This is a genomic window from Marinobacter salicampi, from assembly GCF_011074795.1.
GTDB classification, from domain to species: Bacteria; Pseudomonadota; Gammaproteobacteria; order Pseudomonadales; family Oleiphilaceae; genus Marinobacter; species Marinobacter salicampi.
In genome coordinates, this window is the sequence record NZ_JAAMPF010000006.1 from 1 (window position 1) to 82,839 (window position 82,839).

General features: G+C 57.1%; 74 protein-coding genes and 1 tRNA gene. 42 read left to right on the forward strand and 33 right to left on the reverse strand.

Annotated elements, in window-relative coordinates; translation table 11 throughout:
• Positions 1-141: 141 nt before the first annotated feature.
• From G7W63_RS02070 to G7W63_RS02110, 9 genes are all read right to left on the reverse strand, one after another.
• On the reverse strand, positions 142-888 hold the full coding sequence (locus tag G7W63_RS02070) for a response regulator (protein ID WP_166252432.1): 747 nt from the start codon (positions 886-888) through the stop codon (positions 142-144).
• Positions 889-1,058: 170 nt separating this feature from the next.
• The gene (locus tag G7W63_RS02075; RefSeq protein WP_166252435.1) at positions 1,059-1,772 is read right to left on the reverse strand and encodes a sensor histidine kinase; all 714 of its coding nucleotides are present in this window, start codon (positions 1,770-1,772) and stop codon (positions 1,059-1,061) included.
• Positions 1,765-3,408, reverse strand: a complete 1,644-nt coding sequence (locus tag G7W63_RS02080) for a tetratricopeptide repeat-containing response regulator (RefSeq protein WP_166252438.1) — start codon at positions 3,406-3,408, stop codon at positions 1,765-1,767. Before G7W63_RS02080 ends, G7W63_RS02075 begins: the two co-directional genes overlap by 8 nt.
• A complete protein-coding gene (locus tag G7W63_RS02085) occupies positions 3,405-6,923 on the reverse strand; it encodes a hybrid sensor histidine kinase/response regulator (protein ID WP_166252440.1) in 3,519 nt (1,172 codons plus the stop codon). The genes G7W63_RS02080 and G7W63_RS02085 overlap by 4 nt, the downstream gene beginning before the upstream one ends.
• Before the next feature lie 139 nt (positions 6,924-7,062).
• Positions 7,063-7,569, reverse strand: coding sequence for a hypothetical protein (locus G7W63_RS02090; RefSeq protein ID WP_166252443.1), 507 nt, complete (start codon positions 7,567-7,569; stop codon positions 7,063-7,065).
• 93 nt (positions 7,570-7,662) lie between these two features.
• Entirely contained in the window at positions 7,663-9,429 is a 1,767-nt protein-coding gene (locus G7W63_RS02095; protein ID WP_166252446.1) for a sodium:solute symporter family protein, read from the reverse strand.
• A 5-nt stretch (positions 9,430-9,434) separates the two neighbouring features.
• Positions 9,435-9,698, reverse strand: a complete 264-nt coding sequence (locus G7W63_RS02100; protein ID WP_166252449.1) for a DUF4212 domain-containing protein — start codon at positions 9,696-9,698, stop codon at positions 9,435-9,437.
• A 235-nt stretch (positions 9,699-9,933) separates the two neighbouring features.
• Positions 9,934-10,641, reverse strand: coding sequence for a 3'-5' exonuclease (locus G7W63_RS02105; RefSeq protein ID WP_166252452.1), 708 nt, complete (start codon positions 10,639-10,641; stop codon positions 9,934-9,936).
• An 11-nt stretch (positions 10,642-10,652) separates the two neighbouring features.
• A complete protein-coding gene (locus G7W63_RS02110) occupies positions 10,653-12,566 on the reverse strand; it encodes a putative nucleotidyltransferase substrate binding domain-containing protein (RefSeq protein WP_166252456.1) in 1,914 nt (637 codons plus the stop codon).
• A 148-nt stretch (positions 12,567-12,714) separates the two neighbouring features.
• On the opposite strand from G7W63_RS02110, the gene smrA reads away from it, so the two are divergent.
• The 6 genes from smrA (at position 12,715) to G7W63_RS02140 (ending at position 16,588) form a co-directional block, all read left to right on the forward strand.
• A complete protein-coding gene (gene smrA / locus G7W63_RS02115; protein ID WP_166252459.1) occupies positions 12,715-13,296 on the forward strand; it encodes a DNA endonuclease SmrA in 582 nt (193 codons plus the stop codon).
• Positions 13,297-13,388: 92 nt separating this feature from the next.
• Positions 13,389-13,583, forward strand: coding sequence for a hypothetical protein (locus tag G7W63_RS02120; protein ID WP_166252462.1), 195 nt, complete (start codon positions 13,389-13,391; stop codon positions 13,581-13,583).
• 28 nt (positions 13,584-13,611) lie between these two features.
• Positions 13,612-14,247 (forward strand): methylthioribulose 1-phosphate dehydratase, encoded by a 636-nt coding sequence (locus G7W63_RS02125; protein WP_166252465.1) that lies wholly within the window; start codon positions 13,612-13,614, stop codon positions 14,245-14,247.
• The gene (locus G7W63_RS02130; protein WP_166252468.1) at positions 14,244-14,804 is read left to right on the forward strand and encodes a 1,2-dihydroxy-3-keto-5-methylthiopentene dioxygenase; all 561 of its coding nucleotides are present in this window, start codon (positions 14,244-14,246) and stop codon (positions 14,802-14,804) included. The genes G7W63_RS02125 and G7W63_RS02130 overlap by 4 nt, the downstream gene beginning before the upstream one ends.
• Complete coding sequence (gene mtnC / locus G7W63_RS02135) at positions 14,801-15,493, forward strand: acireductone synthase (protein ID WP_166252471.1); 693 nt, start codon at positions 14,801-14,803, stop codon at positions 15,491-15,493. The genes G7W63_RS02130 and mtnC overlap by 4 nt, the downstream gene beginning before the upstream one ends.
• Before the next feature lie 48 nt (positions 15,494-15,541).
• Positions 15,542-16,588 carry a DUF3080 domain-containing protein gene (locus G7W63_RS02140; protein WP_166252474.1) on the forward strand — a complete coding sequence of 349 codons (1,047 nt, stop codon included), beginning with the start codon at positions 15,542-15,544 and terminating at the stop codon, positions 16,586-16,588.
• On the opposite strand, the gene tfpB is transcribed toward G7W63_RS02140, so the two are convergent.
• Genes tfpB through arsC form a run of 4 tightly spaced genes read right to left on the reverse strand, consistent with a single transcriptional unit; the run spans position 16,585 to position 19,752 of the window.
• Positions 16,585-18,366, reverse strand: coding sequence for a type IV pilus assembly ATPase TfpB (gene tfpB, locus G7W63_RS02145; protein WP_166252477.1), 1,782 nt, complete (start codon positions 18,364-18,366; stop codon positions 16,585-16,587). The genes G7W63_RS02140 and tfpB overlap by 4 nt on opposite strands.
• 16 nt (positions 18,367-18,382) lie before the next feature.
• Positions 18,383-18,745 carry a DUF2069 domain-containing protein gene (locus tag G7W63_RS02150; protein ID WP_166252480.1) on the reverse strand — a complete coding sequence of 121 codons (363 nt, stop codon included), beginning with the start codon at positions 18,743-18,745 and terminating at the stop codon, positions 18,383-18,385.
• 11 nt (positions 18,746-18,756) lie between these two features.
• The gene (gene wrbA / locus G7W63_RS02155) at positions 18,757-19,362 is read right to left on the reverse strand and encodes an NAD(P)H:quinone oxidoreductase (RefSeq protein WP_166252483.1); all 606 of its coding nucleotides are present in this window, start codon (positions 19,360-19,362) and stop codon (positions 18,757-18,759) included.
• 36 nt (positions 19,363-19,398) lie between these two features.
• Positions 19,399-19,752 carry an arsenate reductase (glutaredoxin) gene (gene arsC, locus G7W63_RS02160; RefSeq protein ID WP_166252486.1) on the reverse strand — a complete coding sequence of 118 codons (354 nt, stop codon included), beginning with the start codon at positions 19,750-19,752 and terminating at the stop codon, positions 19,399-19,401.
• Between the two features lie 85 nt (positions 19,753-19,837).
• On the opposite strand from arsC, the gene G7W63_RS02165 reads away from it, so the two are divergent.
• The 17 genes from G7W63_RS02165 (at position 19,838) to G7W63_RS02245 (ending at position 38,496) form a co-directional block, all read left to right on the forward strand.
• The gene (locus G7W63_RS02165) at positions 19,838-20,278 is read left to right on the forward strand and encodes a TlpA disulfide reductase family protein (protein WP_423202270.1); all 441 of its coding nucleotides are present in this window, start codon (positions 19,838-19,840) and stop codon (positions 20,276-20,278) included.
• A gap of 64 nt (positions 20,279-20,342) precedes the next feature.
• Positions 20,343-23,825 carry a DNA polymerase III subunit alpha gene (gene dnaE, locus G7W63_RS02170; protein WP_166252641.1) on the forward strand — a complete coding sequence of 1,161 codons (3,483 nt, stop codon included), beginning with the start codon at positions 20,343-20,345 and terminating at the stop codon, positions 23,823-23,825.
• Positions 23,826-23,962: 137 nt separating this feature from the next.
• Positions 23,963-24,916 (forward strand): acetyl-CoA carboxylase carboxyl transferase subunit alpha, encoded by a 954-nt coding sequence (gene accA / locus G7W63_RS02175; protein WP_166252489.1) that lies wholly within the window; start codon positions 23,963-23,965, stop codon positions 24,914-24,916.
• Complete coding sequence (gene tilS / locus G7W63_RS02180) at positions 24,900-26,243, forward strand: tRNA lysidine(34) synthetase TilS (protein ID WP_166252492.1); 1,344 nt, start codon at positions 24,900-24,902, stop codon at positions 26,241-26,243. The genes accA and tilS overlap by 17 nt, the downstream gene beginning before the upstream one ends.
• Before the next feature lie 91 nt (positions 26,244-26,334).
• Entirely contained in the window at positions 26,335-27,963 is a 1,629-nt protein-coding gene (locus G7W63_RS02185; protein ID WP_166252495.1) for a CTP synthase, read from the forward strand.
• Positions 27,964-28,042: 79 nt separating this feature from the next.
• Positions 28,043-28,888, forward strand: a complete 846-nt coding sequence (kdsA, locus tag G7W63_RS02190) for a 3-deoxy-8-phosphooctulonate synthase (protein WP_166252498.1) — start codon at positions 28,043-28,045, stop codon at positions 28,886-28,888.
• A gap of 73 nt (positions 28,889-28,961) precedes the next feature.
• Complete coding sequence (eno, locus tag G7W63_RS02195; RefSeq protein ID WP_166252501.1) at positions 28,962-30,257, forward strand: phosphopyruvate hydratase; 1,296 nt, start codon at positions 28,962-28,964, stop codon at positions 30,255-30,257.
• Positions 30,258-30,414: 157 nt separating this feature from the next.
• Complete coding sequence (locus G7W63_RS02200; RefSeq protein ID WP_166252504.1) at positions 30,415-30,687, forward strand: septum formation initiator family protein; 273 nt, start codon at positions 30,415-30,417, stop codon at positions 30,685-30,687.
• Between the two features lie 25 nt (positions 30,688-30,712).
• Positions 30,713-31,438, forward strand: coding sequence for a 2-C-methyl-D-erythritol 4-phosphate cytidylyltransferase (gene ispD, locus G7W63_RS02205; RefSeq protein ID WP_166252507.1), 726 nt, complete (start codon positions 30,713-30,715; stop codon positions 31,436-31,438).
• 7 nt (positions 31,439-31,445) lie between these two features.
• Positions 31,446-31,922 carry a 2-C-methyl-D-erythritol 2,4-cyclodiphosphate synthase gene (ispF, locus tag G7W63_RS02210; RefSeq protein ID WP_166252644.1) on the forward strand — a complete coding sequence of 159 codons (477 nt, stop codon included), beginning with the start codon at positions 31,446-31,448 and terminating at the stop codon, positions 31,920-31,922.
• Positions 31,919-32,965 carry a tRNA pseudouridine(13) synthase TruD gene (truD, locus tag G7W63_RS02215; protein ID WP_166252510.1) on the forward strand — a complete coding sequence of 349 codons (1,047 nt, stop codon included), beginning with the start codon at positions 31,919-31,921 and terminating at the stop codon, positions 32,963-32,965. The genes ispF and truD overlap by 4 nt, the downstream gene beginning before the upstream one ends.
• An 83-nt stretch (positions 32,966-33,048) precedes the next feature.
• Positions 33,049-33,801 carry a 5'/3'-nucleotidase SurE gene (gene surE / locus G7W63_RS02220; protein WP_166252513.1) on the forward strand — a complete coding sequence of 251 codons (753 nt, stop codon included), beginning with the start codon at positions 33,049-33,051 and terminating at the stop codon, positions 33,799-33,801.
• Positions 33,798-34,454 carry a protein-L-isoaspartate(D-aspartate) O-methyltransferase gene (locus G7W63_RS02225; RefSeq protein WP_166252516.1) on the forward strand — a complete coding sequence of 219 codons (657 nt, stop codon included), beginning with the start codon at positions 33,798-33,800 and terminating at the stop codon, positions 34,452-34,454. The genes surE and G7W63_RS02225 overlap by 4 nt, the downstream gene beginning before the upstream one ends.
• A gap of 89 nt (positions 34,455-34,543) precedes the next feature.
• Positions 34,544-35,452 carry a DUF368 domain-containing protein gene (locus tag G7W63_RS02230; RefSeq protein WP_341273675.1) on the forward strand — a complete coding sequence of 303 codons (909 nt, stop codon included), beginning with the start codon at positions 34,544-34,546 and terminating at the stop codon, positions 35,450-35,452.
• Positions 35,453-35,740: 288 nt separating this feature from the next.
• A complete protein-coding gene (locus G7W63_RS02235) occupies positions 35,741-36,523 on the forward strand; it encodes a peptidoglycan DD-metalloendopeptidase family protein (protein WP_166252650.1) in 783 nt (260 codons plus the stop codon).
• A 174-nt stretch (positions 36,524-36,697) separates the two neighbouring features.
• The gene (rpoS, locus tag G7W63_RS02240; RefSeq protein WP_166252519.1) at positions 36,698-37,702 is read left to right on the forward strand and encodes an RNA polymerase sigma factor RpoS; all 1,005 of its coding nucleotides are present in this window, start codon (positions 36,698-36,700) and stop codon (positions 37,700-37,702) included.
• Between the two features lie 221 nt (positions 37,703-37,923).
• Positions 37,924-38,496 (forward strand): chalcone isomerase family protein, encoded by a 573-nt coding sequence (locus tag G7W63_RS02245; RefSeq protein ID WP_166252522.1) that lies wholly within the window; start codon positions 37,924-37,926, stop codon positions 38,494-38,496.
• Positions 38,497-38,574: 78 nt separating this feature from the next.
• On the opposite strand, the gene nth is transcribed toward G7W63_RS02245, so the two are convergent.
• From nth to metG, 8 genes are all read right to left on the reverse strand, one after another.
• Positions 38,575-39,216 (reverse strand): endonuclease III, encoded by a 642-nt coding sequence (gene nth, locus G7W63_RS02250; RefSeq protein ID WP_166252525.1) that lies wholly within the window; start codon positions 39,214-39,216, stop codon positions 38,575-38,577.
• Positions 39,213-39,941, reverse strand: a complete 729-nt coding sequence (locus G7W63_RS02255; protein ID WP_166252528.1) for an electron transport complex subunit E — start codon at positions 39,939-39,941, stop codon at positions 39,213-39,215. The genes nth and G7W63_RS02255 overlap by 4 nt, the downstream gene beginning before the upstream one ends.
• Positions 39,938-40,591, reverse strand: a complete 654-nt coding sequence (gene rsxG, locus G7W63_RS02260; protein ID WP_166252531.1) for an electron transport complex subunit RsxG — start codon at positions 40,589-40,591, stop codon at positions 39,938-39,940. The genes G7W63_RS02255 and rsxG overlap by 4 nt, the downstream gene beginning before the upstream one ends.
• The gene (rsxD, locus tag G7W63_RS02265; protein ID WP_166252534.1) at positions 40,592-41,644 is read right to left on the reverse strand and encodes an electron transport complex subunit RsxD; all 1,053 of its coding nucleotides are present in this window, start codon (positions 41,642-41,644) and stop codon (positions 40,592-40,594) included.
• A 21-nt stretch (positions 41,645-41,665) separates the two neighbouring features.
• Complete coding sequence (gene rsxC, locus G7W63_RS02270; RefSeq protein WP_166252537.1) at positions 41,666-43,480, reverse strand: electron transport complex subunit RsxC; 1,815 nt, start codon at positions 43,478-43,480, stop codon at positions 41,666-41,668.
• Entirely contained in the window at positions 43,477-44,055 is a 579-nt protein-coding gene (gene rsxB, locus G7W63_RS02275; protein ID WP_166252540.1) for an electron transport complex subunit RsxB, read from the reverse strand. Before rsxB ends, rsxC begins: the two co-directional genes overlap by 4 nt.
• 70 nt (positions 44,056-44,125) lie before the next feature.
• On the reverse strand, positions 44,126-44,707 hold the full coding sequence (gene rsxA, locus G7W63_RS02280) for an electron transport complex subunit RsxA (RefSeq protein ID WP_166252543.1): 582 nt from the start codon (positions 44,705-44,707) through the stop codon (positions 44,126-44,128).
• Positions 44,708-44,726: 19 nt separating this feature from the next.
• Positions 44,727-46,775 carry a methionine--tRNA ligase gene (metG, locus tag G7W63_RS02285; protein WP_166252546.1) on the reverse strand — a complete coding sequence of 683 codons (2,049 nt, stop codon included), beginning with the start codon at positions 46,773-46,775 and terminating at the stop codon, positions 44,727-44,729.
• 138 nt (positions 46,776-46,913) lie between these two features.
• Here metG and apbC point away from each other — a divergent pair, with 138 nt between their 5' ends.
• Positions 46,914-48,011, forward strand: coding sequence for an iron-sulfur cluster carrier protein ApbC (apbC, locus tag G7W63_RS02290; RefSeq protein WP_166252549.1), 1,098 nt, complete (start codon positions 46,914-46,916; stop codon positions 48,009-48,011).
• 74 nt (positions 48,012-48,085) lie between these two features.
• On the opposite strand, the gene G7W63_RS02295 is transcribed toward apbC, so the two are convergent.
• The gene (locus G7W63_RS02295) at positions 48,086-48,658 is read right to left on the reverse strand and encodes a porin family protein (protein WP_166252552.1); all 573 of its coding nucleotides are present in this window, start codon (positions 48,656-48,658) and stop codon (positions 48,086-48,088) included.
• A 277-nt stretch (positions 48,659-48,935) separates the two neighbouring features.
• Between G7W63_RS02295 and dcd the strand changes: the two genes are divergently transcribed.
• From dcd to G7W63_RS02310, 3 genes are read left to right on the forward strand one after another with little or no spacing between them, the layout of a single operon-like run.
• Positions 48,936-49,502 (forward strand): dCTP deaminase, encoded by a 567-nt coding sequence (gene dcd, locus G7W63_RS02300; protein ID WP_166252555.1) that lies wholly within the window; start codon positions 48,936-48,938, stop codon positions 49,500-49,502.
• A 39-nt stretch (positions 49,503-49,541) separates the two neighbouring features.
• Positions 49,542-50,141 (forward strand): YjaG family protein, encoded by a 600-nt coding sequence (locus tag G7W63_RS02305; protein WP_166252558.1) that lies wholly within the window; start codon positions 49,542-49,544, stop codon positions 50,139-50,141.
• Between the two features lie 6 nt (positions 50,142-50,147).
• Positions 50,148-51,422, forward strand: a complete 1,275-nt coding sequence (locus tag G7W63_RS02310; RefSeq protein WP_166252561.1) for a valine--pyruvate transaminase — start codon at positions 50,148-50,150, stop codon at positions 51,420-51,422.
• A 102-nt stretch (positions 51,423-51,524) separates the two neighbouring features.
• Here G7W63_RS02310 and G7W63_RS02315 read toward each other — a convergent pair whose 3' ends face one another.
• The 3 genes from G7W63_RS02315 to purM form a co-directional block, all read right to left on the reverse strand.
• Positions 51,525-52,316, reverse strand: a complete 792-nt coding sequence (locus G7W63_RS02315) for a DUF3108 domain-containing protein (RefSeq protein WP_166252565.1) — start codon at positions 52,314-52,316, stop codon at positions 51,525-51,527.
• A gap of 133 nt (positions 52,317-52,449) precedes the next feature.
• A complete protein-coding gene (purN, locus tag G7W63_RS02320; protein ID WP_423202271.1) occupies positions 52,450-53,106 on the reverse strand; it encodes a phosphoribosylglycinamide formyltransferase in 657 nt (218 codons plus the stop codon).
• Positions 53,106-54,170 (reverse strand): phosphoribosylformylglycinamidine cyclo-ligase, encoded by a 1,065-nt coding sequence (gene purM / locus G7W63_RS02325; RefSeq protein ID WP_166252572.1) that lies wholly within the window; start codon positions 54,168-54,170, stop codon positions 53,106-53,108. The genes purN and purM overlap by 1 nt, the downstream gene beginning before the upstream one ends.
• Positions 54,171-54,377: 207 nt before the next feature.
• Between purM and G7W63_RS02330 the strand changes: the two genes are divergently transcribed.
• The 5 genes from G7W63_RS02330 to G7W63_RS02350 all read left to right on the forward strand — a co-directional run bounded on the left by G7W63_RS02330 (position 54,378) and on the right by G7W63_RS02350 (position 58,222).
• Entirely contained in the window at positions 54,378-55,712 is a 1,335-nt protein-coding gene (locus G7W63_RS02330; RefSeq protein ID WP_166252575.1) for a DUF2066 domain-containing protein, read from the forward strand.
• 24 nt (positions 55,713-55,736) lie between these two features.
• Complete coding sequence (locus G7W63_RS02335; protein ID WP_166252579.1) at positions 55,737-56,297, forward strand: CDP-alcohol phosphatidyltransferase family protein; 561 nt, start codon at positions 55,737-55,739, stop codon at positions 56,295-56,297.
• Positions 56,276-56,989: a DnaA regulatory inactivator Hda gene (gene hda / locus G7W63_RS02340; protein WP_166252582.1), complete on the forward strand. Its 714-nt coding sequence runs from the start codon at positions 56,276-56,278 to the stop codon at positions 56,987-56,989. The genes G7W63_RS02335 and hda overlap by 22 nt, the downstream gene beginning before the upstream one ends.
• A 61-nt stretch (positions 56,990-57,050) precedes the next feature.
• Complete coding sequence (locus G7W63_RS02345; RefSeq protein ID WP_166252585.1) at positions 57,051-57,845, forward strand: ParA family protein; 795 nt, start codon at positions 57,051-57,053, stop codon at positions 57,843-57,845.
• Between the two features lie 11 nt (positions 57,846-57,856).
• The gene (locus G7W63_RS02350; RefSeq protein WP_166252588.1) at positions 57,857-58,222 is read left to right on the forward strand and encodes a YqcC family protein; all 366 of its coding nucleotides are present in this window, start codon (positions 57,857-57,859) and stop codon (positions 58,220-58,222) included.
• A gap of 38 nt (positions 58,223-58,260) precedes the next feature.
• Here G7W63_RS02350 and G7W63_RS02355 read toward each other — a convergent pair whose 3' ends face one another.
• Positions 58,261-61,008, reverse strand: a complete 2,748-nt coding sequence (locus G7W63_RS02355) for a bifunctional diguanylate cyclase/phosphodiesterase (RefSeq protein ID WP_166252591.1) — start codon at positions 61,006-61,008, stop codon at positions 58,261-58,263.
• A gap of 93 nt (positions 61,009-61,101) precedes the next feature.
• Positions 61,102-61,956, reverse strand: a complete 855-nt coding sequence (gene nadC / locus G7W63_RS02360) for a carboxylating nicotinate-nucleotide diphosphorylase (protein WP_166252594.1) — start codon at positions 61,954-61,956, stop codon at positions 61,102-61,104.
• Positions 61,957-62,285: 329 nt separating this feature from the next.
• Here nadC and G7W63_RS02365 point away from each other — a divergent pair, with 329 nt between their 5' ends.
• The 4 genes from G7W63_RS02365 (at position 62,286) to G7W63_RS02380 (ending at position 68,419) form a co-directional block, all read left to right on the forward strand.
• A complete protein-coding gene (locus tag G7W63_RS02365) occupies positions 62,286-64,583 on the forward strand; it encodes a DUF1631 domain-containing protein (RefSeq protein WP_166252597.1) in 2,298 nt (765 codons plus the stop codon).
• Between the two features lie 132 nt (positions 64,584-64,715).
• Positions 64,716-65,333 (forward strand): 1,6-anhydro-N-acetylmuramyl-L-alanine amidase AmpD, encoded by a 618-nt coding sequence (ampD, locus tag G7W63_RS02370; protein WP_166252600.1) that lies wholly within the window; start codon positions 64,716-64,718, stop codon positions 65,331-65,333.
• On the forward strand, positions 65,330-66,220 hold the full coding sequence (gene ampE, locus G7W63_RS02375; protein ID WP_166252603.1) for a regulatory signaling modulator protein AmpE: 891 nt from the start codon (positions 65,330-65,332) through the stop codon (positions 66,218-66,220). Before ampD ends, ampE begins: the two co-directional genes overlap by 4 nt.
• A 168-nt stretch (positions 66,221-66,388) precedes the next feature.
• Complete coding sequence (locus G7W63_RS02380; protein WP_166252606.1) at positions 66,389-68,419, forward strand: methyl-accepting chemotaxis protein; 2,031 nt, start codon at positions 66,389-66,391, stop codon at positions 68,417-68,419.
• Between the two features lie 57 nt (positions 68,420-68,476).
• On the opposite strand, the gene G7W63_RS02385 is transcribed toward G7W63_RS02380, so the two are convergent.
• The 5 genes from G7W63_RS02385 to G7W63_RS02405 form a co-directional block, all read right to left on the reverse strand.
• Positions 68,477-69,025 carry a cob(I)yrinic acid a,c-diamide adenosyltransferase gene (locus G7W63_RS02385; protein ID WP_166252609.1) on the reverse strand — a complete coding sequence of 183 codons (549 nt, stop codon included), beginning with the start codon at positions 69,023-69,025 and terminating at the stop codon, positions 68,477-68,479.
• Between the two features lie 13 nt (positions 69,026-69,038).
• Positions 69,039-69,983: a ketopantoate reductase family protein gene (locus G7W63_RS02390; RefSeq protein WP_242634280.1), complete on the reverse strand. Its 945-nt coding sequence runs from the start codon at positions 69,981-69,983 to the stop codon at positions 69,039-69,041.
• A 2-nt stretch (positions 69,984-69,985) separates the two neighbouring features.
• Positions 69,986-72,838 carry a valine--tRNA ligase gene (locus tag G7W63_RS02395; protein WP_166252612.1) on the reverse strand — a complete coding sequence of 951 codons (2,853 nt, stop codon included), beginning with the start codon at positions 72,836-72,838 and terminating at the stop codon, positions 69,986-69,988.
• Positions 72,839-72,959: 121 nt separating this feature from the next.
• A complete protein-coding gene (locus tag G7W63_RS02400; RefSeq protein ID WP_166252615.1) occupies positions 72,960-73,418 on the reverse strand; it encodes a DNA polymerase III subunit chi in 459 nt (152 codons plus the stop codon).
• Positions 73,405-74,892 carry a leucyl aminopeptidase gene (locus G7W63_RS02405; RefSeq protein ID WP_166252618.1) on the reverse strand — a complete coding sequence of 496 codons (1,488 nt, stop codon included), beginning with the start codon at positions 74,890-74,892 and terminating at the stop codon, positions 73,405-73,407. The genes G7W63_RS02400 and G7W63_RS02405 overlap by 14 nt, the downstream gene beginning before the upstream one ends.
• A 260-nt stretch (positions 74,893-75,152) precedes the next feature.
• Here G7W63_RS02405 and lptF point away from each other — a divergent pair, with 260 nt between their 5' ends.
• Both lptF and lptG read left to right on the forward strand, forming a co-directional pair.
• Entirely contained in the window at positions 75,153-76,256 is a 1,104-nt protein-coding gene (lptF, locus tag G7W63_RS02410; RefSeq protein ID WP_166252621.1) for an LPS export ABC transporter permease LptF, read from the forward strand.
• Positions 76,249-77,310 (forward strand): LPS export ABC transporter permease LptG, encoded by a 1,062-nt coding sequence (gene lptG, locus G7W63_RS02415; RefSeq protein WP_166252624.1) that lies wholly within the window; start codon positions 76,249-76,251, stop codon positions 77,308-77,310. Before lptF ends, lptG begins: the two co-directional genes overlap by 8 nt.
• A 27-nt stretch (positions 77,311-77,337) precedes the next feature.
• On the opposite strand, the gene G7W63_RS02420 is transcribed toward lptG, so the two are convergent.
• Entirely contained in the window at positions 77,338-77,820 is a 483-nt protein-coding gene (locus G7W63_RS02420) for an RDD family protein (protein WP_166252627.1), read from the reverse strand.
• 324 nt (positions 77,821-78,144) lie between these two features.
• On the opposite strand from G7W63_RS02420, the gene alaS reads away from it, so the two are divergent.
• From alaS to G7W63_RS02440, 4 genes are all read left to right on the forward strand, one after another.
• Complete coding sequence (gene alaS, locus G7W63_RS02425) at positions 78,145-80,772, forward strand: alanine--tRNA ligase (protein ID WP_166252630.1); 2,628 nt, start codon at positions 78,145-78,147, stop codon at positions 80,770-80,772.
• A 123-nt stretch (positions 80,773-80,895) separates the two neighbouring features.
• Positions 80,896-82,128 carry an aspartate kinase gene (locus G7W63_RS02430; protein WP_166252633.1) on the forward strand — a complete coding sequence of 411 codons (1,233 nt, stop codon included), beginning with the start codon at positions 80,896-80,898 and terminating at the stop codon, positions 82,126-82,128.
• A 184-nt stretch (positions 82,129-82,312) separates the two neighbouring features.
• Complete coding sequence (gene csrA, locus G7W63_RS02435) at positions 82,313-82,513, forward strand: carbon storage regulator CsrA (protein ID WP_166252636.1); 201 nt, start codon at positions 82,313-82,315, stop codon at positions 82,511-82,513.
• Between the two features lie 128 nt (positions 82,514-82,641).
• Positions 82,642-82,731: transfer RNA gene (locus tag G7W63_RS02440), tRNA-Ser, on the forward strand.
• Positions 82,732-82,839: the final 108 nt, after the last annotated feature.

Below are 82,839 nucleotides of genomic sequence, written 5' to 3' on the forward strand. Positions count from 1 at the left end.
GGTCATCGTCAGGCTCTTAATACCCAAACCCCAGTACCCAACGGTACTGGGGTTTTTTATTGGCGGCCATAATAAAGCAAGCACCGGCATCGTTCGTTGATGCCGGTGCTTGCTTGTTTTTAATCGAGATATGCCGGTATCTTACTGGGAAGGCGCGCCAACCAACTCCACAAGGTCCTCAACTATCTCCTGAATTATCATCAGTTCGTTGTTTACGTTACCCAATACGTTCGACAAGTCACTGATTTCGAGCCCAAGACCAAGGGTAACGATCGCCAAACCGGCCAATGTGAAAAACATCATCTGCTTCATTCTGCGCTGTATGGTATTGAGGCTTTCCTGATGTAAAGCCTCCATCTGGACCATGCTTTTTCGCAGGTGCCTCAATTCATCATAGGTTTCTTCGTAAGCGATCTCGAGCGTAGCCAGTCTACCGGTTAGGCGCCGACTCTGTATGTGTTCGGCTGGATCAAGACCTGTTTCTGGCACCGGGAAATCAGTATCAGGGGCACTGGTGCCGTCCGTGAGTATGGTTTCGATGATCTTGAGCAATTGATCCCTGTCCACCTGCTTGCCTATAACTCCCGCGGCGCCTCGGGCTTTGGCATCGCGAAGGTAGCGCTCGGCATTCTGGGACGTGTACATGAACACCGGGATATCCCGCAGGGCCGGGTCCCGTTTTATGGCTTCCAGTGCCTGGAAGCCATCCATGCCGGGGAGGAGGTGGTCTAGGAAAACAATGTCGAAGGGCTCCTTCTGAAGTAGCTCCAGGCCTTCTTCTGCGGATGCAGCCCCTCGTGTGGTCAGTTTGGCTCTCTCCAGGAGGCGAGAAAGAATGATACGAGCAGTGGATGAGTCATCAACAACGAGTGCGTGGCCGCGGGCCATCGGTATTCTCCCTGTAAATCCGGGAACTGCCCGGAAGAGCTCCGGCATCAAAAACCGGTGTCCGCTGGGTCCGTCTTGCCCAACTGGGCTGGTACCTCACGGTCTGCATAACCTTAGTCAGGCTTGGGAGCCAGATCAAGTTTTCCCGTTCTGTGTCAGCCTGTTGCCGGTCATGGCAGCCAGATCTCAAACACACCGCCTCCAAGCTTCCCCTCGTTGTGCAGCTTGATAAACCCACGCCGGCTGCCATCCTGGTGGAGATGTGCAACGGATGACGCGAAGAAAAGTCCCAGGCTTGTACTCCCGGTATCAAAATTGAGTGATTTGAAACTTAATGTATCTGCGCGCCGCATCTGCTCAGGATAGCCATCGCCGTCATCCTCCACGCCAATTACCAGGTATTGTTCCCGCTGACTTGCAGTAATCAGAATCTGGGATTTGGTATATCGGATGGCATTATTGATCGTGTTATTGAGAACGCCCGTCAGCAAATCCTCATCGAAGAAGCCCTGGATGTCGTCAGCCTCAATCCGATAGTTTACTTCATGCCCCTCAAGCAGCGGACGGTAACGGGAAAGGTGCTGCGACAGGAAATCAGGAACAAAGTGCTCTTCAGAATGAGCGGACAGGGTCTTTTCATCCAGCCGATAAATGCCTAGCAGTTGAACAAGATCGCTATGAAGTCGTTCTGCTTCGTATTGAAGTGTATTAAAACGTGCCGATCCTGAAAGGGTATCCTGATGCTCGTCCCGAAGACCGTCAAGAGAATGAAGCAGCATACCCAGTGAGTTTTTCATGTCATGGACAGCTGACGCTAGGACCATGGAAAAATTGATCGGGTTATCGTCTGCAAATACAGGGTGGGAAGTTTTGTCTTCAGTCATTTTTCATGGCATCCAGTTTCTTGCGCAGGGTTTCATAGCGGCGGTATTGACGATGTTGTTCCGGCAGGTTCGCCAGTGCATCCAGGCGGCGTCGACTGCGTGCCACGAGTTGGGGATCCCTGGCGCCTTCCGCAAGCTGTTTCATGTGTACCTGGACAAGGTTTAGGTTCAGTGCGGCATGGGCTGGTACTATCGCCAGAGCCTTCTCAAATACTTTTACAGCTGCTTCCAGATCGCCAGACTCGAAGGCTTTGATGCCTTCGCGGTTAAGGGCCCGTGCCTGGAGCTTCTGCTTGAATCCCACTGGCTCATCAAGCAGGGCTTCAATATTCTGAAGGACCTCAGTGTCATCACTGAAGCGCTCAGCGAGCTTGTTGAGCAATTTTTCTGCCTCTGGGCCCCGTTTCATGCGAAACAGGGTTTTAGCCAGCTCAAGTCCGAGTTGGGCACTGACGGAATCGGCATCCACGCTTGCGTGGGCCTCTGCCAGAGCTTTATTAGCCGCGGGCATCTGGCCTTGCCCTGCATGAACCCGTGCCTGAATAAGCAAGCTTTTTGCCGTAACGTCGGGAGCTTCCGGAAACCGCTTTTCCATCTTGGCAAGAAGATTCAGGGCTTCGCTCGCCTGGTCTTTCCAGCCCTCATCAATGTTGACTTCGCTAATATCTGATAGAGATCGCCCCAGAGCCAGGTAATGCTCAACATTGTCGTGAATGGAGTGGGTACCCAGTTGAACTGTACGTCGCCACGCTTCCGTCGCCCGCTCAATGTCTTGAGTAGTGGTCGCTATGGTGGCCAGGCTGCGCTGTCTGAGGAGGGCGTTGGGCGATAATTCTGCCGCCGTTTCCAGGGTTTGTTGGGCCTGCCCAAGCTTGCCCTGGCGGGTCAGGGCATCCGCGAGCAGGTCATAGGCCTCTAAAAAATCCGGATGGCTTTCAATCAGAGTGCGCAGCTCTGCTACCGATTCCTCAAGCTGCTGCTCCGCCAGCAAAACTCTCGACCTGCCGAGCCGCGCCCAGGACAGGTCCCTCTGTGCCAGAACGTCATCATATATCTTGCGGGCATGGCTGAAGTCGCCCATCTGAAAATACAGGTCTGCCAGGGTTTTCAGCAGCCATGATTTGTATCGGGGTTGACGTGGGATTGCCTGCAGACAAAGCGAGGCCGCTTCCGGAAGGTTCTCACGATCAATTTCACGGTTAATGGGAAGCAGTGCGTTGCGCTGGGCAATCAGAGCGCCCAGGCGCTTCTCCAGCATGGCCCGGTTAATGGGCTTGGTGAGGTAGGCATCGGGCTGGTATTCCCGGGCGCCCATAACCATTTCTTTGGATGTCTCGGCGGTGACCAGCAGAAACAGCGAGGTGCGCTTCAGCAGTTTTTTATGACGGAGCTCTTCAAGAACGTGCTGTCCATTCTTGCCTTCCCCCAGGTTGTAGTCGCATAGCACGACATCAAACTGATCATAGGTGCACATCTGGACAGCTGCCGTGCCATTGGACACGACTTCAGCTTTGGTCACGCCAAAACTGCGGAGCATGTGACGCATGGATAAGCGAAAATTCTCGAAGTCATCGACGATCAGGTAACTGAGTTTATGAAACTCGGGACCGCCTGCAGGGAGCTGCGTATCTGTCATGCCTGCCTCTGTCGGAGAAGTTTGTTGACCAGTGCCCGCAATGCTGCCGGTTTAACCGGCTTGTAAAGTATCTGATAACCTCGGGCCAGAGCATCTTCGCGCACCTCAGGTCCTGTATAACCGGTAATCAGAATACCGGGCAAGCTTTCGCTGAAGCATTCCCTGATCCTATCCATGGCGTCAAGCCCATTACGTCCTTCATCAAGCTGATAATCCGCCAGAATTATATCCGGTGCCTGGTGGTCCAACTGGTCAATGGCGTGCTCCAGACTTTCCGCCAGTGTCACATTACACTGCCAGTTACTTAGCAAAGCGGCCATACCTTCGAGAATATGAACATCATTATCGATACAGAGTACGTTCAACCCATGGAGATTCGACAGGCCCCGTGAAGATCTCGCTGGCCGTATTGCTGGCTCCGGCACCGGCTCGGCATCACAGCGCGGCACCGTGATACTGAAAACACTGCCGCGGCCCTGAACGGAGCGTACATTGACCGGGTGATTCAACATGCCACTGATACGGTCCACAATCGCCAATCCCAGTCCCAGGCCCTTCTTGTCACGGCCGTGCTGTAGACGCCGGAATTCTTCGAAAATCTGCTCCAGCTGATCTTCAGGTATACCCGGGCCGGTATCCCATACCTCAATGCGCAGGTATCCTTTCAGGCGGCGGCAACCGAGGAGAATACGCCCCCTGGGGGTGTACCTGATCGCGTTCGAGAGGAAGTTCTGAACCACCCGTCTCAGCAACTTTGAGTCCGATTCGACCCAGGCAGTACTCGGTACCAGGTCCAGCACCAGTGCCTGGTCAATGGCGATGGCTGAGAATTCCGTCGCCAGGTGCTTCAGCATTTCATCGACCGGGAAGCGGCTGATCTTCGGTTCAAGGGCGCCGGCGTCCAGCTTGGAAATGTCGAGCAGGGTGCTGATGATCTCTTCCGCCGCTCCCAATGAGCTGTCGATATGCTGCACCAGTTCACGGGCTTCCGCGGACTGGGGTTTACCAGACAACGCTGAGGTGAAGAGTCGGGCCGCATTCAGTGGCTGCAGCAGGTCGTGGCTTGCCGACGCCAGAAACCGGGTCTTACTGTGGTTGGCCTGCTCGGCAACAGACTTGGCCTTGAGCATCTGCTCGTTGATCACCTGAAGTTCCTGGGTGCGCTCCTTGACCCGCTGCTCCAGGTATATATTGGTCTCTTTCAGTGCCTGCTCCGTCCTTCGCATGGACGTGATGTCCTGGAAGGTGGTCACATAGCCACCCCCAGGGATGGGGCTGCCGTCGATCTTAAGGACCGTTCCGTCCGGGCGATGGCGCTCGTAAGACATGTGCTGCCCGGCCTGCATGGCGCCGCAACGCATGTTGATGACTTCATCCACTTTTCGGGCCGGCAGATTGGCGGAGGTCAGGTTGTAGCGCATGAGATCTTCAACCGCGCGTCCGGCTCTTACGAATCCTTTCGGATAGGAGAACAGTTCCAAATATCGCCGGTTCCACACCACCAGTTGCTGCTGGTTGTTCACTACAGAGACCCCAAGACTGATATTTTCGATGGCCGACTGCAGGAGCTCTCGACTGAACGTCATTGCCTGGGACGCTTCGTCTACGATGCTGACTACGTCCTCGATCTGCATGTCCCGTCCGGTCAGCGTTGATTCAAGGACGACCCGAGCGGTAGAGCTGCCAATCACCGACGCCAGCTGGCGCTCAATGTATTTCATCAAATGGGCTGAGGCCGGCCGCTGGGGCGCCAGCCGTATGGCATTGCGACGCTGATAGTTCGAAAAGATCGCCTCAGCCCGCTCTTCGCCCATGAAACGGTCAACCAGGGCTTGTAGGTCGGCTGTCAGTACTTCGCCCTGCCAGGCATGTTGATTGACCGTTTCGGGTTTTGGCTGGGGATCCTGGAAGAAGGACGCGATCTGGATCTTTTCCCTTACCCGTTGGCGTGTGAATAAGGAGAGTAAAACAAAGGTAAGTGTGTTCACCCCCAGGCTCCAGACAATGCCATGGCTGACCCGGTCCAGTTCGAGTCCGAGCAGGGCAGTAGGCCGGGTCCAGTTCAAGCCCCACAGGCCTTCCTCGATCAGCCTGTCACCAAGCCAACCGGTTGAAGCAAGTGCAGGCACCAGTAAGGTGTAACACCACAGCAGGAAACCGAGGGCCAGCCCCCAGACCGCTCCAGTGTGGTTGGCCCTGCGCCAGATAATGCCGCCCACCAGTGCGGGGCCAAACTGGGCGACAGCGGCGAACGACAGCAACCCAAAAGCTGTCAGGCTGTAGTCTGCCCCGGCCATACGATAGAACCCATAGGCGGTCAGCAAGACCACAAAAATAGCGACACGGCGGATGCTCAGAAGCAGAAAGCTCAAGTCATCCCGCCGGTTCATACCCGGGCGAAAGAACTTGAGCAATGCCGGCATGATGATTTCGTTGCTCACCATGGTGGCGATTGCGACCGAGCAGACGATCACCATGGCCGCCGCTGCAGAGCCACCGCCCAGAAACGCAAGTATGGCCAGCCAGTGTTCGCCGGCCATTATCGGTAATGACAGAATCAGTGTGTCAGGATTGACCGAGGCGGCCTGGGGAAGCAGCAAACCGGCCCCTGCAATGGGTATGACGAAGGCGCTGGCAATAACCAGGTAGGCTGGCATGGCCCATCGGGCAGTTTCAAAGTCCCGATGATCGGTGTTTTCCACCACCATAACGTGGAACTGGCGTGGCAAGCAGATGATGGCGAGCATGGCCACCAGGGTCTGGGTGATGAAGGCGGGTGCCTCAACGTTTTGCGTCGTCAGAACACCCATGAGTCCAGCCGCGCTGATGTTCTGAAACAGGTCACCAAAACCGCTGTACAGGCCAAATCCCACAAACAGGCCGACGGCTACAAAGGCGATCAGCTTGATAACCGATTCGAAAGCCACTGCCTGGATCATTCCCCGGTGGTGTTCAGTGGATTCCAGATGCCGGGTACCGAAAAGCACAGTAAAAACCGCCAGCACGATGGTGATGTACCAGGCTGAATCTTTCCAGAAGGACTGGCTGAGCTGGTCAGAGCCTGACCGGGTATCCGATAGGATGCTGAAGCCCATATCGATGGCTTTCAGTTGCAATGCGATATACGGAACGCTACCCACCAGTGCAATGAAAGAAATCATCGCGGCCAGAGACTGGGACTTACCGTATCGGGAGGCTATGAAGTCGGCGATGGAGGTGCTGTTGTTTCGCTTGCTGATAAAGATAATGCGTCTGAGCAGGGGTGCGCCGAACACGAACACAAGCAGGGGGCCCAGATAGATCGGCAGAAACCCCAGACCTTCCTGAGTGGCGCGACCGACGGCCCCGTAAAAGGTCCAGGAGGTAAAATAGACAGCCAGGGAGAGGGCGTAGACCTGGGTACGGGCAAAGCGGTTCTTGTAAAGAGCAGGGTGCTTGTCACCTGCCCAGGCAATGGTAAAAAGTAGAGAGATATAAGCAATGGAGATCAGTACTAGCAGCCATACGCTGAGCATATACAGGCGTTCTCGCGTTGGGTCGGAAACCGGGACCTGGTTTTGTTAGGGTTTGGTCCGCTGTTGGTAGTGTAGCGGTGAATGAGGGCTTTGGGGAGCTTAAAGGCCAACAAAGCAAAGGGCTTTGTTGGCGAATCACTTATTTACGGCAGACCTGCACCCGGATCGGGTCCTCGGCATTCAATTTCTGTACGGAGTCCAGCTTTGGCTTGCCCTGACCGTCCAGCGGCACCATCTCGCCAGTGCTACAGTTGGCGAGATATACCCCTTGAGATATCCGGCCGCCATAGGTATGGCGAAAATGGTAGAGCTCAAAACGGACCACATCCTGGTCCGGGAGGTCCCGGCTGATGCTTTGCTTGTCCAGCACCGTAAAACTGGTGATCTGCGGAAATGCATAGCTCCAGGGACGATAGAAAATCTGTTCCTCCTGACTGCTTACCACAACCGTGCCTTCCGGCAACCGTGCCTGCATATGGTCAAACCAGGTGTATTCGATATAGACCTGGTACGCCATCATGCCCAGGCCGGCGAAAACGGGAATGATCCACTTGGGTGCTTTTTTGAATGTTATTGAGCGAATGCCCAGGGCAATGCCTGCCGCGCCGAGACCGGCAAACACGGTCGCAACCAGATTCCAGAACATAAATGCTTCCTTAAAAAAACGGGCCTCCTCTAAGAGGAAGCCCGTTTTGGTTCAACCTTTACAGATAACTCTCTGCATCAGGCTCAGTATGACTCAGTGGCCGGTTGCCTTGCCAGCGCCACGCGGGTAGCGAACGCTTTCAACCAGTTCCTGAATTTCAACCGGAGGCTCTTCGGTCGCGTTGGAGACAATGAAGGCAACAGCAAAGTTGATCATTGCACCTACCGCGCCAAAGGACAGCGGCGAAATCCCTAGTAGCCAGTTATCAGGCGTGTTCGCCAGATTGTTGGTGCCAGGAATGAAGAACCAGCCAAGGAAGATGAAGATATAGACCAAGGTTGAGATAAGGCCAGCCAGCATACCTGCGATGGCGCCCTTATTGTTCACACGCTTGGAGAAGATACCCATCATCAGAGCCGGGAACAGCGACGCTGCTGCGATACCGAAGGCCAGTGCGACTACCTGTGCTGCGAACCCGGGAGGATTCGCCCCCAAATAAGTGGCCAACGCAATCGCGACACCCATTGAAATCCGCGCCGCGAGCAGTTCCCCCTTATCCGATATGTTGGGGTTGATCGCACCCTTGATAAGGTCGTGGCTGACCGCCGACGAGATTGCCAGCAGAAGTCCCGCTGCCGTAGACAAGGCTGCCGCCAGACCACCCGCTGCAATCAGACCGATAACCCAGCCTGGCAGGTTGGCGATCTCCGGGTTGGCAAGAACCAGGATGTCGTTATTGTAGTTGAATTCATTGCCTTCCCAGCCGCGGGCTTCAGCGGTGGGCTCAAACTCTTCGGTGTCGTTGTAGTGCTGGATACGGCCATCGTTGTTCTTGTCTTCGAACTGGATCAGGCCTGTAACTTCCCACTCACGTATCCATTGGGGGCGTTCTTCGTATTCGATAGCCTGGGCTTCCGGTCCATCAGGGTAGATGGTGGTCATCAGGTTCAGCCGAGCCATGGACGCTACGGCAGGAGCCGTCAGGTACAGCAGGGCGATAAAGACCAGTGCCCAGCCAGCGGACCAGCGAGCATCAGCCACTTTAGGTACGGTGAAGAATCGGATGATTACGTGAGGAAGACCAGCAGTACCGATCATCAGGGACAGGGTGAACAGCACCATGTTCAGTTTATTGTCCACGTCCGCAGTGTAATCCCGGAAGCCAAGGGCAGTAATAACTTCGTCCAGCTTCTCAAGCAGCGGTACACCAGACTCTACGTGGGTCGAGAATAGGCCCAGGGGAGGAATGGGGTTGCCGGTGAGCTGAAGCGAAATGAACACGGCTGGAATTGTGTAGGCAATGATCAGGACACAGTACTGGGCCACCTGCGTGTAGGTGATCCCTTTCATGCCACCCAATACGGCGTAGATGAAGACAACGATGGCGGCAATGATCAGGCCGGTTGTGGCGTCGACCTCAAGGAAGCGGGAGAAAGCCACGCCAGCGCCGGCCATTTGGCCGATTACGTAGGTGATGGATGCCGCAAGCAGGCAGGCAACAGCCACGAAGCGCGCGTTTCTGCTATAGAAGCGATCACCGATAAACTCGGGTACCGTGAACTTACCGAATTTACGCAGGTAAGGCGCAAGCAGCATGGCCAGCAGCACGTAGCCGCCGGTCCAACCCATGAGGAACGTCGAGTTGGCATAACCACCAGCTGCGATAAGCCCTGCCATGGAGATAAAGGAGGCTGCGGACATCCAGTCGGCGCCGATAGCCATCCCGTTGGTAACCGGGTGGATACCACCGCCGGCAACGTAGAAATCGCTGGTGGAACCGGCTTTGGCCCAGATAGCGATAGCGATGTAGAGAGCAAAGGAGCCGCCTACGAATAGCAGGTTAATATAGAACTGATCCATGGCGGTTATTCCTCGTCCAGGCCGAATTTTTTATCCAGCGTGTTCATTCTCCAGGCATAGAAGAAGATCAGGCCGATGAAGGTCAGTATTGAGCCCTGTTGTGCAAACCAGAAGCCCAGGTCAGTGCCTCCAATGGGGATGCCTGAAAGAAATGGACGGAACAGAATGGCGCATCCGTAGGATACGAATGCCCAGATGGCCATGCTGCCCACGATCAGGCGCAGGTTGGCCTTCCAGTATTCAACGGCGTTACTCGGTATATCCGACATAATACTCTCCAGCTTTGTTGTTTTTCAGTCGGGACGTGTCACATACGTTTTGCTCGAAAAAAGCTTCTTATTCGATTTGCTTCTTTCGTTTTTCACCCACTTAGACTTTACAGTCCAGCAACATTAAGGATATTGGCAAAAGGTCTAATCTTTCCCCCCAATATCAGTTAACTACGGAGATTTTTGAAGGTTGGGATGAGCCCGCACGGCAGTGGTGGGTTGGGCTGGCAGGGGTTCACTGACGGTGCAGGGCTTTCAGGCGTCGGTGGTATCGCATTCTCTCCATAACTTGCTCGAGGATGGTGAGATCATTCTTGAGGGCCCGGTTCAGGGCTATTAACGAAAGCTCGGCGGTAGCCAGTGCGTCGGCAGCGGCATGGTGCCGCTCGCTGACCTCCAGGGCACAGTGCTCCGCCCAGTTGTCGAGCCGGCCGCCCCCTTTGGGCGCGTCATTGAGCAGCGCGGGCATCAGGTCGGCTACATCGAGCCAGATGTGAGGCTCCTTGTAGCCAAGGGTCTGTTTCAGGGTTTTCTCAAGAAATTTCTGGTCGAAATCAGAATGAAAGGCGAGTATCGGGTCACCATTCATCCATTCCAGCAGGTAAAGCAGCGCATCTTCGGTCTCGTGGCCCCGCACCAACGCTTCGGGACCAATGCCATGGATCAAAACGGTCTCGCTGATGTCCAGCTCCGGTCGTCTTAAAATCAGGTCGAACTGATCCCGAAGCGGAATCTGAAGACAGTCGATGGCGACTGCGCCGATGGCGATGACGTGGTCTTTGGACGGGTTGAGTCCTGTCATCTCCAGATCCAGCACTACCATACGCAGCTGGCTCAGCTCAGGCAGTACGCCCAGGCGTTTGGGCATGGGCAGGTGCGCCAGGTCATGATGAGCTTCAACGCTGCCCCTGCGACTGATCCATTCCTTGATCTGTTCAAACATAATACCGGTGCTCAAAGAAGATAGGTGGTCTCAAGTTTCTGCTGCAGGCGCTGCGCCTGCCTGAACGACTCCCGCAGGATACGCTTGTCCAGGGGGTTGAGGTCGTCCGGATTTATATAGTTGCTAAGGGGCAGACCTTTTTCCAATTGCTCTTGGTGTGCCCTCATACGCAAGGCCTGGATCAGACTGTAGGCCTCTTTCCAGGCGTTGGCGTCCTTTCGGTCGAAAATACCTTTCACCGCCAGCCGGTCCATACGTTCGAGCGTGTTGGGTTCGCCTATGCCATTGGCAAGGGCAAATACCCGGGCTGCCTCGACAAACGGGGACAGCCCCTGACGCTTTAGATCCAGGGTGTGCTTCCCACCATCCGGTGCCCAGCGGAATGTCCGGAACATGGTCAGGGGCGGTCTGCGCGTGACTGCGTTACCTGCCAGCATCTTCTGGAACAGGGCATTTTTGCGTATGCGCCCGACAATTCTCTCAAGCAGGGCTTCCAGAGGCTCCCTGGGGCCATAAACGGCTCGCATATCAAGAAATATTGATGAGTAAACAAGATTTTGAGGAGTGGAGGAATCGATGAACCGGATAAACCAGTCATCCCACTCATCGCTGCTCAGGCATAGTTTCGGGTTGCTGGCCATGATGTTGCCCTTGCAAAGCGTAAAGCCGCACTCCGCCAGCTCCTGGGTTACCGTTTCGGCAAAGGGCAGGAGTTTTTGTCGAACCTGATCTTCGGTCATGCCCTCAGGCGTCTGGAACAGTATGCCGTTGTCCTGGTCCGTCAGCAGGGTCTGTTCCTGCCGGCCTTCGCTTCCGAAGGTGAGCCAGGTAAAGGCGATGCCCGGATCGTGCTTTTTCAGGTTCAACTCCAGTACCCGCCGCACTGTAACGTCATTAAGAGTGGTGATTATTTTTACCACCTGTCCGGAGTCCGCACCGTGGGCAAGCATGGTGTCAACCAGGCGGGAAACCTGGCTACGCAGGCTAACCAGGGTTCGAAGATGCGAGGCTGTACCGATGGTCCGGGCCAGATGAACCAGGTCGACCCGCTGCAACGAGAACAGGTCCCGTTCGGAAACAACGCCGATCAGATGCTGGCCTTCATCCACTACGCACAGGTGGGCGAAATGATGCTCGGCCATCAGCAGCGCTGCGTCAAATGCACGGTCAGAGGCGGGCAGGCAGCAGGGATCGGGTGTCATCACCTGGCTTACCGGGGCATCCAGGCTGGCCTGGTCTTCCGCCACCATGGTGCGCAGATCCCGAAGGGTGAAAATGCCGATCGGATGCCGGTTCTGGTCGGTAATGACCATGCTACCGACATTGTTCTCATGCATCCGTGCGACTACCTTGCGAACCGGCAGGTCCGGCGAGCAGACAATTGGGTTGCGCAGGGCGTAGCGTTCCAGGGGCGTGTCGAGGCTGGTGCTGGGGCTTATTGAGGCCATGGCGCCGGACTGAATATGCCGGTTAACCTGATCAAGCAGACTGCTCACCCCCCGCAGGCAAAAGTCACGGAACGATTCGCTCTCGGAAAACAGCGTAACAAAGCTGCTGTGTTCCAGACTCAGGCAAAAGGTGTCGCCGGAGGCCCGGTGGAGCGTTCGGGTCGAACGTTCGCCAATCAGTGCGGCAAGGGGAAAACACTCGCCCTGGCTGATTTCGAAGGTAGTCTCCAGCTTGCCATCATTGGGGTTGACCCGTTCACCCTGGATACGACCCTGTTTGACCATGTTAAAGGTTTTTACCGGGCCATCGTCCGGCGACAGCACCACATCCCCATCGGCATAGAACCTGAGCACGGAGTTCTCGGCAAAGTGTGCCAGATGGGTCTCGTCCATGTTGGAAAAAGGCGCATGCTCCCTGAGAAACGACATGATGGCGCGAATGTTCTGGGGCCGTGCTTCAGAGCTGTTGATTTCCATAAAACGATGCCGGTTCAGAGTGTGTATAGTGAGTGTAGCCCAGACCGTGAGGGCCGGCAGTGCCACAGGTCAACGCCCTGTTCATTTGCTTTATGGGCCCGGCCAGCAATGGTACAGTTTTCTTTCACCCGTGCTACCAGACGACGCCATGACCACCAAAGACGAGCGGCTGAGTTTCCTCGAGGAAATGCAGGACGTCCGCAGAATCCGAAAGCCCAATCGAGCTGACATCAAGGTGCCGAAAGAGCTGACGCCCGGCCATCTTGAGCGGCAACGGGCAGCTATGGATCAGCCCCTACGTGACCGCAATCCTCTGACGTCTGATACCGTGGATCCACTGACAGCCAACGATATTCTGAGCTGGCAGCGGACCGGCGTTCAGCACGGGGTGTTTCGTAAGCTCAAACAGGGGCAATACCCGATCGAAGCACGGCTGGATCTTCATCGAATGAAAGTCGAAGAGGCGCGCCGGGAAGTGTTCGGCTTCGTGCAGGACTGTGTCCAATACGGTGTGCGTTCCGTTATTATTCTACACGGCAAAGGTGAGCGTAACCCGGATGGCATTGCCCAGCTCAAGAGCTATCTCGCCAAATGGCTGCCGGAGCTGGACGAGGTTCTGGCCTTTCACTCAGCCCAGCGTCATCACGGTGGTACCGGCGCGGTCTACGTAATGATCAGGAAAAGCGACGAGCATAAAAAGCGCAATCGGGAATTGCACGAGGGCGGTTAGACCGACCGCTTGTGCTGACATCTGTGTCCGATGACCAGGATCTGAAGCCCGCTGAGCTTATTTGACGACCGATCCGTATCTGGAGGCAGTCTGTGAAAACCGTTTTCGCAATTTTATTGACGACTGTGACCCTGGCAGGCTGCCAGAACCGGACCGTATGGGAAGATAACGGGAGGCTGGAGCAGGCGACAGAAGAAAGGAAGATATGGGACGCAGAGGGCCAGATGGACTCTGGCGGTGAGCGGACCTTCTGGAAGAACAGGGAAGGCGAGGACGTTATCAAGTAACTTGTACCACTAAAGCAGGAAACATTTCGTGTTTGATTCAGCCCGCTTTGCCCTGGCTGCCCAGGAAATCATTGATGCCGGGGTTTTCCTCTACGGTCGGGGCTGGTCCCCGGCCACTAGCAGCAATTATTCGGCAAGAATCGACGACAGTCACATAGCGATTACGGTGTCGGGACGCCATAAAGGCCAGCTGGGCGCAGGGGACGTGATGGTGGTGGATCTGAACGGAGACCCGGTGCTCAGTAACTCACGCTCATCGGCTGAAACCCGGCTCCATACGGTTCTCTACGACATTTTCCCGAGAGTGGGCGCCGTGCTTCACACCCATTCGGTCAAGGCGACAGTGCTGAGTCGTCTTGTGCCAGCTGACGAGGATCTGGTGTTGGACGGTTACGAGCTCCAGAAAGCCTTTAGTGGAGTGACCGGCGTAACGACACACGAATCGAAGCTCAATGTCCCGGTATTCGATAATACCCAGGACATAAATGCTCTCGCCGGGCATACCCGCGAGTGGTTCCGCGCGCACCCGGATCAGCCCGGGTACCTCATTCGCGGTCACGGGCTTTATACCTGGGGAGAGACCATGGCAGACTGCCTGAGACATGTGGAGGCGTTTGAATTCCTATTCGAGTGCGAACTTGAAATCATGAGGGTGCGGCGATGACAACCTTGAGTATCTACAAGCAGGACAGGCCCGAGGCTCCCCGGAAAGTGACCGCGGACCCGGCAGAGATTTCGCAGCTGCTGGCTGAACGGAATATCCGATTCGAGCAGTGGCCGACACGCCAGCTGGCTGCGGACGCATCCCAGGAGCAGGTTCTTGAGGCATACTGCGAGGAAGTCGAAGCGCTGAAAGCAGATTGTGGTTTTCAGACGGCGGACGTCATCAGCCTGAGCGCGGATAATCCCCAGAAGGGCGCGCTCAGGCAGAAATTCCTGGATGAACACATCCACAGTGAAGATGAGGTGCGGTTTTTCGTCCGTGGACAGGGGCTTTTTTATCTTCACCTTGGCGACGAGGTCTATGCCGTGCTTTGCCAGCAGAATGACCTGATAAGCGTGCCCAACGGTACGCCGCACTGGTTTGACATGGGGCCGGAGCCGGAATTCACTTGTATCCGGTTGTTTACCAATCCTGATGGCTGGGTCGCCCAATTTACTGGCGAAGACATCGCCAGCCGTCTGCCCCGCTACGAAAGCCTGGCGGGAGCCCCCCGATGATCCGGGTCATACTGACGGATATCGAGGGCACCACCAGCTCTATCTCCTTTGTCCATGATGTGCTTTTTCCCTATGCCGCTGAGCACATGGGTGAATTTGTAAAGGAGGGGTTCAAGGACGACCCGGCAGTACGTGAGCAGCTTGAGTTTGTGGCCGAGCGCTCTGGCGTCAGCGCCAACGACCTGGATGGACTGATCGAGGTGCTGCAGACCTGGATCCGGGAAGACCGCAAGGAGACGCCACTCAAGGCGCTGCAGGGGATGATCTGGCAACAGGGCTATCAGACCGGTGCTTTTCATGGCCATGTCTATGAGGACGCTGCAGAGTGCCTGCGGGAGTGGCACGACCGGGGTCTGCGACTCTACGTCTATTCCTCTGGCTCGGTAAAGGCCCAGAAGCTGATTTTCGGGCACAGCGAGTGTGGTGACCTGACACCCTTTTTCAGCGGTTATTTTGATACCCGGGTAGGGCCCAAGCGTGACCCTGAGTCCTACCGCAACATAGTGGATCAGCTTGGTGTCGAGCCGGAAACGGTCTTGTTCCTGTCCGACATTGAGGCAGAGCTGGAAGCAGCCGAGACTGTCGGCATGAGAACTGTCTGGCTCGTTCGCGAGGGGGCGAGGCCCGAAAGTTCCCGGGCCATCGCCCGCGATTTCCGGGAGGTTGATTCCCAGCTCCTGGCACGATGACCGAGCGGCAGGGCGCCGGCCCATACCTGTTAGAAGCGAGAGGCCCGGATGACCGTTAGCCGACCCCTGCTGGTGGTAGTTCTTGCGATTGCCCTTGGCGGCTGCGACCCCTTTGACGGCCCTGAGTCGCTTATGGACGAGTATGTTGCCCGGACGGCGCGGGTGCTCGACCTTGAGGCGGAACTTTCCGTGCCGGCGCCCGTCCCAGGCATGCCCCGGCGGCGCCTGCGGCAGCTAGATGTCCCATCCCTGCAAATCGATATGCTGGGCTTCCTTTCGCTCTATGGCTGCCAGCTGCAGTTCGTTGTGGGCGAGCGAAACTCTGTGCTCGGTCGCGTCATGCAGCCCCTTAATCGACTCCGTTACGAGCTCAGATTCATTCAGGCCGCCCGTGACTGTGTTCCTGAGATTGATAACGAGGAACTGGCTCAAAGCGTGGCCGAGGCCGCTGACAGCAAGGAGCAGTCCCTGCCGGTCGTTATCTGGAACGCGACCTGGGGCGTTGAAGAAGTCGAGCCGTTGTTCACCCGTTCCAAAGGGTATCTTCCGGTAGACAGCACCGGAGTCACGACAGCAAGCCTGGGCCAGGATGTGAGACGGTTGAATGGTACGATCGAGGCGATCCTTGGTGGTCAGCTTGGGGAGGATTTGGGCTTTGTGGGGGCGATACACCAGCAATGGCAATCACAGCATCGGGCAGGACAGGTGCTGAACAGTGCCGCGCTGGCTACTGCCAGGCTGGAAGATGTCGCGGACCTGCTGGTCCAGCGCCTGGATGGCCGGCCGTTGTGCATTGGCGGCAAGGAAAATGAACAGGCCCGGATCGTCCGGTCCATGTTCTTCAGCATCTATATTGAAAAGGTGCAGTCCTATCTGGCTGACATTAGGCGGGCGCGCAATGAACTTTTGGAGCCGTTGTCAGAGCTTGCGAGCCTCCAGGCGGATGTGATGCCGGAAGCCTTCAAAGGGTTTCATGAGGAAGCACTTGAAGTCGATGGCGAAGGGATCTGGCACCGGCTGGATCAGGCGACTGACCGCCATACCAGCGCCTGGCAGGACCTTCTGGACCAATGTGGCATGCGGCCCTCAGCCTAACGCTGGCTTTCAGGGGTGACCCGCAGAATTTCCTCGATGGTTGTCTCGCCTGCGGCCACCTTCTGGGCCCCGCTCAGCCGCAACGACTTCATGCCGTCCTTATAGGCCCGCAATCGAAGTTGGTCCAGTTCGGTGTTTTCGCCAATCTGACCCAGTAATTCGCCGGACAACTGCAATATCTCATACACACCGGCGCGGCCCCGGTAGCCGGTATTGCGGCAGTCGAGACAGCCGACCGGATGGAAAATTTCCTTGGGGGCGGGAGCCTTCCATGGCCGGGTCAGGCTCCGCCAGGCGGCGTCATCCACGGGCCCTGGCTGCTTGCAATGGGGACACAGGTTCCGAACAAGGCGCTGTGCCATAACGCCCAGTACAGTCGCGCGGATAAGATAGGGCGGTATACCCAGTTCAAGCAGACGGGTGATGGCGCTAGGTGAGTCGTTGGTATGCAGGGTCGACAGCACCAGGTGTCCGGTCAGTGCCGCCTGTACGGCCATTTCAGCGGTCTCCAGATCCCTGATCTCGCCGATCATGATGATGTCGGGATCCTGTCGCAAAAGCGCGCGGACGCCGGAAGCAAAGCTCAATTCAATATTGTTCTGAACCTGCATCTGGTTGAAGGCAGGCTCAACCATTTCGATGGGGTCCTCGATCGTGCAGATATTTACTTCAGACGTCGCCAGATGCTTGAGCGTCGAGTATAGCGTCGTGGTCTTTCCGGAGCCCGTTGGTCCAGTAACAAGGACAATGCCATGGGGCTTTCCGGTAATGTCGTGCCAGCGCTCACGATCCTCCCGTGAAAAGCCAAGTTGCTCAAAACTCTTGAGCAGGACTTCAGGGTCGAATATGCGCATGACCATCTTCTCGCCAAAGGCGGTTGGCATGGTAGACAGGCGGAGCTCGACCTCGCTGTTATCCGGCTTGCGGGTCTTGATGCGGCCGTCCTGCGGGCGCCTTTTCTCTGCCACATTCAGGCGCCCAAGTATCTTCAGGCGGCTGGTGACAGCGACCCCCACCTGCTCTGGAAATTCATAGACATTATGCAGCACGCCGTCGATGCGGAAGCGTACCTGGGTCACCGTACGCCGTGGCTCAATATGTATGTCGCTGGCACGCTGTTCGTAGGCATACTGCAGCAACCAGTCCACGATCTTGACCACGTGCTGGTCGTTGGCATCGGGACTGGAGGTGCCGCCAAGGTCCAGCAGTTGCTCGAAATTGTGCAGATTGTTGGCGGTGCCGCCGGCACCCCCGCTGGCTTTACTGACGGAGCTTGCCAGCTGGTAAAACTCAATGGTGAAGCGAGCTATGTCGTCGGGGTTGGCAACGACCCGGACAATATCCTTCTGCAATACATGGCGCAGATTCGGCTCCCAGTCGGCCTTGAAAGGGTCGGCGCTGGCAATCAGGACCTTGTCCTTGCCAATATCCACAGCCAGTATTCCGTGGCGCTGGGCAAAGGCATAGGACATTACCCGCGCCACAGCCGGCGCGTCAATTTTCAAGGGGTCAATGTGATAGTAGGGCTGCCCGGCCCAGCCCGCCAGCCATTCGGTGAGCCGCTCCAGGTTCAGGGTGCGGCCACTGGCCAGACTGGTGGGAGCCGCCATGGCAACGACTTCAAGGGGATGGCTCTTGACGCTGTCAGCGCCAAGATTCGTCGACAGTATTCTCTCGGCCTCGTCCTGGCTGATTTCGCCGCCGGCTACCAGAGCTGAACAGACGTCCCGCAGTGACAGGGTGGACCGATGGGGCGCAGGAGGGAATGTCGAAGCCATTGATGGGAACCTTGGATCAGGAAGCAGGTTTGGGACGGTTTGCCTTGAGATGAATCATCGCGATGCTGAAAAGGCAGAACGACAGGATCGAAAGTATGACAGGGACAGGTGCTCCTTCACTCAACCAGGCCGAAACCACGGCCTGGGTAAAGTAGAATATGACCACGAAACTGAGCCATATGTAGCCCCTGTTGTTACCCCGGAATACGGGCACGACGAAGATGAGCAGAGGGATCAGCTTGACGCTAAGCATCAGTATCACCGAGACGCCTTCCACCGGTGCGGGGTAAAACGTGGTCACCAACAGCACCAGAATCAGTGCAAGGTAAAAAGCCGCTGTCAGGGCACGGGTAATTCGTCCCTGGGAAGAGTAGATCATATTGGCAGCACTCAGGTTTGGAGTTTGACGGCAAAGCCCGCCAGCCGCTGGCCCAGGGTCTGGCAGATCGCTTTCTCGTGGTCGGTCAGTGGCTGCGGCTCCCCGGTACCCGCCCAGTGGGATGGGCCATAGGGGGTCCCGCCACTGGTGGTCTGGTTAAGCGCCGATTCGCTGTATGGGACGCCGCAAAGCACCATGCCATGGTGAAGAAGTGGCAGCATCATACTTAATAGGGTGCTTTCCTGGCCGCCGTGGAGACTGCCGGTGGAGGTAAATGCGCCCGCTGGCTTGTCACAAAGGGCGCCGCTGAGCCAGAGGTCGCCCGTGGTATCCAAGAAGTGCTTCAGCGGAGCGGCCATATTGCCGAATCGGGTCGGGCTGCCCAGGGCCAAGGCGGAACAGTGGCGCAGATCATCCTTGGTGCAATAGGGCGCGCCCTGGTCCGGAATCTCGGCAAGAGTGGCATGGGTATCCGGCGAAACCGTCGGTACCGTGCGCAGTCGAGCCTCGATACCGGAAACCCGGGCAATGCCCCGGCCTATCTGATTGGCCATCTCTGCCGTCTGGCCAGAGCGGCTATAATAGAGAACCAGCACGTAAGGACTAACGTCGGACATGAACTGCCTCAGGGCGGAGTAGGGTAAATGACACGGTCAGAACAGCTCCAGAATCTGCTCCGGCGGCCTGCCAAGTCTAGCCCGGCCCTTGTGGATCACGATGGGTCGCTCAATGAGAATCGGGTTCTCGGTCATCACCTCAATCAGTCTTCTGTCACGGATCTCGGGATCCGCCAGTTCAAGTTCGCGATAGACCGCCTCGCCCGTCCGAAGAAGCTCACGTGGCGAGCACTCAAGCTGTTTCAGGATAGTGGTCAGTTCGGCGATGCTTGGCGGTGAATCCAGGTAACGTATAATTTCCGGCTCAATCCCGCGCTCCTGGAGCAGAGCAAGCGCCTGTCGGGATTTTGAGCACCGCGGGTTGTGGAAAATTCGGGTCGGTTCTGTCATCGTTCTCTGCTTTCCTGCCCTTTGGAAACCTCTGCCGGCACTTGCCCAACGTCAACGTGCCCACAGTCTAACAGGAGGCGTGTCCTTGAAATACCCCGAAATCATGCTGGTAGCGGTCGTCACGCTGCTGGTTGGCTGTGACAAAGTCGAGCTCAAGGTAGCGGATGACAAGTCTATGGAGTGGGACTCGCTGAGGGGAGACTGGGTTCTGGTGAACTACTGGGCCGAGTGGTGCAAGCCCTGCCTTGAGGAAATTCCCGAACTCAATGCCCTGGATCAGTCTGACAATATCACGGTACTGGGAGTTAACTTCGACGGTATTGAAGGGCAGGAGTTGGTTGAACTTGGACAGAAGATGGATATCGAGTTCACTATGCTTGCCGAAGACCCGGGCCCGACCTTTGGCTGGACGGTGCCTGTAGCACTGCCTGCAACGTTTATTGTCGACCCCCAGGGGGAGCTGCTGGAGGCCCGCTTCGGGCCCCAGACGGAAGAGCAGTTACTGGACCTGATCCAGAGCCAGTGACAGCCTCATTACAGCTGTTCTGGAATTATTAATGAGCCAGTCTGAACCGGAAATACAAGACGTTATGCCCCACACCTTCGTACACCTGCGCGTTCACTCCGAATACTCCCTGGTCGACGGCCTTGTTCGGGTAAAGCCCCTGGTCAGCCGTGTGGCAGAACTGGGCATGCCTGCGGTGGGCCTTACGGAACAGTCCAATATGTGCTCGCTGGTCCGTTTCTATAAAGGTGCCATGGGCGCGGGTATCAAGCCGGTGATCGGTGCAGATATCTGGCTGGAAAATCCGGAAGAGCCGGAAAATCCGTTCCGGGTGACCTTGTTTGCCAAGGACAATGACGGCTATAAACACCTGACCGAGATCATTTCCCTTGGTTACACCGAGGGCCAGCGTTATGGCAAGCCCATCGCCCGCAAACAATGGCTGGAAGAGCGCGTGGCGGGGATCATCATGCTGTCCGGTGCCAAGCTCGGTGACGTAGGTAAGGCGCTGTTAGGCGGCAAGCCGGACCTGGCCAGGACCCGGGCGCAGTCCTGGATGAAGCTCTATCCCGACTGCTATTACCTGGAGCTCCAGCGCACCGGCCGTGCCAATGACGAAGAATGCTTGCACGCAAGCGTTGCCCTGGCGGACGAGTTGGGCTGCCCGGTGGTAGCCACCAATGATGTTCACTTTATTCATCAGGAAGATTTCGAGGCTCATGAGGCCCGTGTGTGTATTGGCGAGAGTCGCACCCTGGATGATCCGAGGCGCGACCGCCGGTTCAGCGACCAGCAGTATCTGCGCAGCACTGAAGAGATGGTGGAGTTGTTTGCGGATATTCCCGAGGCCGTAGAAAACACCGTTGAGATTGCACGGCGCTGCAACGTGAAGGTGCGGATGGGTGAGTATTTCCTGCCCAAGTATCCGATTCCCGACGGCATGACCATGGACGAGTTCTTCCGCAAGGTCTCGGAAGAGGGGCTTGAGGCCCGTCTGGCCAAGACCCTGAGCAAGTCCGACCCGGAATACGACAAGAAGCGCGAGGCCTATTACACCCGCCTGAACTTCGAGCTCAACATCATTACCCAGATGGGATTTCCGGGCTACTTCCTGATCGTTATGGATTTTATCAAGTGGGCTAAGAACAACGGTGTACCGGTCGGCCCCGGCCGGGGTTCAGGTGCGGGTTCGCTGGTCGCCTACTGTCAGGAAATCACCGATCTTGACCCTTTGGAATACGATCTGCTGTTTGAGCGCTTCCTGAACCCTGAGCGGGTTTCCATGCCTGACTTCGACGTCGACTTCTGCATGGAAGGCCGGGACCGGGTCATTGCTTACGTGGCAGAGAAATACGGCCGCGAAGCGGTTTCCCAGATCATCACCTTCGGCACCATGGCCGCCAAGGCCGTTGTCCGCGATGTGGCCCGGGTCCAGGGCAAGTCCTATGGCCTTGCTGACCGGCTTTCCAAAATGATTCCCTTCGAAGTGGGCATGACGCTGGAAAAAGCGGTGGAACAGGAGCAGCCGCTGCGGGAGTTTCTGGAGCAGGATGAGGAAGCCCAGGAAATATGGGAAATGGCCCTCAAGCTCGAAGGCATCTGCCGTAATGCCGGTAAACACGCCGGCGGGGTGGTGATCGCACCGACCCGGATCACCGATTTCTCCCCGCTCTACTGTGACGACGAAGGCGGCAGTCTGGTCACACAGTTCGACAAGAACGACGTAGAAGAAGCAGGGCTGGTCAAGTTCGACTTCCTGGGCCTGCGGACCCTGACCATCATCGACTGGGCTCTGGGCATGATCAATCCCAGGCGAGTCCAGCGTGGCGAGCCTGCCCTGGACATTACCGAGATTCCACTGGTAGACGCCAAGTCCTTCGAAATGCTTAAAAAAGCGGAGACCACTGCCGTCTTCCAGCTTGAATCCCGGGGCATGAAGGACCTGATTCGCCGCCTGCAACCGGACTGCCTGGAAGATATGATCGCCCTGGTGGCCCTGTTCCGGCCTGGCCCTCTGCAGTCGGGAATGGTGGACGATTTTATCGATCGTAAGCATGGTCGCCAACCGGTGGCCTATCCCCATACGGATTTCCAGTATGAAGGCCTAAAGCCGGTACTTGAGCCCACCTACGGCATCATCCTGTACCAGGAACAGGTCATGCAGATCGCTCAGGTCATGGCCGGCTTCAGCCTGGGTGGTGCCGATCTGCTGCGACGAGCCATGGGCAAGAAGAAAGCCGAGGAGATGGAGAAGCAGAAAGCCATCTTTATCGAAGGCTGCAAAAATAACAATATCAGCGAAACACTGGCGGAAAACATTTTTGATCTGGTGGAGAAGTTTGCGGGCTACGGCTTCAACAAGTCTCACTCGGCCGCCTACGCCCTGGTGTCCTACCAGACCTTGTGGCTGAAAGCCCACTACACCGCTGAATTCATGGCGGCGGTTCTGACCGCGGATATGCAGAATACCGACAAGGTGGTAACCCTGGTAGAGGAGTGCCGGAACCTTAAGCTGGCACTGGTGCTTCCTGACGTCAGTACCTCAGAGTATACCTTCACGGTCAATGACGAGGGCGAAATCGTCTACGGTCTCGGGGCCATTAAAGGCCTGGGCGAGGGCCCCATTCAGAGCATTGTTGAGGGTCGTGCCGATGGTGGGCCCTTCAAGGACCTGTTTGATTTCTGCCGTCGGGTCGATATCAAGAAAGTCAACAAGCGCGCCATGGAAGCCCTGGTGCGCTCGGGCGCCATGGACAAGCTTGGCCCTGGCCGGGCTCACATCATGGCGAGTATTGACAAGGCCATTCAACAGGCTGACCAGCAGTCCCGCAACGAAACCGCAGGCATGGTCGACATGTTTGGCGAGATGCTCGAGGGCGGCGACGGTGTCGATCTGTTTGCGGATGTGGCAGGTATTCGTGAATGGCCTGAAAAAGCCAGGCTGAAAGGGGAGAAAGACACCCTCGGCCTCTATCTAACCGGGCACCCTTTCGATGAATACGAACGTGAGGTGCGACGCTTTGTGCGCTCCTCCATACAGGACCTCAAACCGTCGCGTACGCCCCAGCGGGTTGCTGGCCTGGTCATCGCCCAGCGATCCATGAAAACGAAATCCGGCCAGACCATCAGCTTTATCACCCTGGACGACCGTAGCGCTCGCATTGAGGCAACGTTGTTCTCGGAGTTGTTTCACGAGAAGCGAGACCTGCTGCAATCCGACCAGGTACTGGTAGTGGAAGGCCAGGTCAGTCACGATGATTACTCGGGCCAGATGAAGATGCGCGTCAGTGATGTGATGGACGTGGGCTCGGCCCGGCAACGATTCAGCCGCGGCCTGCAACTGGATCTTTGTGCAGACCAGTTACAGAATGGCCTGTTACAGAAGCTCGACGATACCCTGCGGCCGTTCCGTTGTGATGGCAGCCCGGTCTGGATCAACTATAAGGGCGAAGGGGCATCAACGCGGATCCAGTTAGGGGAAAGCTGGCGAGTTCAGCCTGACGACACCCTTTTAATGGAGCTAAAGTATCTGGTGGGCGACCAAGCAGTAGAACTGGTCTATGATTAGGGAATGGCCCCTATCAGCGCGGTCCTGGCAGACTTATACCAAGGTCCGCTTTTGCCTGTGAGCGGCCCCTGCTATTTTTGGGCAAATTCGAATGAGCCGGGTCACGGTACCCGCTCCGTATACACTTATGGATGATCATGAACCCTAATTATCTTGATTTCGAACAGCCGATTGCCGACCTGGAAGCGAAAATCGAAGAGCTCCGTATGGTGGGTAACGACACCGACATCAATATTACCGATGAGATCAGCCGGCTCAAGAACAAGAGCGTGAGTCTGACAGAGAGCATTTTCTCGGATCTGGCGCCGTGGGATATCTCCCGCCTCGCCAGGCACCCGAGAAGGCCTTATACCCAGGACTACATCGATCTGATGTTCGACGACTTCGACGAGCTACACGGCGACCGGCGGTACGCAGACGACCTGTCGATCGTCGGAGGCACGGCCCGTCTTGACGATAGGCCGGTGATGATCATTGGGCACCAAAAGGGACGTGAAGTGCGGGACAAGGTGCGGCGTAACTTCGGCATGCCGCGTCCTGAAGGCTACCGGAAGGCCTTGCGCCTGATGGAAATGGCCGAGCGCTTTAAAATGCCGATCCTCACTTTTATTGATACTCCCGGTGCCTACCCGGGTATTGGAGCTGAGGAGCGGGGTCAGAGTGAGGCCATTGCCTTCAACCTGGCCGTGATGTCCCGGCTGAAAACGCCGATCATCTCTACCGTTATCGGCGAAGGCGGATCGGGTGGAGCCCTGGCTATCGGTGTCTGCGACCACCTTTACATGCTGCAGTACGCAACTTATGCGGTAATCTCGCCAGAGGGCTGCGCCTCAATTCTCTGGAAAAGCGCCGACTACGCTGCCCAGGCTGCCGACGCCATGGGTGTTACGGCCAGTCGCCTCAAGTCACTGGGGCTTACTGACAAGATTGTCTCAGAGCCCCTTGGCGGCGCCCACCGCAATCCTGAAGGCATTGCCGAGGCGCTCCGGACCCACCTGGTCGCGGGGCTGGATGAGCTGACGCAACTGTCCACTGAAGATCTGGTCGCGCGTCGTTACGAACGCCTGACCCGTTATGACACAGGGCGGTAACGCCCGCCCAGGGAACGAGCGCTGGCCCCAAGCCCTGGTCAGCGCTTTCTCGGATCTGCCGCCTGCCTACCGTCTGTGGGTCGCCTTCAGTGGCGGCCTGGATTCCACGCTTTTGCTGCATCTGGCGCACGACCTTTTTTCCGGCCGTAATGAAGGCCCGAGCGTCCATGCCATCCACATCAACCATCAGCTTCAGACTAACGCTGCCGCGACCGAACGGCACTGCCGGGAAATCTGCGACCAGCTGGACGTTCCGTTGGTAATTGAGCCGGTCGACCTGGCCCTTGCGGAAAGCCGGGCAGGCCTGGAGGCGGCCGCCCGAAACGCCCGCTATCGTGTGTTTGAAACTCTTCTTCAGCGCCGTGATGTGCTTTTAATGGCTCACCACAGTGATGATCAGGCCGAGACGGTGCTGTTCCGTCTAATTCGGGGCTCAGGCCTAGCCGGACTGGGGGGCATGCCCAAGACAAGAGTTCTGGGCCTGGGCCAGCTTCACCGTCCACTACTGGAATTTGGTCGAGCCGAGCTTGAATGCTGGGCCGTGCAGGCGGGAATTGACTGGGTCGACGACCCTAGCAACTCGGACCGGACGTTCGACCGGAATTTCCTGCGCCACGAGGTAATGCCGGTGCTGAAGGCACGCTGGCCCAACCTACTGGTTCGCTTCGCTGCCTCGGCAAGGTACTGTCGCGAACAGGCCAGCCTTGCCGACCGGCTGGCGGAGATCCAGTTGGAGCAGTGTGCTCACCCCCGGGGAGGATTGGACCTCTCACGGTTTTCGCGGCTCAGCATGGCTGAGCGCAAGAACCTGCTACGCTGGTGGGTTGGTTCGCAGGGATTTCCTGTGCCGTCGATGCGGCATTGGAATAATGCTGTGATGCAGTTGATTGAGGCCAGGCCCGATGGTGCGCCTCGGATACAGGGCGCCGGCTACAGTATTGACCGTTTCCAGTCCCGCCTGGTATTGGTGCCTGACCCTAGCCAACTGCCTGATTCCGGCCGCACACTGACGCCCTCCCAACCTGTTCCCTGGGGTGAGCTGACGGTTCGGTTGGAACCCGAGCCGGACCCCGGGCCACCCCCTAGGCTTCAGGTAGACCAGCGGCAGGGTGGTGAACGCATCCGTGAGCGCCCCGGTGGCCGGTCCAGGCCGTTAAAGAAATGGCTCCAGGAAAAAGGTGTCGCGCCGTGGCAGAGGGCCTGCCTTGGGCTGGTGTGGGAAGGCGGCGAGCTGGTTGCGGTAGGTAATTTATGGGTGTCTGAACGTTACGCCGGGCCAGCCCCGGCCAGTGGCTGGCGGATTGTCTGGGAGCGGGATTTTAATTGAGAAGGTAGGCCGCTTCTGGTAGTCTGGCGTCCCATCTTGAGATGACAATCTCCCTCTCTTCACCGAATCAGATAAATCATACGGAATCTGCATGACGCGTTATATTTTCGTCACCGGCGGTGTTGTGTCTTCATTGGGGAAAGGTATCGCTTCGGCCTCACTGGCAGCGATCCTGGAGGCACGCGGCCTGAAGGTCACCATTCTCAAGCTGGACCCCTATATAAACGTTGATCCGGGCACCATGAGTCCGTTCCAGCATGGGGAAGTGTTCGTCACCGAAGATGGCGCAGAGACCGACCTGGACCTGGGGCACTACGAGCGTTTCATCCGCACACCCATGACCCGACGTAATAACTTCACCAGCGGCCGGGTCTATGAAGAGGTCATCCGCAAGGAACGTCGCGGTGACTACCTCGGAGGGACAGTGCAGGTCATTCCCCATATAACCGACGAAATCAAGCGGCGGGTTGTGGAAGGAGCAGCCGGTGCTGATGTCGCCCTGGTTGAAATCGGTGGCACGGTCGGTGACATCGAGTCGCAACCCTTCCTTGAGGCAACCCGACAGCTGAAGGTGGAGGTTGGTCCCCAGCGGGCTCTGTTCATGCACCTGACGCTGGTACCTTACATTGCCACCGCCGGCGAGGTGAAAACCAAGCCAACCCAACATTCCGTAAAAGAGATGCGATCCATCGGTCTGCAGCCGGACATTCTTTTATGCCGTTCAGAGCACGAAGTGGACATCGGCTCACGGCGTAAGATAGCCCTGTTTACCAACGTGGAAGAGCGTGCCGTCATCCCTTTGCAGGACGCCCGCTCAATCTATGAAATTCCCCGCATGCTGCATGGGTTTGGTCTGGATCAGATCATCATCGAGCGGTTTAACCTGGACGTCGGGCCTGCGGATCTGAGCGAGTGGGATGCAGTGGTCGAGGCGCAACTGCATCCGGAGCAGGAAGTGACTATCGCCATGGTCGGCAAGTACATGGAACTGCTGGATGCCTATAAGTCTCTGATTGAATCCTTGCTTCATGCCGGCATCAAGACCCGTACCAAGGTCAAGATCAACTACATCGATTCAGAAGACATCGAGCGCGATGGCGTCGACGTACTCGCCAGCGCTGACGCAATACTGGTTCCCGGCGGCTTTGGTGAGCGAGGTGTCGAAGGCAAGATCCGGACGGTGCAGTACGCCCGTGAAAACCGGGTTCCCTATCTGGGCATCTGTCTTGGCATGCAAGTGGCTGTTATCGAGTATGCCCGCCATATGGCAAATCTGAAGGACGCTCACAGCACCGAGTTCCGCCCCCATTCGCCGACCCCGGTCGTAGGCCTGATTACCGAGTGGCTAAATGCCAGTGGCGAGCTTGAGCGACGTAGCGGTGAGTCCGATCTTGGCGGCACCATGCGCCTGGGCGCCCAGGACTGCCGACTGACAGAAGGATCAACCATCGCTGCCTGTTACGGCAAACAGGTTATTCGGGAACGTCACAGGCATCGATACGAGGTAAACAACCATTTCCTGCCTCAGCTCGAAAAAGCCGGACTCCGGGTGGCTGGTCGCTCAATGGACGCCGCCCTGGTGGAAGTGGTCGAGGTGCCGGATCACCCCTGGTTTGTGGCCTGCCAGTTCCATCCTGAGTTTACATCCACCCCCCGTGATGGCCATCCCTTGTTCAAGGGCTTCATGGAGGCAGCCATCGCCTATCATAAGGCGAGCTAGGCTTACAGACGCCGACTCGGCTGCTACCGTGTCGGCGTTTTAGTTTCTGACCGGTTTTCCAGCAAAGGACCACAGTACCATGGCACAGCAAACTGTCACCGTCGCTGATCTGAGCATGGCCAATGACCGCCCCTTTGTGCTTTTTGGGGGCATGAATGTGCTTGAATCCCGGGAGCTGGCGTTCGAGGTGGCCGAGAGTTATCTGGAGGTAACCCGCAAGCTGGGCATTCCGTTCGTATTCAAGGCCTCCTTCGACAAGGCCAACCGCTCATCGATTACTTCGTTTCGCGGTCCGGGCCTGGAAAAGGGGCTGCAACTGCTTCAGGACATAAAGTCGCATTTCGGCGTACCCGTCATTTCTGATGTCCATGAACCATGGCAGGCAGCACCTGCCGCCGAGGTGTGTGACATTATCCAACTACCGGCGTTTCTGAGCCGCCAGACTGACCTGGTGGTTGCCATGGCCGAAACCGGCGCTGTCATTAACATCAAGAAAGCGCAGTTCCTGGCGCCCCAGGAAATGAAGCACATCATCCGTAAATGCGAAGAGGCGGGTAACGACCGGGTCATTCTCTGCGAGCGTGGCAGTAGTTTTGGTTACAACAACCTGGTGGTCGATATGCTGGGCTTCGGCATTATGAAGTCTTTCGGCTGTCCGGTCTTTTTTGATGTTACCCATGCCCTGCAGATGCCGGGTGGTCGCGCCGATTCGGCGGGTGGACGCCGGGCCCAGGTGGCGGATCTGGCGCGGGCCGGCTTGTCGCAGGGTATCGCAGGCCTTTTCCTGGAAGCTCATCCGGACCCGGACAGCGCCAAGTGCGATGGCCCCTGTGCTTTGAGGCTCAGCCAGTTGGAGCCATTCCTCGCCCAGATGAAAGCCCTGGATGAGCTAATCAAGGGCTTCCCGCCCATCGATACCGCCTGATGATCTTTTCCGGTGACACAGGGTTGCCGGATAATTCTTTTGTGTTCACTGATAGCTTTGGAGAGTTGAAAGGATGACCAAGATTGCCGACATCAAAGCCCGTGAAGTGCTGGATTCCCGCGGAAACCCCACGGTGGAAGCGGATGTGATTCTGGAAGACGGCACGCTCGGGCGTGCGTGTGCCCCCTCGGGCGCGTCTACCGGCTCAAGGGAAGCTCTGGAGCTTAGGGACCAGGATGCGTCACGGTATCTGGGCAAAGGCGTGAAAAAAGCGGTTGAAGCGATCAACACCCGGATCCGCGAGGCGTTGGCTGGTCACGACGCGGCGGATCAGCGCGGAGTGGACCAGGTCATGATTGATCTGGACGGTACTGAAAACAAGGCCAATCTTGGTGCCAACGCCATCCTGGCGGTTTCACTGGCGGCTGCCAAAGCGGCGGCAATATCACTTGGCAAGCCCCTGTATGAGCACATTGCTGACCTGAACGGCACATCCGGTAAGTTCTCCATGCCGGTGCCGATGATGAACATCCTTAACGGGGGTGAGCACGCGGATAACAATGTCGATATCCAGGAATTCATGATTCAGCCCGTTTCCGCCCGGTCTTTCGCCGAAGCGCTGCAGATCGGCGCCGAAATCTTTCATCACCTCAAGAAAGTATTGAAAGCCAAAGGGCTGAGCACTGCGGTAGGGGATGAGGGCGGATTTGCGCCAGACCTGCCTTCAAACGAAGCGGCCTTGGCGGTGATTCAGGAAGCGGTGGAGAACGCCGGCTATACCCTGGGCAAGGACATCACGCTGGCACTCGACTGTGCCGCATCAGAGTTCTATAAAGATGGTCAGTACGACCTGGCAGGCGAGGGTAAGAAGTTCAGCGCTGAAGAATTTGCCGATTACCTGGCCGGATTGACCGAGCGTTTCCCCATTGTCTCCATTGAGGATGGCATGGACGAGAGTGACTGGGACGGATGGGCGACCCTGACCAGGAAAATTGGTGACAAGGTTCAGTTGGTCGGAGATGACCTTTTTGTGACCAACACCCAGATCCTGAAGCGTGGTATTGATAACGGTATCGCCAACTCGATTCTGATCAAGTTCAACCAGATTGGCAGCCTGACCGAGACCCTGAACGCCATCAAAATGGCACAGGATGCCGGCTTTACGGCGGTCATTTCCCATCGTTCCGGTGAAACCGAAGATACCACGATTGCAGACCTCGCCGTGGCCACCTGCGCCGGCCAGATCAAGACCGGCTCACTGTGCCGCTCTGACCGGGTTGCCAAGTACAACCAGCTGCTTCGCATTGAAGAGGCGCTGGCTGGCAAGGCACCTTACCGGGGGCTGGCTGAAATCAAGGGCCAGGGCTGAAGCTCGCCATGCCGGCCAAGATTCTGACCAGGCCGCCACGGTCGCAGACGTGACTTATCTGGACTAGACTTCCAGGGGTATCGCCGAGCAGCAGGGATTACGGTATCCTCTTGGGCTTTATAGCGTCTGCCGTTCAGATGAGACAAGGAAGCGTGCAATGAAGTGGCTGTGGGCCGTCATGGTTGTGCTGGTTCTCCTGCTGCAGGTTCGCCTGTGGGCCGGGGAAGGCAGCTTTGCGCAAGTCTGGAGCCTGGAAGACACGATTGCGACCCAGCGGGCGGAGAATGCCGAGCTTGGGGTTCGCAACGAGAGGCTGTACGCCGAGGTACGCAATCTTCGCAGTGGCGAGGGCGCTATCGAAGAGCGCGCACGCATCAACCTGGGTTTGATTGCTGAAGGCGAAACCTTCTTCCTGGTGGTCGACCCCTGAATCCTTAATCTATCGTGACAAACTGATGAGCAACACACGCTTCTGGCTCGTGGTTCCCGCAGCGGGCATAGGCCAGCGCATGAAGGCCGATCGGCCGAAACAGTACCTCCGCCTCCAAAACCGTTATCTGCTTGATATTACCCTGACCCGTTTGCTGGCTGCTGCCGAGTTTGATGGCCGTATCGTGTCGCTGCATGGGGAGGATCACTGGTGGCCCCATACGGACAGTGCCTCCGATGACCGGATCCGGACTATACAGGGCGGCGCCCAGCGTAGTGATTCTGTCATGGCGGCCCTGCGGGCACTGGACTCCCGCGCGGCTTCGGATGACTGGGTCCTGGTCCACGACGTGGCCAGGCCGTGTTTGCATCCTGATGATCTGAAGCGTCTTCGAAAGGAACTGCAGGGTCACCCCGTCGGTGGCCTTCTGGCTTGCCCCATGGCCGATACCCTGAAACGTATGGGGCCGGGGCAAACCGTCGTTGAAACTGTTGAGCGCGACGGCATATGGCGCGCCCTCACTCCACAAATGTTCCGCTACGGTGTTCTGCGTGATGCTCTGGCTAAAGCTGAGCATGCCGGGCTTGTTATAACGGATGAGGCTTCAGCGGTTGAACACTGTGGCTTCAGGCCGCGCCTGGTCGAAGGCCGAGCGGACAACATCAAGGTTACTGTGCCTGAAGATCTGGCATTGGCTGAATTCATTCTTGGCCGTATCGATAGCGGCAACGGCATTACAGGTGACCCATAAGATGACTATCCGAATCGGACAGGGCTTCGACGTTCATGAGTTCGGCGACGGCGATCACATCACCCTGGGAGGCGAGGCCATAGCCCACCATCGAGGGCTAAAAGCCCATTCGGATGGGGATGTCCTGTTGCATGCCCTGGCCGATGCCTTACTCGGCGCCCTCGCGCTTGGTGATATTGGCCATTTCTTTCCTGACACCAGTGAAGAGTGGGCAGGAGCCGACAGCCGGGTTCTCCTGCGCCTTGTAGTCGCCCGGGTTCACGAAGCAGGCTTCAGGGTCGGTAATGTTGACACCACAATCATCGCCCAGGCTCCTAAAATGGCTCCCCATCTGGCAGTGATGAGGAGCAACATTGCGGCTGACCTCCAGGTGGGGCCGGATCAGGTTGGCATCAAGGCCACGACGACAGAGCGTCTGGGGTTCACCGGCCGGGGCGAAGGCATCGCCTGCCAGGCAGTCTGCCTGCTTGAGCGTGAGTCGTGAACGGCCAGCAGTGGCGGCTGAGTTGGCCGTCTGGCCAGGGAGGCCGGATTGCAAAAGCCGTCCTGCGGGCTCAGCCAGAGCATTTCCTTGTCGATGAAGCTCTGGGTCTTGCCGGGTTCCCGTCAGTGCCTGTTGATGTACAAGCACTGTTGGAGGGCGAGCCGTTGCCCGGACAGGGGGAGCATCTTTGTGTACGGCTTGAGAAGCGGGGGGATAATACCGACTACGTAGCGCGAGAACTGGCAGGGCTTGCAGGCTGCCAGCCCCACGACATCGGCTTCTGCGGTCTCAAGGACCGCCACGCGGTCACCCGGCAGTGGTTCAGTGTCTCGCGTCCCGGCATGATGGACTCGGACGCTGACTTTCTGGCCGCAGTCCGGGCCCGCTGGTCCCTTCTGGACGCCTGTCGTTTCACCCGTAAGCTGCGACGGGGCGAACATCAGGCCAACCATTTCAATCTTCTTCTGACTGAGGTCGAAGGCGAGCCCGAACAGATTAATGCGCGGTTGGCTCTTATTGCAGAGGTGGGTTGCCCGAATTATTTCGGCAGCCAGCGTTTTGGCTGGCATGGCAACAACCTCGAACAGGCGTGTCGCATGAAGCCCGGCCGGCAAAGGGGCCGCAACCGATTGCAGGGACTGTACTTCTCAGCTGCGAGATCCTGGCTCTTCAACGAAGTACTTGCGGCGCGGGTAGCCGATGGCACCTGGACTGAAGCAATGAACGGTGAGCCGGAAGCCGGTGCAGTCACTGGCCCTTTATGGGGCGATGGTGGCACCCGTGCCGATGCCGAGCAAGGGTCCCTGGAGCGAGAGCTGGTGACGCGCCACCCAAGGTTGGAAGCGGTGTTTTCCCAGACCCGCATGAAACCCGAACGACGGTCACTTGTGCTCTGTCCGGTCGGCTTGAGTTGGCAGTGGGAAGGCGCCGGCGATCTGCGGCTGATGTTCGGCTTGAGTCCCGGGCAGTTTGCTACGGTTCTGCTGGATGACGTCTTCGAGCTGACCGATGCGGCACAGGCATCACACAATATCGCGGAATAAAACGAAACAGGGCATATTAGACCCTGCAAAAGACCAGACCCGGGGCACGCATTCAATTGCCGGGCAGGCTAGCGGAGATGACTGTGAGAATTTTGCTATCTAATGATGATGGGGTTTACTCCCCGGGTCTGAAGGCGTTATTCGATGGCCTTCAGGGTCTTGGGTCGCTGGATGTGGTTGCACCCGACCGGGACCACAGTGGCGCGAGTAACGCGCTCACACTGAACCGGCCCCTGACGGTTGACAGTCATCCGAACGGTTTTCGCTCCGTGGATGGCACCCCCAGTGATTGTGTCCACCTGGCGGTGAACGGGCTTTACCATGAACCGTTTGATCGGGTGATTTCCGGTATCAACACCCACGCCAATCTGGGTGACGATGTGATCTATTCGGGCACAGTCGCGGCGGCGACCGAGGGGCGCAATCTCGGCCTGCCTGCAATAGCCGTTTCACTGGTAAACCAGGGTCACTTCCATTACGAGACTGCCGCCCGTGTCGTCCGCATGATGCTGGAACGGGACGCTCCGGTTTCGCTGGGCCCACGCTGTATCCTCAACGTGAATGTGCCTGACGTGCCCTGGCATGAGCTGGCGGGTTTCCGGGTCACCCGGCTTGGCCATCGGGACCGGGCCGAGGGTGCGGTTCCAATGACCTGTCCGCGGGGCAAGGAACGCTACTGGATTGGTGCGCCTGGCGAAGGTCATGATGCCGGGCCCGGTACCGACTTTCACGCGGTTCGGGAAAACTACGTGTCCATTACGCCGGTCCACGTTGACATGACGCGGCATGAGGCCCTGTCTTCATTGCGGGAGTGGCTGGACGAGGTGAACGGATGAGTGCCGAACTTCAGGGTATCGGGATGACTTCACGGCGGACCCGGGCCCGGCTGATTCAGCGTCTGCGGCAGGCCGGCATTACCGACGAACGCGTCCTCGCCACCATGGAAGAGCTGCCGCGCCATATTTTTCTCGACGAGGCTCTTGCACATCGGGCCTACGAAGACACATCGCTGCCCATAGGCCACAGCCAGACGCTTTCCCAGCCATATATTGTGGCCAAAATGACGGAAGTGCTCATGCGGCATGCACCTCAGTCAGTGCTGGAACTGGGTACAGGGTCGGGCTACCAGACTGCCATCCTTGCCCGGCTGGTCAAGGACGTATATAGCGTAGAGCGCATCAAGGCACTGCAAGACAGGGCCAGAGAGCGGCTGCGCACACTGGGTCTGCGCAATGTCATGTTGCGGCATGCCGATGGCGGGGTGGGCTGGCCAGACAAGGGGCCATTCGACGGCATCATGGTCACCGCCGCTCCCAAGCAACTGCCCCGGGAGCTGATGATGCAGCTGTCCGAGGGGGGTGTCATTGTAGCTCCGGTTGGAGAAGAAGCCCAGGTACTGACACAGGCGGTCCGAAAAGGCGACAGCTTTGTTGTGACTGAAATCGAGCCCGTACGTTTTGTGCCTTTACTTGCAGGGGTCGTCAGATGAGTCATTCTGCATCACAGGCCTCAAACCCGGAAGCAGCGATTACCCCTGTAGCGCCATCCCAGCGATTGATTGGCGTCTTTTTTCGGGGCATGGCCATGGGGGCTGCCGATATCGTGCCCGGCGTGTCCGGTGGCACGATCGCCTTCATCACTGGTATCTACTTCCGTTTACTCGAGGCAATCAGTCGCTTTCCGGAGGTTTTCTGGCGTGAACTCTGCCGGGGCCACCTCAAAGCGTTCTGGCAACGGTCCGATGCGAGCTTTCTAGTCACATTACTGTTCGGCATTCTGTTCAGTATTGCGTCACTGGCGGCGATCATCAGCCATGCTCTTGAAACCTACCCGGTCCCTCTCTGGAGCTTTTTCTTCGGCCTCATAACCGCCTCAGTCTGGCACGTGGCCCGGGAAGTGGTTCGTCCCCGAGCGGTACTGCTTTTTGCGGCCGTGCTGGGGGCAGCGCTGGCCTGGTGGATTACAACCTTGTCTCCGGTAAGTACAGAGCCCACGTTGTTAGTGCTGTTCGGCGCAGGGGCTATAGCGATTTGCGCGATGATATTGCCCGGCATCTCCGGCAGCTTCATATTGGTCATCATGGGGCTTTACGCGCCAGTGCTTGATGCTATAAAACAGTTCGAAATGGTAAAGCTGCTTGTTTTTGGGGCGGGGTGTGCCCTGGGGCTGCTATCTATTGCCCGGGCGCTTACCTGGGCTGTGCGCAGGTTCCACGACTGGGTCCTGGCTTTGCTGACCGGCGTGATGGTAGGCGCCCTGAATAAGGTCTGGCCCTGGAAGGAGACGGTAACCTGGCGCCTTGACAGTGCCGGCAAAGAAGTGGCGCTGCACCAGGTCAACACCTCACCTCAGCATTTCGCGGAGCTCACAGGAGCCAGTGCCGATATATACCCGGCCATTGCGGCAGCGGTGCTGGGCTTTGGACTGGTATTTGGGATTGAGTGGCTGGCAGGGCGTTTTGGCGCCGAGCGGGGATCAGCAGCCTAGTGGTTTGCTGCTTAGTGTTACTTTTATGTCATGAAGGGCGTTTCCAGAGGTAACACATGTGGTGCAAAGGTAACTTGGTTTCGCACGTAAAATGTGCAATAAATTAGCGAGTTATCGCAATTACTTTATAGTTTGCACTATTTTTAATACGAATTAGAAATATAAAAGGCGATATTTATACTTGTGTCTTTCCTGTATGGCGTCTTAGGCATCGAGACTTCACGCGTGTCTCGCTCCGGGGCAAGAGCGCGCATTGGCTTTTGGCTCGATGTCGGCAAATGGCCCCGCATCCGCGTTGGTCTTGTTTTTATCCTTGCGCTCTCTCTTACCGGCTGCAATACCTCCGCTATTTACCAGGACGATGCCTACAACCCACCCGTTTACTGGGGCCGGCATGTGGTCAAACCGGGGGAAAGCCTATACAGCATAGCCTGGCGGTATGGCCGTGATTACCGTGAACTGGGCAATGCCAACAATATGTCGCCGCCTTACAGTGTGAAGTCAGGGCAGGTTCTCCGACTTGATCTCCGGGGCAAGGTTACCCAGGCCAGCAGTGGCAGGGCATCTCCGACGCCAACGGCAAAAGCGCCGCCACCGAGCCAGAAAACCGCCCCCGCCCCCCGTCCCCAAGCAGCTCCGAAAGTGGAAAAGGCACCGGTTGCGGGAGCGCCATTGGCAAAACAGGCCCAGACTGTCTCTGGTGTAGTCTGGCAGTGGCCACACGTTGGCACCGTAATTGCAGGTTTCTCTACATCAGGTAAAGTCAACAAGGGCATTGATATAGCGGGTAACGCAGGTGACCCGGTCAAGGCATCAGCCGCAGGGAATGTGGTTTACGCCGGAAGCGGCTTGCTCGGATACGGTAACCTCATTATCGTTAATCATAATGAGCATTTTCTAAGCGCTTATGCTCACAACAGGAAAATTCTTGTAAAAGAGGGAGAGGAGGTAAGAGCAGGGCAGACCATTGCGGAGTTGGGGAGCAGCGGGTCAGACAGGAACAAATTACATTTCGAGATTCGTCGAAATGGCAATCCGGTTGACCCACTTCCATACCTTCCGCCAAGGTGAGGCCGAGCGACTGGTAAGAACGACAAACTTATAAAATGAATTTAAATTGTCGGATAAGGTATTGTATTAAAAGTAGATGTCCTGAAAGGAAAATTCGAATAATAGTCAGCAGGCGTTCACGATAATAAAAACCAGTGAACGATAAAACAGGGTCATTGAAAGGCGGGGCAAGTTATGTCAGCAGAGCATGAAGATATTATTGTTGATCGTGTCGCAGATGTAGAAGATTCAGATGATGAAACCTTGACCAGCGTAACTGGGGAAATCGATACTCCGGTTGCGGATGAAGGATCCGGAAAAGACGATTTACCCGCAAGAGGCACCGGCCGCTACTTTGGCAACCAGAAACAACTGGATGCCACCCAGCTTTACCTCAACGAAATTGGTTTTTCTCCCCTCCTGACTCCCGAAGAGGAAGTTTACTTCGCCCGTCTCGCCCGCAAAGGCGAAGAATCCGGTCGCAAGCGAATGATTGAGAGCAACCTTCGGCTGGTGGTGAAAATCGCTCGGCGCTATGTAAACCGGGGCCTGACCTTGCTCGACCTGATAGAGGAAGGCAACCTGGGTCTCATTCGGGCAGTCGAGAAGTTTGACCCGGAAAGGGGCTTTCGTTTTTCAACCTATGCCACCTGGTGGATCCGTCAGACCATTGAACGCGCGATCATGAACCAGACGCGGACCATCCGCTTGCCCATTCATGTGGTAAAGGAACTGAACCTGTATCTACGGGCTGCCCGCGAGCTGACGCAGAAGCTTGATCACGAGCCGTCGGCTGAAGAAATAGCCCACATGGTAGACAAGCCTGTAGCTGACGTTAAGCGCATGCTGGGTCTTAACGAACGGGTGGCGTCAATGGATACGCCCATCGGCGCCAATGGCGAGAAGTCCTTACTCGATACGGTCGCCGATGAAGCCGCTTCCGACCCTGCCGATCTGCTTCAGGACAATAATATGCGAGGCTGCATCGCCAACTGGCTTGATCAGCTCAGCGACAAGCAGCAAGAGGTCCTGTCGCGCCGGTTTGGCCTGCGTGGTTACCAGACCAGTACTCTGGAGGAGGTCGGCCAGGAAATCGGACTGACCCGTGAGCGGGTAAGGCAGATTCAGGTTGAGGCACTTCGTCGCCTCCGGGAAATCCTTGAAAAAGAGGGCCTGTCTGGCACCATGCTCTTCAAATAAGCTATCTCAAAGGCTTTCGAGAGGAATCAAAGGTCGGGCGGCCAGGGCTGCCCGGGCTTTTTTTGGCGTCAGCAAATGAGAACTAAGTAATATTGGGCAAGAGGCCTGCCTGCTAAAATCAGCCTGCCTGGCGTGGTACATGATGTCGATCGCGGGTAGACGGAAGTGAGCTCATGAAGAAGCCCACTCGACAAATAATAATGACTGAAAAGGAATGGACGATGAACAAGGCCCTTGCAACGATTACCTCCACGCTGCTGCTGGCAGTCATGAGTGTGCCAGCAAACGCGCTCAACATTGAAGGTGTAGACCTCCCGGAAACCATGTCGACTGATGGGACTGAACTCAAGCTTAACGGAGCCGGTGTCCGCTCCAAGTGGTTCATGGACCTCTACGTGGGAGGACTTTATGTCCCGGAAACCAGCGCGGACGCTGGACGCATCATTGCAGCTGATGAGCATCAGGCAATAACCCTGCACATTATTTCGGGAATGATCACAAGTGACCGTATGACCTCTGCCACCTTGGAAGGTTTTGAAGCCTCAACTGATGACAATATGGCCCCTATTCAGGACGAAATCGATGAGTTCATGAAGGTCTTTGAAGAAGAAATCAAGGAAGGGGATGTCTTCGAGCTCGTCTATCAGCCTGACTCCGGTGTTCATGTGTACAAGAATGATGAAGAGCGCGGCGTCATCGGAGGCATGGAATTCAAGAAAGCCCTGTTTGGGATCTGGCTATCTGACGAGCCAGCCCAGAAAGACCTAAAGCAGGACATGCTCGGCCGGCGTTAATCAGCCAACAGCAGCGCTCTCGGGCGCTGCTGTCCCGCCTTTGAAAGTCTCGGAGAGACTGGTCTTAAGGGAGATAGGTCAGTCCTGATAGTCCCGCTTCTGTTTGAATTCACATAGGTCTTCAATGATGCATATGCCGCAACGGGGCTTGCGTGCCACGCAAGTGTAGCGACCGTGGAGAATCAGCCAGTGATGGGCATCCTGAAGAAATTCCCGGGGCACTAACCGCATCAGGCGCTTCTCTACCTCTAGCACATTCTTGCCGGGAGCAATGCCTGTGCGATTGGCTACGCGGAAAATGTGGGTGTCGACAGCCATGGCCGACTGGCCAAAAGCCGTGTTCAACACCACATTGGCAGTTTTGCGTCCAACCCCGGGCAGGGCTTCAAGAGCTTCACGATTGTCCGGCACTTCGCTGTCATGCTCTTCCACCAGCTTGCGGCAGGTCTTGATGACGTTTTCGGCCTTGCTGTTATAAAGCCCGATCGTTTTTATGTACTCCTTGAGTCCGTCGACGCCCAGGGCAAGAATGGACTCCGGTGTATTGGCCACGGGAAACAGCTTCGCGGTGGCTTTGTTAACGCCAACGTCTGTCGCCTGAGCGGATAAGATGACAGCGATCAGCAGCTCAAACGGCGACGAATACACCAGTTCTGTGGTTGGTGTGGGGTTAGCCGCGCGCAAGCGTTCAAAAATCTGGGTTCGTTTGTCCCTGTTCATGCCGACTCCTGGGAAACCTGGCCGGTTACTCTGACCCTCTTACTGCCCGGGATAGCGGCCTGGTCCGTGACCAGAAGTCGCCTTTGGGCAATGCGGTTGTCGATACTGTTTTTGAGCGCGATAAGAAGTCCAAGACCTACAAAAGCTCCCGGAGGCAGGACCATGAAGAGAACATCCGGATAGCCCTGGACCGGCCCAAGTTGCCAGTCACGGGCCATGGGACCGAGCAACAGCTCCATATTGGCGAACAGGGTGCCCTGACCGACCATTTCCCTGAGCCCCCCAAGGACCACAAGCACCACCAGAAAGCCAAGGCCCATCATGAAGCCGTCCAGGGCGGCTGCGCCAGGACGATTTTTGGAAGCAAATGCGTCTGCCCGCCCCAGGATCGCGCAGTTGGTCACGATAAGGGGTATGAAGATTCCCAGAATCTGGTAGAGCTCGTAGGTGAACGCCTGCATCAGGAGTTCGGCGCATGTCACCAGTGAAGCAATGATCATGACAAAAGCTGGCAGGCGAACCGAGTCACTGACGAAGTTGCGGATCAGCGATACAGCCAGATTTGACCCCAAGAGTACCATGAGGGTAGCCAGTCCCAGGCCGATGGCGTTAACGACCGTGCTGGTTACCGCCAACAGCGGGCATAACCCAAGCACCTGCACCAGCGCCGGGTTGTTGCTCCAGAGCCCATCTCTGATAATTTCGCGGCTGGTCTTTGTGGTCACTGCCCTGGCTCCTGTTTTGTTGCACTGGCTGGTTCGCCCAATAGTTGCTGGCGATGATCCCTAAAATAGAGCAGGGCGTCGCGCACAGCGCCTACCACGGCCCTGGGTGTGATGGTGGCGCCAGTAAACTGGTCAAAGCTGCCGCCGTCTTTGGCAACGCGCCAACGGTCAACCTCAGGTCTGCCCAGGGCCTTGCCTTCGAAGGACCGGATCCAGTCAGACTTACGCAGTTCCACTTTATCTCCCAGGCCAGGAGTCTCCCGGTGGCTGGTTACCCGGACCCCAAGCACTTCACCATCCGGGTCTATGCCAACCAGAAGCCGGATATCGCCGGAGTAACCATTCCGGGCAACTACCGGAAGAATGACACCTACCGGATAACCATCGTTTCGCGCTATCCAGGCCTGGGCTGGCTCTCTGATTCCAAGCAATGGGTGCGGCGTCAGCGGCACGGTGGTTGAAATCAGATCATTGTCGTGTGTCTGCTCCGGAATGATTTCGTACAGCGCCGACGCCTCGGCCTTGCGAACCTGCTGGTCTATCCGATCCTCGGTCAGCACCTGCGTAGCTGCAATGGTGCCAGCGGTGATGGTGGCAAAAAGCCCGAGGCCGATTGCGCTTCGCAGGATGGACTCTCCGATCGGTGCCATTTAACGAGCCTCCGTGCGGCTTGCCAGACCACGCCTCGGCTTTTTATGGCCATAAGTACGGGGGGGCGTGTAATGGTCAATAAAAGGCACGGCAAAGTTCATCAACAGAACCGCGAACGCCAGGGCATCCGGGTAGCTGCCCCAGGTGCGGATGATATAGAGGATGATGCCAATGCCGGCGCCGTAGATCAGTTTGCCCTGATGACTGGTGGCAGCGGAGACCGGGTCGGTGGCTATAAAGAAGGCTCCAAGCATGGTGGCGCCGGCGAACAGGTGGAGCGATAGTGGCGTGTACTGGTCAGGATTGGTGCCGAAAGCCAGGCTCATGAAGACCAGGGCCGCGAGCAGGCTCACGGGAATATGCCAGCTGATGATTCTCAGAAACACCAATCCGAGCCCACCCGCCAGAAAGGCTGCGTTTACCCATTCCCAGCCCCTGGCAATGCCGTCTCCGAAGGTCGGGTGCCCGGTGACCTCGGCCGACATGCGGGTCGTTATATCGTGTTTGTAGACGTCCAGCGGAGTGGCCATGGTGTAAGCGTCAATGGTGGTCTGCTGGCCCGGAAAAATGATCCCCATGGTCTCAGTAAAGCCCGGCGCGCTGGCAAGACCCATGGGTGCGGCCCAGTTGGTGGTCATGGCCACGGGAAACGAGATCAGGGCCAGGGCGTAACCGACCATGGCGGGGTTGAAGGGGTTGGCTCCGAGTCCGCCGTAAAGCTGTTTAGCCATGACGATGGCTGAAATTACCGCAATGGCAGACACCCACCAGGGAGCCAGTGGCGGCAGCGCCAGCCCCAGCAGGAGCCCGGTCACAGCAGCCGTATTATCCTTCAGGACTGACTTGATCGGTCGCTCCCGTAGTCGTAGCACCGCGGCTTCGGCGCCAATCGCCAGGGCGATACACCAAAGAACGTTGATCAGATTGCCCCAGCCAAAGAACAGGGTCTGTGCCAGCAGCCCCGGCATTGTCAATACAATGACCCAAAGCATTAGTTGTGATGTGCTGCGAGCCTGGCGGGCATGGGGAGAGGTCTGTTGTGTTAACGCCATGAACTGCTGGCCCTGCTGGAATTAATCATGATGGTTTGCGGCCTCGGCTGACTCAGCCTGGGCCCGGTCGAATGCAACCTGTGCCCGTGCGACCCGGTCCTGGTTTTTGGTCACCGCGCGCTCAAGCTTTTCCCTGTTGTCTGTCTCTGCGGACCTGGCCTCGGTCAGCATGGCCTCCATGGTGGCCAGCTTTTCCTGAGCCTGGGCCAGCTGGAGTCTGAGGCTTTTCAGGTCGGGTTCACCAGAAGATTTTGGGGCCGGTTCTTCAGAGCTGGCGGCCCCAGCCGGTGTTTCCTGTCTTTTTCGGGCCAGCGCTGCCTGTACAGCTGCAGCCTTGGCTTGACGGTCGTCTTTAGATGGCTGGCCCTGATCCGGCTTTTCGGCTTTTCTGGCCTGGGCTTTGGCTGCCGCCTGAGCCCGCTCCCTCTTGCGGGCCTCCTTTTCCGCTTGCTCCCGCTCAAGCCGGGCCTGGCGTGCTTCGAAACGCTCGCGGGCCTGATCCGATTTGAGCTGCTCGATTCGTTGGGTGCGGATTTCACCTTTGGCAAAGCGATAGTATTGGACCAGCGGGATACTGCTCGGGCAAACATAGGAGCAGGCACCGCACTCAATGCAATCGAACAGGTTCAGGTGCTCTGCCTTGTCGAACTCCTCGGACCGGGCGTACCAGAACAATTGCTGTGGCAAAAGCTCCATCGGGCATACTTCAGCACAGGCCCCGCAGCGAATGCAGGGTTGTTCCGGCGGCGGCTCATCAAGCTCACCGGGAGCGGCAGCAATAACGCAATTGGTTGTTTTCACCACGGGCACGCTGTCAGTCTGGAGTGTGAAACCCATCATTGGCCCGCCCATGATCAGGCGTTCCAGTCGGTTCGGGTTCAGACGAGCCCGGGCCAGCAGATGGCTGATAGGGGTTCCCAGCAGCACTTCATAGTTTGCCGGCTGCGCCAGTGCCTGGCCCGTCAGCGTCGTGATGCGGCTGAGCAAGGGTTCGCCGTGAAGCACAGCCCGGGATACCGCGAGGGCCGTACCCACGTTCTGACAAACCACGCCGACATCGGCAGGAATGCCGTTATAGGGAACTTCCAGCCCGGTAAGAATGTGGATGAGCTGTTTTTCGCCGCCGGACGGGTATTTGGTCGGGATGACAGCAATCTCAATGCCCGAGTCGCCGACCGCATCCTGTAAAGCTGCAATGGCTTCGGGTTTGTTGTCTTCAATACCAATCACGCAGCGTTCGGGCTTTAGAAGCCAGGCCATGATTTGCGCCCCTTCGACCACCTCTGCCGCTCTTTCTCGCATCAACATGTCATCAGCGGTGATGTAGGGCTCACATTCTGCGCCATTCAATACAAGGGTCATGACCTTTTTATCACCGGGCGACCGCAATTTTACACTGGTGGGAAAGCCAGCCCCGCCAAGGCCGACAATGCCCAGATCGCGCACGCGTGCCAGCACCTGTGAAATCTCGCGACTTCGGTAATCGGTCATCGGGTGTCGTTCCGTCCAGGCATCTTCACCGTCGGGTATCAGTACAATACACCAGTCCAGAAGGCCTGAGGGGTGGGGCACGGGCATCTTGAGAACTGACTCAATCACGCCGGAGGTGGGCGCATGCAACGGCACACCCATTGAACCTAGGGCATCGGCCAGACAGTCGCCTTTCAGTACCCGGTCTCCCGGTTGCACCCGGGTTTCTGCGGGCGAACCGACATGCTGCTGCAGGGGCAAAACAAGCTGGTCAGGCAGACCCGCCTGCTGGATTGGTGCTGAAGTGGACTGATGCTTGTTGGGGAGAGGGTGTACCCCGCCGTTAAAATCCCACAGCTTCGTCATGCGCCCACCGTATCCCTGTCAGTGGCAATGATTGCCGATCGGGGTGGGCTCCAGGTCCAGCTACGAATGTCGGGCTCGACAGTGACCATGTCGATACAGTCAACAGGGCAGGGCTCGACGCAGAGGTCACAGCCGGTGCATTCGCTCTGGATTACGGTATGCATGTGTTTCGCCGCGCCAAGGATAGCGTCCACCGGACACGCCTGGATGCATTTCGTGCAACCGATGCATTCATCCTCCCGGATGACAGCGACCCGGGTGTCCTGCTCAATGCCATGCTCTGCATCAAGTGGCTGGGGCTCAATGTCCAGCAGGTCGGCAAGGGCCTTGATGGTGCCCTCGCCACCAGGGGGGCATTTGTTGATGGCATCCCCATCGGCGATCGACTCAGCGTAAGGGCGACACCCCGGGAAACCGCACTGGCCACACTGGGTCTGGGGCAGCAGCGAGTCGATTTCTTCCACCAGTGGGTTGCCCTCAACACGAAAGCGTTCGGCCGCATACCCAAGCAGGGCACCGAAAACGATGGCAAGTGCCACCAGGACAGCAATAGCAACAAGAAAGCCGGTCCACATCAGGCGATTACCTCAATGTCTGACAGGGCAAAGGGTGCGCAGGGGAGTCGCTGCTCATTGACCATCATGGCTACACGCTCACCAGGCCAGTAAAGCCCATAAAGGCCAGTGACATAAGCCCAGCGGTGACCATCCCGATGGCCGCGCCCCGAAAGGCAACCGGCACATCGGATACCGCGATGCGCTCGCGCATGGCCGCGAAAAGAATCAGCACCAGGGAGAAGCCGCCAGCGGCCCCCAGGCCATAGAGCACAGATTCCACAAAGTTATTGTTTCTGTTCAGGTTCAGGAGCGCGACGCCGAGGACCGCACAATTGGTCGTGATTAACGGAAGGAAGATGCCCAGCACACGGTACAGCAAGGGACTTGTCTTGCGGACCACCATTTCAGTGAACTGCACCACCACGGCGATCACCAGGATAAACGTTATGGTCTTCAGGAAAGCCAGGCCGAGCGGCTCCAGAAGATAGGTATAGGCAAGGTAGCTGCATACGGACGCCAGGGTCAGTACGAAGGTGGTAGCCAGTGACATGCCCATGGCGGTTTCAAGTTTTCCGGAAACCCCCATGAACGGGCAAAGCCCGAGGAACTGAACCAGGACAAAATTGTTCACCAGAATGGTACTGACCAGTATCAGCAGGTATTCGGACATGCTACTTGCCTCTCCCCATCTACATTATCCGCATGCCAGGGGTCGCCCCTGAGTCCGGGGACAGGATGAATATATCCTTGCCCCCCGGCCCGGCCGCAAGAACCATACCCTCGGACATGCCGAACTTCATCTTCCGAGGCTTGAGATTGGCGACCATAACGGTCAGCCGGCCCTGAAGCTGTTCAGGGGAATAGGCTGATTTGATGCCGGCAAAGACATTGCGCTGGTCTTCTCCGATGTTGAGGGTCAGTCGCAGCAGCTTGTCGGCACCTTCCACATGTTCGGCTTTCACGATTTCCGCGACTCGCAGATCCACCTTGGCGAAATCCCCGAACTCGATTTCCTCTGCCACAGGCTCATGGGCAGGCGCCGAATCCCCGGGTTTCGCCGGTGTGGCGCCGGTAGCGGCTAACATTTCATCCTTGGAGGCCTCAAGCATGGTTTCGATCTGCTTCATGTCCACCCGGCTCATCAGTGGCTTGAACCGGTTGATTTCGTGGTTTTCAAGACGCTGGTTGCGGTTGTTCCAGTCCAGAGCCGCTCTCAGGAACTCTTCGGATGCTTCTGCGGTTTTCGGTAATACCGGCGCCAGGTACGTCATCAAGAGATAGAACATGTTCAGGGCATTGGTGCAGATCGCCTGCAGTTTCTCTTCGCCTCCGTCTTCCTTGGCCACAACCCAGGGCTGCTCGTCGTTGACGTACTGGTTGGCTACGTCCGCCAGCTCCATGATCCGGCGCATGGCACGACCGAATTCCCGGGTCTCATAGAATTGCGCAATCTCGTCCCCCGCGGATACAAAAGCCGCCAGCTTTTCAGCCTCGGTTACGGACCCCAGCCGGCCATCAAATTTCTTGGTAATGAAGCCGGCACAACGGCTGGCAATATTGACCACTTTGCCCACCAGGTCCGCATTCACCCGCAGGGCGAAATCCTCAAGGTTGAGGTCCATATCGTCGACACTGCCGGTCAGCTTGGCGGCAAAGTAATATCGCAGATACTCGGGGTCCAGGTGGTCCAGGTAGGTTCGTGCCATGATGAAAGTGCCGCGGGACTTGGACATCTTCTTACCGTTGACGGTCACAAAGCCATGGGCGTAGACGGCAGTTGGCGTGCGAAAGCCCGCACTGTGGAGCATGGCCGGCCAGAACAGGGCATGGAAGTTGATAATGTCCTTGCCGATGAAATGGTAGACCTCTGCGGTGGAATCCGCATTCCAGAAATGATCGAAATCGATGCCCTCCCGGTCGCACAGGTTCTTGAAACTGGCCAGGTAGCCGATGGGGGCGTCCAGCCAGACATAGAAATACTTGCCTGGTGCGTCGGGTATCTCAAACCCGAAATAGGGCGCATCGCGGCTGATGTCCCACTCCTGCAACCCGGCATCCAGCCACTCGGCCAGTTTGTTGGCAACCTGGGGCTGGAGAGTACCGCTGCGGGTCCACTGCTTCAGGAAGTCAGAAAATTCGGGCAACCGGAAAAAGTAATGTTCAGACTCTTTTTCGATGGGCGTGGCGCCTGAGACAGCCGACCGGGGGCTGATCAGCTCAGCAGGCGTGTAGGTTGCGCCACAGGCTTCGCAGTTATCGCCATACTGGTCTTCGGTTTTACACTTGGGGCAGGTGCCCTTGATAAACCGATCAGCCAGGAACATGTTTTTTTCAGGGTCGAAAGACTGGGTGATCTTACGGGTCGCAATATGGCCGTTTTCCTGGAGTTGCCGATAGATGTACTCGGAAAACGTCCGGTTTTCCTGAGAATGGGTGGAGTAATAGTTGTCGAATCGAATGTGGAAACCGCTGAAGTCCTGCTGGTGCTCCTGGTTGATCCGGGCAATCAGGGCTTCTGAGGTAATGCCTTCCCGCTCTGCCCGGAGCATAATGGCTGTGCCATGGGCGTCATCAGCGCAGACGTAATGGCAGTTCTGACCGCGAAGCTTCTGGTAACGGACCCAAATGTCGGTCTGGATATACTCCAGCAGGTGCCCCAGGTGAATGGGCCCGTTGGCATAGGGCAGGGCGCTGGTCACCAGGATGTCGCGCTGTTTCAGTGCACTCGCTTGGGTCATGTTGATGTCCGAACCTTGATCAGGGGTGGTTATGGTCAGAAGCGGGCACAGATGATACCTTCCGGGCAACTTTTTTTCATCTGAACGGCGCGCTTTTCCGCCCCGGCGGCCGCACTTTTTACATCAATGGAGCATTCCATGACGCAGATTTCTCAGCAGGCGGTCGAGTCCGCCATCCGTCAGTACCGGGACCCCTACCTGGAACTGGATCTCTACGAGCTGAAAGCTGTCCGGTCGCTCGCTATAGAAGCGGACCTGGTCAAGCTTGAAGTTGAGCTGCCCTATGCTTCCGCAGGTATTTCGGGGGCACTGAGAGAGCTTGTGACTAACGCAGTGGAAAACGTGCCGGGCGTGGCCGGAGTTCAGGTCAACGTCAGCCAGGCCATCCGCGCTCACCAGGCCCAGAAGAACCTGCAATCGATCGCTGGGGTAAAAAACATTATTGCGGTGGCATCGGGCAAGGGCGGAGTGGGTAAATCCACCACCGCTGTCAATCTCGCCCTTGCCCTGAGTTCCGAAGGTGCCCGGGTCGGCGTGCTGGATGCGGATATCTACGGTCCCAGTGTCGGAATGATGCTTGGCATTCCCGAAGGCCAGAAACCTGACACGAAGGACGGAAAGTGGTTTATTCCAGTCCCTGCCCATGGCGTTCAGGCCATGTCGATGGCCTTTTTGGTTAACGACAAGACACCAATGGTCTGGCGCGGGCCGATGGTCAGTGGCGCGGTTCAGCAATTGCTGACCCAGACCCTCTGGGACGATTTGGACTATCTGATTGTCGACATGCCACCGGGAACCGGCGACATTCAGCTCACTCTGGCACAGAAAGTACCGGTAACCGGAGCCGTTATCGTCACCACGCCCCAGGACATAGCCCTGCTGGACTGCAAGAAGGGGATCGAGATGTTCCGGAAAGTGGAAATCCCCGTGTTGGGCGTAGTCGAGAACATGAGCGTTCACATCTGCAGCAACTGCGGCCATGAGGAACCGTTGTTCGGAGCGGGGGGTGGCGAGCGGGTAGCTAAGGATTACGACACAACGCTGCTTGGCCAGTTACCGTTGCATATGACCATTCGGGAGCAGACCGATAGCGGTAACCCCTCGGTTGTGGCAGAACCGGATTCGGAGGTGGCTCGCCGCTACCGTGATATCGCACGCAGAGTTAGTGCTACGCTTTCCCAGAGAGCCCGGAATCTGTCATCTCCGATCCCCAGCTTTTCAGTAAGCGATGACTGAACCCGGAATATCAATAAGAAAAGGGCAGGAGATGCCTGCCCTTCAGATTGCCGGAGAAATGACTACTTGCGGACCTAGAAAGTATAGCGAGCGCCGACCCGGGCGGTATCGAATTCAGGTCCGTCGTTGGTGACCTGGCCGTTGAAGTCGTCCTCGTCGATATCCACGTTGTAGCGATTGTATTCTGCAAAGGCTGTCAGGCTGTGAGTAACACGGAAGTCGATGCCTGCGCCTACAAACGGTGAAACTTCGTCATAGGTTTCGTCTTCGTCAAACGCATCAACATCAAGGGCTGAGGCGAAAGCGCCAACCTTGCCATAGACGCCAAAACTGTCCGTTACCGGAAAACGTCCCCGAACGGCCAGGGCCAGACCTTTAAGCTCTGATTCCACATCGTCTTCACCGAACTTGCCAAAATCCACGTAGTCCGCTTCCAGGGCCCAGAACTGGTTGAACTGGTAACCCGCTGAGAGGCCGTACAGGTCGTTGTCATCGTCGAACTCGCCACCGTGGGATTTATAGCCACCGTAGCTTGCGCCCAGGAAGAATCCTGCGGTGTCACGGTCGGTTTGGGCAACAGCGAGTGGGGCTGAAAAAGCAGTAGCCGTCAGCAGGGTGGCACAGGCAAGCTTGCGTTTGTAATCCATAACAATGATCTCCGTAGTCGTGCTTGATGTCAGTCGAGCTTGGTGTCCATTCTGATCCATGTGTTCTCAAGGCGATGGACCATTGAGGACAACCCTACACCGATCGTTTTCGCCTCGGGGTTAAGACCGCAATAAAGAGTCGTAATGATTCGGAAGGATCGTCCAGGGCAAGCGGGGGTCGTGTCTCAGGCGGATCTTTTGTATTCACTTCGCGCTGGCGTTAAGATACGCGTCCGCCGTTCGGCACACTTCCTGACTTCATGATGAGACTGCACTGATGACTATTAAATCCGACAGATGGATCCGGCGTATGGCCCAGGAGCACGGCATGATTGAGCCATTTGAGCCAGGTCAGGTGCGTGAGTCCTCCAAGGGTCGGGTGATCTCTTATGGTACGTCCAGCTATGGCTATGACGTTCGTTGCAGCAACGAATTCAAGATTTTCACCAACGTACACTCCGCCACGGTTGACCCGAAGAATTTTGACGACAACAGTTTCGTCAATATCAGCAGCGACGTCTGTATCATTCCGCCGAACTCCTTTGCCCTGGCCCGAACGGTGGAGTACTTCAGAATCCCTCGTAACGTGCTGACGATCTGTCTGGGGAAGTCGACCTACGCTCGCTGTGGCATCATTGTGAATGTGACACCGCTCGAGCCGGAATGGGAGGGGCAGGTGACCCTGGAATTCTCGAACACAACCAATCTGCCAGCGAAGATCTATGCCAATGAAGGCGTGGCGCAGATGCTGTTCTTCGAATCCGATGAGGTGTGCGAGACCAGCTATAAAGACCGGGGCGGCAAATACCTTGGGCAGGTGGGAGTCACCCTGCCTCGGGCATGATCCTATGATACCCAAGCCTCATCCAACCCGGAGCCCAATGTGAACGCCAATCAGTTTTTTAAAGCACTGGAGCAACTGAAGGGCTGGCGTGAGTGCGCCTTCCTGCTCGCGCTGGCGGAACGTGGCTTTCCAAATTATGTTCTGTTTTCGGACGCTGTTGGTTCCAAAGGCGGCGCTAAAATGCGCCAGATTCTTGACCAGGCATGGGGGCTGCTCCAGCGCGCCAACTCGGAAGCTGCGATTCCCCCGTTGTTATTAAAGCTGGAAGACCTGACTCCGGATGTGTCTGCCTACGATATGTATGGCGTGCATCCGGCCTATGATTTTTGCAGGCTCCTGGAACAGGCGCTGTTAAACCGCCTTAACCCCACCAAGCACCGGGCCACGGAAGCCTCCCAGTGGGCAACCGGCACCGTCATGAGCTTTATTGAAGTGAGTGAAGGTGAGGATCTGGATGAAGACGCGCTGGTGCGTTTGTTTGATCAGCATGAGCTGATGAAAATAGACAAGGCATTCCAGCGGGACATGGTGCTTTCGGTGAAACGGCAGCGTACACCGACGGAGCTGTTCATCGAAGGTCTCCGGGAGCGCGCAGCCAATGACGGTGTGAGCAACATCGGAATCTCACTGAACGAGTAAAGCACTATGAAGCTGTCTGCTTTTGGTCGGAAGTTTACAGCGGAGGCAGGCATTACCTCTCTGATGGATGACCTGGGGAACGCCCTTTCGACGAATGCAGACATGATCATGATGGGGGGTGGCAATCCCGGCCACATTCCAGAGGTGCAGGCGCGGCTGCAGGGAATCCTAGGGGATATAAGCCGTGATCCGGTATCCATGGCGCGCCTGGTAGGCACCTACGACCCGCCTCAGGGCGAGCGGGGGTTCATTGACGCACTGGTGCAATTGCTCAATCAGGAGTATGACTGGGGTCTGACACCCGCCAATGTCGCTCTGACCAACGGCAGCCAGGCTGCCTTTTTCATGCTGTTCAATATGTTTGCGGGTGATTATGGCGATGGGCAGCTGAAGCATATTCTCTTGCCATTGGCTCCGGAATATATCGGCTACGCCGATGCCGGGCTTGGCCCTGATCTTTTTCATGCGGTCGCCCCGGAGATTACCTTCACCGGCAGCCATGAGTTCAAGTACCGGGTGGATTTCGATGCGCTTGAAGTGACCGGTCAGACCGGCGCAATCTGTGTCTCGCGCCCAACCAATCCGACCGGTAATGTCATTACCGATGAGGAGCTTGCCAAGCTGGAAATGCTGGCTCGCGCTCACGATGTGCCCCTGATTATAGATGGCGCCTATGGCGCACCTTTTCCCGGTCTCATGTTCGTGGAGGCCACGCCTCACTGGAATGAGCAGATTGTTTTATGCCTGAGCCTGTCCAAGCTCGGCATGCCGGCTGCCAGAACCGGAATCGTCATTGCGTCTGAGCCGATCATCAAGGCGCTGTCGGGTATCAATGCGATCATGAACCTCGCTACTGGCAGTTTCGGTGCCATCATGGCCCAGCCGCTGGTGCGAAGTGGCGAAATTCTTTCCCTGAGCCGGGACGTCATCTGTCCGTTTTACAAGGCCAAAATGGAGAAGGCGGTTGCTGCTTTTACCCGGGCCATGGGAGACGAGTGCCAGTGGTACGCTCACAGGCCCGAAGGTGCCATGTTTCTCTGGCTCTGGTTTCCTGACTTACCGGTGAGCAGCCTGGAGCTATACCAGCGCCTCAAGCGCAGGGGCGTGCTCGTGGTGTCGGGTCACTACTTTTTTCCTGGTCTGCCAGACAGTGGCTGGCCGCATCGGCACGAATGTTTGCGCGTTACCTATGCCCAGGACGACGATCGCATCGCCGAGGGACTGGAGCTGATTGCCAGCGAGGTCAAAGCTGTCTGGCGTGAGTATCACGCCGCATTATAAAGGGACTCGCACTTTAGAGGGATAAGCCTTTATTTTCCGGCCTGGAGTCAGTGTCTTGCTCCAGCATCAGGTCCGGAAATGGGGCCGTCTGCTCTGGTCGTTCTAGCGGATATTTGCTTTGTCTATATTGATCTCATAGCGGGTTCCGTCCGGCTCAACCTGGACAAGCTTTACCAGCAGATAGTCCAGCTCGGGGGCAAACCACATCAGGGTTTCCCTCTTGCTTCCCTCAGAACGGACCTTTTCGGCTTTTACCGTCTCTGTCTGTCCCAGCTTTGTCTCCAGAACTTCCGTGCCGATGATGGCAAAATGGTCCTCGTCGAAGTCGCCCTTGTCGGTTACCTCATAGCGAACCTGCTCACTTCCGGCTTTAAGATCCTGACGCAGTTGTAACTGGTATCCCAGGGGGTCCAGAGCTTCGGGTGGCAGAGGCATGGTGAAGGAATTGCCCTCATATTCTCCGGTAACCGACATCACGTCCCAGTCATAATCAATGCTGCGTTTGCGGTCCTTTATCATGAATCCGGACAGTTTGTAACGGTAGCTGATCGGCCGCACCCGGCCGTTTTCCCAGCGAAAACGGGTATGTTCTTCGATGTCTGCAAGGAAGGAGTCAACGTCGAATCGAAGAATCCACGTGCCATCGGGCTGCTGCTCGAGGGTTCGCTTAGCAGAACCGTTAATAGCCACGCCCTTGTCCAGTGCCGCGCTGTAGGTGGCGCTCAACGGCTTGAGTTCTGCCGCGGGTTGGCCCTCGGCATTGGCGGCATCTGCCTGGGTATCGGTGTCCTGGGGTGCTACTTCGGCATTTGTATTGTCGGCTTGGGCCAGCGTTTGCCAGCTCGCCAGAATGAGCAGAAGAACGCTCAGGGAGCGGTTGGAGTGTTTATGCATAACGGTTGGTCCTTGGCTTACGTATGGCGAACCCCGGCGTGCCTGGGTGTCGTTTCAGTGTAACGAGCCTGACCTGCCAGAAGCGTGACAGTCTTGTCATTTTACTGGGTATGTCGCTCTGGACCTGATCTTTTCAATCCGTCAAATAGAATGGCTTGGGTAGCGGTTCACCATCAAAGAGCACCTGATTGCCGTGAAGCTGGAGGCGCCCTTCGCAGAACCAGCGCACCACGATGGGATAAAGGACGTGCTCTTGTTGCTGGACCTTTTCCGCCAGCCGCTCAGGTGTGTCGCCTTCCTCAATTTCTACCTCAGCCTGGGCCACGGTGGGTCCGCCGTCCAGGTCCTCGGTCACGAAATGGACAGTCACGCCGTGGATTTTATCCCCTGCTTCAAGAGCTCTGAAGTGGGTTTTGAGGCCAGGATACTTGGGTAACAGGGAAGGGTGGATGTTAAGCACTAAGCCATGGAAGGCGCGGACAAACTCTGTGGTCAGAATGCGCATGAAACCGGCGAGCACTACCAGATCCGGAGCACGTCGGTCAATCTCTGCTTTCAGCATGCCGTCGAAGTCTTCCCGATTGTCGTACTCGGTATGATCAACGACAAAGGTTTCAATGCCCGCCTGGGCAGCTCGCTCCAATGCGAAGGCCCTGGGGCGATTGCAGCCCACGGCGACAATGTCACCCGGGAAATCCCGGGCTGATACAGCGTCGATGAGCGCCTGTAGGTTGCTGCCGTTGCCTGAGGCCAGCACAATGATACGGGGGTTGGTTACATCGCCTGGAATCATGCCTTGATCAGGCCTGGTTCGTACCGGACCTCGGCATTAGCCGACCGGTCCGGCAGGCTCTTGATCCGGCCCAGGTGCCACGCGTTCTCACCCAGTGCCGCAAGGGTATCGAGCGCAAGGGAGAGGTGATCCGAGGGTACACAGATGACCATGCCAACACCGCAGTTAAAAGTGCGGTACATTTCGTTGTCAGCGACTCCGCCGGCTTCCTTCAGCCACTGGAAAACCGGAGGCAGGGTCCAGCTGGCGGTATCGATTGCAGCACTGGTGCCCGGGGGTAAAACCCGCGGTATGTTCTCCGGCAGCCCACCACCGGTAATATGTGACAGGGCGCGTACGTCTACTGTTTTAATGAGTTGCAGCAGATTTTTTACGTATATCCGGGTAGGTTCCATCAGGGCTTTGGCAAGTGTGGTGTCGCCAATGGTCTGCGCCAGGTCGGCCTGGCTTACTTCCAGGATCTTGCGTATGAGGGAGTAACCGTTGGAGTGAGGACCGGAAGAGGCCAGGGCGATCAGCTCATCTCCTTCCTGAACCCGATTGCCGTCAATGATGTCGCTGCGCTCGGCGATGCCGACGCAGAAGCCCGCAAGATCATAGTCGTCACCTTCGTACATGCCGGGCATCTCCGCGGTTTCACCGCCAACCAGGGCACAACCGGCAAGTTCACAGCCCCGGCCGATACCTTCCACAACACTGGCAGCCACGTCGACGTTGAGCTTGCCGGTAGCATAGTAGTCGAGGAAAAATAGCGGTTCAGCACCACCGACGATCAGGTCATTCACACACATGGCAACCAGGTCAATGCCAATGGTGTCGTGTTGGTCGAGTTGCATGGCCAGACGAAGTTTCGTTCCGACGCCGTCAGTCCCCGACACCATGACCGGCTCTTTGTAGCCTGCAGGGATGGCCACCATGGCTCCGAACCCACCCAGGCCTCCGAGCACTTCAGGCCTGCGCGTGCGCGCTGCTGTGCTTTTGATCCGGTTGACCAGTTCGTTGCCGGCGTCGATATCGACGCCGGCGTCGCGATACGTCAGGGAGGGTTTCTGTTCGCTCATGCTGCTAACCGCCTTGGCTAAAGATAGGCGCGGAATTTTAGCAGGTGCGAAGATGGGGTCCAACTGCAATTAGCGGACATTTACTCCCAACAGCCAATAGGGTTGCTGCTCGCTACTCAGCAAAGAGGGCATGGTGTATCCTTAGCGCCATTCCGGCGTATAAACCAGCGAACGCCTGGAGAATATCCAGGATATACAGGGTGACTCATGTCCTTACCGTCTCTACTGAAACTACAGGCAGGTATCTTCATATTGTTTTTATGGGGGCTGGGCCTGCCCGCCCAGGCGGTCACCGTTGATGGTCTGTACACCGTCCAGGTCCCGGTTGAAAGCTCAGCTCCTGATGACCTTGAAGAAGGCTACAGGGACGGTCTGAAACGGGTTCTGGCTCGAGTTTCAGGCACCCGGGACCTGCTTGATGATCAGCGTTCGAGGGATCTGCTCGCCAATGCCCAGTCGCTGGTTCAGTCTTACCAGTTTCTTCGGGCCGGCGAACAGAGCCAGTCCAATCAGCTACGGATGACCTTTGGTGCAGTCGGTGTTAACCGTGCACTTGCGTCTATCGATGCGCCGGTATGGGGCGCGAACCGGCCGTTAACCCTGGCCTGGATTGTGGTGGAGGAGCGCGGCGGACGTGAACTGCTGGTAAACGATGGTGCCACCGGCTCACAGACAGAGGGAGACTGGCGCCAGGCGTTCGCCGATGCGGCCGAGCGGCGTGGCCTTCCCGTTGCCCTGCCTCCGGCAGACAGAAGGGGCGACCAACGCCTGCTTTCGGAGGTCTGGGGCCAGTTCATGGGGCAGGTAAAAGAGGCCTCGAATACCATTGATCATAATCTGCTGGCGGTCGTGAAAATCAATCGCACGGGCGGTGAATGGCAAGCCGCCTGGCGCCTGGAAGGCGATGGAATAGAAGATAGCGCGCAATCGGTCAGGGCAGACAGCCCCGGAGCCATCTCCCGGAAGGTTATCGATGCCTGGGCCGATCTGTTGGCCGAACGCTACGCGGTTGCCGCAGGTGAAGTGGCCGATTCGGCCCGGGTAGACATCGTCGTGGATCAGGTAAATTCACTTCAGGACTATGCCCAGGTGATGTCAGCTCTGGACAGGATGACACCGGTTAATACGGTTGATCCGGTCAGAGTCACTGCCGGCAGGATAACACTCAAGGTAAGTGTCGCCGGAGAAGTTGCCCAGCTTCGGCAGTACATCGCCCTGGATAGGCGCTTCCAGGAGATGCGGGCCAATGTGGCAAGCACTGATTCAGGAACCCCACCTGAATCAGGAGCAGTAGCATCAGGTGTACAGTCGTCAGACACTGATACGTCAAATGTTGTTCCGGGACCTTTAGGTGTAGGTTTGACCGTTCCCGGTTCAGTCAGTGAAGCTGAGAGTAACGGAGATCTCGGTCCGGTCTTCCAGTACCGGCCTCTGGAAATGACAGAAGAAGACAGTGAGGAATCGTTCGAGTCGCTGTACGAGACCTTGAGATACCGCTGGCAAAGCGCACCGGTCGTTCAGCCGGATGCGAGCCAGGATTAAGCCGGTAACAGGAGTGGAGCAGGGATGACGACTCAGCGCTGGAGCTGGATCCCAAACGCATTGACGTTGTTGCGTATTGTTTTGATTGTTCCTTTTGCGATTGCGCTACTGGAGGCTCAATATCGGCTTGCTCTTGGAGTATTCGTTTTTGCCGCTTTAAGTGACGGGGTTGATGGTTTTCTTGCCAGACATTTTGACTGGCGTTCTCGCCTGGGCGCTATCGCCGATCCGCTGGCTGACAAGGCTCTGTTGATTACCGCCTATCTTATGCTCACGATTTCCGGAGTCCTGCCGGTATGGCTGTTTGTGCTGGTGTTGGGAAGAGACCTGCTGATTGTTATGGGTGGGTTGGCGTACCACTACCTGATAGGACAGTTCGATATGCAACCCAGTCTTTTAGGTAAACTTAATACTCTTATCCAGATTCTGGTTGTGCTGGCCGTAGTAATTCTACTGGCAGATCTGCCCATGCAGCCCTGGGTGCTCCCGGTAGGTATACAGCTGGTTGCCGCAAGCGCCATAGTGAGCGGACTCCATTATGTAGTGGTATGGACGCGACGCGCATGGCTGATAAAGCAGGGCTAGGGCACCCCCAGCTCACCCTTGGGGTGGGTCTGAGGGATGACGCCCGGTTCGAGAACTTTCACGGCGACAGGAATCTGTCGGTGGCCCAGAGACTGAAGCTGCTGTGTGACGACGATTCTGCTCCGGTGGTTGTGCTTTGCGGCGATGACGACACAGGGAAAAGCCATTTGCTTCAGGCTGCCTGCCATTGGGCGGAAAAGCGGGGCAGGACCGCGATATGCCTGAGCATGGATGAGCTCATTGGCTTCGACCCCGGCTCCCTGACTGGACTGGAATTTGCTGATCTGGTCGCCATTGATGACCTGGATCGCATTATAGGCAATGAGGAATGGGAAGAGGCCCTGTTTCACCTGTACAACCGAATCCAGGACTGTGGTAACCGCATGCTGGTCACCTTGGGCGACACCCCAGGGGCACTTCCATTCGCCCTTGAGGATCTGTTGTCCAGGCTTGGCCATGGGGTCCTGCTACAGCTCGGCCTCTACCGCGACGACGACCACCTCATCATTCTTCGCTCCCGGGCAGAGCAGCGCGGACTGGTGATGAGTGATGAGGTGGCCTCCTATATTCTTCGCCGCGCACCCAGGAAGCTTGGCGAATTGCTCGCTATCCTGGACCGGCTGGATGACCATTCGCTCAGGGCCCAGCGAGGCCTGACGGTGCCTTTCGTCAAGTCGGTAATGGATTGGTAACAGCTTTGGCCCTGCCGGGCCAGAGAAATGGTTTCAGGATGACAGAACGCCAGGGGGCGCTATGAGACGAGTGGTTTTCAATCAGAAAGGTGGTGTGGGTAAGTCCAGTATCGCTTGTAACCTGGCGGCAATCGCCGCCGCCCGAGGCCGGCGAACGCTGGTGGTGGATCTGGACCCGCAAGGCAACTCGACCCATTATCTCCTGGGTAAGCCCGCCAGCGGGCTCAAGGATACTGTGGCGGACCTTCTGGAGCAGACGGTTGCCTTTACTGTTTTCAATCGTCGCCCGGACGAGTTTGTGCATGCGACACCCTACGAGAACCTCTTCGTCCTGCCATCCAGCCCGGAACTGGATTTTCTGGAGCGCAAACTGGAGGCGAAACACAAGATCTACAAACTCAGAGAAGCCCTGAAAAAGCTTGGGGACAACTTCGACGATATTTACATCGATACCGCGCCCTCCCTGAATTTTTACTCCCGATCTGCCCTGATCGCTGCAGAACGCTGCCTGATCCCCTTTGACTGTGATGATTTCTCCCGCCAGGCTCTCTACAGTATCCTCGGTGAGATCAAGGATATACAGGAGGACCACAACGAGAACCTGGTTGTGGAAGGCATTGTTGCCAACCAGTTCCAGGCGCGGGCTTCGCTGCCTCGTCAACTGGTAGGAGAGCTTATTGAGGAGGGGCTGCCAATGCTGCCTGTGCGGCTGTCAAGCTCAGTAAAGATGAAGGAGTCCCACCAGGCCAACAAGCCCCTGATTCATTTTGCGCCGAAGCACCCATTGACGCTTCAATACGTGGATCTCTTCCGGGTGCTTCAGGGTGAAAAAGTAGAGGCAGAAACTCTGGTCTGATGGGGAATTTGATGAGCACCAAACGCGCCACTGACGGAGCCTTTAATAGCCAGCATATAGACCGTGTTGCGGACAGTTTGCTGGCTATTGAGGCGGAAATGCGCAGGTCCGGTGTCTGGTCGGCGGAAGCTCCTTCTGCCGAAGCACTCCTGAGTACCCAGCCGTTTTGTATTGACACCCTGGAAATGACTGAATGGATCCAGTTCATTTTTCTGCCCAAAATGAAGAGGCTCATAGAGAACGAAGGTCCTTTGCCCGCTGTGTCGGGCATGGCGCCCATGGCGGAAGAGTATTTTCGGGGCCGGCCCGAGGATGGCCGGGGGCTGATCCGGGCGTTAGCGAGAATGGACGAACTTCTATCAAATTCGGCGCCTTAGGGTCCGAGCCCCAGCTAAACCGGCCTTGAAAGTCGGTGCTAGCGTTTGTTCGCGTTCTTGTTTTCTGTCAACGGCAGGCTAAACTGATCTGCCGGCATCAGGGTGCGGCCATCTTTCAGGCTCTGGAACAGGTCCGCAAGCTCATCGCTGGAAACCGGATGGCAGTAGCGGTGGCCCTGTAACAGATGACATCCGGCCTGACGCAGAAACGAATCCTGATCAGCGGTTTCGACCCCCGCCGCGACTACCGTTAGGGACAGCTGACGAGCCAGATTGATCAGTGTGTGAACAATGGCGGCGGTGTTCTCTTCCTCAGGCGCATGTTGCAGCAGGTATTTATCGATCTTGACCTGGTCAAATGGTAGATCACGCAACAGTCTCAGCGAAGACAGACCGCTGCCGAACCTGTCCAGTACCAGGCCTATGCCCAGGGCTTTGAGTTTTTTGAGAGTTACCGCGGTCTCGTCGGTGCGGTCCGACAAGATACGCTCGTCGATTTCGACCATCAGCAGTCCGGGATCCAGTCGGGTTTCCCGGATTATGGTATCGAGTTGATCGGCCAGTCTGGGATGGTTGTACTGCCGTGAGGACAGGTTGATGCTGATGGTCACGGGATAGCCACTCATGGCCTGTATCGCCCGGGCCTGAAGGCAGGCGTTCAGGCAGACCCATTCTCCCAGCGCCTGCAGCTGACCTGTTTGCTCCGCCACATCAATAAAATGGCTGGGTGTCAGCATGCCCCTGCGGGGGTGCTTCCAGCGCAGCAAGGCTTCCAGCCCGCTGATTCTGCCACTTCTGGTATGGACAATGGGTTGGTAATGGAGTTCTAGCTGACCGGCACGGATGCCTTCCCGGAGTTCGCGCTCCATGGTCATCTGGCGCAACATGTCCTCGTTCATGTCGCTGGAGAAGAACTGGATATTATTTCGACCAGCCTTTTTCGCCCGGTACATGGCCATGTCAGCATTCTTCAGCAGTTGCTCATAACTTCGGCCATCGTCCGGGGCCAGGGTGATGCCAATGCTGGACGTAATGATCAACTCCCCACCCGGCACTTCCACCGGCTCGGTAATGGCGTCGAGAAGTGCACGGGCGACCTTTTCGCAGCCCTCGGCCCCGTTCACCTGATTCAGGAGTACTGCAAACTCGTCTCCCCCTAGGCGGGCAATGGTGTCTTCTTCACGCAGGCTGCCGCGCAGGCGGTTAGCCAGTTCCTGAAGAAGAATGTCGCCAGCGTCGTGCCCCAGGGTGTCATTGATGCGCTTGAAGTGGTCCACGTCGAGGCCAATGATCGCGCAATTATGGCCGTGACGCAGAGCGCTGGTGATGGCCTGACGGCAGCGGTCTTCGAACAGTCGCCGGTTCGCCGTATTGGTCAGAACGTCGTAGTGAGCCAGATAATGGAGCTGATCCTGCGTGCGCCGTATTTCCGAAATGTCCTGCCCGATAAGAATCAGCTGGGCCCGTCCGCCGTCTTCGTCATCGTGCAGCCGATTGAGGTTCCAAAGGATGGTGTGGGCATCGCCACTGAAGGTATTGACCGTGGTTTCGATGGTATCCTGCGGCATGCCGCTGTTCAGAACCTTGACTATCTTCCACGCCAACTCGTCTTTCTGTTCGTCGGGAATAAAGGTATCGGTCAGGCTACGGCCAACTGCCTCATCCCTGCTATAGCCAAACAAAGCCTCGGCTGCGCCATTCCATTGCCGGATATTGATATCGGCGTCGATGACGATAATCGGGTTGCCTGCCGTTTCGAACAGCGCCCGATAATGGCGGGATGACCTGCGGAATGACTTCTCCGCCTGCTGGCGCACGAAAATTTCATCTTTCAGTTCGTAATTTGTAAGCTGCAGTTCCCGCGTGCGCTCCTCGACAATGATCTCAAGCCCGTTTTCTATCCTTTTACGGTCTTCGAGCAGGACGCGAACGTAACATGAGGCTGCCACCATCACGGAAATCAGACTCTGAGCCAGCAGATAGTTGGCTTCCGTCGCCTCAGCTGACTGGGCGGCAAAAGAACACACCAGACCGCTCAGTCCGGCAACACCTATGGCTGTCATGGCCCCGGATAGCGAGAACCGGGTAGCCGCCCAGGTCATCAGAGGCAGTAACAGAAACAGCGTCTGGATGGGCTCGTGCCACGCCATAAGCAGAACGAAAGCCAGCACTGCCAGCCATGCCAGCCACTCGGCAGCACGGTTCAACTGTAGCCGAGGTGGAGAGGCAACCAGGGCCAGTACTGCAGGCGCTATGATGAGAGTGCCGAGAAAGGCACTGAACCAGCCGCTGAGCAGGCGGGTGTCGGCCGCCAGACTCTCGGGTCCGGCGGGACTGATGATTGAGCTGAGCAGCAGGGGAAGACTGGCAAGGAAACAGGCCAGCGTCAGAGTACCCAGAAGCCACAGAAATGCCGTATAGCTGTTGAGGGGCGAGCGGTAGCGACTGGATTTCTCATAGCCCCACCAGGCCACGAGCGGAGCGATCAGGGCATAGCTGGTCAGCATTCCCGCATAGGCAATTTTAAGCTCCGGGGCCTGTACTGGCGCAAGGTAGCTCAACAGCGCTGCCGACGCCAGGGTGGCAGCCAGAATCACGCCAAGGGCGTCCGCGCCACGCCATAGTAGCAGCGCAAGGGCATAGCCGGCCGGAAGCCATAATGCGGGCTCGATTGCGCCGGGGATGATAAAAAATAGGCTTGTAAGGGCCAGCGCCAGGTAGACCAGGCAGTGGGTGATCCAGCCCTGCCAGGAAAACGGGGATGATGAGTGTTCAGCTGTGTTCAATCGTATCCCTACCCGTATAACAGTTGCCGGGGCGCCGGAGCGACAAGAAACCTGACATGCCGGATGCCCTGATGGCAGCCACCGGCAGGTCGGTTAGAGGACGGCGTCAAGCCTCATGGACAGATCGGTCGCCCGAACATCCTTGGTGAGGGCGCCTATGGAAATATAATCAACTCCGGTCTCAGCAACCGCAACAAGGGTGTCAGAATTGATACCTCCAGATGCTTCAAGTTTAGACCGTCCATTTGTCAGCGCAACCGCCGCACGCATATCTGAAAGAGAAAATTCATCAAGCATGATGATGTCGGCGCCGGCGTCCAGAGCCTCCTGAAGCTCAGCCATGGTCTCGGTTTCCACCTCGACCGGACGGCCGGGTGAAAGCAACCTGGCAGCTTCCACTGCCTGACGAATGGAACCACAGGCGGCGATGTGGTTTTCCTTGATGAGAAAGGCATCGTAGAGGCCGATGCGGTGGTTGTGACATCCGCCGCAGGTCACCGCATATTTCTGGGCAAGGCGAAGGCCGGGCAGTGTCTTGCGGGTATCCAGCAGTTTTACCCGGGTATGTCTCACTTTCTGGGCAAGTTGATGGCACCGGGTGGCGGTGCCGGACAGGGTCTGCAGCCAGTTCAGGGCTGCCCGTTCGGCGGTGAGGAGACTCCGAGCCGGGCCCCGGCAGGCGAACAGTACCTGGTCGGCGCTGAGTTCATCGCCATCGTTGGCCAACCACGTCAGCGTGACCGCCGGGTCCACCTGTCTGAATACTTCCTCAACCCAGGCCTGGCCTGACAGAACAGCGCTTTCCCGGGTGATCACCTGTCCCGTTGTGATGGTGTCGACGGGAATAAGGGCGGCGGTAATATCTCCGTCGCCTATGTCTTCCCGTAAACTGAGGGCAACAGATTCTATGCGGGACTGTCGCAGCCGTTCGTGAAACGCAGGTGTCATGGGGGCCCTGGGGTCGGTGATTGGAGAGGGGATTCTAGCGTCAGATGTCCCTAAGACCAAATTAATCAATTGTTGTAATTTGTGAGCCATTGCTGACGCTCTACGTCACTTGAAGCGTCTGCTGGCAGGCTTTAAAAGAGCATGCCCAGGCCAGAGCTACCAAGGGATAGACGAAACCCTGGCGCTTCCACAGGATCGAACTGTGAACCTGTTCCGGCGATCACAAAAGGTGACAAAACCTGACACAAGGTGACGCTGCAAGCGCCTATGATTCATCAATAAAGATGTTAACCAGTGTAAAACGGCTAGGTGTAACCGGGGAAGGCAGTATGTCTCAGAACAACAAGGTCGTCAGTCTGAACAAGGTCCCGCAAGGTGTCGATCGCTTCGCCATGCCTGCCGCACTGGTTCGTCTGCGCGATGCCTCCGGCCAGTCGCTACGGACCCTGCTTTCCGAGTTTTTCGACGGTTCCGACGATGCCCTGTTCAATATGGCAGACAAGGCTGGCTCGAATCAGGAACAGACCGCCTACTTCGATGCCATGAGAGAGCTGAGATTGCGCCGCAAGCACATGTCTCTGTCTGTGCTTCAGTGGGTCAGCCGCGCATTCAACGAACTCGGCCGTTTTGAGCCTGTGCCGGGCAGCGGCGGCCTTAACGATGTGGACCAGGATTCACTTACGCTGATGGATCATGGCGACCTGGAGCAGAAGGTGGCCATCGATAACCTGATGAGCAAGCTGCGGAACCGTCACACAGACGCCATTCGGCTCCTGGCGGCCCGGGTGTCCCATCTGGTGCCTGGTGTGCGGTTGGAAGAACGGCAAATGCCGCTTAGTCCAGAGGTTATCTGCACCGGACTGGGAGAGGCCTGCAGTGACCTTGATATAGACATTCGCGCCAAGCTGGTGGTGCTGAAGCTGTTCGACCGGTTACTCATTAACCGGCTGGAGCCGCTTTATCAGGAGGCAAACAGGCTCCTGGTAGCGGATGGCATACTTCCCGAGCTCAAGCGGGCGCCTGTCACTGACCCAGGTGGTAACAGAAAGGCGGTCAGGGGCGCTCCCGCAGCCCCGGGTTCAGGTGCCCAGGCCCAGAATACACCGCCTCAACAGGGTTATCCGACGGCAGAATCCCAGGAGGATATGAGCGGCGCAACCTTTACCGAGCTCTCCGCGCTGCTTCATCAGGAAGGTACCGGACAGCAGTACCAGCAGCTTCAAGGCGGACAGAGCCTTGATACCTCGTCGCTGATGTCGAGACTCGGCCAGATCCAGACCATGAACGCTGGCACACCCACAGGCAGCACTGTGGTCCCCCTTGCGACGATGCTCCGGCAGGCTCTGGCATCCAAGAGCGGCCAGGTGTACTCTGTTCAGCAGGTGGACAGCGATGTGATCAATCTGGTCACCATGCTGTTTGACTTCATCCTGGAAGACCGCCAGTTGCCACCGCTCATGAAGGCGCTGATTGGCCGGCTTCAGATACCTGTATTGAAGGTTGCCCTGTGCGATCGCAGTTTTTTCAATCGGGGTGGGCATCCTGCGCGCAAGCTGCTGAACGAACTGGCCATGGCTGGCATCGGCTGGAACGAAAAGGGTGCCGGTCAGCGGGATCCGCTAAGGGAAAAAATTGAAAACGTCGTACACCGGCTACTCACCGAGTTTACCGACAACGTCGATCTGTTCAGTGAACTGCTTGCTGACTTCAGTCACTTTATGGATCTTGACCGGCGCCGTCGGGAACTGGTTGAGCAACGATTGAAAGATGCAGAAGAGGGCCGGGCGCGCCAAGAACGGGCTAAAGAGTCTGTCGATGAACTGCTGCAAGATGCGTTGACCGGGGCGGATGTGCCCAACTCAGTTGAATCCCTGCTTCTGGAGCCCTGGCGCAAGTATCTTCAGTGGGTCATGTTACGGGAGGGCCATGCCAGTGAGTTGTGGGCTGAGGCGTCCGACTTGACCCGTCGACTGATCTGGAGCGTAGATCCGCGACCGGTTGAAGACAGTACCCGTGCAGACCTGCTGCGAGCCATACCCGGCATTGTGGACTCTCTCAGGTCCGGCCTTCAGAGCATTTCCTGGGACCCGTTCGCCATCGACAATGCCATCCGCGACCTGGAACTGACTCATGTGGATGTACTGCAGCAGCTGGTCTCATTCAGGAAGTCGCCTGAGCCCTTACCAGCCCCCGAGCCTGAAGTCCGGATGCCGGACAAATCGGAAGAACAGGCAGAGCTTGCCGAGACCGCTGCCCCTTCCAGCCCGCCAGCTGAGGCCGCGGCAGAATTGGTAGGCGATGGCGCGGCCCATTCGGACACGGCCCCGGCCAGAAATGAGCTAGATGCCAAGTGCCTGGTTCAGGCTGACCGCATGCGGGTGGGCTCATGGATTGAGCTTCAGACCGGGGACGACCAGAGAATCCGGTGCAAGCTGGCTGCGGTTATCAAGGCCACCGGTAAATACATTTTCGTGAACCGCAACGGAGCCAAGGTGGCGGAATATCTGCGGGATGACCTCGCGGGTGCGCTGGCCCAGGGTAAAGTCAGCCTGCTGGACGATGGCTTGATTTTTGATCGGGCTCTGGAGTCGATCATCGACAATCTGCGCCACAGCCGCCGGGACTGACAAGGTTAGGCAGGCTGATGCCGACGCTGGCGGCGTGAATACCGATGTGCTTCAATCACTGGCAAATGAACAGACCCGGCCAGCATCAGTGCCGAAGGCCGGCCTCCCTGAGTCGAGGCTAGTGGAGCTCTCTTGAATTCAGCCAATGTGTCACAAGCAGATCCGGACCGGCTCAGGAAGACCGGTCGTATACCGGGCGCAGTCTGGTGCCCGTCCCCCAATTTCGGCCCCCGCCCGGTCAGGGCCGGTATCTCGCTTCTGGTGATACACAACATCAGCCTTCCCCCTGGGCGCTATGGGGGCACCGCAATCGAGCGCTTCTTCTGCAACAGACTCGACGTCACAGAGCATCCTTACTTCGCAACGATTGCGCACCTTCAGGTCTCAGCCCACCTTCTAATCAAGCGAAACGGGGATTGTGTTCAGTTCGTCAGTTTGCTGGATCGAGCCTGGCACGCGGGGCGCTCGGCCTTCGGGGGTCAGTCCGAATGTAATGATTATTCCATCGGTATTGAGCTTGAGGGCACTGATGAGGACCCCTATGCCCAGGCGCAGTACCACCAACTCGCTGCCGTGAGTCGTCTGATCATGACTGCCTGGCCTGAGATCACGCCCGCACGCATTACCGGCCATTGTGACATTGCCCCGGGACGTAAAACCGACCCGGGTCCGGCGTTCGACTGGCAGCTTTACCGGAATCTGATGTCGGCGCGTGTTCCTGAAATATCCGGAAGAGGCCCCGACAGATGACGTTTGTGCTGATGGTTGTGGCCTACATTGTGCGCAGGAATCTGGACAGCGCGGACCGCCTGGATCCGGATGCCTTCTGGCGCCGCTGTTTCCGCTTTGGCGGACGGGCCCGACCCGGAAAGGAAAAAAGGTTATGGCCAGCAGTGCTTGTGGTGCTGGTTCCATCCGTTGTCTTGATCATCGCCAGTTACGGGCTGCGGGAGTCATCCTGGTCTGCCATGGTCTATCCCCTCCATCTTCTGTTATTGATCCTGTTGCTGGGCACTCCCGGATGGCACCAGAGCCTGGCAGAGTATAGTGGGGCCTGGCAGCGAGGCGACATGCAAGCGGCCTGGCATCGAATAAAAGCACGGCTGACCGCCCAGGAGCGAGGGCAGGCATCAGCGCCAGCGGACCTGCATCTGGTTGTATCCAACAGATTTATCACCGCCGTGTTCGAGCGCTACTTCCTGATCATGTTCTGGTATGTGGTTGGCGGCATCGGTGTCGCCTTCCTGGTGCGGGGCATCATTGCCCTGAGAGAGCACTGGCCTCAGGCGGCCGCCAGACCTTCGTTTAGGTTGGCCGTTCACGTGTTGGCCTGGGTTCCGGTTCGTCTGCTGGCGTTTTCATTTGGCCTGGCGGGCGATCTTGTCGGCTGGCTGCGCCAGGCCGGGACCTATCTGTTTTCCGCCAGCTCGAAAACCGATGAGGTACTCATGGCTGCAGCCAACAGTGCGCTGACCGGGTATGCCCTGGACCCGGTGGGCTTCGCCCGGGTACAACCGGATGGCTGGTTGAACTTCGGTAACCAGAGTTTGAGTGCCATCCGTGATCTCCTGAACAGAAGTATGCTGGTCTGGGTCTGTGTCTGGGCTCTGTTGGTGATTGCCGGGCTGCTCGACTGAAGTTCCGGTCCTCTTTCGGGCAGGTCCGGCGCCCCGACCTGTCTTAGGCTTTTCCCCTGTTTACAATTAGATACCAAATAGCTATTTAAGTTTTTAGCGATACGGGCGACAAAAGGATTATAAGAAAAACTTTTTTAGATGCATTATGCATTTGCCTGGGAGCCTCCTGTGAAGCAATTGATCTATCCGGCTGTAGCGCTAATGAATCGCCTGCCGATGTTCTACAAGTTCAGTCTGATCAGTGTGCTTTTTCTCTTGCCTATCGTCGGGCTTGCCAGTCTTGTGGTCAGCCAGCTAAATCACTCCGTGGTCACCATGACCCGAAGTGTGGAGGGCCTTGAGCGACTCCAGGAAGTCGACCATATGCTCGATGCCGCCGTGCGTTACAGAGATTATGGCGCTCCTGGCAAGATCAAGAATGACGAGGCACTGCTTGCCAAGGCCCGGGCAGCACGGGCTGAAATTGATGAAACCTTCGCGGCCTTCCTTGATGAGGCAACCCATTTTGACACTAATGGTAACTGGCAAACTCAGGTCGAAACGCTGCAGGCCGATTGGGAAAAACTGAAGTCTGAAGATCTTTACCAGCAGAACTTTGACCCGCAATTCAAGTACTACCACGAGTTTGTGCAGAAAGTGCGCGCGTTGATGACCGGCACAATGCAGATCTCGGGCCTCTCCCAGGATACCTCCCGCAGCAATCAGCTGATGCTGGAACTCACCACCGTTACCTTGCCGAACCTCCATAGTGCCATAGGCCGTGCCCGGTCTTACGGGGTCTTTGCCCTGGTTGACGGTCAGCTTGGTTACGCCCTTGGTGATGTGATCAATGAAATCTACGATTCCATGACCAATCTGGACAGCGTGGTTCAGCCGGCCCTGACGGTTGTGGCAAGCGCTTCCCCAAGTCTGGAAAACCAGGCCGGCAACACGCTTGGCGAGGTATCCAGCAGCGTTGAAATAGTCCAGTTGCTGGTCGAAGAGCACATCATTACGCCTATGCGCCTAGAGATGCCCTGGCAGGAATATGACGGTCTTCTGACAGACCAGATCCAGCCCATCAATGACCTTAACCAGGCTATTTTTGACATTATTGGCAGTGACCTTGAGGTCCGGCTTGCCGATGAGCTTGGCCAGCGCAACCTGATATTCCTGGCACTGGCACTGGTCCTGATCATTGTTGTCTACCTCTATATCGGGTTTTTCATGTCTGTGCGGACCGCCATTACGTCATTCAGCAAGGCGGCCCGTGCGGTGGCAGACGGCGACATGACGGTTCAGATTGACTTGGACAACCGGGATGAGTTGGGTGCTCTGACCAGGGAATTCAACAACATGACCACGAAAATGGCAGAGCTGGTTCGCTCTGTCAGTACCACGACCCAGGACGTGGATCAGCAGGCTTCAAGGGTGAATGATACCGCCACGTCCAACCGTGATGCGGTTGCCAGGCAGATGGAAGAGACCCACCAGATTACAGACGCCATGCACCAGATGGTGGAAACCGTGCAGGAGGTTGCCGAGAGTGCTCACCGCGCGTCGGACTCTGCGGGCCTGGCTGAGAAGGATGCGGATCGGGGCCGGGAAGTGGTTGCGGAAACTGTGGCAACCATTAACCAGTTGTCCACGGAAATCACCGGTGCTGTTGAGACGATTAACCGGGTAAGCGGCGATAGCGCGAGCATCAGTCAGGTGCTTGTGGAAATAAAGGCCATTGCCGAACAGACCAACTTGCTGGCGTTGAACGCTGCCATTGAGGCCGCGCGGGCTGGCGAGCAGGGTCGGGGATTTGCCGTGGTGGCCGATGAAGTCCGTTCGCTGGCCCAGCGTACCCACAAGTCCACGGAAGAGATCGAAGGCATGATCGCGCGCCTTCAGAGCGGTGTTAAAGACGCGGTCACGGCCATGACCAACAGCCATGAGGTGACCCAGAAAACCGTTCTGAAGTCCTCGGATGTGTCTGAAGCTCTGGATAGGATTGTTGCTGGCATAGCCACAATCGTGGACATGAGTCACCAGATTGCCCAGGCGGCGGAAGAGCAGGCAGCGGTGGCAAAAAACGTCAATGCCAACGTGGAGCAGATCAGTGTTTTGGGCACCGAGACCGCCGGTAATGCCGACGAGACCCTGGCAGCATCACGGCAGATGTCCGATCTTACCGCAGCCCTCCAGCGACTGGTGGAAGCATTCAGGTTCTGATTTAACCGGTCCCGGGCACTTGTGGCCCGGGACCCCCGCCGTTCGTGTCAATTACTGTCAGCTTGTCTGTTCCCAGAGAATTTCCTGAGCACCATCCCTTCTCGCCAGTACCCTTGCCATCACGAACAGCAGATCGGACAACCGGTTGAGGTATTGCCTTGATGCCGAATTGATGGAGTCTTCATGTCCCAGGGCAACCACGACCCGTTCGGCACGGCGACAGACAGCACGGGCCATGTGGCACTGGGCTGTGGCTTTTGAACCGCCGGGCAGGATGAAGTTTTTCAGGGCCGGCAAGTCTTCATTGTGATGATCCAGGGTCTGCTCGAGCCAGTTGATATGAGTATCGCCAATCACCCGACTGCCCGGTATGGCAAACTCACCACCCAGGTCAAACAGGTGATGCTGGATCCGCTTCAATGTCGGCACCAGGTCGTCTTCCGGACTCAGTTCCTCTATGAGCAGGCCAATGTGACAGTTAAGCTCATCGGCAGAGCCCATGGCGTCGACCCGTTGGGCGTTCTTGGCAATCCGGCTGCCATCGGCCAGCCCGGTGGAGCCGTCATCACCAGTTTTGGTGTAGATTTTGGACAATCGGTAGCCCATACAATTACTCCCGTTACTCAATAGTGGATAAGGCTTTTACCGTGTCAACCAGCATACGGTTCACTTGTGCCGGAAATCCCAGTTCATCACAGCGCGCGCAAAGCCAGCCGTTGATGAAGTCTATCTCGGTTCGGCGACCGGATATTACATCCGCCCTCATGGACGACGTATTGCCGGCGGTAGTCCGGGCGACCTGTTCAATCATGCCTCGCCACTCCGAAGCGGGCAGCGACTGTCCTTCATTGGCCATGACCACGGACGCCTCATCGCAAAGGGCATCAATACAGTCAAGGTAAAACGGATGGCCGAGAATCGCGCCGTTTGAACAGTCCAGAATAGCGGTGAACGGATTGATGCCGGCATTGACCACCAGTTTCCTGAGCATACGGCGGCGGATGAGCGGTTCAGGGTGGACTACCAGACCGCTTCTTCCGAGACTGCGCGTAACCTGCTCCTGGACCGCACTGCCGGCCCTGTTGATGCCGCCGACCCAGGTTTCGCCGCGACCTGCATGGATCAGTGAGCCTTCGCGAGGCCGGTTAGCCCCTTCAGTGGTCACAGCAGCGAGTATGGGACGATCAGGGTGGGTTTCGGCTGCAGTATCCTGGCTGCCCATGCCGTTCTGAAAGAGCACAATTGGCGTATCCAGGGGCAGGTGATCAACTACACCGGCAAGGGCGTCCCGGGCGTTATAGGCCTTGGTGGTGACCAGCAGCAGGCGGGGCGGGTGCAATGCGCTGGGCCAATGCCATGGCACAGAAACATTGACCTGCCCGGGTTTTGCGAGGGCTTCTTCAAGGTGGAATTCACAATTGCCCCCTTGTTGCGGGTTCCGGGGCACAAAGCCAACGGTGCCCGGAGTCAGATGAGCGGCCCAAAGCCGGCCGAGGGCGCCGGCGCCCAGAATCAGGCAGTCAGGGAATTCTGGACTCCGCCGGGCGCCGCTGCCAGTTTTCACGCCTACATTGCCTCAATGGCTTTTCTCTGGCCCTGCAGGCGTTCAAGACTGCCCTGGGCGTCGCTGAGCTTGGCTTTCTCTTTATGGACAACGTCAGCCGGTGCCTTGGCAGTAAACTTTTCATTGCCAAGTTTGCCTTCCAGACGGCTGATCTCCTTGCCCAGGCGCTCCAGCTCCCGGTCGAGGCGTGCCATTTCGGCGTCCTTGTCGATGAGCCCGGCCATCGGAACCAGGACTTCCATATCGCCAACCAGTTGGGTTGCACACATGGGGGCTTCCTGATCGCTGAGCCAGGTGAGACTCTCCAGTTTCGCCAGAGAACTGAGGAACTGCTGGTTTTCGGTCATCCGGCGCTGGTCCTCCGGGCTGCCATTGCGCAACAGCACCGGTATCTTGCGGGCGGGCGAGATGTTCATTTCACCGCGTATGTTCCTCACCGCTTCGATAACGCCCTTTACCCATTCAATATCAGCAACCGCCGTCGGATCCTCCCGTTCCACGTCCGGCGCAGGGTAGGGCTGCAGCATGATGCTGTCCCCCTGTTTGCCGGCGAGGGGCGCAATGCGCTGCCAGATCTCTTCGGTAATAAACGGCATGATCGGGTGGGCAAGGCGCAGGACAGCCTCCAGCACACCGACCAGGGTGCGCCTGGTGCCCCGCTTAGCCTCCGTAGTGGCCTGTTCGTCGTTCAGAACGGGCTTGGACAGCTCGAGGTACCAGTCGCAGTATTCGTTCCAGATGAACTCGTACAGGGCATAGGCTGCCAAATCAAAACGGTACTGTTCCAGGTGACGGATTACGTCCTGTTCGCAGTTCTGCAAGGCGCTGATAATCCAGCGGTCGGCCAGGGAAAGCGTCACCGTCTCGCCGTTAACGCCGCAATCCTCACCCTCTGTATTCATCAGAACGTAACGGGCAGCGTTCCATAACTTGTTGCAGAAGTTCCGGTAGCCCTCCAGGCGCTTCATGTCCCAATTGATGTCCCGTCCCGTGGTCGCCATGGCTGCCAGGGTAAAGCGCAGGGCATCGGTCCCATGGGGGGTGATACCCTCGGGGAATTCCTTTTGTGTCCGCTTGCCGATCTTCTGGGCCAGCTTGGGCTGCATCATGTTGCCGGTGCGTTTGGCGAGCAGGTCTTCCAGGCTGATGCCGTCAATCATATCCAGGGGATCCAGGACATTGCCCTTGGACTTGGACACTTTATCGCCGTGCTCGTCCCGGATCAGACCGGTGACATAGACGGTTTTGAAGGGGACCTGGGGGGTACCGTCCTCATTCTTCATGAAGTGCATGGTCATCATGATCATGCGGGCGACCCAGAAGAAGATGATATCGAAACCGGTTACCAGCACATCCGTGGGGTGAAAGGTCTTCAGGCGCTCGGTCTGTTCCGGCCAACCCAGGGTGGCGAACGTCCACAGGGCAGAGCTGAACCAGGTATCCAGTACGTCCTCGTCCTGCTTCAGCTCAAGTTCCTGTGCCAGGTTGTGCTTGCTCCGTACCTCGGCCTCATCGTGGCCCACGTAGATATTGCCATCGTTGTCGTACCAGGCGGGGATACGGTGGCCCCACCATAATTGCCGGGAAATACACCAGTCCTGAATGTCCCGCATCCAGGAGAAGTACATATTTTCATATTGCTTGGGTACGAACTCGATCCGACCGTCTTCCACTGCCTCAATGGCGGGTTCGGCGAGCTTTTTGGCGTCGGCAAACCACTGGTCGGTCAGCATGGGTTCAATGATCAGCCCGGAGCGGTCGCCCCTCGGTACGCTGAGGACATGGTCTTCGACCTGGTGCAGCAACCCCTGTTGCTCAAGGTCGTCTGCAATCTGCTTGCGGGCGTTCTCACGGCTCATGCCGGCGTATGATGGCGGCAGTGAGGCGTCGATGTCCGTATTGACGGTTCCGTCGGTATTGAAGACTTCGGCGGTGCCACGAATGTCTGCATTGGCCGTCAGAACATTGATCATCGGCAGACTGTTGCGTTTGCCCACCGCGTAGTCATTGAAGTCATGGGCCGGGGTGATCTTGACGCAGCCACTGCCTTTTTCGGGGTCAGCGTGGGTGTCGGCAATGATCGGTATGGAACGGTTTACCAGCGGCAGCATGACGTGCTTGCCGATCAGGTGCTGGTAGCGCTCGTCGTCAGGATGTACCGCCACCGCGGTATCGCCCAGCATGGTTTCGGGCCGCGTCGTCGCGACCACCAGGTAATCCTTGCCGTCGAGGGTCTTGGCGCCTTCGGCCAGGGGGTATCTCAAGTGCCAGAAATGCCCCTTCTCTTCTTTGTTTTCCACTTCAAGATCGGAAATGGCGGTGTGCAGCTTGGGGTCCCAGTTGACCAGGCGTTTGCCGCGGTAAACCAGCCCATCCTCGTGCAGACGAATAAACACTTCCTGCACGGCTTTGTAAAAACCGTCGTCCATGGTGAACCGTTCATGGTCCCAGTCCACCGAATTGCCCAGCCGGCGCATTTGCCCGGTAATGGTTCCGCCCGAGTGCTCTTTCCATTGCCAGATGCGCTTAATGAAGTCTTCCCGACCCAGGTCATGGCGGGTTTTGTCCTCCTCAACGGCCAGCTTGCGCTCAACCACCATCTGCGTGGCAATGCCTGCATGGTCACTGCCTACTTGCCACAACGTGTTGTGACCCTGCATGCGCTTGAAGCGGGTAAGGGTATCCATGATGGTATGCTGGAACGCATGCCCCATGTGCAGGCTACCGGTGACGTTGGGCGGCGGAATCATCAGGCTGTAGGCCTCGCCCTGGCCGGTCGGGCGAAAATACCCCTTGTTTTCCCAGTTTCTGTACCACTGCTGCTCGATATTCTCTGGCTGGTAGGTTTTTTCCATGGGTGTCTGCTAATGACCGTTTATTGGTATGGATTGGGCAAATTCAGAAGCCGCAATTATACATGCTCGGCGACGGTGCGGCGAACCCGTACTGCCGGCCCTGAAGGTGGATGCGGGCTCGCTAGCGAGTGCGTTGGTCATGGACCTGGGGTTCGATACCCAGGGCCCGCAATTGCCTGAAGTGCGACCGGGCCTGATCCAGCACCATGGGATCGTTCTGGGCCACCAAGGCCAGGCGCGCAAACCGGTCCGCTTCGGCCGGCAGGGTGGAGGTCAGGATGATGGCCGTATCCCATTCCCGGGCGACCGGAGGACACAGCAGAATGCCGACAGGGTCCGAACAGGTGACCGCGGAGTCAGGGACAACTGAGTGGGGGATGAAGGCGTCGGGGCGAAACTGCCAAAGCAGATCATCCAGTTCCTCGGCCTGGCGGGCCGAGTCGCACAGAATGCAGACCCGGTCGCCCTGCTGGAAGGCCTTGTCCGCCAGCCGCACCGCGTGAAGATGACGGGCGGTGGCGGTAGGCTGAGCCAGGATATGAAACCAGTACGACCGGGCGGCGGGATTACTTGCCGACATTCGACATCAGGTAGTCGACCAGAAGCGGCACAGGCCGGCCTGAAGAGCCTTTGGTTTTGCCTGAGTGCCACGCAGTGCCGGCAATGTCCAGATGCGCCCAGCGGTAGTCCTTGGTGAACCGTGACAGGAAGCAGGCTGCGGTAATCGAACCGGCGGCGCGACCGCCAATGTTCTGCATATCCGCAAAGTTACTGTCCAGCAGGGGTTGGTATTCGTCCCAGATAGGCAGGCGCCAAACCCGGTCGCAGGCGCGCTCCCCGGCAGCTGTTAGTTGCTCTGCCAGGGCATCGTCATTACTGAACAGGCCGGTCGCCTGGTGGCCAAGGGCGATGATGCATGCGCCTGTCAGAGTGGCCAGATCCACAACCGTGGCGGGCTCGAAACGCTTGACGTAGGTCAGGGCGTCGCACAAAACCAGACGGCCCTCGGCATCGGTATTGAGGATCTCAATGGTCTGGCCCGACATGGAGGTCACGATGTCGCCGGGACGGGTGGCCGTTCCGCTGGGCATGTTTTCGGCGGCAGCGACGACCGCAACAACATTGATGGCAGGCTTGATCTCGGCAATGGCTTGCATGGCCCCGAATACGCTCGCCGCGCCTCCCATGTCGTACTTCATTTCATCCATGCCTTCGCCAGGCTTGATGCTGATGCCGCCGCTGTCGAAGGTGATGCCCTTGCCCACCAGTACATGGGGTTTGTCCTTGGACTTGCCGCCCCGGTATTCCATGATGATGAGTTTGGCCGGCTGGGCACTGCCCGCTGATACAGACAGCAATGAGTTCATGCCGAGCTTTTTCATCTGCTTCTCATCAAGAACCTCGGTCTTGATCACCTCATGGTCTTTCGCCATTTTCTCGGCCTGTTCCGCCAGCCAAGTAGGGTGGCAGACGTTAGGCGGCGTATTGCCGAGGTCGCGGGTCAGGTTCATGCCGCGGCCCGTGGCCAGGCCCAGAATCAGTGCGTCCTTCAGCGCCTTGCCGGTGCCGGAGGCCGCCACGGTCACTTTGGCGAGTTTAGGGGCCGGAGCCTTCTCGCTCTTGAACCCGGTAAAGCGGTACATCTGGTCTTCCAGGGTGCGTCCGATCAGGCTGACCCTGTCTGCCTCTGTCCAATCTGTCGTGTTGGTGCTGGTGTCAGCTAAAGTCACCAGCGCGTTCCTGGCGTTGCTGTCTTTGAGCTGAGAGAAAGCAGCAGTCAACGCCTTGCGGTAATTTGCCGGGGACCGGTCGCTGTCGCCACCGGTGCCGACTACAAGGATGCGATCCCAAGGCTTGTCGCTAACCGGGAACATCAGTGTACTGGCCAGTTTTCCCGTCATGTCACCCGCTTTGTGCAGCTCCGCAAGAAGCCCGCCCAGGGCGGCGTCTGCCTGCTGGGTTGAGTCAGGCCACTGGCCTTTTTCAGGCACGCCCACAACCAGGCAGTCCGCCTTGATGGCGTCAGGGGTCTTGCTGCTCAGGGTTACATTCATAATGTCTCCGGTATGCACTGGTGTGTTGGTAGAGGGCGTTCCGAGGCCAGGGGCCTGGTCAGACCGCACGCAGCGGGTATAAGCCCTGCAGAATACGGACAAAAATTACGATGGCTATAGGATTGTGGTTCTGGCGCCAATTATCAAGGGCGCCGGCCGTTCCTCTGTCATTCACCGGACAGGTTACATAGAATAGCGGCCACGTAGTCTGAACATCCGTGCCCCGTTAATCACTCTTCGTTCAATGGATCGAGATCGCTTTGACCCTCATTTTCCGCTACCTGACCCGACAAGTGATGATCAGCATGCTGGCTGTGTCAGGCATTTTGCTGATGGTTTTCATGAGCGGCCGTTTTATCAAGTACCTGGCGGATGCGGCGGCGGGAGAGCTGGCCGGCGATGTGCTTTTCCAGATCATGGCGTACCGCTTCCCCGGCTTTCTGGAGCTGATCCTGCCTCTGGGCTTTTTCATCGGCATTCTGCTGGCCTACGGCCGCATGTACCTGGAAAGCGAGATGACGGTTCTGTACGCCTGTGGTGTGAGCGAGCGCCAGATTCTAGCTCAGACTCTGGTTGGCAGTGTGGTCGTCATGCTGATTGTCGGGTCCATGAGTCTGTTCGTTTCGCCCTGGGGTATGAAGCAGGTCGAGGCTATCTTCAATGAACAGCGCAAGGCTACCGAATTCGAGATGCTTGCCCCGGGCAGGTTCCAGAGCCTTGAATCCGGCAACCGGGTGACCTATACCGAGGCCCTTAGTGATGACAAGCGTGAGCTGCAGGGGGTCTTTATTGCCGAGTTTGCTCCGGCAGGGAGCGGGCTTACCATTATCTCGGCCGAGACCGGCTCCCAGTTTATCGACCAGGATACCGGTAGCCGCTTTCTGGTCCTGCAGGAAGGCACACGTTTCGCTGGCGTCCCGGGCCGACTCGATTATGAAGTCACTGAATTCGAGGCCTATGGCCTGAAAATCCAGGGCGGCTCCGGCCGTGACCGGGAGCTGGACGAAGCGGTCAGTACCTGGGAGTTGATGTCTTCAGATGATCCAGAGGCCATTGCAACTTTACACTGGCGGTTCTCATTGCCCCTGATCGTACCCATCGTCACGCTTCTGGCGGTTCGCCTGAGTCGTGTAAACCCCCGGCAGGGCCGCTTCTTTCACCTGCTGCCAGCAATGCTGCTTTACATACTTTACCTTGGGCTTTTGATCGTGGCTCGGGATGCGCTGGCTGACCAGAAGGTGCCCGGCTGGCTGGGGATGCTCTGGGTGCATGCTCTCTTTCTTGTCCTCGGGCTCTGGCTGCAGTTCGGGCCGGCATGGTTACGCAAGCGCAAGCTACAGCGTGAGGAGCCGGCCCATGCGTAAACTTGACCGCTATGTCATGAGCTCCGTGGCAGGGGCCATGCTCCTTGTGATGCTGGTGGTACTGTCTCTCGACCTTATATTTGCCTTTATTGCCGAACTTGACGACGCCAAAAACGACTACCAGACACTTCAGGCACTGACGTACGTGTTCATGACCTTGCCTAGACGGATATATGACTATCTGCCGCTGGGCGCATTCATGGGTTGTCTGGTAGGGCTGGGTGCCATGGCCAGCTCTTCGGAACTGACCGTTATACGGGCAGCCGGGGTCTCAATACGGCGAATCGTATGGTCGGCGATGAAACCCACTCTGCTTATCGTGCTTGTGGGGCTTTTGATTGGCGAATACGTAGCACCGCCGACGGAACGCATGGCACAGAGCCAGAAGGCCATAGCCCAGGGGGCAGGCCAGAACATTGCCTCGGCCACGGGTATCTGGCATCGGGAAGGAGACACCTTTATTCATCTGAATGCGGTCCAGCCTGATGGCACGCTGCATGGAGTGTCGTTGTTCAGGTTCAACGACGACCGATGGCTGGCGTCGGCGACGTTTGCCAATCAGGCAACTTATCAGGGCGATCATTGGCTGCTGGACGAGGTAACCACAACCAGGCTCACGGAGCAGGGTGCGTCCCTGGAAACGGGTGAAAATGAGCGTTGGGAAAGTGGTCTGTCTCCCGATGTGCTCAGTGTGCTGATCGTCAAGCCCGAGAACCTGTCGATGTCAGGCCTGTTCACCTACGCCACGTATCTTGATGAGCAGGGCCTGCGGGCTGCAACCTACTGGCTTGCCTTCTGGAAAAAGGTCCTGATGCCCGTGGGGACCGCGGTCATGGTTCTGGTGGCGATTTCGTTCATCTTTGGCCCCCTGCGTTCGGTAACCATGGGGTTTCGGGTATTCACCGGCCTGATTGTCGGGCTCCTGTTCAAATACATGCAGGATTTGCTGGGGCCCATGAGCCTGGTGTTCGGCTTTGATCCGATGCTCGCCACGGTAGTCCCGATTGCGTTCAGCGGCCTGGTCGGCTTCCTGTTGATGCGCAAAGCCGGATAGCCGCCTGACGAGGCTGCCCCCACACGGCTATGTTTTCGGCACCTGAACAATACGGCTCTCTGAGAATTTATCCGGCCAGGTTTCGTTTTTTTTATCCCAGAGCATCCAGAGAAAGCCCAGGCCTGCCGTGAGCAGACTTGCCCATCCCATCATGAATCGCAGCAGAGCCTGTAGCCAGCTTATGGACGTGCCGTTGGCATTTTCGACCCGGATACGCCAGACCTGCATCCCCAGAGTCTGGCCGTTACGAGTCCAGAAATAGCCGAAGAACAGATACAGCGTAACGAAAAGGACCGACGTCAGCAGTGGATCGGTATTGAGGTGGCCGCCTTCCGCCAGTTCCAGGTAGCGGTCGAATCCGATGACCCAGGCTGCGAGTAACGTATACAACCATGTTACGACCAGAAGCACGGCGATGCAGATCAGGCCATCGTAAAGCATGGCCAGTAGGCGTTTAACCAAACCGGCTGTGGCGAGGGTTTCGTCCTGATCATGAAAACGTCGGGGCATAGCAACTCCAAGGGATTGACCTGTTTCAGGCGCGCAAGTATATCGTAATTGGTCCCTGTGAACCTCTCGCGGAGCGTCAGCGGTTTTTGGCCGAGCCGTTGGGAGTCGACTGCAGGATGACCCTGTCCTCATATTCCGCAACTGCCTGGGTGGATTTGCCCGCGCCAAGGCCTTTGCCGTTTTTACTCCCCGCGCCCTATGCTAGAGTAGCCGGCTTGTCCAGCCCGGCTTGGCTGTTTCTTGCGATTCGAGCCGGCGCCGGCTCACAGGTACACTGGTCAGTATGACTGACAGTATGACTGATCGATCTATCAGGATGGGGTTATGAAAACCGCACAGTTGCGACAGGCTTTTCTGGATTATTTCAAACAGCACGGCCATACCGTTGTGCCCAGCAGCTCGCTGGTGCCTGCCGATGACCCTACACTGCTGTTCACCAACGCAGGGATGAACCAGTTCAAGGACGTGTTCCTCGGCCGCGAAGCTCGTGACTACAGCCGGGCGACATCAACCCAGAAGTGTGTCCGGGCTGGGGGCAAGCACAACGATCTTGAAAATGTGGGCTACACCGCCCGTCATCACACGTTTTTTGAAATGCTGGGCAACTTCAGCTTCGGCGACTATTTCAAACGTGAGGCCATCAACTTTGCCTGGACTTTCCTGACCGGCGATCAATGGCTGTCTTTGCCCAAAGACAAGCTCTGGGTCACTATCTACGCAACGGATGACGAAGCCTTCGATATTTGGACCCGAGAAATGGGCGTGCCGGCGGAGCGTATCGTCCGTATCGGTGACAACAAGGGTGCTCCCTATGCCTCGGACAACTTCTGGCAGATGGGTGATACCGGCCCATGCGGTCCCTGTACCGAGATATTCTTTGACCATGGCCCGGACGTCGCGGGTGGCCCGCCGGGTAGCCCTGAAGAAGACGGCGACCGCTATATAGAGATCTGGAACGTGGTCTTCATGCAGTTCAACCGGGCTGCTGACGGCGAAATGCAGCCGCTGCCAAAGCCCTCGGTAGATACCGGTATGGGGCTTGAGCGTATAACTGCGGTTATGCAGGGTGTTCACAGCAACTATGAAATCGACCTGTTTCAGGATTTGCTGGCGGCCGCTTCTGATATTCTCGGTGGCATCGCGACCACAGAGGCTTCGTTGCGGGTGGTGGCAGACCATATCCGTTCCTGTGCCTTTCTTATTGCCGATGGTGTCATGCCCTCCAATGAAGGCCGCGGGTTTGTCCTGCGGCGTATCATCCGACGCGCTGCCCGACACGGTAACAAACTGGGTGCGACCGAACCGTTTTTCTATCGCCTCACGGGTGCCCTCGTCGATCTAATGGGCGAAGCTTTCCCCCAGCTGGTTCGTACCCAGGCCCAGATTGAAAGAGTGCTCCAGCAGGAGGAAGAGCAGTTCGCCAAGACTCTGGACAAAGGTCTGCGACTGCTTGAGCAGGATATAGCGGCACTCGATGCCAAGGTCATTCCCGGCGAAACGGTCTTTGCGCTATACGATACCTTTGGCTTCCCGGTGGACCTGACCAACGACATTGCCCGGGAGCGAGGCCTTACGCTGGACTACGATGGCTATGAAAAAGCCATGAATGCCCAGCGGGAACGTGCGCGTGCTGCCAGCAAGTTCGGTATCGACTACAACGCCGGACTGCGGCTTGAGGGCAGAACCGAGTTTACCGGTTACGAGCAGATCGACGGTCATGAAAAGATCAGCACCGTACTGGTCGGCGGTGAAGAAAAAACCGCTGAGGCGGGGGATGAGGCTGTCATCGTACTGGAACGCACGCCCTTTTATGCAGAATCCGGTGGCCAGGTAGGCGATACCGGTCTGCTGACCTGGAGTGGCGGCCGCTTCCAGGTAAAGGATACCCGCAAGGACGGTTCCCACCATCTGCACGTCGGCACGGTTATCGAAGGTGAATTCTTCCCGGGTCTTGAAGTCGACGCACACATTGATCACTCCCGGCGCCAGGCGACCGCACTGAACCACTCGGCTACCCATCTACTGCACGCCGCGCTCCGAAGGATTTTGGGAGAGCACGTAACCCAGAAGGGCTCGCTGGTTGATCCTGACAAGCTGCGTTTCGATTTCTCCCATTTCGAGCCGGTAACGCCTGAGCAGTTACGTGAAATCGAGCACCAGGTTAACGAACAGATCCAGGCCAATACCCCCGTCTCCACGGAATTAACCGATATGGAGGAGGCCCAGCGCAAGGGTGCCATGGCCCTGTTCGGCGAAAAATATGGCGATACCGTTCGCGTGCTGAGCATGGGTAAAGATGCCTACTCGGTGGAGCTTTGTGGCGGCACTCACGTTTCCCGAACGGGCGACATTGGCCTTTTAAGGATAACGTCCGAGAGCGGTATTTCTTCAGGTGTGCGACGCATCGAAGCGGTCACCGGTCAAGGTGCGCTGGCCTGGATGGAAGCCACCGACAAGGCCTTGCGTGAAGTCGCCGGGCTTGTGAAAGCCAGCCGTGACTCGGCAGTGGAAAAGGTCCAGGCGTTGGTGGAACGTTCGCGCCAGATGGAGAAGGAGCTCGAACAGCTCAAACAGAAACTGGCGAATTCGGCGGGCACGGATCTGGCGAGCATGGCCATCGAGGTCAATGGCCTTCAGGTTGTCGCTGCCGAGTTGCCAGGTGCCGATCGCAAGGCCCTGATGGATACGGCGGATCAGTTGAAGAACAAGCTTGGTGAGGGTGTGGTGGTGCTTGCCAGTGTGGAGGATGGCAAGGTGACGTTGGTCGCAGGAGTCACCAAGTCAGCCACCGGCCGGGTAAAGGCCGGGGATCTGATGAAATACCTGGCAGGCCAGGTGGATGGCAAAGGTGGTGGACGCCCGGATATGGCCCAGGGGGGAGGTAACGATCCCGCCAGGTTGCCCGGCGCGCTTGAGAGCGTGGCGGACTGGATCGCAAAGGCCACAAGCTAATATTTAGATTGTAAAGGTAACGCGGGCAATTATAATCCGCACGATTGTTAGGTAGCGGCGTTAAAAACCGCTTACGATGGCTTGTTCAAGACCGGCTGTTCCGGCTCGGATAGTAGGAAAAACATGGCTCTGTTGGTCCAGAAATTTGGCGGTACGTCGGTAGGCTCGACTGACCGCATTGAAGCCGTAGCTGAAAAGATAAGTCGCTTTCGCAAGGAAGGGCATGATGTTGTAGTTGTAGTGTCAGCCATGAGTGGTGAGACCAACCGGCTTATCGCTCTTGCAGAGGCAATCATGGATGAGCCCACGCCACGGGAAATGGATGTGCTGGTGTCCACGGGTGAGCAGGTCACCATTGCGCTGTTGGCCATGGCATTGCAAAAACGTAATTGTGAAGCCCGTTCCTATACCGGTGCCCAAGTGCGTATTCTGACAGATAGTGCCCATACCAAGGCTCGTATTCGCCAGATTGATGAACAGCGAATGCGGGAAGATCTGACGGCAGGTCGCGTTGTGGTCGTTGCCGGTTTTCAGGGCATGGATGAGCAGGGCAATATCACAACTCTCGGTCGAGGGGGCTCAGATACAACGGCAGTGGCACTTGCGGCGGCCCTGAAGGCCGACGAGTGTCAGATCTATACGGATGTGGACGGGGTCTATACTACCGACCCACGAGTTGTTGACAGCGCCAGACGCCTCGATCGCATCACTTTCGAAGAAATGATGGAAATGGCAAGCTTGGGTTCGAAGGTGTTACAGATACGTGCGGTTGAGTTTGCCGGTAAATACAATGTGCCGCTTCGGGTGCTGTCCAGTTTCGAAGAGGGTGGTGGCACCCTGATTACTCTTGAGGATGATAACGTCATGGAGCAACCGGTTGTTTCTGGCATAGCGTTCAATCGCGATGAAGCCAAGCTCACTATTTCCGGCGTACCGGATACACCTGGCAGTGCTCTGAGGATATTGAAGCCGATCAGTAACGCCAATATCGAAGTGGATATGATCGTGCAGAACGTAGGGGCAGACAACCGGACTGACTTCACGTTTACCGTTCATAGAAACGACTTTAGACGAGCAAAGGAAATTCTGGAGCGCGCAGCCACCGAACTCAAGGCAAGAGAAGTCAGTGGCGACAGCAAGATTGCCAAAGTGAGCATCGTCGGCGTAGGGATGAGATCTCACGCGGGCGTCGCCACGAAAATGTTTGAGGCACTTTCCGACGAGGGCATCAATATCAAGATGATTTCCACGTCTGAGATAAAAATTTCGGTAGTAATCGATGAAAAGTATCTTGAGCTTGCCGTTCGCGCACTGCACAGTGCGTTTGAACTGGACAAGCCCGGGGGAGAGGTGTGACAAGGATTTCAATTTGTCCGCACCTTGTAAAAAGGGAGCCATTCACAGGTAGCTAAGGTTTTGGCTACATGTACCGTTTATCAGCGCTTGAACCGCTTGTTAAGCCAGTGCGTGGTCCCATTATAAATGTTGTACGTAGTTGCTTATGTCGGAACAGTAGCTCTGAAAAAAGGGAGTAACGGACATGTTAATCTTAACGCGCCGTGTCGGCGAAACCCTGATGGTCGGTGACGAAGTTACTGTCACTGTACTGGGGGTGAAAGGGAATCAGGTACGAATTGGCGTAAATGCGCCCAAGGAAGTCGCCGTGCACCGGGAAGAAATTTACCAGCGCATTCAGAGCGAAAAGTCTGACTCTGATGGGCAGGAGCCCGGCAATAGCTGAGAATCGGGAAAACCGTCCGAGGGCATCTGGACGGTTTTTTTGTGGCGGACGTTCGAATCAGCTAAGAAAAAGTCGGCGTCAACCCTATGAAAACAGAAATATTATGGTACTATACGCCGCGTTCTCAAGGAGAGGTGGGTGAGTGGCTGAAACCAGCTCCCTGCTAAGGAGCCGTACGTTAATTCGTACCGAGGGTTCGAATCCCTCCCTCTCCGCCATCTATTTGGCGGGACACGAAAAGCAGTTGAAGTACAGATACAGAAAACCATGTTGCGCGGCTGTAGCTCAGCTGGATAGAGTACCTGGCTACGAACCAGGCGGTCGGA

Excerpts from the sequence above, each read along its gene's own strand:
- G7W63_RS02350 (WP_166252588.1), top strand. The coding sequence starts at position 57,857 with ATGAGCACCAAACGCGCCACTGACGGAGCCTTTAATAGCCAGCATATA.
- G7W63_RS02185 (WP_166252495.1), top strand. The coding sequence starts at position 26,335 with ATGACGCGTTATATTTTCGTCACCGGCGGTGTTGTGTCTTCATTGGGG.
- G7W63_RS02230 (WP_341273675.1), top strand. The coding sequence starts at position 34,544 with ATGGCCATGGGGGCTGCCGATATCGTGCCCGGCGTGTCCGGTGGCACG.
- rsxB (WP_166252540.1), bottom strand. The coding sequence starts at position 44,055 with ATGTGGACCGGCTTTCTTGTTGCTATTGCTGTCCTGGTGGCACTTGCC.
- dcd (WP_166252555.1), top strand. The coding sequence starts at position 48,936 with ATGACTATTAAATCCGACAGATGGATCCGGCGTATGGCCCAGGAGCAC.
- G7W63_RS02310 (WP_166252561.1), top strand. The coding sequence starts at position 50,148 with ATGAAGCTGTCTGCTTTTGGTCGGAAGTTTACAGCGGAGGCAGGCATT.
- apbC (WP_166252549.1), top strand. The coding sequence starts at position 46,914 with ATGACGCAGATTTCTCAGCAGGCGGTCGAGTCCGCCATCCGTCAGTAC.
- rsxA (WP_166252543.1), bottom strand. The coding sequence starts at position 44,707 with ATGTCCGAATACCTGCTGATACTGGTCAGTACCATTCTGGTGAACAAT.
- rsxD (WP_166252534.1), bottom strand. The coding sequence starts at position 41,644 with ATGGCGTTAACACAACAGACCTCTCCCCATGCCCGCCAGGCTCGCAGC.
- alaS (WP_166252630.1), top strand. The coding sequence starts at position 78,145 with ATGAAAACCGCACAGTTGCGACAGGCTTTTCTGGATTATTTCAAACAG.
- G7W63_RS02400 (WP_166252615.1), bottom strand. The coding sequence starts at position 73,418 with ATGTCGGCAAGTAATCCCGCCGCCCGGTCGTACTGGTTTCATATCCTG.
- purM (WP_166252572.1), bottom strand. The coding sequence starts at position 54,170 with ATGAGCGAACAGAAACCCTCCCTGACGTATCGCGACGCCGGCGTCGAT.
- wrbA (WP_166252483.1), bottom strand. The coding sequence starts at position 19,362 with ATGTCCGACGTTAGTCCTTACGTGCTGGTTCTCTATTATAGCCGCTCT.
- ampE (WP_166252603.1), top strand. The coding sequence starts at position 65,330 with ATGACGTTTGTGCTGATGGTTGTGGCCTACATTGTGCGCAGGAATCTG.
- G7W63_RS02150 (WP_166252480.1), bottom strand. The coding sequence starts at position 18,745 with ATGATCTACTCTTCCCAGGGACGAATTACCCGTGCCCTGACAGCGGCT.
- G7W63_RS02100 (WP_166252449.1), bottom strand. The coding sequence starts at position 9,698 with ATGTCGGATATACCGAGTAACGCCGTTGAATACTGGAAGGCCAACCTG.
- kdsA (WP_166252498.1), top strand. The coding sequence starts at position 28,043 with ATGGCACAGCAAACTGTCACCGTCGCTGATCTGAGCATGGCCAATGAC.
- lptG (WP_166252624.1), top strand. The coding sequence starts at position 76,249 with ATGCGTAAACTTGACCGCTATGTCATGAGCTCCGTGGCAGGGGCCATG.
- G7W63_RS02405 (WP_166252618.1), bottom strand. The coding sequence starts at position 74,892 with ATGAATGTAACCCTGAGCAGCAAGACCCCTGACGCCATCAAGGCGGAC.
- G7W63_RS02110 (WP_166252456.1), bottom strand. The coding sequence starts at position 12,566 with ATGGAAATCAACAGCTCTGAAGCACGGCCCCAGAACATTCGCGCCATC.
- G7W63_RS02200 (WP_166252504.1), top strand. The coding sequence starts at position 30,415 with ATGAAGTGGCTGTGGGCCGTCATGGTTGTGCTGGTTCTCCTGCTGCAG.
- G7W63_RS02385 (WP_166252609.1), bottom strand. The coding sequence starts at position 69,025 with ATGGGCTACCGATTGTCCAAAATCTACACCAAAACTGGTGATGACGGC.
- G7W63_RS02315 (WP_166252565.1), bottom strand. The coding sequence starts at position 52,316 with ATGCATAAACACTCCAACCGCTCCCTGAGCGTTCTTCTGCTCATTCTG.
- G7W63_RS02130 (WP_166252468.1), top strand. The coding sequence starts at position 14,244 with ATGACAACCTTGAGTATCTACAAGCAGGACAGGCCCGAGGCTCCCCGG.
- tilS (WP_166252492.1), top strand. The coding sequence starts at position 24,900 with ATGACACAGGGCGGTAACGCCCGCCCAGGGAACGAGCGCTGGCCCCAA.
- G7W63_RS02080 (WP_166252438.1), bottom strand. The coding sequence starts at position 3,408 with ATGACAGATACGCAGCTCCCTGCAGGCGGTCCCGAGTTTCATAAACTC.
- G7W63_RS02095 (WP_166252446.1), bottom strand. The coding sequence starts at position 9,429 with ATGGATCAGTTCTATATTAACCTGCTATTCGTAGGCGGCTCCTTTGCT.
- rpoS (WP_166252519.1), top strand. The coding sequence starts at position 36,698 with ATGTCAGCAGAGCATGAAGATATTATTGTTGATCGTGTCGCAGATGTA.
- G7W63_RS02420 (WP_166252627.1), bottom strand. The coding sequence starts at position 77,820 with ATGCCCCGACGTTTTCATGATCAGGACGAAACCCTCGCCACAGCCGGT.
- ispD (WP_166252507.1), top strand. The coding sequence starts at position 30,713 with ATGAGCAACACACGCTTCTGGCTCGTGGTTCCCGCAGCGGGCATAGGC.
- arsC (WP_166252486.1), bottom strand. The coding sequence starts at position 19,752 with ATGACAGAACCGACCCGAATTTTCCACAACCCGCGGTGCTCAAAATCC.
- G7W63_RS02395 (WP_166252612.1), bottom strand. The coding sequence starts at position 72,838 with ATGGAAAAAACCTACCAGCCAGAGAATATCGAGCAGCAGTGGTACAGA.
- G7W63_RS02295 (WP_166252552.1), bottom strand. The coding sequence starts at position 48,658 with ATGGATTACAAACGCAAGCTTGCCTGTGCCACCCTGCTGACGGCTACT.
- G7W63_RS02335 (WP_166252579.1), top strand. The coding sequence starts at position 55,737 with ATGACGACTCAGCGCTGGAGCTGGATCCCAAACGCATTGACGTTGTTG.
- smrA (WP_166252459.1), top strand. The coding sequence starts at position 12,715 with ATGACCACCAAAGACGAGCGGCTGAGTTTCCTCGAGGAAATGCAGGAC.
- G7W63_RS02140 (WP_166252474.1), top strand. The coding sequence starts at position 15,542 with ATGACCGTTAGCCGACCCCTGCTGGTGGTAGTTCTTGCGATTGCCCTT.
- G7W63_RS02365 (WP_166252597.1), top strand. The coding sequence starts at position 62,286 with ATGTCTCAGAACAACAAGGTCGTCAGTCTGAACAAGGTCCCGCAAGGT.
- G7W63_RS02105 (WP_166252452.1), bottom strand. The coding sequence starts at position 10,641 with ATGTTTGAACAGATCAAGGAATGGATCAGTCGCAGGGGCAGCGTTGAA.
- G7W63_RS02070 (WP_166252432.1), bottom strand. The coding sequence starts at position 888 with ATGGCCCGCGGCCACGCACTCGTTGTTGATGACTCATCCACTGCTCGT.
- mtnC (WP_166252471.1), top strand. The coding sequence starts at position 14,801 with ATGATCCGGGTCATACTGACGGATATCGAGGGCACCACCAGCTCTATC.
- accA (WP_166252489.1), top strand. The coding sequence starts at position 23,963 with ATGAACCCTAATTATCTTGATTTCGAACAGCCGATTGCCGACCTGGAA.
- G7W63_RS02430 (WP_166252633.1), top strand. The coding sequence starts at position 80,896 with ATGGCTCTGTTGGTCCAGAAATTTGGCGGTACGTCGGTAGGCTCGACT.
- metG (WP_166252546.1), bottom strand. The coding sequence starts at position 46,775 with ATGACCCAAGCGAGTGCACTGAAACAGCGCGACATCCTGGTGACCAGC.
- rsxC (WP_166252537.1), bottom strand. The coding sequence starts at position 43,480 with ATGACGAAGCTGTGGGATTTTAACGGCGGGGTACACCCTCTCCCCAAC.
- csrA (WP_166252636.1), top strand. The coding sequence starts at position 82,313 with ATGTTAATCTTAACGCGCCGTGTCGGCGAAACCCTGATGGTCGGTGAC.
- G7W63_RS02245 (WP_166252522.1), top strand. The coding sequence starts at position 37,924 with ATGAACAAGGCCCTTGCAACGATTACCTCCACGCTGCTGCTGGCAGTC.
- tfpB (WP_166252477.1), bottom strand. The coding sequence starts at position 18,366 with ATGGCTTCGACATTCCCTCCTGCGCCCCATCGGTCCACCCTGTCACTG.
- dnaE (WP_166252641.1), top strand. The coding sequence starts at position 20,343 with ATGCCCCACACCTTCGTACACCTGCGCGTTCACTCCGAATACTCCCTG.
- G7W63_RS02225 (WP_166252516.1), top strand. The coding sequence starts at position 33,798 with ATGAGTGCCGAACTTCAGGGTATCGGGATGACTTCACGGCGGACCCGG.
- G7W63_RS02330 (WP_166252575.1), top strand. The coding sequence starts at position 54,378 with ATGTCCTTACCGTCTCTACTGAAACTACAGGCAGGTATCTTCATATTG.
- rsxG (WP_166252531.1), bottom strand. The coding sequence starts at position 40,591 with ATGGCACCGATCGGAGAGTCCATCCTGCGAAGCGCAATCGGCCTCGGG.
- eno (WP_166252501.1), top strand. The coding sequence starts at position 28,962 with ATGACCAAGATTGCCGACATCAAAGCCCGTGAAGTGCTGGATTCCCGC.
- G7W63_RS02090 (WP_166252443.1), bottom strand. The coding sequence starts at position 7,569 with ATGTTCTGGAATCTGGTTGCGACCGTGTTTGCCGGTCTCGGCGCGGCA.
- nadC (WP_166252594.1), bottom strand. The coding sequence starts at position 61,956 with ATGACACCTGCGTTTCACGAACGGCTGCGACAGTCCCGCATAGAATCT.
- hda (WP_166252582.1), top strand. The coding sequence starts at position 56,276 with ATGGCTGATAAAGCAGGGCTAGGGCACCCCCAGCTCACCCTTGGGGTG.
- G7W63_RS02345 (WP_166252585.1), top strand. The coding sequence starts at position 57,051 with ATGAGACGAGTGGTTTTCAATCAGAAAGGTGGTGTGGGTAAGTCCAGT.
- G7W63_RS02085 (WP_166252440.1), bottom strand. The coding sequence starts at position 6,923 with ATGCTCAGCGTATGGCTGCTAGTACTGATCTCCATTGCTTATATCTCT.
- G7W63_RS02075 (WP_166252435.1), bottom strand. The coding sequence starts at position 1,772 with ATGACTGAAGACAAAACTTCCCACCCTGTATTTGCAGACGATAACCCG.
- nth (WP_166252525.1), bottom strand. The coding sequence starts at position 39,216 with ATGAACAGGGACAAACGAACCCAGATTTTTGAACGCTTGCGCGCGGCT.